This window comes from Massilia sp. LXY-6 (assembly GCF_051233485.1).
Classification (GTDB): Bacteria; Pseudomonadota; Gammaproteobacteria; order Burkholderiales; family Burkholderiaceae_D; genus Telluria.
The window spans coordinates 1-83,394 of the sequence record NZ_JBKFGF010000033.1 but is presented as its reverse complement, the minus strand read 5'-3'; the positions used below and the strand labels follow the sequence as shown (position 1 = coordinate 83,394).

The window sequence follows — 83,394 nt, the reverse complement described above, 5'->3', positions numbered from 1 at the left end:
CATTGGCTGCTGTGCTCCGGGCCGGGCAAGCTGTGCCAGGCGCTGGGAGTGACGCGGGCGCTGAACGGGCGCTCGCTGGCGCAGCCGCCATTCGAGCTGGCGGCCGCGCCGAAGGGCATCGAGGTGGTGGCCGGGCCGCGCATCGGCATCTCGAAGGCGGTCGACGTGCCGTGGCGCTTCGGCCTGGCGCACTCGCGCTACGTGAGCAAGCCCTTCCGCTAGGCGCGCCGGCGCGCCGGCGTGCGGTGTTCGAGCACCGGACGCGAACCGCGCAGCGGGCTGTCGGCCGCACGCCGCTCGACTTGCGCGAAGTCCGCGTCTTCCTGGTCGCCGGCCTCGGCGACCGGTTCGACGCCTTCGATCTTGAATACCGAGACTGCACGCGTCAGGTTGACGGTCTGGTCGTGCAGGCTGGCCGCCGCCGCCGCAGCTTGCTCGACCAGGGCCGCATTCTGCTGGGTCATGTCGTCCATCTGGCCGACGGCGCGGTTGACTTCGGCGATGCCTTCGGCCTGTTCGGTGCTGGCGTCACTGATGCGGCTGATGATGTCGTTCACCTGCTGCACCGAGGCGACCACGCTGCCCATGCTGGCGCCGGCCTCGTTGACCGAGGCGCTGCCGCTGTCGACGATCGCAACCGAGTCGGCGATCAGGGCCTTGATCTCCTTTGCCGCCGAGGCCGAACGCTGGGCCAGCGTGCGCACCTCGCTTGCCACCACGGCGAAGCCGCGCCCCTGTTCGCCGGCACGCGCCGCTTCCACCGCCGCGTTCAGCGCCAGGATATTGGTCTGAAAGGAAATGCCGTCGATGACGCCGATGATGTCGACGATCTTGCGCGAGCTGGCGCGGATCGATTCCATGGTGGTCACCGCGCGGTCGACCGACTGCCCGCCGCTGGTGGCCAGCCGGGTCGCCTCGGCCGCCAGTTCGGTGGCCAGGCGCGCATTGTTGGCGTTGTCCTTGACCGCCGTGGTCAGCGTTTCCATCGCGCTGGCGGTCTGCTGCAGCGAACCGGCCTGCAGCTCGGTGCGGGTCGACAGGTCGAGGTTGCCGGTGGCGATCTCCTTCGAGGCAGTGTCGATCGAACGCACCGAATTGAGCACGCTGCGCAGGGTCTGGTTGAGCGTGGCGATGGTGTGGTCGAGCGCACGGGAGACGCCGGCGATCTCGTCGCCGCCCTCGCTCTTCGCGCTGACCGACAGGCGACCCGCCGCCAGCTCGCCGACCACCGTTGAAATCGCGCCGATGTCGGCCAACATGGCGCGCCGCACGCGCATGGTTACCGCCAGCGACACGACGATCGACAACAGCACCAGGAAGGCCATGGTGCTGCCCAGGCTGTGGAATTCCTCGCGCGCGGCGGTGTAGGCCTGCTCGCTCAAGGTCTTTTCCAGGGCGGCCAGCTGGGCCAGCTGCTGGTTCAAGAGGCCGAAATCCTTTTCCGCCTTCTGCATCGAATTGGTGGCGATCGACTGGTCGACCTGCGCCATCTCGATGGTCTCCTGAACCGCCTTGGCATACGCGGCCAGCGCCGTCAAGGAAGCCTCGACCGGCTTGCGCTCGGCGGGGTTCGCCACTTTCGACAGCTCGCCCAGCTGGGTCTTGAGCGCGGCATGGCGGCGGCCGATGTCGGCGATCAGGGCATCGAGCCGGTTCTTCGCGAAGCTGCCGTTGATCCAGGCCAGCAGCTGGTAGGCGTTGGCGTGCACGTATTTTGCGTCGCCAGCGATGTCGGCGACGCTCTGCAGGCGTGCCGCCCGCACCTGCACCATGTTTTCCAGCGAGGCGTTCTGGCGCACCATCCCGTACCAGGCTGCGCCGGACAGCATCAGCAGTAATACCAGCACCAGTCCGGGCGCCAGCAGCAGCTTCGGACCGATCCGCAATTTTTTCAGCATGCTTTGCTCCTGCATGAACAACAACGGGGCGGCTTCCGCCGCCCATGATTCAGCGCCGGACCGCTACCGGCGCACCGTCATTTCTTGTACAGCCCGGCCTCCAGCACCACATCGTCGACCCGCAGGACGTAGGTCGTCTTCGGTTCGATCTTGCCCGACTTGGGATTCTTGTACTGGTAGTCGACCCAACCCTTGCCCTTGGCCGCAGCCGTCTCGATGATCTCGCGCCGGTACTTCTTGCCGTTGGCGTCCGGCACGTCGGTCAGGTCCTTGCCTACGATCGACGCGTTGTACGGGTGCGCCAGCATGATCCCGGTCTTGACGTCGCGCATGCCGACATACAGTTCACCCTGGCAGAAGTCCGGATCCTTGGCACTGATGCGTTTGATCATTTCAGCCTTACCCTTGTTCTTCATGAAGGCAGCGCCGCGTTCGACCATGGCGACGGCATCTTTTTCGGAGGGGTCGTTGGCCAGGGCGCTGGCACAGACCAGGCATAGGGCAGTAGCAGTGACGAGCAACTTCATGGCATGTCCTTTCGAAATGAGGCTTGGTCTAATGTTGCTTATTAGCATTGCGAACTCTACGCCGTGGGCTCTCCGGCCGAGTTGTTGTAACGCAAATTGGTGCGGATGTGTCCGCGCAGGGCACGACGCTGATCTTCCGCAGCGCATAAGCCTGTCCAGACAAGTAGCGCAGAAGGGATTGATTGGCGGCAACTCATGTTCCAGCACGCTGTCTACCATTAGTTCCTGCTAGAAATTAGTTCCGTACGTCAACCATTCTTCTTTGCGGAGAACCCCTGTGACCACTCCCGACGCCACCTTCCCGAAGTTCAAACCCTATACCCGACAGTCGATCGCCACTGCGCGCCAGTGGCAATGGATGCACCCCGACCTGCAGGAAGCGGTCCAGGTGATATCCCACGTGCTGCCGTTCCGTACTAACGAATATGTAATGGAGCAATTGATCGACTGGAGCAGGGTTCCCGACGATCCGATCTATCGGCTGACTTTCCCGCACCGCGACATGCTGCCGGCAAAAGAGTACGAACAGCTGCGCGAGCTGGTGCTGTTCAAAAAAGACGAGGCCGCGATTGCGAAGCTGGTGCACGCCATCCGCATGCGAATGAACCCGCACCCGGCCGGCCAGTTGACCCATAACGTCCCGCGCGTCAACGACGCTCCGCTCAAGGGGCTGCAGCACAAGTACAAGGAAACGGTGCTGTTCTTTCCGAGTTCGGGGCAGACCTGCCATGCCTACTGCACCTTCTGCTTCCGCTGGCCGCAGTTCGCCGGCATGGACGACATGAAGTTCGATGCCAAAGAAACCACCCAGCTGGTGTCCTACCTGGAAGCGCATCCGGACGTGACCGATGTCCTGTTCACCGGGGGCGACCCGATGATCATGAATACCCGTTCGCTGGCAGCTTTCATTGAACCGCTGCTGGAGCCGAAGCTGGCGCATATCCAGAACATCCGCATCGGCACCAAGTCGGTCGCCTACTGGCCGCAGCGTTTCGTGTCCGACCGTGACAGCGACGACCTGATGCGCCTGTTCGAGAAGGTGGTCGCGTCGGGCAAGAACCTCGCCATCATGGGCCACTACAACCACGCCGTCGAGCTGCGCAGTGCGGTGGCGCAGCAGGCGGTCAAGCGCATCGTCGGCACCGGCGCCACCCTGCGTATGCAAGGCCCGCTGATCCGCCATATTAACGAAGACCCGAAAAGCTGGGCCGAGCTGTGGACCACCGGGGTGCGCCTGGGCGCCATTCCCTACTACATGTTCGTCGAGCGCGACACCGGTCCGCGCGACTACTTCGCGCTGCCGCTGGTGAAGGCCCACGAAATCTTCCAGTCCGCCTATTCGATGGTGTCAGGCCTGTCGCGCACCGTGCGCGGACCGTCGATGAGTGCGTTCCCGGGCAAGGTCGTGATCGACGGCGTGGTCACCATCAACGGCGAAAAGCTGTTCGCGCTGCAGTTCCTCCAGGCCCGCAATCCCGAATGGGTCAGGAAGCCATTCTTCGCCAAGTACGACGCCGAGGCGACCTGGCTCGACGACCTGGTGCCGGCGTTCGGCCGCAAGAAGTTCTTCTTCGAGGGAGAGGGCGAGGCCGCTCTGCACGGACCGGCCGGGCGCGTGATCCCGATTGCGCAGGCAGGCCGCGACCGGCGCGCCAGCGACAACCAGCCCACCGCCGCATGACAAGCTGAAGAGCTCACATGGACTCTCCAGCCCAACCGCCGCGCCTGACACGCGCGGCGGTTTTTACATGCGTCTTCCTGCCGTTCGCGCTCGGGCATTTCCTCTCCTGCCTGATGCGCAACGTGAATGCCGTGCTGGCTCCCTACCTGGTCAGCTCGATGCACCTGACGCCGGCGCAGCTCGGCCTGCTCACCAGCGCGCTGTTCTTTTCGTTTGCGCTGGTGCAGCTGCCGGTCGGGATCGCGCTCGACCGTTGGGGCCCGCGCACGGTGCAGCTGGTGCTGATGCTGTGCGCCGCCCTTGGCACGCTCATGTTCGCGTTCGGCCAGAGTTTCGGCGAATTGATACTGGCGCGCTTCGTGATCGGCCTGGGGCTGGGCGGCTGCTTCATGTCGGCGATGAAGGCGGTCGCGACCTGGGTCTCGGCCGACAAGCTGCCCTCGATGAACGGTTATCTGATGGCGGCCGGCGGCCTGGGATCGGCCACCGGCACCACGCCCGTGCGGCTGGCCCTGCAGTTCACCGATTGGCGCCATCTGTTCATCGTGCTGGCCGGCTCCATCGCGTGCACCGGGTTGCTGATCGCGCTGGTCTACCCGCAGACCGCCAGGCCGTCCAGCGCCAGGCCGCCCGACCTGCGCTCGGTGCTCGCGGTCTACCGGCATCCGGCATTTCGCAAGGTCGCCTCGTTCGTGCTGCTGCCCCACATGGTGTTCTTCGGCGTGCAGGGCCTGTGGATCGGCCGCTGGCTGTCGGATACCGCCGGCTTTTCCGACGCCGCGGTGGCCTGGCTGCTGTACCTCAGCATGGCGGCCGTCATCTTCGGCGCGATCGGCACCGGCATGCTCACCGAATGGGCAGGCCGGCGCGGCATCGCACGGCTCGACGTGGCGGCGGCCGGGGTGGCGCTGTTCGTGCTGGTGCAGCTGGCGATCGCGCTGAATTGGCGTCCCAGCCTGCAACTGCTGTCGGTCCTGTTCACGCTGGTGGGCACCATCACTGGAATCGAGTTCGCGATCGTCACGCAGAGCATGCCCAAGGAGCTGACCGGGCGCGCCGCCACCTGCCTGAACCTCCTGATTTTCGTCGGTGCATTCCTGGTGCAGGCCGGCTTCGGCCAACTGGTCGGGCTGTGGACGCCCGACGCGGGCAACCATTATCCGGCGACCGCTTACCGGGTCGCGTTCGGGGTCCTGGTGATGCTGCAGCTTCCCGGGCTGCTCAACTACTTCCTTCGGCGGCGTCCGGTACAATGCGAGATCGCTAAGATCACCCCGAAGGAAGACTATGAGATTGGTACGCTACGGTCGCCCCGGTAAGGAAAAGCCGGGACTGATCGACGAAGAAGGACGGCTGCGCGCGCTGTCAGGTGTCATTGACGACATCGACGCCGCCGTCCTCTCCGACCGCGCCCTGCGCAAGATCGCGAAGATCGACTACAAGACGCTGCCGCTGGTACGCGGGAACCCACGCTTCGGCGTGCCGGTCAAGGGTGTCGGCAAGTTCATCGGCATCGGCATGAACTACTCGGACCACGCGGCCGAAGTCGGCGCGCCGGTCCCGAAAGAGCCGATCATGTTCACGAAGGCGATCAGCTGCCTGTCCGGCCCGGACGACCCGATCCAGCTGCCCAAGGGGTCGAAGAAGACCGACTGGGAAGTGGAGCTGGGCGTCGTGATCGGCACCCGCGCGCAATACGTCAGCGAAGAGGACGCGCTCGATTACGTGGCCGGTTACTGCGTCGTCAACGACGTCTCGGAACGCGCCTACCAGTTCGAGCTGGGTTCGCAGTGGGACAAGGGCAAGGGCTGCGACAGCTTTGGCCCGGTCGGCCCGTGGCTGGTCACGCGCGACGAGGTGCTCGACGTGCAGGACCTGAACCTGTACCTGGAGGTGAACGGCAAGCGCATGCAGACCGGGAACACCGCGAACATGATCTTCTCGGTAGCGCAGATCGTCAGCTACCTGTCGCGCTTCATGACCCTCGAGCCGGGCGACATCATCTGCACCGGCACCCCGCCGGGCGTCGGCATGGGCCGCGCGCCGCAGCGCTTCCTCAAGAAGGGCGACCAGGTACGCCTGGGGATCGAAGGCCTGGGCGAACAGCAGCAGGATGTGCTGGCCTATCCCAAGGCGTAAATGGTGGACTGGCGCGGCATTGCGCCGCGCCTGCGTCGCAAGCACCCGGGTCAGCTTAGCCAGTAGCGCGTCAGGTGACGCACCGGGTCCTTGTATTCACTGCGGGCATGCATCAGCCGCTGGTTATCCCAGATCAGCAGACTGCCTTCCGGGATCAGCACCGGAATCACGTGTCGATAAAAGAAGCGTTCGGCCAGCTTCGCGATATTCCCCGGTGGCGTGCCCGCGTATTGCGCGAACGAGGAGGATGTCATGTCGCTTTCCGAAGGATTGACATCGCCGTAGTGGAACTGGTTATAGCTGAAGCGGAACACCCTGGCGCCATCCTTCTCTTCCAGCAGCCTGGCGCGATGCAAGAGCTGCTCGCTGACCCCCGGCACGGCGCTGGATGAAAATTCGACCTCGTTCTGCTCCATCCACTGCTGCAGGTCCGGACTGAGCGATTGGTGGAACGCGAAGCCGTCGGCCAGCAGGGTCTGTCCGCCGCCGCACTGTGCCTGCCGGTGGCAGTGCAGCGCCAGGTATTTGGGCGGCGGGTCGTACACGGGCGCTTCGGTATGGGGGCCGATTTCATTCTTGCTTTGCGAGTACGGCAGCTTGTCGAAGCCGGGCTTGAGCGTGACTTCGTAGGTTTCCTCTCCATTCAATTGCGGAATGATGCGTCCGAAATGCGCCAGGGCGGCGCGGGGGCCGTCGCGCAACAAGTCCGGCGCCAGAATCGTCCAGCCGCGCTCGAGCAATTCGGCCTTGCACATGTCGATACTGGCCGTGACTTTTTCAATGACGTTCGACTCACTCATTTTGCTGGTTCCTCGTTAAAAGGTTTGCCAAGTACTGCCGTTTGTCTCAGGACTGCAGCGCCGCATCCACGGCCTCCGTCAGCCGTGCCACGATTTCCCCCAGCTCCGACGCGCTCACGATGAACGGCGGCGCCAGCAGCACATGGTCGCCATGCTGCCCGTCGATGGTGCCTCCCATCGGGAACACCATCAGTCCGCGCTTCATCGCCTGCGCCTTGACCGCCGCATGCAGCTTGCGCTCGGGCGCGAACGGCGCCTTGGTCGCGCGGTCCTGCACCAGCTCCAGTCCCATGAACAGGCCGCGTCCGCGGATGTCGCCCACGTGTGGATGATTGGCGAACGCGCTGCCCAGCATGCGCCTGAGCGTCGCACCGCGCTCCTGGACCTGTGCCAGCAGCTTGTCGCGCTCGATCACCTTCTGCACCGCCAGTGCCGCCGCCGCCGCCACTGGATGCCCGATATAGGTATGGCCATGCATGAACGCGCCGCTGCCCTTGCGCAGCCGTTCCACGATGGCGCCATTTGCCAGCACCGCGCCGATCGGCTGGTAGCCGGCGCCCAGGCCCTTGGCAATCGCGATAATGTCCGGCGCCACGCCTTCCTGCTCGATCGCGTACATGGTGCCGGTGCGGCCCATGCCGCACGCGATCTCGTCCGCGATGAACAGCACGCCGTGGCGGTCGCAGATCTTGCGCACGCCCTTGAAGTAGCCGGGGGTCGGCGGGATCGCGCCGGCGGAGGCGCCGATCACCGGCTCGGCCACGAAGCCGATCACGTTCTGCGGCCCGGCCTTGATGATCGCGGTCTCGAGTTCGTCCAGCAGCGCGGCGGTGTATTCGTCGACGCTCTGGTGGGCGCCGCGTCCCCGGTATTCGTAGGGGGCCGACACGCGCGGCGCATCCATCAGGAGCGGCGCGAACGGTTTGCTGCGCCATTCGCTGCCGCTGATGGCCAGCGCGCCCAAGGTATTGCCGTGGTAGCTGGGGCGGCGCGCGATAAACATCGAGCGCTGCGGCTCGCCGCCCTCGTAGAAATATTGGCGCGCCAGCTTGAGCGCGGTTTCCATCGCCTCCGACCCGCCCGAGAGGAAATACACCGCATCGATGCCGTCGGGCGCCGCCGCCACCAGCCGGTCGGCCAGCTCCTCGGCCACTCCGGTAGTGAAGAAGCCGGTGTGCGCGTAGGCGCAGTGGTCGATCTGGCGGTGCATCGCCTCGATCACGTCAGGGTGGCCGTGGCCGAGCGAGGACACGGCAGCCCCGCCACATGCATCGATATAGGAGTTGCCCTGGCTGTCGCGTATCAGGATGCCTTGGGCCGACACGGCGACCGGCGGGGTCTGGCGCAGGCTGCGGTGGATGATATGGCTCATTGCTGCTCCCTTCTCCAAAAAATTGAAGGTTGACAATAAGCCCGGCCACGTCGGTTTCTTTTGATTTTTGCGGGAAGCTGTGCGAATATTTTTCCACCAAGACACTTTCGCCAGGAGCGCTCCACCATGACCGACCGCCTCGGCCCGATTCCGCCGGAAGAGATGAATCCCGCCCAGCGCAGCGCCGCGCAGGCGATCATCGAAGGCCCGCGCGGCGCCCTGTATGGCCCGTTCGTGCCGCTGCTGCGCAGCCCCGAACTGATGGAACATGCCCAGCGCATGGGCGAATACCTGCGCTATCGCAGCGCGGTCGGCACCCGCCTGTCGGAACTGGCGATCCTGGTCACCGCGCGCGAATGGAACCAGCAGGTGGAGTGGGCGATCCATGAGCCGATCGCCCGCCAGGTCGGCATCACCGGCGACGTGGTCAGTGCCATCGCGCGCCGCGAGCGCCCGAAGGCGATGCTGGTCGACGAGGAGGTGGTCTATGACTTCTGCCTGGAACTGCAGCGCGACAAGCGCGTGTCCGATCGCGTCTACAAGGATGCGGTGGCGCTGTTCGGCGAGCAGGGCGTGGTCGACCTGATGGGCCTGAACGGCTACTACACCTTGCTGGCAATGGTGATGAACGCGGCGCAGACCGGGGCCCCGTCATCGAGCGCCGAGCCGCTGCCGGAATGAGCGGCAGCGCTGGACTGGTTCGTCGGCGCGCCGGGGATGGGATCTTGTGGGGCACCAGCGCGGACACGGCGGCTGGCTGCCGGTCAGCCAGCGTTTCCAGCACCTGTTCCGGGGAATGTGAAGAGCGCCTACCAAAACCCATGGCGGCGCTGGAGCTTTGTTAGGCGCTCTTTATCAGGCCAGCGCTTCCTTGGCCGCCTGTTCCGGCGTCAGCTCGTCGTAGAACATGTCGGTGAACCACTCGACGTTCTCTTCGATGTGTTCCTGCGCCTGCGCCTGGGTGGCGCCGCCGGCGACCAGATGTTTTTCGACTTCGATGCACCAGTTAATCAGTGCCATCGTCTCTTCGTCGAGTTCTTCTTTCTTTGCCATCGCTTACCCCAAAACCTTTTTGAAGAAGGCCGACATGGCCTGGACCTCTTCCAGGCACACCGAGTGCTGCATGGCGTACTCGTGCCACTCGATCTGGTAGCCCAGCGAGACCAGCAGGTCGCGCGACATCTCGGCGCGGTTGATGGGTACCACGTTGTCGTGGCGGCCGTGGGCCATGAAGATCGGCGTGGCCAGGCTTTCCTGGGTGCGCTCCACCGCCAGCTTGCTTGAGAGCGGCACGTAGCCGGACAGGCAGATCATGCCGGCCAGCGCTTCCGGGTGGCGCAGGCCGGCCTGGATCGTCATCGCGCAGCCTTGCGAGAAGCCGGCCAGGACGATGCGCGAGGCCGGGATGCCGCGCGCCTTTTCGCGCGCGATGAAGGCTTCGACTTCCTGTTGCGAGGCGCGCAGGCCGTTCTCGTCCTCGCGCCGCGTCAGTTCGGCGCCGGTGATGTCGTACCAGGCGCGCATCACGTAGCCGCCGTTGACGGTGACCGGCATGGTGCGCGCGTGCGGGAAGATGAAGCGGATGCCCGGCAGGCCCGCCAGGTCGAGTTCGCGCACGATGGGCACGAAGTCGTTGCCGTCCGCGCCCAGGCCGTGCAGCCAGATGACGGAGACTTCCGGGTTGTCGCTGGTGTCGACGGTGACGTGTTCGAGCAGCTCGCTCATGGGCTTTCCTCTGGGGCTTATTTTTTCTTGGGACGCCAGGCGGTGCAGACGTCCGGGTTGGTATCGATGAAGGGGCCGCCGATCAGGTCGATGCAATAGGGGACCGCGGCGAAGATGCCGTTGACGACCGTCTTGCCCTCGCCATCCTTCAGGCCTTCGAGGGTTTCCTTGATCGATTTCGGCTGGCCCGGCAGGTTCAGGACCAGGGCAGCATGATCAGAAGCGGGGTTTGGCGTCTCGCGGATCACCGCCACCTGGCGCGACAGGATCGCGGTCGGCACGAAGTGCAGGCTGACCTGGCGCATCTGCTCGCCGAAGCCGGGCATTTCCTTGGTGCCGATGGCGAGGGTCGCCTCCGGGGTGACGTCGCGCCGTGCCGGGCCGGTGCCGCCGGTGGTCAGCACCAGGTGGCAGCGCGCCTCGTCGACGAGTTCGACGAGGGTGCGCTCGATATCGTCGCGGTTGTCGGGGATCAGGCGGGTCTCGACGCGGAACGGGGTGGTCAGCGCCTTCTGCAGCCATTCCTGTAGGGCCGGGATGCCCTTGTCCTCGTAGACGCCGCCGCTGGCGCGGTCCGAGACCGAGACCAGGCCGACGACCAGCTCCTTGTCCACCTGAGCCTTATTCTCCAGACTCATCGTCACCGTCCTCGCCTTCGCCTTCTTCCGGAGCCGCCGCTTTGGCCGGCTTGGCCAGGTCCTTCAGGATCTGGAAGATCTCGCGGTAGGCCTTCGGCGGCTTGTTCTCGGCCTGCTCCTTGCGGGCATTGCGGATCAGGGTGCGCAGGTGCTGCACGTCCAGCTGCGGATGCTCTTCCAGCAGCTGGGTCAGGGCCTTGTCGTCGGCCAGCAGCTTCTCGCGGCGGCGCTCCAGTGCGTGCAGGGCGGCGGCTTCGGCCTTCGACGTGCCTTTCCAGCTCTCGATGGTGCGCTGGATGACGGCGACTTCCTCCTCGTCGAGGCTGCGCATCATCTTGCCCACGTACTGCAGCTGGCGGCGCCGGCCTTCGTGGTTGGTGATGGTCTGGCACATGAGGATGGCGTCGCGCACTTCGTCCGGCATCGGGACGCGCTTCACGCGGTCGCGCGGCGCTTCGATGAGCTGTTCGCCGAGCTTTTGTAACTCGTTACTCTGCCGCTTCAGTTCGGACTTGGAAGGGCGGTCGTATTCCGGTTCGAACTCGTCGGAGCGGAAGCCGACAGCGCCGCGGTTTGCATTTGGCATGATGATCTAGATTCGCCAAGCGCACGGCTTGACGGTAAAAACAGTAAACGGCTGCTATGATAACTGTTTTAGGGCTCGCTACGAAAAACGCACATGAACGACTCCGTCTTTACCCATACCCAGGATCAGCTCAAGCAGCTCGCACAGGACGTGCTGGCAATTGCCAAGGAAACCGGCGCCAGCGATGCATCGGTCGAGATCAGCGAGGGTAGCGGGCTGGCGGTGACGGTGCGCAAGGGCCAGGTCGAGACCATCGAGCAGAACAAGGACAAGGGCATCGGCGTAACCGTCTACTGCGGCCAGCGCCGCGGTCATGCCAACACCTCCGATTTTTCCAGCGCCTCGCTGCGCGCCACGGTGGAGGCGGCCTACAACATCGCCCGCTTCACCGCCGAAGACCCGGCCGCCGGCCTGCCGGACGCGGAGCTGCTGGAAATGAACCCGCGCGACCTGCGCCTGTGCTACCCCTGGGATATCGACGCCGAGGAAGCCGTGCGCATCGCCCAGCGCTGCGAAGCGGCCGCCTTCGGCGTCGACAAGCGCATCACCAACAGCGAAGGCGCCAGCGTCTACGTCCAGCAGTCGCACTTCGTGGCCGCCAACAGCCTCGGTTTCTGCGCCGGCTACCCGTTCTCGCGCCACACCCTGTCGGTCGCGCCGATCGCCGGCAAGGGCGCCCACATGCAGCGCGACGACTGGTACAGCTCGGCGCGCGACCCGAACAAGCTGGCCGACGCCGAAAAGGTCGGCCGCTACGCCGCCGAGCGCGCGCTGGCACGCCTGCACGCGCGCAAGCTCGACACCCGCACCTGTCCGGTGCTGTTCGAAGCCCCGCTGGCCGCTGGCCTGGTCGGTGCGTTTGTCCAGGCAACGTCGGGCGGCGCCCTGTACCGCAAGTCGAGCTTCCTGCTCGATACGCTGGGCCAGCAGATCTTCCCCTCGCACATCCAGATCGTCGAAGACCCGCACATCGTCGGCGCGGTCGGCTCCTCGCCCTTCGACGAGGAAGGCGTGCGCACCCAGACCCGCAAGGTCGTCAGTGACGGCGTGCTGCAGGGCTATTTCTTGTCCTCGTATTCGGCGCGCAAGCTGGGCATGCAAACCACCGGCAACGCCGGCGGCTCGCACAACCTGGAAATGCTGTCGAAGGAAACCAAAATCGCCGACGACTTCGAAGGCATGCTGCGCAAGATGGGCACCGGCCTGCTGGTTACCGAACTGATGGGGCAGGGCACCAACTATGTTACCGGCGACTATTCGCGCGGCGCGTCCGGCTACTGGGTCGAGAACGGCGTGATCCAGTACCCGGTCGAGGAAATCACCATCGCCGGCAACATGAAGGACATGTTCCAGTCCATCGTCGGCATCGGCAATGACGTGCTGACGCGCGGTAACAAGTCGACTGGCTCGATCCTGATCGAGAAGATGGTGATTGCCGGCAGCTGAGGCCGGCGCCTGCCGATTTCACAAAGTCAAAAGCGGTGCTGGATGCCGACCGACAGGTTGCGCATGTCGCTGCCGAAGCCGGCCTCGTCCCGGGACAGGCTGACGAGCTGGTCGTGCTTGGCCTTGGCATAGGCCGCGACCGTGTACAGATCGGTGCGCTTGGACAGTGCATAGCGGGCACGGACGACGACCATGATGGGATCCGCGTCGGTGTTCGCCGGCACCTTGCGCACGTCCTGGTAGTACACCGCGCCGGTCAGCGTGAGCCTCGGGGCGATCAGATAATTGAGGCCCAGCCAGTACAGGCGGGCACGCACGTCCGGTGTCAGCACTTTGGCGGACTCGAGCCGGTAGTCGCGCGCACCGGCCTGCAGTTTCAGTGCGCCGCTGTTGACCATCGCACCCAGGTGCCAGGCAGTCGTCTCGTCGCGATTCCCCGTCGCGGCCACCTTGTTCCCGTTGATCCGTTCATAGGTCGCCACGACCGAATACGGCCCGCTTGCATAGTTCAGCGCCACGGCGCCCTTGGCGCTGTCGCCTATCGTTGACGACTGTTCCCCGGCGCCGTAATTCAGGCCAATCGAGAAATTGCCGAACTTGCCGGTGTACTTGACCATGTTGTCGAAGCCGGTGGTCATGCCGTATTTGCTGGCGCCGCTTGCATTGCCGGTCGGAACCCACGAATAAAACGGCGCATATCCCAGCGGATCGTACGCGAGCACGAAGTCATACACCGAGGTAAAGGAGCGTCCGAGTACCAGGCGCCCGTAACGCCCTTCGAGGCCGACATTGGCTTGGCGCTTGAACAGCGGGTTGTCGGCGGTGCCCGTATCCGGCGCGATGCCCATCTCGAGCTGATAGACCGCTTTCAGGCCGTCGCCGAGATCCTCGCTGCCGCGAAAGCCGAGGCGCGAGGTGTTCATGCCGCTCGCGCTGACGCGCCAGGTAGTGCCTTTATCCTTGGTGATGTTGGTCGTCGGGCCAAACAGCACGTCGAGGAGGCCATAGACCTCGGTATTCGACTGTGCAAGCGCGCTGCTCGAAGCCAGCGCGCCGACGATCAAGGTGCTGTTCAACGCCCATTTTTTGCACCCAATCAGTTTTATCATCCCATCCTCTGCAAATAGATATCGATAGAAGTGGCCAAGAAGCATCTTCATCAATATCAGTTTTTGCGCTTAGGAAATTTGCGCTGCCGCATTGTTGAGATGAGCTGTGGAAATATGCCCACGCCCAAAACCGGAAGAGGTCGGCTTGCACGCGATGTTTGGCTTCCTGTAATAATGTGCTGTTATGCATCGCACATGAAAGGAAGCACATGAACATTCTCGCCGCCGCCACCAAGCGCCACACCGCCAAGGCCTACGACCCGACCCGCCGCGTCCCCGACGAGCTGATGCAGCAGATCTACGGCCTGCTGCGCAATAGCCCGTCCTCGGTCAACTCCCAGCCCTGGCACTTCATCGTCGCCAGCACGCCGGAAGCGAAGGCCCGCATGGCCAAGGGCGCCCAGGGCGGCTTCTCGTACAACGAAGCGAAGATCGTCAACGCCTCGCACGTGATCCTGTTCTGCGTGCGCGCCGATGCCGACCAGCAGCACCTGGACCAGGTCCTGGAGCAGGAACAGCGCGATGGCCGCTTCCGCGACGAGGCCGCGAAAGCCGGCCAGGCCAAGGGCCGCCTGGGCTATGTGAACCTGCACCGCTACACCCAGAAAGACTTGCCGCAATGGCTGGAAAAGCAGGTCTACATCGCCCTCGGCAGCGCGATGCTGGGCGCGGCCAACCTGGGCATCGACACCACGCCGATGGAAGGCATCGACGTCGCCACGCTGGACGCGGAGTTCGGCCTGCACGAGCGCGGCCTGACCAGCCTGGTGATGCTGAGCTTCGGCTACCACGCCGAGACCGACTTCAACGCCGGCCTGCCGAAGTCGCGCCTGGCCGAACAACAGGTATTCACTTTCCTGTAATGCTCAGTTGACTATCCCGAAGGGGCGGAGCATGGGAAACCATGCCTGCTCCAGGAGCTTCATGAATCCCTCGCGGGTCGGGTAGCCCTCGTTTTCCCAATCCTGGGTGTAGTGTTTCGGATCGGCCGCCAGGATGCCGCGGCTGTCGACGTGGAGCACGCGTTCCAGGGGCGAGTGGAATTCCGCCAGCACCTCGTCGTTGACGGCGTCGATCATCAATCGCATGACTTCGGTGCGGAAGGCGAGGTCGGGATCGACGTTGGCGTCGTCCATGACCGTCGTGATCCAGCCGCCATGGCTGTCGACGAAGCCGCGGCCGTCGGGCACCGGATAGTCGTAGCCGTTCAGGAAGATCGGTTGCTGCCACGGCGTCCTGCGGTAGGCCCAGCGGATCGCGCGGATGATGCCGTTCAGGCCTTCGCTGATGTGGTACAGCAGCAGGTCGAGGCGCGCCGCCGAAAAGCAGGCGGACGGCGCGGACGCGGCGGAGCAGTCGTCGCGCAGCGCCAGCCGGTGCTCGAGCGCGTCGTTGGCGAAGCCGCCGAGATAGAACTCGCTGAAGTGGAACTCCGGCGACAGGTGCGTGCGGATCACGCTCGCGTACGCGCCGTCGCCGATGTATTCGTTGAGCCGGGCGCCGTTGAAGCCGAGCAGGCGCACCGCGGCATGCTCGGGCACGACTTGCGGATGCTCGACCAGCGCCTGCAGCAGCGTCTGTTCGGCATGCCAGAACCAGGCGTCGCCCAGCGCCAGCCCGGCGGGAGGCGGCGCCCCCGGTTCCGGACTTTCACCTGGCCGATACACGCTCCCCCCGACATTACGCATCCTGTTCTCCGCTCCTGGCCGCCACTCATGCTTTTGACAGGAGGCGGCGCGGACCGGTTCCCAAACGGGCCGGGAGGACCGTGCGGGCTTACTTGATCGCGCGGACCGCCTGCAGCACCGGCTGCAGCACGGCGGCGCCGAGGCGGGCACTGCGCGCGCCGTCCCAGCCGACCAGCGGATCGGGGTCGTTGGCGTTGTCCTTGAACGGCAGTTCGAGGGTCAGCGACAGGCAGCCGAAGGCGTGCGTGATGTGCGGCGAGCCCATGGTCAGGGTCTCTGCGCTGTACGGGGTTTCGCCATAGCCATGCACGTCCTGGAAGTCCGGGCTGGCAACCATGAAGGCATCCGAGAAGGCTTTCTGCGCGGCGGCCTGTTCGGCGGTAAAGTTCGGCAGGGATTCGCTGCCGGCGATGAACACGTAGGGCAGGCCTTCGTCGCCATGCACGTCGAGGCACATGTCGACCCCGGTCTCGTGCATCTTCTTCAGCACCAGGAACACTTCCGGGCTGCGTTCCATGGTCGGGTTCATCCACTCGCGGTTCAGGTTGGCGCCGGCGGCGTTGGTGCGCAGGTTGCCGCGCACCGAACCGTCCGGGTTCATGTTCGGCACCACGTAGAACACGGTCTCTTTCAGCAGCTGGCGTCCGAACGGATGGGCCGGATCGAGCAGGGCGTCCAGCATGCCTTCGACGAACCACTCGGCCATCGTCTCGCCCGGGTGCTGGCGTGCGATCACCCACACCTTCTTCTTGCCTTCCGCCGGTTCGCCGATGACGAGCAGGTTCAGGTCGCGGCCGTCGACGGTCGAGCCGAGGTCGAGCATGCGCACGTGTTCGGACAGCTGGGCGCGGTCCAGCAGCTCCAGGTGGCGCTCCCACGAATACGGCTCGAAGTAGGCGTAGTACACGCTGTCCATGGCCGGGGTGTGCTCGATGCTCAGCACCTGGCCGTCGAAGCTGGTCGGCACGCGGAACCAGTTGATGCGGTCGTAGCTCGCCATCGCGTTGTAGTCTTCCCAGCCCTTCGGATAGGCCGACTGGCCGGCGTTGAGCAGGCGGATCGTGCAGGGTTGCGCCTGCGCGCCCTGCAGGCGGAAGTAGAACCACTGGGTGATGTCGGCGTGCGAATCCTTGCGGATGTTCAGGTCGATGGCGTTCGCGCTCGTGGCGTTCACGACTTCGATGGCGCCGGCGTCGAACTGGCTGCTGATCTTGATAGACATGGTATGTCCTGTCGTTGGTAAGCCATCATCATACCCATACCTCGTTTCGGCGCGCAAATCGGCTCGTCTGCTGCCGCTCAAATGCACGCCTTCCGGCTTTTGCTACCGTTGCCGTTTCGGAGGAAAACAATGAAGAATGAAATCCGCGTGGCACGTGCAGAAATCACCAGCATCGACAGCCAGGGCTTCTGGCTGCGCTGCCATCGGGAAGAGCTGTATCTGCCATTCGCCATGTTCCCCTGGTTCGAGCACGCCACGGTGGCGCAGCTGTGCCGGGTCGAGTGCTTTGGCGATACCTGCCTGTACTGGCCGGGCCTCGACCTGGAGCTGAGCGTCGAGAGCATCCGCCTGTCGATGGCCGCGCCTCAGCGCAATCCGCCGAACCTGTCGTAAAACCCGGCGTCGGCGTCCGGCGCGTCCGCGTCTTCCTTGCGCAGCACGTCCATCAGGTAGGCCTCGGCGCGCTGCCAGGCCAGCCGGTAGATCGCCTGCGCCAGAGCATAGGCTTCCGATCCCGGCCAGGGCTCGGGCAGGAGCTCCAGCGGCAGCATCGGGTCGTGCAGCTGGACCCGGCGGTAGGCGTGGATCAGCAGGCTGCGCACCACGAACGCGGCCTCGGGCGCCAGCTCCGGCTCCTCGCGCAGCACCGCCAGCAGCGGCGTGAACTCGTCGACGAAGCGGCGGTAGTCGGCCACCACGCCGGACAGGTCCCAGCCTTCGCGCACCAGTTCGCCCAGCGGGCGCGAGCCGGCATCCGGCAGTTCGGCGGCGCTGCAGACGAACACCTTGCCGCTGCCCTTGATGCGATCGAGGATCTCGGCCAGCGGCGCCGGGTCGGCCGCCGGATGCGCCAGCAAGCCTGGCGCCAGCATCGCGTAGCCTTCCCACGCGAGCTCCTTGCGCACGGCCGCGCGCAGGCCCGCATCGATGCTGCCGTTGGGCGCCATCACGATGGTCCAGCGGCCGTCCCAGTTCAGGCCGGGCGGCGCGTAGATGCGGCGGTTCGCGCGTTCGAAGCGCGGGCGCGCCTCGGGCAGCAGGGCATAGCTGCTGCGCCGTCCCTCGCGGTTGGCGACCAGCCAGCCTTCCTGCACCAGGCGGAACACGCTGGTGCGCACCAGGCGGTCGGTGACGCCCATCGGCGCAACCAGTTCGATCAGGCTGCCCAGCCACAGGCGGGCGCCGTGCGGGGCGATCGCGTCGCCGAAGATCGTCATGACCAGCGACTTCGAGCGCGGCGGATCGGTGGTGAGGAAGCGGGCTATCCACTCCGTGCTGGTGAGCATTTTCATGTAGTTACTTTACCGTAATCACAAAGTTTTCTGCGGATTGTTGCGTCTCGATATGATTCAAAATTTTTGTGTACATCGCGTTTTTTGTATCGTATTATGGATTCAGACAGAACACAAACGGAGACAGCCATGTATGCCCAAATGGTAGAAACCGGCCTCAAGAAAGTGCAGACGCGCGATGACATGAGCGCCGAAGAACAGGCTTTCCAGGCCCGCATCGACGCCGGTGTCAAGATCGAGCCGAAGGACTGGATGCCCGAGGCTTACCGCAAGACCCTGGTGCGCCAGATTTCCCAGCACGCCCACTCCGAGATCGTCGGCCAGCTCCCCGAAGGGAACTGGGTCACGCGTGCCCCCACGCTGAAGCGAAAGTCGATCCTGCTGGCCAAGATCCAGGACGAGGCCGGCCACGGCCTGTATCTGTACAGCGCCGCCGAAACCCTCGGCGTGTCGCGCGACGAGCTGCTGGACGCCCTCCATGCGGGCAAGGCCAAGTACTCAAGCATCTTCAATTACCCGACCCTGAGCTGGGCCGACATCGGCGCGATCGGCTGGCTGGTCGACGGCTCGGCCATCATCAACCAGATCCCGCTGTGCCGCTGCTCGTACGGTCCATATGCGCGCGCCATGATCCGCGTGTGCAAGGAAGAGTCCTTCCACGCGCGCCAGGGCTACGACATCATGATGAAGCTGGCCCAGGGCTCGCCCGAACAGAAGGCGATGGCGCAGGATGCCCTGAACCGCTGGTGGTGGCCCTCGCTGATGATGTTCGGCCCGTCGGATGCCGAGTCGGTCAACAGCGCGCAGTCGACCCAGTGGCGGATCAAGCTGTTTTCGAATGACGAGCTGCGCCAGCGCATGGTCGACCAGACCGTGCCGCAAGCCGAATTCCTGGGACTCACCGTCCCCGATCCGGACTTGAAGTGGAACGAAGAAAGCGGCCACTACGATTTCGGCGAGATCGACTGGGACGAATTCCATAACGTCCTGAAGGGCAACGGCCCCTGCAACAAGGACCGCCTGCGTACCCGCGTCAATGCATGGGAAGAGGGAGAGTGGTTCCGCGATGCGCTGGTGGCGTATGCGGACAAGCAGGCGGCGAAGAAGGCCGCTTAACACCACGTCGTCCCCGCGACGGCGGGGACCCAGGTTTGTTCGCAGGCTACTCGTGCAACTTGGCCCCCCGCCTTCGCGGGGGCGACGGATCTAACGGAGACACAAAATGAGCAAAGAATGGCCGCTGTGGGAAGTCTTCATCCGCAGCCAGCACGGACTCGCCCACAAGCACGTCGGCAGCCTGCACGCACCGGACGCCGAGATGGCGATCAACAATGCGCGCGACGTCTACACGCGCCGTAACGAAGGCGTTTCGATCTGGGTCGTGAAGGCGGCCGACATCGTCGCCTCCAGCCCGAGCGACAAGGACGCGCTGTTCGAACCGTCCAACAGCAAGGTCTATCGTCACCCGACCTTCTTCCCGATGCCGGAAGAAGTCAAGAACCTGTGAGGCGCGCAGTGGCTACCAGCATGGACAAGGCACAATCCGCGAAATTCGACTACCTGCTGCGACAGGGGGACAATGCCCTGATCCTGTCCCAGCAGCTGTCCCAGCTGTGCGGCAAGGGGCCGGCGCTCGAAGAAGACATGGCGCTCACCAACGTCGCCCTCGACCTGCTCGGCCAGACCCGCATGTGGCTGAGCTATGCCGGCGAGCTCGAAGGCCACGGCCGCGACGAGGACCGCCTCGCCTACCTGCGCGACAGCCGCGAGTTCCGCAATGTCCTGCTGGTCGAGCAGCCGAACGGCGACTACGCCCAGACCATGGTGCGCCAGTTCTTCTTCGACACCTGGCACTACTTCCTGATGCGCGGGCTGCTGGCCTCGACGGATAAACGCATCGCCGAGATCGCGGAAAAGTCGCTCAAGGAAGTGACCTACCACCTGCGCCGCAGCGGCGACCTGGTGGTGCGCCTGGGCGACGGCACCCCGGTCAGCCATGGCAAGATGCAGGCCGCCGTCGACGAGCTGTGGACCTATGCCGGCGAAGTCTTCCTCTACGACGAGATCGACCACGCCATGGTGGAGCAGGGCGTCGCACCCGCCGCGGAGACCGTGCGTGAAGCCTTCCTGCAGCACGTGTCGGAAGTCTTCAACGAAGCCACGCTGACCATGCCGTCAACAGACGCCTACATGCAGCGCGGCGGCAAGCAGGGCAGGCACACCGAGCGCCTCGGCTACGTCCTGGCCGAGATGCAGTTCCTGCAGCGCGCCTATCCGGGCGTCGAGTGGTAACACACATGGAGGCGGCAATGCTTGTCGATACCGCACAGGTCTGGGCCTGGCTGGGCGAGGTACCCGACCCGGAGATCCCGGTGATCTCGGTGGTCGACCTCGGCATCGTGCGCGAGGTCGCCTTCGAGGGCGCCGCCGGCGAGGAATGCGTGGTCACGATCACCCCGACCTATTCCGGCTGCCCGGCGATGCAGGTAATCGCCGAGGACGTCGAACACGCCCTGCGCGCACGCGGACTCCAGCGCGTGCGCATCGCCACCCGCCTGTCGCCGGCCTGGACCACCGACTGGATGAGCGACGCCGGCAAGGCCGCGCTGAAGGGCTACGGCATCGCGCCCCCGGTGCAGCAGGTGATCGACATCAGTGGCCTGAAACACGGCCGGGTCGCGTCCTTCTCACGCCATGCGATCCAGGAACCGGAGGTCGCCTGCCCACACTGCGGCTCGCACCATACCCGCCTCACCAGCCAGTTCGGCTCGACGCCATGCAAGGCGCTGTACCAGTGCCTCGACTGCCGCGAGCCTTTCGACTACTTCAAGTGTCATTAAGACGATGAGCAAATTCCATCCACTGACTGTCGCCAAGGTGAAGCACGAAACGCGCGACGCTATCGCCGTCACCTTCGACGTGCCGCCGAACCTGCGGGACGCATTCAAGTACCAGCAGGGCCAGCACCTGACGCTGCGCGCCATGATCGACGGCGAGGACGTGCGCCGCTCCTATTCGATCTGCTCCGCCGTGCAGGACGACTGCCTGCGGATCGCCATCAAGCGCGTGAACGGCGGTGTGTTCTCGACCTGGGCCAACGAATGCATCCGCCCCGGCGTGACGATCGACGTGATGCCGCCCGAGGGCCGCTTCAACCTGCCGCTCGACCCGGAAAGCAGCCGTCACTACCTGGCCTTCGCGGCCGGCAGCGGCATCACGCCGATCCTGTCGATCCTCAAGACCACCTTGCTGGCCGAGCCGGACAGCCGCTTCACCCTGCTGTACGGGAACCGCGCATCCTCGTCCGTGATCTTCCGCGACGAGCTGACCGACCTGAAGGACCAGTACATGGAGCGCCTGAACCTGGTCTACATCATGAGCCGCGAGCAGCAGGACATCGAGCTGTTCAACGGCCGCATCACCGAGGCCAAGTGCCGCCAGCTGTTCCAGCACTGGTTGCGCGTGGAAAACGTCGACTACGCCTTCATCTGCGGCCCCGAGGACATGATGCACGGTGTCTCCGCCGCGCTGCAGGAAGCGGGCATGCCGAAGGAACGCATCCGCATCGAGCTGTTCGCGGCCGGTGCGGCGAAGCTGGATCGCAAGCCGCGCCCCGTGTCGGCGGAAGCGCGCCACCAGACCGAAGTCACCGTGATCATGGACGGCAACCACGCCAGTTTCACGATGGACAAGGACAAGGAATCGCTGCTCGACGCCGGCCTGCGCGCAGGCATCGACATGCGCTACTCGTGCAAGGGCGGGGTATGCTCGACCTGCCGCTGCAAGGTGCTGGAAGGGCAGGTCGACATGGACGTCAACTACGCGCTCGAAGATTACGAAGTGGCGCGTGGCTTCGTGCTGAGCTGCCAGAGTTTTCCGGTGACGGACAAGATCGTCGTCGATTTCGACGTGCACGAATAAGTACCGCTAGCCTTCGCACGTCATCCCCGCGCAGGCGGGGATCCAAGTTCGCCGCATTCGAAAACCTCGATTCCCGCCTGCGCGGGAATGACGAAGCAAAAGATAACAATGGAGGAGACACCATGACCTACGAATCCATCAAGTTCACCATCGACAACGGCATCGCCGTCCTCACCCTCAATCGCCCGGATCGCCTGAACAGCTTCACCCAGGCCATGCACGGCGAAGTGCGCCACGCCCTGGACGCCCTGCAGGCCGACAAAACCGTGCGCGTGCTGGTGCTGACCGGCGCCGGGCGCGGATTCTGCGCCGGCCAGGACCTGAACGACCGCGCCGTCGGACCGGGCGCCGCAGCGGCGGACCGGCCGCGCGTGGACCTCGGCGAATCCGTCGAAAAATACTATGCGCCGCTGGTCACCACCCTGCGGACGCTCCCCATGCCCGTGATCTGCGCGGTGAACGGCGTGGCCGCCGGCGCCGGCGCCAACCTGGCGCTGGCCTGCGACATCGTGCTGGCCGCGAAATCCGCCAGCTTCATCGAAGCCTTCTGCAAGCTGGGATTGATTCCCGACACCGGCGGCACCTGGGTGCTGCCGCGCCTGATCGGCCCGGCGCGCGCGATGGGCCTGGCCCTGCTGGGCGACAAGCTGCCGGCCGAGAAGGCCGAACAATGGGGACTGATCTGGCGCTGCGTGCCGGACGAGGCCCTGATGATTGAAGCGATGGCGATGGCCGAGCATTTCGCGGCCGCGCCGACCAAGGGCCTGGCGTTCACGAAAAAGGCCATGCTGGCCAGCTGGACCAACACGCTGGAGCAGCAATTGCAGATGGAAGCCGGCATGATGCGCGAGCTGGGCTACAGCCACGACTACCGCGAGGGTGTGGCCGCCTTCATCGACAAGCGCCAGCCCCGGTTCAAGGGAGAGTAATCATGGCACAGGCACTCGAAAAGGGCAGCGTGGTCGCCGTGGTCGGCAGCGGCGCCATGGGTTCCGGCATTGCCCAGGTGGCCGCCGCCGCCGGGCACCTGGTGCGCCTTTACGATACCCGCGGCGAAGCGGTGGCCAAGGCGATCGCCGGCATCGGCAAGGCGTACGACAAGCTGGTCGAGAAGGGCCGCATGGGCGCCGTCGAGGCCAGCCTGGCGCGCGAGCGCCTGCGGCCGGCCGCATCGACGGCGGAGCTGAAGGATGCGGCGCTGGTCGTCGAAGCCATCGTCGAAGACCTGGACGTCAAGCGCGCCCTGTTCGCCGAGCTGGAAAACCTCGTCGGCCCGGACTGCATCCTGGCCACCAACACCTCGTCGATCTCGGTGACGGCGATCGCAGCGGGGCTGAAGCGCCCGGAACGCCTGGTCGGCATGCACTTCTTTAACCCGGTGCCGCTGATGGCGCTGGTCGAAGTCATCAGTGGCATCGCCACCGATCGAAGCGTGGCGGATACCGTCCACGCCACCGCCGCGGCCTGGGGCAAGGACCCGGTGCACGCGAAGTCGACGCCGGGTTTCATCGTCAACCGCGTGGCGCGTCCCTACTATGCCGAGGCCCTGCGCCTGCTGCAGGAACAGGCGGCCGATGCGGCCACGCTGGACGCGGTGATGCGCGACTGCGGCGGCTTCCGCATGGGACCCTTCGAACTGATGGACCTGATCGGCCATGACGTCAACTTCTCGGTCACGCAGTCGGTGTTCAGGGCCTATTTCAACGACCCGCGCTTCACGCCCTCGGTCCTGCAGCAGGAGCTGGTGAACGCCGGCTTCCTCGGCCGCAAATCGGGGCGCGGCTTCTACCGCTACGGCGACGGCGTGACCGTGCCGGCAGCCCAGGCCGAGCCGGCAGTGGAGCGTCCGCATACCGTGCGTATCACCCGCAAGCGCGATCTGTCCGACCCGGTTTTCGATGCGCTGCAGGCCATCGTCACCGAGCGCCTGGCGGCAGCCGGCATCGTGCCGAGCCACCCATCCATGTTCGATGGCAGCGACACCCGCGAAGAGCCGGCCTTCCACGTCAACGGCGCGGCCGTCTACCTGACCGACGGCCGCAGCGCCACCCAGCGCGCGGCGGACGACGGCCATGCGGACACGGTGCTGTTCGACCTGATGCTCGATCCGGCCAGGGCCACCCGCATCGCGCTGGCGAAAGCCGACCAGTGCAGCGAGGAAGCCTGGCATGGCGCGGTCGGCATGTTCCAGGCCGCCGGTTTTACGGTGACGCGCCTCGAGGACGTGCCCGGCATGGCCGTGATGCGCAGCGTCGCCATGCTGGCCAACGAGGCGGCCGACGCCGTCAATCACGGCGTGTGCAGCGCACGCGCCGTCGACATCGCGATGCAGAAGGGCGTTAACTACCCGCGCGGGCCGCTGGCCTGGGCGGATGCCGTCGGCCTGCGCCACGTGGTGACCGTGCTGGCCAGCCTGGCCGGCACCTATGGCGAAGACCGCTACCGCGTCTCGCCGCTGTTGCGCCGCAAGCTCGCGGCAAATCCTGAAGGAGCACGATTCCATGCAGTTTGATGCACAAGCGCTGGCCGAGCTGGCCGGCAGGACCATGTACGAACGCGATCCGGCCAGCCAACGGCTGGGCATGACGCTCGACGAGATCCGTCCCGGCTACGCGCGCATGAGCATGCGCGTGCGCGACGACATGCTGAACGGCCACGGCACCTGCCACGGCGGCTACATCTTCATGCTGGCCGACAGCGCCTTCGCCTTCGCCTGCAACTCGCACAATGTCAACACGGTCGGCGCCGGCTGCAGCATCGATTACCTGTCTCCGGGACGCGAAGGCGACCTGTTGACGGCCGAGGCGCAGGAGCAGGCGCTGTCCGGCAAGACCGGTGTCTACGACATCGTGGTCAGCAACCAGGATGGGCGCAAGGTGGCGCTGTTCCGCGGCAAGTCCCACCGCGTGAACGGCATGGTGGCGGAAGTTTAAAGGAGAACACGATGGTGCAGCGCATTCCCCAACCCGGCGACCTCGAACCGATCGAGCGCGCCAGCCGCGACGAGCTGCAGGCCCTGCAGCTCGAGCGCCTGAAGCAGACGCTGAGGCACGCCTACGAGAACGTGGCGCACTACCGCCGCGCCTTCGACGAGCAGGGCGTGCACCCGGACGACCTGACATGCTTGGCCGACCTGGCGAAATTCCCCTTCACCGAAAAGAAGACCCTGCGCGACAACTACCCGTTCGGCCTGTTCGCCGTGCCGCGCGAACAGGTGGTGCGCGTGCACGCGTCGTCCGGTACCACCGGCAAGCCGACCGTGGTCGGCTACACGCAGCGCGACATCGATACCTGGGCCGGCCTGGTGGCGCGTTCGATCCGCGCGGCCGGCGGCCGCCCCGGCGACATGGTCCATATCGCCTATGGCTATGGCCTGTTCACGGGCGGCCTGGGTGCCCACTACGGCGCCGAGCGCCTGGGCTGCACCGTGGTGCCGATGTCGGGCGGGCAGACCGAGAAGCAGGTCCAGCTGATCCAGGACTTCAAGCCCTCGATCATCATGGTCACGCCCTCGTACATGCTGAACATCGTCGAGGAATTCAAGCGCCAGGGAATCGACCCGGCCACTTCCTCCCTCCAGGTCGGCATCTTCGGCGCCGAGCCCTGGACCGATGCGATGCGCCGCGAGATCGAAGAGGGCGCCGGCATCGACGCGGTCGACATCTACGGCCTGTCCGAAGTGATGGGGCCGGGCGTGGCCAGCGAGTGCATCGAGAGCAAGGACGGCCCGGTGATCTGGGAAGACCATTTCTATCCCGAGATCATCGACCCGGATACCGGCGAAGTGCTGCCGGACGGCGCCGAGGGTGAGCTGGTGTTCACCTCGCTGTCCAAGGAAGCCCTCCCCATCGTCCGCTACCGCACCCGCGACCTGACGCGCCTGTTGCCACCGACCTCGCGTTCGATGCGCCGCATGGGCCGCATCACGGGCCGGTCCGACGACATGCTGATCATCCGCGGCGTGAACGTCTTCCCCAGCCAGATCGAGGAACAGGTGCTGCAGATGCCGGCGCTGGCCCCGCACTACCAGCTGGTGGTCAGCAAGGACGGCCACCTCGACAAGCTGGAAGTGCGCTGCGAGCTGAGGGAAGGGGATTGTCCGCCCGACCGCGTGCAGGCCCTGGCCCAGGAACTGAAACATCGGATCAAGACCTATATCGGGGTGACGACCAGCGTGAACCTGCTGCCCGTACAAGGCATCGAGCGTTCGCTGACGGGCAAGGCCCGGCGCGTGGTCGACCAGCGCAACAAACAACACTGAGGAGATTCATCCATGACTGACGCATTCATTGTCGACGCCATCCGCACCCCCTTCGGCCGCTTCGGCGGCGCGCTGGCCAACGTGCGCGCCGACGACCTGGCCGCGTTGCCGATCGCGGCGCTGATCGACCGCAACCCGGGTGTGGACTGGTCGAAGGTCGACGACGTCTACTACGGCTGCGCCAACCAGGCCGGCGAGGACAACCGCAACGTGGCGCGCATGGCGGCCCTGCTGGCGGGCCTGCCGCCGAGCGTCCCGGGCAGCACCATCAACCGCCTGTGCGGCTCCAGCCTGGACGCGGTCGGCCTGGCCGCGCGTGCGATCCGCACCGGCGAAGCGCATCTGATCGTTGCCGGCGGCGTCGAGAGCATGACCCGTGCCCCCTTCGTGATGGGCAAGGCCGACAGCGCGTTCTCGCGCACGGCGAAAATCGAGGACACCACCATCGGCTGGCGCTTCGTGAACCCGAAGATGAAGGCGCAGTACGGCATCGACTCGATGCCGGAGACTGCCGAGAACGTGGCGCGCGAATTTGGCGTGTCGCGCGCCGACCAGGACGCGTTCGCGCTGCGCAGCCAGCAGCGCTGGGCCGCCGCCAATGCTGCCGGTATCTTCAAAGACGAGATCGTGCCGGTCACCCTGCATACGAAGAAAGGCGAATCGCGCGTATTCGACACCGACGAGCATCCGCGTCCCGACGTGAGCCTGGAAGCGCTGGCCAAGCTGAAGGGCGTGGTGACGCCGGACGGCTCGGTCACCGCCGGCAATGCGTCGGGCGTGAACGACGGCGCCTGCGCGCTGCTGCTGGCATCGCGCACTGCCATCGACCAGTACGGCCTGACCCCGCGCGCGCGCGTGGTCGGCATGACGGCAGTCGGCCTGGAACCGCGCATCATGGGCTTCGGCCCGGCGCCGGCCACCAAAAAGCTGCTGCAGATGACGGGGCTCAGCATCGACCAGATGGACGTGATCGAGCTGAATGAAGCTTTTGCATCGCAGGGCCTGGCGGTGCTGCGTGACCTCGGCCTGGCGGACGATGACGCCCGCGTGAACCCGAACGGCGGTGCGATCGCGCTCGGCCACCCGCTCGGCGCATCCGGCGCGCGCCTGGTGACGGCGGCCGTGAACCAGCTGCACCGCAGCGGTGGCCGCTATGCGCTGTGCACGATGTGCATCGGCGTGGGCCAGGGCATCGCCCTGATCGTCGAGCGGGTGTGAACATGCCCGTGTATGAAATCGACGGCATCCGCCCGGTGGTGCACCCGACCGCCTACGTGCACCCGACCGCGGTGCTGATCGGCGACGTGATCGTCGGCCCGCGCTGCTATGTCGGTCCGCTGGCCTCGCTGCGCGGCGACTTCGGCCGCCTGATCCTGGAAGAGGGCGCGAACGTGCAGGATACCTGCGTGATGCACGGCTTCCCGGAAGACGACACGGTGGTCGGGGTGGACGGCCACATCGGCCACGGCGCGGTGCTGCACGGCTGCCGGGTCGGACCCAATGCGATGATCGGCATGAATGCGGTGGTGATGGACAAGGCCGTGGTCGGAGCGGAATCGATCGTCGGCGCAGCAAGCTTCGTCAAGGCCGGCATGCTGATCCCGCCGCGCAGCCTGGTGCTGGGCGCGCCGGCCAAGGTGGTGCGCGCGGTGAGCGACGACGAGATCGCGTGGAAGAGTTATGGGACGCGGCAGTACCACGACCTGGCGGTGCGCTCGATGAACTCGCTGCGCGAGGTGGAGGCGTTCACCGAGATGGAGCCTGGACGGCCGAAGCTTGTTTTCGATGAGCCGCACAAGCCGAAAAAGTAGCCGTCATCGGAGCACGCTCCAGAATTCGAAACGCAAGCAATATGAGAAAACCTGATCGGAGACCATCATGCACACCCCGTCGACCCTGCAAAGCTACATCGCCGGCCGCTGGCACGGCGAATCGGCCCACCAGCCGCTGCACAGCGCGCTGGACAACCAGCTGATCTACCACACCCACGCCGAGAAAATCGATTTCGACGAAGCCCTGACCTATGCCCGCAAGACCGGCGTGCCGGAGCTGATGCGACTCGACTTCCAGAAGCGCGCCCAGCGCCTGAAGGCCCTGGCCCTGTACCTCATGGAGCGCAAGGAAGAGCTGTACGAGGTGTCGCACCTGACCGGCGCCACCCGGCCGGACAGCTGGGTCGACGTCGAAGGCGGCATCGGCACCCTGTTCGCCTACGCCAGCATGGGTTCGCGCGAGCTGCCGTCGTCGAACGTGCTGCACGAGGGACCGGCCATGGCGCTGGGCAAGCGCGGCGGCTTCGCCGGCACCCACATCCTGGTGCCGCGCGGCGGCGTGGCCGTGCACATCAACGCCTTTAACTTCCCGATCTGGGGCCTGCTCGAGAAATTCGCGCCCAGCTTCCTGGCCGCCATGCCCTGCATCGCCAAGCCGGCCACCGCCACCAGCTACCTGACCCATGCCGTCGTCAAGATGATGATGGAGTCGGGCCTGGTGCCGGAGGGCAGCCTGCAGCTGGTGATCGGCAGCACCGGCGACTTGCTGGACCGCCTGATCGGCTTCGACGCCGTCACCTTCACCGGCTCGGCCGACACCGCCGCCAAGCTGCGCGCCAACGCCAACCTGATCCGCGAGGCGGTGCCGTTCACGGCCGAAGCCGACTCGCTCAACTGCGCGATCCTGGCGCCGGACGTGAGCCCGGACGACGAGGAATTCGACCTGTTCGTCAAGGAAGTCGCGCGCGAGATGACCGGCAAGGCCGGCCAGAAGTGCACGGCGATCCGCCGCGTCATCGTGCCCGAGCAGCATGTCGACGCGGTCGGCGAGCGCCTGCGCGCGCGCCTGGCCAAGATCGTGGTCGGCAACCCGAAGGTCGAGGGCGTGCGCATGGGCGCACTGGCCTCGATGGACCAGCACCGCGACGTGTCGGAGCGGGTCGAGATGCTCGCGCGCGGCAACGAGGTGCTGTGGAGTGCCCGCGACGGCTTCAAGCCGGTGGGTGACAATTGCGCGAATGGCGCCTTCTTCTCGCCGACCCTGATCCTGTGCCGCAACGGCATGAACAACGACGCCGTGCACGACGTCGAAGCCTTCGGCCCGGTCAGCACCATGATGACTTACCGCGACATCGACGAAGCTCTGGTTCTCGCGGCACGCGGCAAGGGCAGCCTGGTGACGACGCTGGTGACGAAGGACCCGGCAATCGCCGCGCATGCGGTGCCGGTGGCGGCCGCCTCGCACGGCCGCGTGCACATCCTCGACCGTGTCTCGGCAGTCGATTCGACCGGTCACGGTTCGCCGTTGCCGCAGCTGAAGCACGGCGGTCCGGGCCGCGCCGGCGGCGGCGAGGAGCTGGGCGGCATCCGCGCGGTAAAACACTTCCTGCAGCGCGCCGCGGTGCAGGGTTCGCCGACCATGCTGACGGCGGTGACCGGCGAATACGTGCGCGGCGCCGAGGTCAAGGAAACGGAAGTCCACCCGTTCCGCCGCTGGTTCGACGACCTGGAAATCGGCCACTCGCTGCTGACCCACCGTCGTACCGTGAGCGAGGCCGACATCGTCAACTTCGGCGGCGTCTCCGGCGACTATTTCTACATGCACTTCGACGAGATCGCGGCCAAGGACACCCAGTTCGGCAAGCGCATCGCCCACGGCTACTTCGTGCTGTCGGCGGCGGCCGGCCTGTTCGTATCGCCGGCGCCGGGCCCGGTGCTGGCCAACTACGGCCTGGACAACCTGCGCTTTGTGGCGCCGGTGGCGATCGGCGACACCATCCGCGCCCGCCTCACCTGCAAGCGCAAGGTCGACCGCAACCGCAGCGACGAACAGGGACGTGGACAGGGCGTGGTGGCATGGGACGTGCAGGTCACCAACCAGCATGACGAGCTGGTGGCCAGCTACGACATTTTGACCCTGGTGCAGAAGCGGGGGGAAGTGCAGTAACAGGAACCCGCAGCTTGTAAACGTCGTCCCCGCGCAGGCGGGGACCCAAGTACTGCGTACGCTAACGATAAGCACGCAAGCTTGGCGGGATAGCGCCAGTGGCGCTATCCCGCCTGCGCGGGAACGACGTGTTAACTGTTCAGGTAAGCCAGCCGCTGCTGCGCCGACTCCTCATCCGGCTCGAACAGCAGCAGCTCCTTCATCACCCGCGTCAGCCCGACGTACAGGTGCCGCACCTCGTTGGTCGCATCCCTGGTGCGCACGAACTCGTCCTGCGCCAGGAAGGGCATCAGCACGTACGGCCACTCGCGTCCCTTGGCGGCCTGGATGGTCGTTACCCGCACCAGGCTGCGGCGAGTGCCGATGCTGTTGGCATTCTTCGAGCGGCGCACCAGGGCGACGTCGTTCTCCATTTGCGTCAGCGTGGCCAGGAATTCCGCGGCTGCTACCCGTCCGTGGGTCGATGCGAAGCGCAGGAAGGCGTCGATCGAGCGGCGCGCCGAGGCGACCCGGTCGCGGCTGACGAAGGCGCGGCTGGTGGCGTCGTGCAGGTCGACCTCATTGCGCAGCATGGCCAGCAGTTCATAGGCGGTCGCGGAGCTGCCCAGGGAGGCCATCCGCGCAATCACGGGGCGGATCAGGTTCTTCGACTGGCGCGCCTGCGGACTGTCGAATTCGGTCTCGCGCAGCAGGGCGCCGTCGAAGAAGCTCTTCAGCACTTCCGGGGTGCGCTTCACCTCGTCCTGCGCATAGCCCAGCACCGACCTGCGCTCGGCCCATTCCAGCTTCCAGTGCTTCGGATCGCGCGTCAGGTAGAAGTAGCGCGACAGCGCCAGCACCATCTGCACGCAGGTCTCGGCATGGCCGCGCAGGGCTGAGTAATCGTTGCTGACGTAGTGCAGGATCCCGCGCAGCAGCAGGATCTCCGGCAGCAGCAGGAAAGTCTCGAAGCCGTCGCATTTGTACGGGATCTTCGCTTCCATCAGCGCGGTCTCGATCTCGATGCTCTGGTCGACGTCGCGCAGCACGACGGCAAAATCGCGATTCGTCGGCTTGGGGCGGCCTTTCTGCAGGGCTTCGCGGATGGCGTCGGCCACCAGCTGCGCGCAGGCACCCGGCTGCGACGGGTCGTACTGCACGCGCCGCACGACGGTGTCGCGGTCGGGGCGGCCTTCGCAGCCGTTGTGGGTCAGCTTGTGGGCGATGGCGGCGGGCGCCCGGCCGAAGCGGTAGGACATCCCCAGCGGGAAGCGCCTGCCGTCCGCGCGATATTCGTCCGTGAAGCGCTGGCCGGAGTAGACCGGATCGGCGCCGCGGTCGCGGTTGATGGTCTGGTCCTTGTCGCCCGCCACCACCAGGCGCGCGCCGCGCCGCAGCCGCGCCAGCAGTTCGAATTCGGCCGCGTTCACGTCATGCCATTCGTCGACCAGGTACAGCGACCAGCGGCGCAGCTCCTGGGCCAGCGTCGGCTGGCGCTGCAGCAGGTAGACCAGGTCGGCGACCGCGTCGTTCGGACCCTGCCAGCGGAATTCCTCGGGGTAGGGATGGCGCTGCGCCTCGTACTCGCGGATGATGTCGGCGACCGGATCCGGCTGGCCGGCCAGCTCGCCGTCGCCGCTTTCGTCGTAGTCGGCGTCGTCGTCGTTACCGTCGTCGTCGTGCGACTCGGTGTCCTTCGGCGCGAACTCGCGCGTGGCCAGCGCGGCCTTCAGCTGGGCCAGGCGGCGCGCGATGTCGTCCAGGTGCTGGTTGTTCTCGTCGAGGCCGAAATTGAAGTCGCTGCGGATGCCCTGTTCCTGGTAGCGTTGCCAGACGCGGCCGGCGGCAGCGACCAGTTCGCCGCGGATGCCTTCGACGTCCTGGTGGACGACGGGCCGGGTGATGCGGCCGCGTTCGGCCAGGTCGTCGATCAGCTGGCGCGCGAAGTCCTCCACCGTCATCACATGGATGCCGCTGTGCTCCGACACTTCTTCCTTCAGCTTTTCATGGAAGCGCAGGCGCGCGCCGCGCGAGAAGCACAGGGCCAGGACGGCCCGTTCGGACAGCCCGTCGGCGCAGGCCTGGCGCGCCTCCATCGCCAGCGTGGTGGTCTTGCCGGCGCCGGCCACGGCGTCGATCAGCTTGACCTTGTTCGGGGATTGCAGGATGGCGGTTTGCTGGCTGTTCGGTTGCGTGGACATGCGTGTTGGTTCTGGCTTTTTGGCTACTATACACTGTCACTTGTCCAAACCTTCAACAAGGAGCGCCCATGAGGCTTGACCTGAGCAGTATCCCGGTACTGAGTGGCACCGGTTATCCCGAACCCTTCGCCGAAGCCGTCAACGGGCGCAGCAGGCAGGCGCTGGGCGATGCCGGCGGCATCACCCAGTTCGGCGTCAACCTGGTGGAACTCCAGCCGGGCGCCGCCTCGTCGCAGCGCCACTGGCATTCGCACGAGGACGAATTCGTGATGGTCGTATCCGGCGAGGTGACGCTCATCACCGACGAGGGCGAGACCCTGATGCGGGCCGGCGACTGCGCCGCTTTCCCGGCCGGCCGGCCGAACGGCCACCACCTGGTCAACCGCGGCTGGGGCATTGCGCTGTTCCTGGCGGTCGGCTCGCGCTTCAAGGAGGACAAGGCCAGCTACCCCGACATCGACCTGCTGTACGACGGCAGCACCGACAGCTATACGAAGCGCGACGGCACCCCCTACCCGAAGCGGGCCGGGCAGGCGCAGTCGGGCGCGCATGGCGACGGCGCGGAGCCGGTGGCGCCGGTGCCGATCGAGGCCGAGACGCTGGAGCCGCGCGTCTACCGCGCCGACCACGGCGAACAGGCCGGCGTCCATCCCGACCGGATCAGTCCGGGCGAAGCTCGATAGCGAACAGCTCCTCCACCGTCACCCCCAGCACCTTCGCCAGCTTGAGCGCGAGGATGGTCGAGGGCACCATGTGTCCGGCCTCGATCGCGTTCACCGACTTGCGGGTGACACCGGCGCGCTCGGCCAGCCCGGCCTGGGTCAGGTCGAGCCGGGCACGCTGGATCCTCATCGTCGTGCTCAGGTGTTCGCTCATTGCTTCACCCATCAGCGGTCATACCAGAGCAGGCTGGCCAGGACGGTGGCGCTACCGATCGTGACGGCGCCGCCTGCCATCAGGGCGACGGCGTTGGCGGCTCCGCTCCAGCTCAAGGCCAGCGCCAGCGCCGGCTGCAGGCCCAGCATGGCAAAGAAACCGTTGCGCCAGGCGCGCTGCAGGCTGGCCTGGCGCAGCTCGTCCTTGCGCATGGCTTCCAGGGCGCGCGGGTCGACGCGCTTGACCATGCCGTACAGCGCCGCCGCGGTGATCGTGATAATCACCGGCAGTAGCGTCCACAGCGCGCCGCCCTGCAGGGCCGCCACGCCCATCAGCAGGACCAGCCCCAGCGCCGCCAGCAGGTGGCGGTGCGACATGCGCGCGGCAGCATCGATCGACGTCAGTTTCTCGGCCATCTTCCTGCTCTTTGATGAGTTATGGAAATGGCAGTGTAAGCTCAGCGACTCATAAAGTAACCTATCAGTTACATCAGGATGGCATGCCGCGATGCTTCACCCGCAGCATGCCGTCCGCTTCGACGATGGCGCGCAAGCGTTCATAATCGAGCACGGCGCTGACGTCGGTCTCCAGCGGATGCGAATGGGTGGTGGTCACGACGATGCTGGCCATGCCGGCAGCCGCCGCCGACTGCAGCCCGGCCAGCGTATCCTCGAATACCAGGCAATCGCCCGGCGCCACGCCCAGCTTGCGCGCGCCCAGCAGGAAGGGATCGGGCGCCGGCTTGCCGCGTTCGACATCTTCGGCGGCCACCAGCACGTCCGGGATCGGCAGGCCGGCGGCGGCGATGCGCGCCTCGGCCAGCTTGCGCGGCGCCGAGGTGACGATGGCCCAGCGCTCGCGCGGCAGGCCGGCCAGGAAGGCGGCGGATCCTTCGATGGCTTCGATCCCGGCCACGTCCTCGATCTCGGCACGCGTGATGAAGGCGGCTTCGCGCACCGGATCGACGCCCGGCAGCGCCAGCGCGCGGATGGTTTCCTCGGTGCGCTTGCCGTGGATGGTCGGCAGGAAGGCCTCGACGTCCAGGCCGTGGCCCTTGGCCCAGCGGCCCCAGACCCGCTCGGCGGCCTTGATCGAGGTGAGGATGGTGCCGTCCATGTCGAACAGGAAGGCGGAAAAAGGCCGGTCGGGCAGCTTGGTCTGGGAAATCTGGATCACTGATGGCTTTCTTGTCGATGGGGCAGGCTAGTAGAGCCGGCCGGAATTCACCTTGCGCTCGTAGCGGTCGTGCACGTGCTGGCTGATGAAGGCGGACAGGCCGCGCCCGGCCTTGGCCAGCTCTTGCATCTTGGCGACGTTGGCGGCGCCGGCGCTGTCCTCGGTGTAGAGGTAACGGTCGCCGTTCCTGAACTGGACGATGATCTGGCCGGCGTCGATGTCGTAGGCGACCACGCCCGACTCGCCGCCCAGGTTTTTATAGCGGTGCATCTTTCATCCCCCGCGAGAATGTCCCGCAGAGGATTCTACGTAGGGTGGGCACACCGTGCCCACGCGTTACGCTCAGTCAGCCAATTGCCCGCGCACGCGTTCGATGGCCTTGCGCACCTGGTTCGGCGCCGTCCCGCCGACGTGGTCGCGCGCCGCCACGGAACCTTCCAGCGTCAGCACGGCAAACACGTCCTGCTCGATCAGCGGCGAGAATTCCTTCAAGCGATCCAGCGGCATCTCGGACAGGTCGCAGCCGGCGTCGTCGCAGGCACGCACCGCATGCGCTACGGCCTCGTGGGCATCGCGGAAGGGCAGGCCCTTCTTGACCAGGTAGTCGGCCAGGTCGGTCGCGGTGGCATAGCCCTGCAGCGCGGCGGCGCGCATGTTCTCGGCCTTCACGGTGATGCCGGAAGCCATGTCGGTGAAGATGCGCAGGGTATCCAGTACCGTATCGACGGTGTCGAACAGCGGTTCCTTGTCTTCCTGGTTGTCCTTGTTGTAGGCCAGCGGCTGGCCCTTCATCAGGGTCAGCAGGCCCATCAAGTGGCCGTAGACGCGACCGGTCTTGCCGCGCGCCAGTTCCGGCACGTCCGGGTTCTTCTTCTGCGGCATGATCGACGAACCGGTGCAGAAGCGGTCGGCGATGTCGATGAAGCCGACACGCGGGCTCATCCACGTCACTAGCTCTTCCGACATGCGCGAGATGTGCATCATCAAGACCGATGCGGCGGCCGTGAACTCGATCGCGAAATCGCGATCAGACACAGCATCGAGCGAGTTGTGGCTGACGTCCTCGAAACCCAGGGTCCTGGCCACGCGCAGGCGGTCGATCGGGAAGGTGGTGCCCGCCAGGGCGGCGGCACCCAGCGGCAGGCGGTTCACGCGGCGGCGCGTGTCCTGCATGCGCTCGGCATCGCGGCCGAACATCTCGACATAGGCCAGCAGGTGGTGGCCGAAGGTCACCGGCTGCGCCACCTGCAGGTGGGTAAAGCCTGGCATGATGGTATCCGCGTGGCGTTCCGCCAGGTCGGTCAGGGCGCTGCGCAGACCCTTCAGCAGGACAAGGATGTCGTCGATGGCGGCGCGCATGTACAGGCGGATGTCGGTCGCCACCTGGTCGTTGCGCGAGCGTCCGGTATGCAGGCGTTTGCCGGCGTCGCCGACCAGTTCGGTCAGGCGCTTCTCGATGTTCAGGTGGACGTCCTCCAGGTCGAGCAGCCACTCGAACTGGCCGGCTTCGATCTCGCTCCGGATCTGGGCCATGCCGCGTTCGATGTCGGCGCGGTCCTGGGCGCTGATGATGTTCTGCGCCGCCAGCATCTCGGCGTGGGCCAGCGAGCCCTGGATGTCGAACAGGGCCAGGCGCTTGTCGAAGAACACGGAGGCGGTATAACGCTTGACGAGGTCGGAAACAGGTTCGGAGAAGCGGGCCGACCAGGCTTCCGCTTTTTTGGACAGTTGTGCGGTCATGATGGAGGAGGGTGTGGGGAGATCCTTGGATCCCTGATTATAAACTGTGCACCGCCTTGCTTTCCCAAAGATGACTTTAGGAAAAAAATGCGGGATCATGTGCCTGTTAGAAATCATAAGGAGACAGGCGTGAAGCGTTCGACATTGATGTTGGTGGCGATAGTGGTGGCCATCGGCGGTATCTACGGCGCCAAGGCGCAGACAGCGCCCAGCCCGGCGGTTCCTGCGGCTCCGGCAGCGGCTGCGGCACAGGCTGCACCGGCTGCACCGGCGGCTCCGGCGCCAGGTTCCCCCGGCTATCAGGCTCGCGCGGCCGACGTCGACAGCGTCGACGGCATTGTCGGCGCGCTGTACGACGTGATTTCCGGCGCGGCCGGCAAGCCGCGCGACTGGGACCGCATGCGTTCGCTGTTCGCGCCGGAAGGCCGCCTGATGGCGGTGGGTGCCCGTCCCGACGGCAGCTTCGTCCTGCGCGCCATGAGCGTCGAGGATTACATCGGGCGCAACAGCAAGGCCTTCGCCACCATGGGCTTTTTCGAGCGTGAAGCGGCGCGCACGAGCGAGACCTTCGGGCAGATCGTGCACGTGTTCAGCACTTACGAATCGCGCCACGCGCCCGGCGATGCCAAGCCTTTCCAGCGCGGCATCAACAGCATCCAGCTCTACCATGACGGCAAGCGCTGGTGGATCGTGAACGTGCTGTGGCGCGCCGAGGATGAGCGCTTGCCTCTGCCGGAGCGCTACCTGGGCAGCCACTGAAGCGGCAGGCAGCGCACGATTGGCGTAATCGACCCTGGCGCCGCGAACAGCGCTAGAATTGGTTTTTTTACCAGATTTGACGAGCTGCGCTGCCCATGACTCCGACCACCAACGATTCCAAGTTCCAGGTCAGCACCGATCGCACGCGCCTGGACATCCCGATGATTTATCGCTTCCTCAGCGAAAACTCGACCTGGGCCGTCGGCATCTCTCGCCCCGTGGTCGAGAGCGCCATCGAAAACTCGCTGTGCTTCGGCGGCTACCTGGATGGACGCCAGGTCGCGTTCGCGCGCGTGGTTACCGACTACGCCACGTTCGCCCACCTGTGCGACGTCTTCGTCCTTCCCGAATACCGCGGCCATGGCTATGCCAAGCAGTTGCTCCGCTTCGTCATGGAGCATCCGAGCCTGCAGGGGCTGCGCCGCTTTACCCTGAATACCACCGACTCGCACAGCCTCTACACCCGGTTCGGATTCACGGCGCCGCAACATCCCGGCACCGTCATGGAGCGTTTCTCTCCGAACATTTATCTGACCTGACTCGGCTCAACACGGCGCCAGCCCTCTACAATCAGGCTTACGATTGTTCCATCGGTCAAGATTGGGAGGGGAGTCCATGTTGCGGATTGCACTGCGCGTCGTCCTTGTCTTGCTGGCGCTTGCCAGTGCCCAGTTCGTCTCCGGTGCCGAAGCGACCGTCGCCAAGGGCGCGCCCAAGGGATCGCTGGTCATCATCGGCGGCAATCTGCGTCCCGCTAACGCTCCGGTCTGGGAACGGGTGTTGCAGCTGGCCGGCGGCAAGGATGCGCGCATCGCCGTGTTCGCGTCCGCATCCGGCTATCCTGAAAAATCCGGCAAGAGCCTGGTCGACCGCCTCAACAGCTATGGCGCGAAGGCCTTCTTCGTGCCGGTGGCCGTGAAACTGGCCGGCAGCGATTACCATACCGCCGCCGACGATCCCAAATTGGCCGAGCTGGTGCGGTCCGCCGGCGGCGCCTTCTTCGCCGGCGGCGACCAGAGCCGCATCACGAGCGCGCTGCGCCACGAGGACGGCAGCAACACCCGGGTGCTCGATGCCTTGTGGGACATGTACCGGCGCGGCGGCGTGATCGCCGGCACCAGCGCCGGCGCCGCCATCATGAGCAGCACCATGTTCGGCCGCCCGCGCACGGTGCTGGCCACGCTCAAGCTGGGCGTGGAGGACGGCAAGGAAATCACCGATGGCCTGGGTTTCATCGGTGACGACGTCTTCGTCGACCAGCACCTGCTGGTGCGCGGCCGCTTCGCGCGCATGCTGCCGGCCATGCTGGCCAAGGGCTACAAACTGGGCCTGGGCGTCGACGAGGACACCGCCATGGTGGTGCTGCCCAACCGCGACGTCGAGGTGCTCGGCTACAAGGGCGCGCTGGTGCTCGACCTGGCCAACGCCAGCGCGCGCGAGGGCGCCTTCAACGTCAGCAACGTGCGGGTCAGCTACCTCGACAACGGCGACCGCTTCAACATCGCGACCCACGAATTCACGCCGTCCGAGGAAAAGGCCGACGGCAAGCTCGACCCTTCGCGCCCGTATTACCGCGAACCCCTGTTCGCGGCCGACATCCTCGGCAACACCACGGTCGTCGACCTGATGAGCAAGCTGATCGACAGCGACCAGCCGGAAGCCATCGGCCTCACCCTCGGCAGTCCGAACGGCGTGCAGCCCGACCTCGGCTTCGAATTCCGCTTCACCCGCGCGACCGACAGCGTCGGCTACGAATCGGCCTCGACCGATTCCTATTCGATCTACAACCTGCGCCTCGACATCCGGCCGATCCTGATCCGGCGCCCGCTCTACCAGTACAAGCAGCCCTGAGCCGCTTCGGCGTGTTCCGTGGCAAATGGACAGGTTGTCAATGCGGCAGTGAGCAGTAGCGTCGACGGATTACAATACATGGCGTTAATTGCTTCATAAGAAACGACATGCTCCGATTCTCGTTCCGCCTGCTGGCCGCCGCGCTGGCGCTGGCTTCTGGTGCCGTCCAAGCCCAGGCGCCAGCCACCGTCCGTCTCGACTACACCCACAGCGGCAATGCGCTGTCCGAGCAATACGCCATCGAGCGCGTGCTGATCGAACCGCTGCCCTGGCCGGGCGACCTGTCCCAGCCTTTCGACAATACGAATCGCGGCAATAATCGCTTGGAAGTGGCGGATGCGAAGACCGGCGACCTGCTGTACTCGCGCGATTTTTCGACCGTGTTCGGCGAGTGGAAGACGACCGAGGAGGCCAATAAGCTCAGCCGCGGATTCCACGAGTCGGTGCGCTTTCCGAAGCCGGACCGTCCAGTGCGCGTGCGCATCCTGAAGCGCGACGAGCGCAACGAGTTTTCGGTGGCCTGGAGCGTCGAGGTCGACACGAACGGCCAGGACGTCGTGCGCACCCAGCCGCCAGCGCCCGCCAGGCCGATCCCGATCAGGGTCAGCGGACCTTCGCCGCAGAAGGTCGACCTGTTGATCCTCGGCGATGGCTATACGCAGAAGGACATGCAGAAGTTCGAAGAGGATGCACTGCGCCTGAGCAAGCACCTGTTCGAGGTCTCGCCGTTCAAGGAGCGGGCCAAGGATTTCAATGTCTGGGCGATGGCGGTGCCGACCCAGGAATCGGGCATCACCCGGCCCTCGACCGGCGTGCACCACGCCTCGGCATTGGGAACGCGCTACGACATCTTCGGCAGCGAGCGCTACGTGCTGACCCTGGACAACCGTGCGCTGCGCGACATCGCCCAGTACGCGCCCTATGAGTTCATCGAAATCCTGGTCAACAACGACACCTATGGCGGCGGTGGAATCTTCGGCCAGTTCAGCACGGCGGCGGCCAGCAACGACTGGGCCAATTACCTGTTCGTGCACGAGTTCGGCCACCATTTCGGCGGCCTTGCCGACGAGTACTACACCTCGCCGGTTGCTTACCAGTCGAGCGGCGCGCGCATGGAGCCGTGGGAGCCGAACGTGACCGCGCTGCGCGACCCGGGCAAGCTGAAATGGAAGCGGCACGTGCAGGCGGGCACGCCACTGCCGACGCCGTGGCCGAAGGCGGAGTACGAGGAATACTCGCGCGCCTACCAGAAGCGGCGCGCGGCGCTGCGGGCGGCGAACCGTCCGGAGTCGGAGATGAGCGCGCTGTTCAGGGAAGACCTGGCGCATACCAACGCGCTGTTTTCGACGGCGCGCTACCGCAGCGCGATCGGCGCCTTCGAGGGCGCCAATTACGAGGCCAGCGGCTATTACCGCCCGGCCATGCAGTGCATCATGTTCGACCGCAGCGAACAGTTCTGTCCTGTGTGCCAGGACGGCATCAGCGAGATCATCGACCTGTACGCGCGCCCGGCGAAATAAGTGTTTGGACGGCAAGGCACCGAAGGGTGCGCTGCCGAACAGATGAAGGGAGCGTCCCGCTCCTATTCTCGACGCATACCTAAAGCAACGGGAATCATCATGAACAAACTCCTCACCATCCTCATCGGCGGCCTGCTGGCCGCTTCCGCCCAGGCCCAGACCCAGACGCAATCCCAGGCCAAACCCCAGCCGCGCGAACAGGCCGGCAGCAGTGCCAACACGGCCCCGATCGGGCAGGCGGTGTCGGGCCATAACTCGACCGCCGCCGGCGTCTCGGGCACCGGCCTGCATACCGACGGCAGCGCCACCACCGGCAGCGCGCATGGCGTCACCGGCGAGCAGGCGGCCGGCGTGAACAGTGCCGGCCAGGTCACCAGCAGGAGCACGGCCGTGGTCGGCGTCGCGCCGCAGAAGGCGGACAGCGTGAATGCGCAGGCCACTAACACGACGCCTCCGAACAGCACCGCAGCCGATGCGAAGGCGACCGGCGGACGCGGCAAGGCCGGTACCAAGGCCGAGCGGGAAATCCGCAAGGCGAACACGCGCAAAGTGAAGGAGCCGGTCGGAGCGCGCCTGAAGACCGAGCATTCGGCCAGGGAAGGCCTCGAAAAGCGCGCCGAGGTCAAGGAGAAGTCCGATCGCAAGGCGGCCAATCGCGCGGCCGGCGGCGATACCGAGAACCGCTGAAAAATTCTGTCACAACTTTAACAATGCTTCCTTTTGCTGTGTGCGTTTGCGAACAGAGTCAATACATCCGGGGAGCATATTCTGTGGGCTCGAATTAATAAAAAGTCATGGCGTCCCTGCGGCGCCACCCACCATAGACGGAATAGGAGAATTACCATGAATAAACTGCTCGCTACCTTGATCGCTGGCCTGTTCGCCACCTCGGTGTATGCCCAGACCCAAGCCCAGAGCACCAGCTCGACCGGCGCCCCGGTATCGGCCGCCACCAGCCAGACCCCGGCCACCACCGCCAACGGCATGACCCGGGCTCCCGGCACCACCGTCGTCGGCACCGCCACCCCGTCCAGCGGCACCTCGGGCATGACCGGCACCACCAGCGCCTCGACCGGCAACGCCGATGCCGACAAGGACATCGCCAAGGCCAACGAGAAGGAAGCCAAGGAAGTCGCCAAGCAGGACGAGAAAATCTCGAAGGCCACCGGCAAGGCCAACGAGAAAAAGGCCAAGGCCCAGCACAAGGCCGACAAGAAGATCGCTGACGCCAACGAAAAAGTGACGAAGGCCGATCCAGAAGACAAGGGCAAGGCATCGGCCAAGGCCGAGAAGAAAATCGCCGACGCCCAATACGACGCCAACAAGACCATGATCAAGGCCGACGAAAAGGCCCAGAAGAAGGTCGTGGACGCCAACGCCGAGAAGGCCAAGGCGCATGCCAAGGCCAACGAGAAGAAGGCCGAAGCGATGGCCGACGCGCACAAGGACGCTGCGAAGTAATCTCCCCGGCTGTTGCACCCGTCCGGACCTGGTCCGGGCGGCGTGACCTCGACGCCGGCGCATCCGCGCCGGCGCTCTTCTGTTCGCCCCCCAATTTCACAATTGTCTGTATGCCAGTCTGATCGACTTTCGCTCACGCGGATGGCGAAAGGCGGTTTCATTGATATATGGCATTGATTTAAATAGGATTTTCTTTGAATGTTGTTTTTTATAACATTACAAAACCGTAATGTTGCACATATTGCGAGCTCATCAGTTGTCTCGTAGACTGGATTTTTAACATTTCAGTCGCCGGTCCAACAGGAGGAGTCGTATCGTGTTGCGTTCCTCAGCTCGGCCTTACCGCATTTCCCTTCCGCTTTCCCGTTCGCGAGCGCACGTTCCGCTGCCGCCGCGCTAGTTCCTCCGTAATACACCGATTCGCGTCCGCCTGAAACCACGCAGGCGGATTTGCAAGGCATTCGAGCGCCAGGCCGGCGCACGCCTGTATGTCGGCCTGTCGTTTGGATACACCGTCGCGGCCAGGGCCAACAGCCCTGGCTGGAGGGTTGGAGACCGTCCCAACAGGGGCGACATTATTTCAATAAGACCGAAACGGAGAAAAAATGCATTTCAGCCGCAAACTCAGCCTGCTCGCGGCAGGCCTGGCATGTGCTTTCGCTGCGCACGCACAAACCATCAAGGAAACGCCGAATTCCCAGTTCAAGCCTACCGGCAAGGGCTGGGGCGAGCTGGACAACGTCGCCATGCGAAACTCGGGCGGCCAGGCCGGCGGTGCCACGCGCAGCGCCAGCACGTCCAACCTGACCTTCCACGGCGGTCCCGTGATGGTGGCGCCGACCAATATGTACTATATCTGGTACGGCTCGCAGTGGGATGCCGCATCGCAGAACGTGCTGACCAACCTGGGCCAGCACATCGGCGGCTCGCCTTACTTCAACATCAACACGACCTACTACAACGGCTCGAACGTGCACGTGCAGAACAGCGTGACCCTGGCCGGCACCACGACCAATACCGGCACCTACGGCACCCAGCTGACCGATGCGAACATCGCCTCGATCGTGTCGGATGCGATTACCTCGGGCAAGCTGCCGTCCGATCCGAACGGCGTCTACGTCGTGCTGACCGACCACTCGACCACCGCGACCTCGGGCTTCTGCACCCAGTACTGCGGCTGGCATGACCACACCGCGGTGGGCGGCACGGACATCAAGTACGCCTTCGTCGGCAATGCCGAAACCCAGTGCGCCTCGGCCTGCGGCGCGACCAGCCCGAGCCCGAACAACACCCCGGGTGCGGACGGTGCCGCCAGCGTGCTGGCCCACGAGCTGGAAGAAGCCGTCACCGATCCGAACCTGAACGCCTGGTACTCGAGTTTCGACGGCAAGGAAAACGCCGACAAGTGCGCATGGAACTTCGGCAGCACGTCGCTGGCATCGAACGGCGCCAAGTACAACCAGACCTTCGGCACCATGAAGTACCTGATCCAGCAGAACTGGCTCATCGCCAGCACCCAGAAGTGCGTGCAGCACTATCCGTAAGCAGGCCTGCGTCGGACCTGGTCTGACGCTATCCTGAGCATGTGGCGCCCGCCGTGGCACTGGCGGGTGCCATCTTTTTCATTTCCCTGTCGAGGCATATGAAACGATTCCTGATTCTCCTGGGCCTGCTGGCCACCTTCGGCGGCGCGCTCGCGGCCGGCCAGGTCGCGCCGAACGGGCGCGGCGGCGCGGTGACGCCGACCCGCAACGTCCTCACCTTCACCAAGCTCGAAAACGCCTGGCTCGAGGCAGTGCAGCGGCGCGACGCCGAGGCCCTGGGCCGCCTGCTGGCGGACGACTTCGAGATCCGCACCGCCGCGGCGCCGGGCGTGCCGACCGCGCGCGCCGAAGCCTTGCGCGAATCGCTGCGCGCGCCCGTGTCGAGGTCGACGATCGACCAGATGGCGGTGCACGAGTATGGCGACCTGATGCTGGTCAGCTTCCTGTGGACGCTCGCGGACGGCGCCGCGCCGCAGTCTTTCTTCGTGGTCGATACCTGGAAGCGCAGCGGCGACACGTGGAAGGCGGCGGTGCGCTACGCCGCGCCGGTTGGCGACGGCGCCGCGATGGTGCCGGGAGCGATCGCGCCCAGCGCCCAGTCGCTGCGCAAGAAGATGTGACGCCATGGCCTCCCTGCTGGACAGAAAACTCGGATTCGCCATGGTCTGCGCGGGCGGCGTGGCTGTCGGGGTGACGGCGGCGCTGTGGCTGCAAGGCAGCGGCGCGCCTGCCGCCAGGCCGGTGCCCGCCGCGGCCTCCGCCTGGGATGGCGCGATCGGCCCCGGCAGCCTGGCCGCGCCGGCACCCGGCAGCGGTGGCGCCCCCGGCATGGCAGCCTTGAGCGAACCGACACTGACGGATGCCGGCGGCCGCCTCGTCATCGGCTTGCCGCTGCGCCAGCTGATCGATTCCTACGTCCTGAAGGCCGGCGCCGGGCGCCAGGCGCGCGCTGCCGAACTGCGCGCTTACCTGCGCCGGCGACTCGCGCAGCCGGCGCTGGCCCAGGCGGAGGGATTGGTCGGCGACTACCTGCGCTACCTGGATGCCGAGCAGGCGCTGCGCGCGCAGCTGCGCATTGCGCCGCTTGGCGAGAGCGGCCTGGACATTGCCCAGGTCGGGAAGCTGCAGGACTGGCAGCGGCAGCGCGCGCAACTGCGCGAACGGATGTTGGGCACGGTCGCGGCGCAGGCGTGGTTCGCGGCCGAGGATGCCGGTTGCAGCACCGCCCTGGCGGACTGGCGCACGATGCGCGCGCCGGTCGGGTCGGCGGAAGTGGATTCGAACGAACTGCAGGCGCGGCGCCTGCACGGCGCCATGCTGGAACAGCGCCGCGAGGAGGACGCCCGGACCTGCGCCGGACAGCTCATCGACGGCCTGGCCGCCGGCGCCGGAACATGATGGGATCGATGGAATGGAAACGATGATAAAGATGATAAAGATGAAAGCGGTGGCGGCGATGGCGGCGATGGCAATCAGCGCGGCAGTCAGCGCGGCAGCCGGCGCGGCAACCCAGCCGCATGCCGAAACGCCGGACGAGGCGCGCGTCCACAAGCTGGTGGAGCCGCGCATGGGCAATAACGTGAAGGTGGATGCGGTGGAGAAGACACCGTATGGCGGCCTGTACGAGATCCGTACCGGCGGCGACATCTTCTACACCGATGCGGGAGCGCGCTACATGTTCGTCGGAAAGGTGGTCGACCTGGGGACGCTGCAGGATCTCACGCGCGCGCGCACCGACGAGCTGGCGGCGATCCGGTTTGCCGACCTGCCGCTGGAGATGGCGATCAAGACCGTGAAGGGAAATGGCGAGCGGGTGATGGCGGTGTTCGAGGACCCGAACTGTCCGTACTGCCGCAAGCTGCACGAGACCCTGCGCGGCATCGATAACGTGACCGTCTACACCTTCCTGTTGAATATCCTGTCGGAAGATTCGGCGGCCAAGTCGAAGAATATCTGGTGCGCCGCCGACCGCACGCAGGCCTGGCAGCAGTGGATGCTGGAAACCAAGGCGCCGCCGGCCGCGCCGGCCGGCTGCATCGCACCCGGCAAGCAGGTGCTGGCGCTGGGCCGGAAGCTGCACGTGCAGGGCACGCCGACGATCTATTTTGCCGATGGATCGCGCAGCGGCAGCGGCTTCGACGCGGCGACCCTGGAAGCGCGGCTGCGCAAGCTTACTAAACCGTAATAGTGTGCTTATTGCGACCCCGGTGCTTGTCTCGTAGACTGGTTTGCAACTTGATTCATCCGGTCAAGCACGATCCGTAAGCAGGATGCGCCCGACGGCAGTCGGACGTCATCCTGTTCAAGTGGCACCCGCCAGGGCACTGGCGGGGGCCACCTTTTTATTGGCCCTCGCCGGTCGTGCGCATCGCCAGGTCTTTCGCCTTCAGCTTCGCCGACAGCGGCTTGCCCTTGCGCGCCCGCTTGCCGAAGTGCGGCTCCAGGCCGACGCCGAACAGTTCCACGGTACGCGGCTTGTCGCCGGCCCAGGTGCCGCTGACATTCACGCCTTTCGGGCTGATCGGCTGGGCCGCCAGCAGCTTTTCCTTCGGCTCCAGCTCCATCAGCGTCACGCCGCGGCCGCCGTTGGTCAGCACCTTCATCTCGTCGATACCGAACACCAGCACGCGGCCCTTTTCGGACAGGCAGGCCACCGCACCGGCATTGTCCGCCACCACGCGCGGCGGCAGCGGGACGGCGCCGTCGTCCAGGGTGATGAAGGACTTGCCGCCCTTCAGACGGGTCGCCATGTCGCCGGCCTTGGCGATGAAGCCGAAGCCGGAAGACGTCGACAGCAGCAGGCGCGTCTCGGCATTGCCCGCGAAGTAGTACAGAATGCGTCCGCCGCCCGACAGGTCGACCAGGGTCGTGATCGGCACGCCGTCGCCGCGCGACCCCGGCAGGGCGGCCACCGGCACGGAGTATGCCTTGCCGTTGTCGCCGATGCACAGCAGCGTATCCACGGTGCGGCATTCGAAGACATAGCCAAGGGAGTCGCCGGCCTTGAAGGTGAACTGGGCCGGATCGTGGCCGATGCCGGTGCGTGCGCGCACCCAGCCCTTCTCGGAAACGATCACCGTCACCGGCTCGTCGACGATCTTCTGCTCGGCCACGGCCTTCTGCGCTTCTTCGATCAGGGTGCGGCGGTCGTCGCCGAACTGCTTCGAGTCCGCTTCGATCTCGCGGATGATCAGGCGCTTCATGGAAGACGGATTGTTCAGGATGTCTTCGAGCTTTTCCTTCTCCCCGCGCAGCTCGGCCAGCTCCTGCTGGATCTTGATCGCTTCCAGGCGCGCCAGCTGGCGCAGGCGGATCTCGAGGATGTCCTCGGCCTGGCGCTCGGACAGGCGGAAGCGCTCGATCAGCGCGGCCTTCGGCTCGTCCGAATTACGGATGATGGCGATGACCTCGTCGATGTTCAGCAGGACGATCTCGCGGCCTTCCAGGATATGGATGCGGTCGTTGACCTTGCCGAGCTTGAACTCGGTACGGCGGCGCACCGTCACGAAGCGGTAGTCGATCCACTCCTGCAGGATCTCGGTCAGGCCCTTCTGGCGCGGACGGCCGTCGCCGCCGATCATCACCAGGTTGATCGGGGCCGAGGTCTCCAGCGAGGTATGCGCCAGCAGCATCAGCATGAACTCGGCCTGGTCCTGGTTCTTCGACTTCGGCTCGAACACCAGGCGCACCGGGGCCTCGCGGCCGGATTCGTCGCGCACGGCATCCAGCGCGCCGAGGATGGTCTGCTTCAGCGCCAGCTGGTCGGGCAGCAGGGTCTTCTTGCCGACCTTGATCTTCGGGTTGGTCAGTTCCTCGATCTCTTCCAGCACGCGCTGCGAGGACACGCCCGGCGGCAGTTCGGTGACGACCGCCTGCCACTGGCCGCGCGCCAGTTCCTCGATCTTCCAGCGTGCGCGCACCTTCATCGAGCCGCGCCCGGTGGCGTACATGTCGGCGATGTTCGAGGCCGGCGTGATGATCTGGCCGCCGCCCGGGTAGTCCGGCCCGGGCATCAGCGTCATCAGCTCGGCGTGGGTGATCTTCGGATTGCGGATCATCGCCACCGCCGCCGCCGCCACTTCGCGCAGGTTGTGCGAAGGGATCTCGGTGGCCATGCCCACCGCGATGCCGGAGGCACCGTTCAGCAGCAGCATCGGCAGGCGGGCAGGCAGGGTGCGCGGCTCTTCGCTGGAGCCGTCGTAGTTCGGCTGGAAGTCGACCGTGCCCATGTCGATCTCGTCGAGCAGCAGGCGCGATACCGGCGTCAGGCGCGCTTCGGTGTAGCGCATCGCCGCCGCGCCATCGCCGTCGCGCGAGCCGAAGTTGCCCTGGCCGTCGATCAGCGGGTAGCGCAGCGAGAAGTCCTGGGCCATGCGCACCAGCGCGTCATACACGGACTGGTCGCCGTGCGGGTGCAGCTTGCCGAGCACGTCGCCGACCACGGTCGCCGATTTGCGCGGCTTGGCGGTCGGGCCCAGGCCCAGCTCGTTCATCGAATACAGGATGCGGCGCTGGACCGGCTTCTGGCCGTCGGACACGTCCGGCAGCGCGCGGCCTTTCACGACGGAAACCGCGTAGTCCAGGTAGGCGCGTTCGGCGAAGGTGGAGAGGGTGAGCGTCTCGGCGTCAATGCCGGCCGGCTCGTGTTGTTGTTCGAAGAGGCTTGCTTGGCTCATATTGTTTATTCGTTCCTGTGGCGCGGAAGGCTGCTCAGGCAAACTTGGGTTCCCGCCTTCGCGGGAACGACGCTACGGTGTCACGTCATTCCCGCGCAGGCGGGAATCCAAGCTCGTCGAGTCGTCGCGCTGTGTCCTTGATCAGATATCTGCTTCCGTCTCGTTGCCGTGCTCTTCCAGCCATGCACGGCGGGCGGCGGCTTCGCCTTTACCCATCAGCATGTTGAAGCGTGCCGACGATTCGGCCAGGTTGTAGTCGCCAAAGGCCACTGGCAGCAGGCGCCGGGTATCCGGGTTCATCGTGGTTTCCCACAGCTGTTCGGCGTTCATCTCGCCCAGGCCCTTGAAGCGGGAGATGCTCCACACGCCTTCCTTTAGGCCTTCCTTCTTGAGCTTGTCCTCGATCGCCAGCAGCTCGCCGTCGTCCAGCGCGTACAGCTTCTGGATCGGCTTCTTGCCGCGCGCCGGCACGTCGACGCGGTACAGCGGCGGGCGCGCGACGCACACGTGGCCATCCTTGAACAGGGCCGGGAAATGCTTGAAGAACAAGGTGAGCAGCAGCACCTGGATGTGCGAGCCGTCGACGTCCGCGTCCGACAGGATGCAGATCTTCCCGTAGCGCAGGCCGGACAGGTCCGGCGTGTCGCTTGAACTGTGCGGGTCGACGCCGATCGCCACCGCGATGTCGTGGATCTCGTTGTTGGCGAACAGGCGGTCGCGGTCGGTTTCCCAGGTGTTCAGCACCTTGCCGCGCAGCGGCAGGATGGCCTGGAATTCCTTGTCGCGGCCCATCTTGGCCGAGCCGCCCGCCGAGTCGCCCTCGACCAGGAACAGTTCGTTGCGGGTGATGTCGGTCGATTCGCAATCGGTCAGCTTGCCCGGCAACACGGCCACGCCCGAGGACTTCTTCTTCTCGACCTTCTGCAGCGAACGCAGGCGGGATTGCGCCTGCTTGATGACGAGTTCGGCCAGCTTCTTGCCGTAGTCGACGTGCTGGTTCAGCCACAATTCGAGCGGCGGACGGGTGAAGGTCGACACCAGCTTCACGGCGTCGCGCGAATTCAGGCGCTCCTTGGTCTGGCCCTGGAACTGCGGGTCCAGCACCTTCGCCGACAGCACGAACGAGACCCGTGCGAACACGTCTTCCGGCAGCAGCTTGACGCCTTTCGGCAGCAGCGAGTGCATCTCGACGAAGCTCTTCACGGCGCCGAACAGGCCATCGCGCAGGCCGGATTCGTGGGTGCCGCCGCTGACCGTCGGGATCAGGTTGACATAGGATTCACGCACCACGGCGCCTTCCTCGGTCCAGGCCACGACCCAGGCCGCGCCTTCGCCTTCCGCGAAGCCCTCGTCGCCCGCGGCGGCGTACTGCGCGCCTTCGAACAGCGGGATCACGGTCTGGCCGTTGTTCGCGGTCTGCGCCAGCGCTTCGGTCAGGTAGCCGCGCAGGCCTTCGTCGTAGCGCCAGGTCTGGGTATCGCCGGTCTTGCCGTTGGTGAGCGTGACGGTCACGCCCGGCAGCAGCACGGCCTTCGAGCGCAGCAGGCGCTGCAGCTCGGCCATCGGGATGTTCGGCGAATCGAAGTATTGCCCGTCCGGCCAGGCGGTGACGCGGGTGCCGTTCTTCTTGCCGCCGCGTTCGGGCGGGGCGGAGCTCAGGGGCTCGACCACGTCGCCGGCTTCGAAGGCCAGGTGGTGTACGCCGTTGCCCTGGTCGTCCTTGCGCCAGACGGTGATCTCGAGGCGCTTCGACAGCGCATTCGTGACCGACACGCCGACGCCGTGCAGGCCGCCTGAGAACGCGTAGGCGCCGCCCGAACCCTTGTCGAACTTGCCGCCCGCGTGCAGGCGCGTGAACACGATCTCGACGGTCGAGACGCCTTCCTCGGGGTGGATGCCGACCGGGATGCCGCGGCCGTCGTCCTCGACCGTGATCGAGCCGTCCACGTTCATCGTGACGGCGATGTTCTTGCAGTGCCCACCCAGCGCCTCGTCCGAGGCGTTGTCGATCACTTCCTGGATGATGTGCAGCGGGTTTTCGGTGCGCGTGTACATGCCCGGACGCTGCTTGACGGGCTCCAGTCCCTTCAGGACCCGGATGGATGATTCGCTGTAGTCGGTTGCAGTTTTCTTGGTGGCCATGCTGGATATTGTGTAATTCGAATGCCTGCGCATTCTATCTTGTCGCGCGGCAATAAGAACGCCAAACGACTTGGCAAAAGGCGCCAGTGTCGGTGCTTATGCGCGTTTTGGGAAGAGGTACCGAAAAGACACTGTATGGAAATACAGTATTCTTGCCTGTTGAGCGCAAGTTTGCAAGCCCTCCTGCATGGATTCTGCAAATGCAATCGTGCGCGCCCTACGGCAGGGCTATATTTACCTGCATGGTAGAGGACAATGATAAGCGCGAAACTGCCGGCCTGCCGCCGGACGGTTCATCGGGATCGCCGCGCGTTCCGGACCGGCGCGCCACCGGAGGATCGTCGCGCTACCTCCGGCACGGCGATACGCCGCTGGCGCTGGCCACCCGCGTGCTGCGCTCGCGCTGGCGCGCCATCAGCGACCGCCTGGGCCGCGACTTCATGCGGCGCACGCTGCGGATTGGCGTGTCCGCCCGCATCTTTCATCCGGAGCCGGGCTCCGTCGGGCTGCGCAGCAAGAACCTGCAATACCTCGAAGAGTCGATCGCGCAATGGGTCATGTCGCGCGACGTGCTGGTGTTCATGGTGCCGACCGTGAACACGAATGGGTTGCTGCATCCCAGCAACATCACGATGCGTCATTACGCGCGCCATCTCGACGGATTGGTGCTGCAGGGCGGGGCGGACGTCTCGCCGATGACGTATTCGGACTCGCCGACCCGGCCCGAATGGAGCGGCGACCGCGCCCGCGACGTCTACGAACTCGAGCTGCTGCACGAATTCGTCGACGCCGGCAAGCCGGTACTCGGCATCTGCCGCGGTTGCCAGCTGATCAACGTGGCCTTCGGCGGGACGCTCTACCAGGACGTGGCGACCAATGTGCCCGAGGCTCTGTCCCATGTGCACGAAGACTACGACGCCCACCGCCACGCGATCGTGTTTCCGCAAGGCTCGTCGCTGGGCAAGATGTTCCCCGACCAGAAGCGGCCGATCGTCAACTCGATCCATCACCAGGCCGTGAAGGACCTGGGGCGCGACATCCACGTCGAGGCCGTGTCGGACCCGGACGGCATCGTCGAGGCGATCCGCTACCAGCGCGCGCCCTTCGTGATGGGACTGCAGTGGCATCCGGAGTTCCACCGGGCCAAGGGAACGGAACTGCTCGACTGCACGCCGGTGCTGGATGAGTTCCTGCGGGCGGCGAGGGAGACGCGGCTCTAAGAATCCGTTTGCACGGGCATCGAACTGCGTCGCCGGCGCGGTCCGCTTACCTGGGACGATAGATGGCGCAGAGCTTGTGGCCATCGGGATCGCGGACATAAGCGAGGACCATCTTCCCGAGACTGCCTTCGCGCGGACCCGGCGGGTCTTCGATCGAGGTACCGCCATGCGCGACCGCCGTGTCATGGAACTTCTGCACCTGTTCCGCAGAATCGCATTTGAAGCCGATGGTTCCCCCGTTCGCACAAGTAGCATCTTCTCCGTTGATCGGCTCGGTAATGGCAAAGCTGCTGCCGTTGTGGCTGTAGAACAGCCGCGTGCGGCCGCCCTGGGTGGTATCGCGGAACGGTTCGCCCGCACCCAGCGTTCCGAGCACCGCATCGTAAAAGCGTTTGGCGCGTTCCAGGTCGTTCGTACCGACCATCACATGATTCAGCATGCATGTCTCCTTTGATGAGGGAAGGGCTACATCATAGCGCTAACCGGCTCGGTTCCCGCTCAGTTCCTGATCTCGACCTCGACCAGCCTGGCCAGCAGTTCCAGCGATTCCTGCCAGCCGAGATAGCAGGCCTCGAGCGGAATCATGGACGGGATGCCTTCCTGGGTGATTCTCACCTCGACGCCGCAGAACACCTCGCGCAGCAGCACCGTGGTCTGCATCCGGCCGGGCAGGTTCGGATCGTCGAATTCGGCCGTGTAGCGCAGGCGCTGGCCCGGTTCCAGTTCCAGGTATTCGCCGCCGAAAGTATGGCTGTGGCCGGTCGTGAAATTCGTGAACGACATCCGGTAGCGGCCACCGACCCGGCTGTCCATCTCGTGCACGGTGCCGATGAAGCCATGCGGCGGCAGCCATTTGGCGAAGGCGCCCGCCGTGGTGAAGGCGCGGTACACGCGGTCGGCGCTGGATTTCAGGACACGGTGCAGCTCGACGGTATTCGTGGACATGATCTCTTCCTTATCGTGAGAAGCAGCGGCGCTGCCGATTCGACATGCTACAGTAAGCCATGCCCGCCCCCCGACATTATCCGGTGACGCCCGATGGACGCTACTTCGTCGTCAGGGGCCGCTTATGGCGCACGAGTAATCCCGCGCTCGCACCGGCGCTGCGCCAGGAACTGGTCGATAAATTGATGGCGGCGCGCCGGCAGGTCGGCATCGCCAGAAAGGCCGGCGACCTCGACGCCGAGCGCAGCGCCCGCGCGGCCGTCGACGAAGCCAAGCGCGCGCTTGGGGAGCGCGGTCCGGTATGGTGGCTGGACGGAGCACCGGACTTCAACTGCCGCATGGTGGCGAATACGCCGTATGCCGACTGGTACGCGGCGCTGTGAGTCCATCCGGAGCGCTCGGCATACCAGGAAGAACGGAAAGGCAGCCGATGCACGCTGGGATAGAATGGCGGGATGAACGAATCGCAACAGACCCGACCATCGGAAACGGACACGCCGCAGGGCACGACCCGCCCCACGATCCGCCTCGGCGCCCAGGTGCTGACCTGCCTGGTCTTCTGCCTGATCGCCGCGCCCATCATCTGGTTCAGCCGGCCCGAGCCGCAGACGCTCTTCAGCCGTCCGGCCGGGCCGCTGACCCAGCTGCTGGTGGGCCAGGTGCTGGCGCTGATCGCTGCGCTGGTGTCGTGGCTGCTGTTCCGCGTCACGGCCAGTTTGGCGTCCAGCGCCAGGACCATCGAAAGCTATGCGCGGCTCGACCTGCGCGGCCTGAATCCGCTGTGGATCAGCATCGCCGCCGCCATCGGCGAAGAGATGCTGTTCCGCGCGGCCCTGCAGCCGCTGCTGGGCGTGTGGATCGTGTCGCTGCTCTTCCTGCTCACCCACGTGCCGGTGTACCGTTTCCGCAAGCTGGACGGGGCCACGCTGGCGCAGGCGGCGGCCGTGTTCGGCGGCAGCGTGGTGCTGGGCTTCGTGTTCGACTACGTCGGCCTGCTGGCGGCCATGCTGGTGCATATGTGGATCGATATCGTGGGGCTGCTGATCGTGCGCCACGCGCTCCAGGCGCGCGAATGATTACTTGCTCAGCAGCCGCATTGCCCGTTCCAGCCCATCGATGGTGATCGGGAACATCCGGTGATTCATGATCTGCCGGATGATCGAAATCGATTGCCGGTACTGCCACAGGTTTTCCGGCTCCGGATTCAGCCAGGCGAATTTCGGGAAGGCGTTGCAGAAGCGCGCCAGCCATTCGGCGCCCGCTTCCTCGTTGTTGTACTCGACCGAACCGCCCGGGGCCAGCACCTCGTAGGGGCTCATGGTCGCGTCGCCCACGAAGATCACGCGGGTGTCGGGCGGGTACTTGCGCAGCACGTCCCAGGTCGGGAAGCGTTCCGTGCTGCGGCGCCGGTTGTTCTTCCACAGGTAGTCGTAGACGCAGTTGTGGAAATAGAAGAACTCCATGTTCTTGAACTCGGTCTTTGCCGCCGAGAACAGTTCCTCGGTGCGCTCGATGTGGTCGTCCATGGTGCCGCCCACGTCCAGCAGCATCAGCACCTTGATGCGGTTCCGGCGCTCGGGCTGCATCTTGATGTCCAGCCAGCCGGCGTTGTTGGCGGTCGAGCGGATCGTGTCGTCCAGCGCCAGTTCTTCCGCCGCGCCGGTGCGCGCGAAACGCCGCAAGCGGCGCAGCGCCACCTTGATGTTGCGGACGCCCAGTTCGCGCTCGCTGTCGTAGTCCTTGTAGGTGCGCTGCTCCCACACTTTTACGGCGGTCCGGTTGCCGCCCTTGCCGCCGATGCGGATCCCTTCCGGATTCGTGCCGCCATTGCCGAACGGGGAGGTGCCGCCGGTGCCGATCCACTTGCTGCCGCCTTCGTGACGCTCCTTCTGCTCGTCCAGCAGTTGCTGCAATCTCGCCATCAGCTTGTCGTAGCCGAGCTTTTGCAGCTCGGCCTTCTGCTCGGGCGTGAGTTCGCGTTCGAGGCGCTTGATCAGCCAGTCGAGCGGAATCTTGGCCTTGGCGTCGAACACCGCCTCGATGCCCTTGAAGTAGAGTCCGAAAGCCTTGTCGAACTTGTCGAAGTGGGCTTCGTCCTTCACCAGCGTCAGGCGGGACAGGTAGTAGAACGCGTCGAGCGAAGGCGCGATCACGTCCTTCTGCAGCGCTTCCAGCAGCGTCAGGAATTCCTTGATCGTGACCGGCACCTTGGCGTCACGCAGGGCGAAGAAGAATCCGATCAGCATTCGGGCCCTCAGCTTTCCGCGTGACGGCTCAAGCGGTAGTGCAGCTGCGACTTGATCTCGGGCCACTCGCCGCGCAGGATGCTATACATGACGGTATCGCGCACGGTCCCGTCGCGGCGCGGCGCGTGGTGGCGGATCGTGCCGTCCTTCTTCGCGCCGAGACGTTCGATTGCGGCCTGCGAGGCGTAATTGAAGTTGTCGGTGCGCAGGCCGACGACCAGGCAGCCCAGGGTGTCGAAGGCGTGCGAGAGCAGCAGCAGCTTGCAGCTGGTGTTGACGTGGCTGCGCTGGCGGCTTTTCGCATACCAGGTGTAGCCGATCTCGACGCGGTCGACGGCGGGCACGATGTCGTGGTAGCTGGTCGAACCGACGACCGTGCCGCTGGCGGCGTCGATCACCGCGAAGGCAAGGCGATTGTCCATCTCGAGCGCGGCGCGGATGTACTGCTCCGTCTCGTGCGGCGCCGGTACCGAGGTGATGCGCAGGTTCCACAGCTCGCCGTCCGCGGCCGCGGCGCGCAGGCCGTCCAGGTGGTGCAGGGCCAGCGGCTCCAGGCGCACGCCGTTGAACTCCAGCGTGACGGGATCGACGCGGATCATCGGTTGTGCCTCGCCATCGCCACCAGGCGCTCGAACAGGTGCACGTCCTGCTCGTTCTTGAGGAGCGCCCCGTGCAGCGGCGGCACGACGGTTTTCGCATCCTTGCTGCGCAGCGCCTCGACCGGGATGTCCTCGGCCAGCAGGAGCTTGAGCCAATCCAGGAATTCCGAGGTCGACGGCTTCTTCTTCAGGCCCGGCACGTCGCGCAGCTGGTAGAAGTTTTCCAGCGCGGCAGCCAGCAGTTCCTGCTTCAGGTGCGGGTAGTGGACCTGCACGATCTCGGCCATCGTCTCGCGGTCCGGGAATTTGATGTAGTGGAAGAAGCAGCGGCGCAGGAAAGCGTCCGGCAGTTCCTTCTCGTTGTTCGAGGTGATGATGACCAGCGGGCGGTGCTTCGCCACCACCATCTCGCGCGTCTCGTAGACGTAGAACTCCATGCGGTCCAGTTCGCGCAGCAGGTCGTTCGGGAATTCGATGTCGGCCTTGTCGATCTCGTCGATCAGCAGTACCACCGGCTCGGGCGCGGTGAAGGCCTGCCACAGCACGCCCTTGACGATGTAGTTGTGGATGTCGCGCACGCGCTCGTCGCCCAGCTGCGAATCGCGCAGGCGCGAGACGGCGTCGTACTCGTACAGGCCCTGTTGCGCCTTGGTGGTCGACTTGATATGCCATTGCAGCAGCGGCATGTCGAGCGCCGCCGCCACTTCTTCGGCAAGCATGGTCTTGCCGGTGCCGGGCTCGCCCTTGATCAGCAGCGGGCGGGCCAGGGTGAGGGCGGCGTTCACGGCCAGTTTCAGGTCATCGGTGGCGACGTAGTTGTCGCTGCCTTCGAAGCGTTGGGATGCGTGCATGGGAGTTTGCTTGCCGAGACGATATGTAAACGCTATCGAGTATATGACAGAAGCATCGCCAACGCGTAAGTGTTGCTTTGTAGACTGACGCATGTTCTTCATATAGAATCGGCTCTTCGTAGTACAAATGCTAAGTTTTTGTGCAGTTGCGGTATTCGATTCAACCTTACGATTCCCAATCATGAAAAAACCGTTAGCAGTACTGATGTTTGCCGCCACTGCCGGCGCGGTTGGCGCCGCTGGCGCTGCCGACATCGTCGCCAACCCGAAGGCGGCCCCGAACAAGATCGAACAATGTATCGGCTGCCATGGCATTCCCGGCTACAAGACCACCTTCCCCGAGGTCTACCAGGTGCCGATGATCGGCGGCCAATCGGCCAAGTACATCGAAGCCGCCCTGCAGGCGTACAAGAAGGGTGACCGCAAGCACCCGTCCATGCGCGGCATCGCCGCCAGCCTGTCCGACCAGGACATCGCCGACATCGCCGCCTACTACGCGCAGCAGTCGGCCGCCACGCCCAACAAATGAGCCGGGGGACGCCATGAATAAACTGATCCTTGCCCTGACCTGCGCCGCTGCCCTGTCGGCATCGAGCTCCGCCTTCGCCGGCGGCGACAGCGCGCGCGGCGCCGAGCTGACCAAGAAATACAACTGCGCTTCCTGCCACGGCGCCGACTACAAGTCCCCGATCGACCCGAGCTACCCGAAGCTGGCCGGCCAGCACGCCGACTACCTGGCGCACGCGCTCACCGCCTACCAGCGCGGCGACAAGATCATGAACGGCCGTAACAACGCGATCATGGCCGGCATGGCCCAGCCGCTGTCGGACCGCGACAAGGCCGACATCGCCGCCTACCTGCAAAGCCTGCCCGGACCGCTGGTGGTCAAGAAGTAAGCCGGCAAGTCATTTACAATAGCGGCCCCTCTGGTCCGCCGGCCTGTGCCGGCGGACCTTGTTTTTTGGAGCGTCCGCCTTGCCCACTGTTTCGCCTTCCCACATCAAGACCAACCTGCTGAGCGGCCTGACGGTCGCGCTGGCCCTGGTCCCGGAAGCCATCGCCTTCGCGCTGGTGGCCCACGTGTCGCCGCTGACCGGCCTGTATGCCGCCGTGCTGGTGTCTTTCATTACTTCGGCTTTCGGCGGGCGGCCGGGCATGATTTCCGGCGCCGCCGGCGCGCTGGCGGTGGTCATGGTCGCGCTGGTCGTCCAGCACGGCGTGCAATACCTGTTCGCCGCCATCGTCCTGATGGGCGTGCTGCAGATCCTGTTCGCGCTGGCCCGGCTCGGCAAATTCATCCGCATGGTGCCGCATCCGGTCATGCTGGGCTTCGTGAACGGCCTGGCGATCGTGATCTTCGTGGCCCAGTTCGAGCACTTTAAACTCAGCGCGGCCGATGGCGGCGGCTGGATGAGCGGTCCGCAGCTGTGGACCATGCTCGGCCTGGTGGCATTGACGATGGCGATCATCTACCTCACGCCGAAGATTACCAGGGCGGTGCCGGCCACGCTGGTCGGCATCCTGGCGGTGGCGCTGCTGGCGCACTTCCTGCACATCGAGACGAAAACCGTCGGCGAACTCGGTTCGATCGCCGGCGGCCTGCCGGGCTTCCACATTCCCGATGTGCCGTTCGACCTGGAGACGCTGCGCATCGTGTTCCCGTACTCGCTGGTGCTGGCCGGCGTCGGCCTGATCGAGACCCTGCTGACGCTGACCCTGATCGACGAGATCACGGACACGCGCGGCCAGCCGAACCGCGAAAGCCTGGCCCAGGGCGCGGCCAACATCGTCACCGCGCTGTTCGGCGGCATGGGCGGCTGCGCGATGATCGGGCAGAGCATGATCAACATCGGCAACGGCGCCCGCAGCCGCCTGTCGGGCATCGCCGCCTCGCTGTTCCTGCTGTCCTTCATCCTGTTCGGATCCAGCATCATCGAGCAGATTCCGCTGGCGGCGCTGATCGGGGTGATGTTCGTGGTCTGCGAGAAGACCTTCGAGTGGGGCACTTTCCGCCTGTTCGGGAAGGTGCCGCGCGCCGATGCGCTGGTGATCGTGCTGGTGGCCGGCGTGACGCTGGCCTTCAACCTGGCGACGGCGGTGGTGGCCGGCGTGATCGTGTCGGCGCTGGTGTTCGCCTGGCAGCACGCCAGGCAGATCCGGGTGTCGACCGGCGTGGACGCGCAAGGATGGAAGGTTTACGAACTGGAAGGCACGCTGTTCTTCGCATCGAGCGCGGGCTTCCAGGCACTGTTCGCGCCCAAGGATGACCCGCAGGACGTGGTGGTCGAGTTCCGCCGCGCGCGGGTAGCCGACCATTCGGCGATCCAGGCAATCGACACGCTGGCCGAACGTTACCGGAATGCCGGCAAGCGCCTGCACCTGCGTCACCTGAGTCCCGATTGCCGCTCGCTGCTGGAGCGGGCCAGGGACATGATCGAAGTGAGCCTGCCGGAAGATCCGCGTTATCGCGTCGCCGACGACAAGCTCGATTGAGGTTTCAGTCCCCGCTGACCTCACAAGCGTAGCGAGCGGCGGCAGTGCTGTTCGAGAAGCGCAGCTGTACGTGAGTACAGGGAGCATCGCAGAACGGCAATGCAACGCGCAGTAGCTTGTGGGTCAGCGGACCCGCTTGCGGACGCACTCGATATAGGCCTCCGCATCCGGCGGCAGGCCGCTGCGCTGCGAGGTCCACATCATCTCGCCCAGGCATTCCATGATCTCGTGATGGGCGTCGTGCTCGCCGATGCGGGCAGCCAGCGCGTCGTGCGCGGCCTTGATGCCGCGCGGCTGGTCGACCGAGACCTGTTCGGCGATCGACAGGTGCATCGACAGGTGCAGGAAGGGATTCGGCTGGCCGCCTTCGACCGAATAGTCGCGCGCCACGGCCTCGTCGGCATCGAGCAGCGCATCGTGGTATTCGGGGTGCTGGTCGATCCAGTCGGCCGCAATCGCATCCATCGGGGTCAGGATTTCGCCGGCGCGGCGCTTGCGCCAGGCTTCGCAGAAGAAGCGGCGCACGTCGTTGGAGGAGGGGGTGAACATGGTGGGCAGTGGCGCTGAAAAGTATCAGGCGCCATTGTAGCGCGCCGGCGTTTTCGGCGCCGGCCCGCGGATCCTTACTCTTCCAACATCTCCAGCGCCAGCGCCCCATGGAAAGGCAGCTGCTGCCAGCGCGCTTCGCAGGTGCTGCGCAGGAAGCCATGGCGCCCGGCGACCAGCTTCATGGCGCGGCGGCCGGGGTGGCGGCAGCGGGAGCAGGAGCAGCGGCAGGAGCGGCCGCCGGCTGCGCCGGGCCGCAATGCGCGCGCACGGTCGCCATCAGCGATGCCGCGCGCTCCTTGTCGCCCTGCGCTTCGTGCCAGCGGGCCATGTAGGCGTTGGCGTCGCAGCTGCGTCCGCGCGCGAACTTCGGCTCCTTGCCGGCGCGCTCGAGCAGGCCGGCGGCGTCCAGCTTGCCAAGATAGAACTGGGCGATCGGCTCGGGCCACTCGTCGTTGTCCTGCTTTTTCAGGACCGCCTGCAGTTCGGTTTTCGCCAGATCGGTTTCGCCGTTGCGGACGCGGGCGAGGTAGAGCCACATCGGGCCGAAGCGTTCGGCAGGCAGCCGGTCGAGCGCGGCGCGCAGCTTCGGGATTGCCTCGGCGGGTTTGCCGGCTTCCACCAGCTGGCGGCCCTGGGCCAGGTTCGCGTGCGGCTCGCCGCCGGCCGCGGCCTTGTCCAGCCACGATCTGGCCAGTGCCGGGTCGCGCGCTACGCCGCGGCCGTTGCGGTACGCCGTGGCCAGCGCATACTGCGCGTCCGGATTGCCGTCGTCGGCCTCGGCGCGCACCCATTCGGGCACGCCTTCGCTGCGCGAGAACGGTTGGCCGCCGAGATAGGCGAAGTACATCTTCTTCTGGCTCATCGCGAACAATACGCGGTGGGTGCGCAGGAAGTCCTGGCCCAGCAGCAGGTCGGCCGGGGCGGCGCCCTGCGAATCGATGATGCCGATTTCGGCGTTGTTGATGGTCTCGCCGCCGAGCTGCACGGTCTTGAAGGTCGCGGTCCAGTGCGGCGCCCGCGCCGAGCCGACGCCGACCACGTCGCCGCTGCGTTTGACCTCGGCGCTCTTGATGTCGATCCCCAGCCGTTCGGCCGCATCCAGCATCATGATAGTATGGTGGGCGCCGGTGTCGATCATGGCGTCCAGCTCCTTGCCGTTGACGACGACCTTGAAGTGCGGATTCGGGCTGCGGTCCAGGCTGCGTGCGAACGGCAGCACCACCGTCTCTTCCTTCCAGTAGTTGAGCTCGGAGTCGTCGTTGCAGTCGCGTGGACGGAACATCTTGACCAGCTTGTTGCGCAGGTCGACTTCGAGGTCCATCTGCAGCAGGAAGGGCGAGCCGGCGATGCCGTCGAAGGCCGGCGTGAGGTTGGCCTGGCCGATCACCAGCAGCTCGGTCCTCCTGGCGCTGCGCGCCGGGCCGATCGAGAAATCCTTCAGCCGCGTCGAATAGACGCGCGAATGGCCGCCGACGCCCTCCACGTAGCGCCCGGTCATGCGCAGGTTCAGGTCGCGCCGGTTGGCGCCGTTCATGGTCAGTTGGGTGTCGAAGGCGCCGGTATCGACCAGCAGGGTGGCGGGCGTGCCGTCGATCGTGCCGTCGACCGCCGGCTGCATGCCTTCGCCGACATAGCGCACGGGCAGGGTGGCGACCTCGATGTACATGCACTTCGTTGCCGGCGCATCGGCGGCGTGCGCGGGCGGGAGCGGCGCGCAAACGAGGGCAGAGGCCAGGGCAAGCAGTCGCGGTGTCTTCATTTGTGGTCCAGTCCAGTCCAGTTCAGTTGAGTTCAGGAGTTTTCGGCGTCGCAGGCTACCGGCGCGGCGCCCGCTGCCGCGGCGCCGATGCGCTGCGCCGCGCGCGAGTCGATCGCGAACTCGCCCACGTCGTTCCGCTCGAACGGGATCACGACCGCGTCGCGGTCCCAGTAGGCCAGCCAGGCCTTGTCGCAGTCGACCGGCTCGTAGAAGCGCATCTCCTTCTCCGGCACCGACAGCCCGGTGTAATGCAGCGGGACCTTGGCCAGCTGTACGTATTGGCAGGCGGATTTTTCTTCGGCAAGGGCCGGGCCGGCCACGAGGGCGGCGGCGAGCAGCGCGAGCGCATGGCGGAAGGGTGAGGTCCTCATACAGATGATTCTACAGCGCAAGCTTGTAAATATGGCAAGCAAAAAAACGCAAAAAGGCCGGCACACCGGTTTCCCGGCATGCCAGCCTTTCTGGTTGTTGCTTTTGCGCTACTCCTGCTTACTCTTTGTCGCGCGCCAGCACCAGTTTGGAACTTCCCGCCGCGTCGGCGATCGCCTTGGTGGCCGCTACCACTGCCTTGCTGCTGGCGTTGACGGCCTGCTTGTTGCCCGCCTGCCCACTGCCGCTGTTCCCGCGGTCCTGGCCGCGCCGCTCGTGCGGCTGGCGCAGGTAGCGCGAGGTATGACGGCGCTCGCCCTGGCCGTTGGCGGGCCAGGTGAGGAAGCGCGACAGTTCCTGCAGCGCGCGCTGGTAGACATCACGCTTGAACTCGATGACCACGTCCAGCGGCACCCAGTAGTCGTGCCAGCGCCAGGCGTCGAACTCGGGATGGTCGGTCAGGCGCAGGTTGACGTCGTTGTCGCGCGCGACCATGCGCAACAGGAACCAGATCTGCTTCTGGCCGCGATAGTGACCGCGCACTTCGCGCTTGATGAAGTGATCCGGCACTTCGTAGCGCAGCCAGTCGCGGGTGCGACCCACGATCTTGACGTGCTCCTGGCGCAGGCCGATCTCTTCCTCGAGCTCGCGGTACATCGCCTGTTCGGGCGTCTCGCCGTACTTGATACCCCCTTGCGGAAATTGCCACGAGTGCTCGCGCACACGCTTGCCCCACCACACCTCGTTGTTGGCGTTCAGCAGGATGATGCCGACGTTGGGACGGAACCCTTCACGATCGAGCATAATTCACCTCGAAACTTTCTGCCGGCCTTTGCGCTCTCTCTCTCTTATATTTTTACTTACAGATCCGAAGAACCTCAGGTGCCTCTACCGTTAACTCGCGTCGGAACAACGGCATGCATCACTTCTTTCGGAGCCATTTGTATAAAGATTGGATGCATCGGCCAGCTAATCCTTTAAAATTAGGTTGATTATAACCCTCTCTTTTTAAAAAGAATTCACCGATATGCGCGCCTCACGATTTTTTATTTCAACGCTCAAAGAAGCGCCTTCCGACGCCGAGATCGTCAGCCACAAGCTGATGATGCGGGCCGGGATGATCAAGCGCATCGGCTCCGGCATCTATACCTACATGCCGCTGGGCCTGCGCGTGATCCGCAAGGTCGAGTCCATCATTCGTGACGAAATGAACAAGGCAGGCGCGATCGAACTACTGATGCCGCTGGTGCAGCCGGCCGAACTGTGGCAAGAAACTGGCCGCTGGGACAAGATGGGACCGGAACTGCTGCGCCTCAAGGACCGCCATGGCCGCGACTTCGCACTGCAGCCGACCTCGGAAGAAGTCGTGACCGACGTCGTGCGCACCGAGGTCAAGAGCTATCGCCAGCTGCCCCTGAACTTCTATCACATCCAGACCAAGTTCCGCGACGAGCGCCGTCCGCGCTTCGGCCTGATGCGCGGCCGCGAGTTCACGATGAAGGATGCGTATTCCTTCGACCGCGACGTCGAGGGCATGCAGGCTTCGTACCAGACCATGTTCGACGCCTACGTGAAGATCTTCAACCGCTTCGGCCTGAAGTTCCGCGCGGTCGCGGCCGACAACGGCGCGATCGGCGGCAGCGGCTCGCATGAGTTCCACGTGATCGCCAGCACCGGCGAGGACGCACTGGTCTACTGCCCGAGCTCCGACTACGCCGCCAACATGGAAGCGGCCGAAGCGCTGCCGCTGACCCAGGCGCGCGGCGCCGCCACGCAAACGCTGACCAAGACCTCGACCCCGAACACCACCAAGTGCGAGCAAGTGGCCAAGCTGCTGGGCCTGGAGCTGTCGCAGACCGTGAAGTCGATCGCGCTGACGGTCGAAAAGGAAAACGACGGCAAGGTCACCAAAGAGAACTGGCTGCTGCTGCTGCGCGGCGACCACGAGCTGAACGAAGTAAAGGTCTCGAAGGTCCCGGGCCTGAAGGACTTCCGCTTCGCCACCGAAGCCGAGATCCTCGACGCCTACGGCAGCGTGCCGGGCTACCTCGGTCCGATCGATACGAAGCAGCCGGTGACGGTCGTGGCCGACCGCACGGTCGCCAACATGGCCGATTTCGTATGCGGCGCCAACGAAGCCGAATACCACTTCACCGGCGCCAACTGGGGCCGCGACCTGCCGGAACCGCTCGTCGCCGACCTGCGCAACGTGGTCGAGGGCGACGCTTCGCCGGACGGCAAGGGCGTGCTGGCGATCGAGCGCGGCATCGAGGTGGGCCACGTGTTCCAGCTCGGCACCGCATACTCCGCCGCGATGAACTGCGTCTACCTGGACGAGAAGGGCCAGCCGGCGCCGATGCAGATGGGCTGCTACGGCATCGGCGTGACCCGCATCCTGGGTGCGGCGATCGAGCAGAACTTCGACGACAAGGGCATCGTCTGGCCGGATTCGATCGCACCGTTCGAACTGGTGCTGTGCCCGATGGGTTACGACCGCAGCGAACCGGTGAAGGCGGAGACCGACCGCCTGTACGCCGAGCTGCAATCCGCCGGCATCGACGTCATCGTCGACGACCGCGGCCTGCGTCCGGGCGCCATGTTCGCCGACTGGGAACTGGTCGGCGTGCCGCACCGCGTGGTGATCGGCGAGCGCGGCCTCAAGGAAGGCAAGCTGGAATACCAGGGCCGCCGCGATGCCGAAGCGACCGCCGTTCCCGCCGCCGACATGCTTGCCTTCATCAAAGGCAAACTGGCCAAGTGATGCTTGGCCGCTTCGCAAGCCGGGCTGCGGCCTGGCTCGGTTCCGCGTGTGCTGGTGCCGCCCTGGCTGCCGGCCTGATGGTCGCCAGCCCGGCTGCGCACGCCGGCAACCAGAAGGAAGAAGCGCTGGCCGATTCGGTCCGGCTGGCGCTCGAACGGGCGATCCGCGACGGACGCCCGCCCAAGCCGGTGTTCCGCGACGGCACCGCGGAGGCGCGCTACCGGCAGTGGTTCGATGCGATGTCGGCGCGCCTGAAGCGCCGCCTGCCGGACGACCAGGTGCGCACCGAGTTCCTCGAGTCGGCCTGGTACGAAGCGACCCGCGCCGGCCTCGATCCCGGACTGGTGCTGGGCCTGATTCAAGTCGAATCGGCCTACCGCAAGTACGCGGTGTCGATCGTCGGCGCACGCGGCTACATGCAGGTGATGCCCTTCTGGACCAAGGTGATCGGCGACTCGAACCGCCGCGCGCTGTTCGACATGCAGACCAACCTGCGCTACGGCTGCTCGATCCTGCGCATGTATATCGACATGGAAGGCGGCAACCTGTACCTGGCGCTGGGCCGCTACAACGGCAGCCGCGGGCGGCCGGAGTATCCGAATGCGGTGCTGGCGGCGTGGAAGAATTGGGAGTTCAAGTCGGCGGCGACGGCCATCGCGTTGAATTGATGCAGATGCCAACGTAACGCAGCCGTCACGCCGCGCAGATCCCGTAGGGTGGGCACCCCATGCCCACCATTACGCCCGAAGTGCATCCACCAATTGCTGCGCATGGCGCGGCAGCGCATCGAAGCTGCGCACGCAAACCGCCAGCTGGCGCAGCGCCCACGCATCCAGCAGCTCGATCACCGCGATGTCCATCGTCTGCGCATGGCGCCGTGCCGCCGGCTCGGGCACGATGCCGATCCCGACGCCGGCTTCCACCATCCTGCAGATCGCCGCGAAGTCGCGCAGGCGCACGCGCGCGTGCAGCGTGCGCCCGAGGCGCCGGGCCTGCAGCTCCAGGTAGTTGAACAGGGCGCTGTCGCCGGCCAGGCTCACATGGTCGAAGTCGGCCAGGCGCACGAAAGGCACCGGGTGGCCGTCGGGCGCCAGCTGCTGCGCCAGCTCGGGCGTGGCCACCGCCACCAGGCGGTCGGTGCGGAACGGGAAGCTCTCCAGCTGCGACAGGTCGACCGCGTCCGACAGGATGCCGAGGTCGGCGACGCCATCGCGCACCGCCTTCGCCACCTCGTGGCTGGGGTGCTCGTCCAGCGCGACGTCGACGTGCGGGTGGCGCGCCAGGAAGCCGGCCAGCGCGTCCGGCAAGTATTCGCTCAGCGCCGCCGTATTGCACTGCAGCCGCACCGTACCCTTCAAGCCCTGCGCATGGTCGCCGAGTTCCGCGCGCATGCGCTGCAGCTGCTGGAACACCAGGCGCGCATGCCGCACCAGCGCGTCGCCGGCCGGGGTCGGCGTCACGCCGCGCCGTCCGCGCAGCAGCAACGGCACGCCCAGCGTCTCTTCCATGCCCTGAATGCGTTCGCTGCAGGACGCCAGTGACAGGTGGGCGCGCGCGGCGCCGCCGGTAATGCTGCCGGCTTCCACCACGTGCAGGAAGAGCTGCAGGTCGACCAGGTCGAATCTCATATCGTCTTTCGATCAGGGCAAACAGCCTTCGGTAGATCCGAAGGCTGTTTGCGGCAATCCCTCATTCTGCCAGCGCCCGGGATGCGGCAGAATCGCGGGCATGGACGTTCTGCTTTCTATCTTACACGCACATGGATCGGCCGAATTGGCCCTGATCTCCCTCGTGTTCTTGCTTGCCGGCCTGGTCAGGGGCGTGGTCGGGCCGGGCTTGCCGACGGTCGCGGTCGGCCTGCTGGGATTGATGATGGCGCCGCGCGATGCCGCCGCCTTGCTGGTCGTGCCTTCGTTGGTGACGAATGTTTGGCAACTCGCCGCCGGTCCCGCCGCCGGCCGCCTGGCGCGGCGCCTGTGGCCGATGCTGGCCGGGATCGCCGCCGGTACCCTCGTCGGCGGCATGCTGCTGCCGGCCAGCGCATCCGCCGATGCGGTCGCGGCGCTGGGCGGCGTATTGATGATGTATGCGGCGGCCGGCCTGGCTTCCTTCACGCTGCACGTGCCGCCCAGCGGCGAGCGCGCCGCCTCGCCCGTGGTGGGCCTCGTCACCGGCGCGGTCACGGCCGCCACCGGCGTGTTCGTGATCCCGGTAGTGCCCTACCTGCAGGGCCTGAACCTCGACCGCCAGATGGGACGGGATGCGCTGGTGCAGGCGCTTGCCCTGGCCTTCACCACCTCGACCGTCGCGCTGGCCGCTTCGCTGCTGCTGGCCGGGCAGTTCGCGGCCGATGCCGCCGCACTGTCGCTGTATGCGCTGATCCCGGCGCTGGCCGGCATGCTGCTGGGGCAGTCGATCCGCGGCCGCATCCGGCCCGAGGTGTTCCGGCGCTGCTTCTTCATCGGCCTGCTTGGGCTGGGCCTGTATTTGATGCTGCGCCCGTTCATCGGATAGACTTCTTGCTTTCCTTATCAGGGAGCAGCCATGCGTTTGACCACCTTCGCCGCCGGCGTATTGATGGCCTGCGGCGCCGCCGCGCTGACGGGCTGCGCCAGCGCGCCGCCCACCAGCGCCGCCGCCGTGCCGGCCCGCAGCATCGGCGACGTGAACGATCACCCCCGCAACGTCATCTTCTTCCTCGGCGACGGCATGGGCATCAATACACTGACCGCGGCGCGCATCTACGCGGTCGGCGAAGCTGGCGAGCTGACCATCGACACGCTGCCCGAATCGGCTTTCGTGAAGACGTATTCGAACGACGCCCAGGTGACCGACAGCGCGGCCTCGATGTCGGCCTACATGACCGGGGTGAAGCAGAACAACGGCGTGATCTCGATGTCGTCCGACACCCGCGCGCTGGCGCCGGCGGCGGACGGCAGCAGCCGCTGCACGAATGGCCAGGCGATGCCGACCCTGCTGGAACTGGCCAAGGCGCGCGGCCTGGCAACCGGCGTCGTCACCACCACCAGCGTCACCGACGCCACTCCGGCCGCGACCTATGCCCACGCCTGCCACCGCAAGCTGCAGAACCAGATCGCGGCGATGATGGTGCCGGGCGGCGCCGGCTATAACCCCGCGCTGGGTGGTGGACTTGACCTGGTGTTCGGCGGCGGTGCCGAATATTTCAAGCCGGTGGCAAATGGCGGCAAGCGCACGGACGGCCGCGACCTGCTGGCCGAGCTGCAGGGCCGCGGCTACCGCGTGGCGCACGACGCCGCCGGCCTCGAGGCGCTTGCGCCGTCCAGCCAGCCGGCCATCGCCCTGTTCGCGCAGGACGACCTTGCCTACGACGCCGAACGCGATCCGGCGCGCCAGCCGAGCCTGGCCGAGATGACGCGCAAGGCGGTGTCGCTGCTGGGCCAGCGGGGAGACAATGGCTTCTTCCTGATGGTGGAGGGCGGGCTGATCGACCACGCCCTGCACGCGACCCGCGCCAAGCGCGCGCTGCAGGAAACCGTGGCCTTCGACGCCGCGCTGAAAGCCGCCATCATTGAAATGCAAAAGCTCGATCCGGGCCTGAAGCACACGCTGATCGTCGCCACCGCCGACCATGATCACACCCTGCTGATCAACGGCTATTCGCCGCGCAGCGGCAAGAGCACGCCGGACAATCCCGGCGTGCTGGGCCTGGTGCGCAGCATCCCGGACGGCAAGCTCAAGCTCGACAAGGATGGCGCGCCATATACCATCCTCGGCTTCGGCACCGGCGAACACCGGGTGCAGGGCAGTCGCGCGGGCCAGGCCGGCCTGACGGACGCCATCGTCAGCGCCGACGACTACCACCAGGAGGCGGCGGTGCGCATGAAGTCCGAGACCCACGGCGGCGCCGACGTCTACCTGGGTGCGACCGGTCTCGGCGCCGAGGTGTTCCGCGGCACCATCGACAACACCCGCGTGTTCACGCTGATCAAAGAGGCGGCCGGCTGGTAAGGCGCGCAAGGAAACCACGATGAAGACAATCCGCACCTGCGCGCTGCTGCTGGCAGCCGCATTCCAGTCCCATGCCTTCGCTCAGTCAGCCACTGCGGCGCAAGCCAAGAACATCATTTTCTTCCTCGGCGACGGCATGGGCCCGACCACGATCACGGCCGCGCGCATCTACAAGGTCAAGGAAGAGGGCCTGCTGAACTTCGAGCGGCTCGACCGCACCGCGCGCATCAAGACCTATTCGGCCAACGCGATGGTCACCGACAGCGCGCCGTCGATGGGCGCCTACATGACCGGCGTGAAGATCAACAACGACGTGATCTCGCTGAAGGACGCGAACCCGCTTGCGCCGGCCAAGGACGCGAACGGCAACCCGACCGTGGACCGCTGCGGCGCCAACAATGGCACGGCGCCGATGACCATGATGGAACTGGCCAAGGCCCGTGGCAAGTCGGTCGGCGCGATCACGACCACCGAGCTGACCCACGCGACCCCGGCCTCGACCTTCGCTCACGTCTGCAACCGCAACACGGTGTACACGATCGCGCAGCAGATCGTGCCGGGCGGCGCCGGCTACAACGAACGCCTGAAGGATGGCGTCGACGTGCTGATGGGGGGAGGCCGTCCGCACTTCACGCCCTTCGACGCGAGGACCAATCCGAAGGGCCGCGCGGACGGACGCAACCTGCTGGCCGAGCTGGCGTCGCGCGGCTACTTCGTGGCCGCAACCCGCGCCGACATGATGTCGGCCCTGCCGAACCGGAAGTTCGTGGGCGTCTATGCCGACAGCCACCTCGACTACGCGAGCGTGCGCAAGCCCACCCAGCCGACCCTGGCCGAGATGACCGGCAAGTCGATCGAGCTGCTGTCGAAGAACCCGAACGGGTTTTTCCTGATGGTCGAAGGCGGCAAGATCGACCACGCGCTGCACGATTCGAACGCGAAGAACGCGCTGGAAGAGGTGGTCGATTTCGATAACGCGATCCAGGCCGCGCTGGACCGCATGCGCCAGCTCGATCCGGGCCTGGAGCACACGCTGATCGTGGTGACGGCCGACCATGACCACACGATGGTGATGAACGGCTATCCGAAGCGCGGCAACCCGATCCTCGGCATCGTGCGCGACTACGCGACCGGCGAGCCGGCGCGCGATGCGGACGGCAAGACCTACACGACCCTGGTGTACGGCGGCGGCCCGAACCGCCCGGACACCCGCCTTGATGTCGACGACGCGCGCGCACAGGCGCTGGACTACCGGCAGGAGGCGGCCGTGCGCCTGTCCGGCGAAGGCCATGGCGGCGGCGACGTCAAGCTGTATGCGGCAGGCGCCGGCTCGGCGCCGTTCAAGGGAACGATCGAGAATACCAGGGTGTTCGAGTTGATGAAGGCGGCCAGCGGCTTGTGATCCGTCGTCCCCGCGCAGGCGGGGACCCAAGTCCGTGGCTACTCGCCAAACCTGGATTCCCGCCTGCGCGGGAATGACGTGTTAGCGCTGGCCATAAACAAAAAGCCCCGGCAAGACCGGGGCTTTTCATTTGGACTGGTATGGGGCCAGTGGGGCGACCTGTCGTCGTTATTATTTGAGGTGATCCGAGATCAGCTTGGTCATCTCGAACATCGATACCTGGGCCTTGCCACCGAAGACGGCTTTCAGCTTGTCGTCGGCGTTGATCATGCGGCGGTTTTGGGCGTCCTGCAGGTCCTGCTTCTTGATGTAGTCCCAAACTTTCTTGGTGACTTCGGTACGCGGCAGCGGCTTGTCGCCCACCACTGCGGCCAGCGTCGCCGACGGGGTCATCTCTTTCATGAAAGCGGCGTTGGGCTTACGGGCTGCGGCCGGCTTCTTTGCTGCTGCTGCTTTCGGTGCTGCTGCTTTGGCAGGAGCTGCCTTTTTTGCTGCAGGCTTCGCCGCTGCAGCCGGTTTTGCAGCGGCCTTTGCCGGCGCTGCGGTGGATTTTTTGGCTGTTGCCATCTTCGAGCCTCCTAAACGGAACACGTGGAAAATTGCGCAATGATTCGCACCGGCTTATATTGGTAGGGTTTTAGTGTTCGTGCAAGTCTTTTTCGAAATTTTTTCACTCTAACAAGCATCAAAATGGCAGATCGTGCCGGCGCCATCGCGCCAGAGTGAAAAAACCGGTCGAAAGGACGTAAAAAAGCCGTGCGAAGCAGCTGCCACGCACGGCTTTCCGGGACCGTCCAAACGATCAGCGCATGCCGGGCATCATGCCCTTCATCCCGCGCATCATCTTCATCAGGCCGCCGCCTTTGAGCTTCTTCATCATCGTGTTCATCTGGTCGTACTGAGTCAGCATGCGATTCACTTCCTGCACCTGCACGCCGGCACCGGCGGCGATGCGGCGCTTGCGGTTAGCCTTGATCAGTTCCGGCTTGGCGCGTTCCTGCGGCGTCATCGAGTCGATGATGCCGCACATGCGGCGCACCTGCTTCTCGGCCTGGTCCATGTTGGCGCCGGCTGCCGCCTGCTGGAACTGGGCCGGAAGCTTGTCCAGCAGTCCCGACATGCCGCCCATCTTCTTCATCTGGGTCAGCTGGGCCTTGAAGTCGTTCATGTCGAACTTGCCGCCGGACTTGATCTTGTTGGCCATGTCGGTCGCGGCCTGCATGTCCACGCCCTTGCGCGCTTCTTCGACCAGGGCCAGGATGTCGCCCATGCCCAGCACGCGGTTGGCCATGCGCGCCGGGTCGAAGGCTTCCAGGCCGTCCAGCTTTTCGGACACGCCGGCGAACTTGATCGGCTTGCCGGTCACGTGGCGCACCGACAGCGCCGCACCGCCGCGCGAGTCACCATCGAGCTTGGTCAGGATCACGCCGGTCAGCGGCAGCGCCTCGTTGAAGGCCTTGGCGGTATTGATCGCATCCTGGCCGACCATGGCGTCGACCACGAACAGGGTCTCGACCGGGTTCACGGCGGCGTGCACCGCGGCGATCTCCTGCATCATCGCCTCGTCGATCGCCAGGCGGCCGGCGGTGTCGATGATCAGGACGTCGTGGTAGTGCTTCCTGGCCCAGTCCAGCGCGTTGCGGGCGATGTCGACCGGCTTGTCGGTCGCACTCGAGGGAAAGAAGTCGGCGCCGACCTGCTTGGTGACGGACTCTAGCTGCGCGATCGCGGCCGGGCGGTAGACGTCGGCGGAGACGGTCAGGACCTTTTTCTTCTTCTGTTCCTTGAGGTACTTGGCCAGCTTGCCGGTGGTGGTGGTCTTGCCGACACCCTGCAGGCCCGCCATCAGGATGATCGCCGGCGGCTGCTGCGCGAAGGACAGCTGGCTTGCTTCGGGGCCGAGGTCGGCACCCATCAGGGCCGCCAGCTCCTTCTGCACCACGCCAACCAGGGCCTGGCCGGGGGAGAGCGAGCCGATGACTTCTTCGCCCAGCGCTTTTTCCTTCACGTTGGCGATGAATTCGCGGACTGCCGGCAGCGCCACGTCCGCCTCGAGCAGGGCCAGGCGCACTTCGCGCAACATCTCGGCGGTGTTCGATTCGGTCAGACGTGCCTCGCCGCGCATCGTCTTGACGACTTTGGCAAGGCGTTGGGTCAGGTTATCCAGCATGGTTGTGTTCTACCTAGATTGTGTGTGGGCGCAAACCGCCATTTTACCCCATGTCGGGACGGGTTTTCGCCGGACAAGACCCTCATCCGCCGTCTGCAAGGAGAAAAGTCAAGCGAACGGTTTGAGGCCTTGCAAATCGATACTTGTACTGTTTGACAATGTATTGCCGAACGTTATAGCCTCAAAGAAATGTCAGGTTTGCATTACCGCAGCAGCTCATTGAACCAGAACAAAACGGAGAGACAGCAATGACAGCAAAAGCGTTTGGCAAAACCTTCATCATCGCGGCCCTGCTGGCCGCAGGCAGCGCCCAGGCCCAGGAAGTCGTCCGCCTCGGCAACCTCAAGTTCGCGCATTACGGCGCGGTGTCGTACATCAAGGAGATCGCGCCCAAGTGCGGCATCAAGGTCGAGGAGCGGTCTTCGCCAAGGGCCTGGACGTGATGCAGGCCATCATCGCCGGCGAGATCGACGTCGGCACGACGGCGTCGGAAGCGGCGATCTCGGGCCGTGCCGGCAACGCCCCGATCTACGTGGTGGCCGGTTTCGCCAAGGGTGGCGTGCGCCTGGTGGCGGGGCAGGGCAGCAATATCAAGAGCGTCAAGGACCTGAAGGGCAAGAAGGTCGGCGTGACCCGCGGCGGCATCCAGGAAGTGCTGCTGATGGCCGAGCTGCAGAAGGTGGGCTTGAGCGCCGACGCCGCGCCGGGCAAGGACGTGCAGCTGGTGTTCCTGGCCTACGCCGACCTGAACCAGGCGCTGCTGGGTAAGAACATCGACGCCATGATGCAGTCCGAACCTCAGTCCTCGCAGGCGATCAACAAGGGCTTCGGCGTGGAAATTCTCAAGCCTTACGACACCCCGATCGGCTCGCCGGTGCGGACCATGGTGATGACCGAGAAGTTCTATACGACCAAGCGCCCGCTGGCCGGGAAGTTCATGCGCTGCTTCGTGCAGGCCACCAGCACCTTCATCAAGGATCCGGCGCTGGCCGAGAAATACGTGCGCGACGTCGTGTTCAAGGGCCAGATCACCAGCGACGACTTCCGCGACGCGATGGGCAATGCCGAGTACACCTACGACATCACCCCGGAGCACATCCAGACCACCACCGACATCATGTACAAGACCGGCGTCGGCCGCATGGCCAAACCGCCGGCAGCGAAGGAGTGGGTCAAGACCGACCTGCTGGAAGAAGCCAAGAAGAGCCTGAACGTCAAATAATCGCAATGCGAACGTCACGCGTGGGCACGGGGTGCCCACGTGGAAGCCGTGGAGGACTGGGGATGGCGCAAAGAAGATGGCCAGACATCGCGGTCGCGCTGAACAACGGCCTCGGCTTCCGCATCCTCGAGGCGCGCGAATACTTCTGGTCCGAAGATCATCGCCGGCATGATCACCATCGGCCTGCTTGGCCTGGCGATCGATACGGGCATGAACAAGCTGAACAACCACCTGCTGCGCTGGCACCGCGGCCTGGAGCATTGACATGAGCGCACCTGACGCAAAAGCCCATATTGTCATCGACAATGTCAGCAAGGTATTCGAGACCGACGGACGCAGCATGGCCGCGCTCGATAGCATCGGCCTCGAGATCCCGCGCGGCCAGTTCGTCTGCCTGCTCGGCCCTTCCGGCTGCGGCAAGTCGACCCTGCTGAACGCCATTGCCGGCTTCGCGCCGCCGACCCGGGGCAGCATCACGGCCGACGGCGCGGCGGTGACCGGGCCGGGGCCGGAGCGCGGCATGGTGTTCCAGGAATACGCGTTGTTCCCGTGGATGACGGTCGAGCAGAACGTCGGCTTCGGCCTCGAGATCAAGGGCATGGGCAAGGTGCAGGTCGCCGCGCGCGTGGCCGAGCTTTTGCGGCTGCTGTCGCTGGAGGATTTCGGCAAGCGCTATCCGAAAGACCTGTCCGGCGGCATGCGCCAGCGGGTCGCGATCGCGCGCGTGCTGGCGCTGGACTCGCCGATCCTGCTGATGGACGAGCCCTTCGGCGCACTCGATGCGCTGACCCGCCGCAACCTGCAGGACGAGCTGCTGCGCATCTGGGCCGAGCTGAAGAAGACCGTGATCTTCGTCACCCACAGCATCGAGGAAGCGATCTACCTGGCCGACCGCATCGTCGTGATGACCTACCGGCCGGGCACGGTCAAGCGCGACATCGTGGTCGACCTGCCGCGCATGCGCGACCCCAGCGCGCCCGAGTTCAACGCGCTCAAGCGCGAGCTGGGGCAGCTGGTAATGGAAGAGCAGCTGCGGCATCATGAGGCGGAGATCAAGTCCGCGGCTGTCGACTAGCCGTCGTCCCGCGACAACGACGTAGTAATCAGGCAAGCTGTCCTCCCTCCATCCGGATAGTGTAGACTCGCGCGTATGCAAACCACCTTTTTCATCGCCGCGGCCATCCTGTACGCGGTGTGTGCCCTGCTGCCGGCGCGGCGGGGCAGCGTCGTGTCCGGAGTGACCACCGCGGCGTGGATCCTGCATGGCGCGGCGCTGTGGCCGGACGTGCTGTCCAACGGCGAACTGCGGGTCGGCTTCGCCTTCATGCTGTCGGCCGCGCTGTGGATCTCGGTGGCGGCCTGGTGGCTCGAAAACCGCAACTTCGCGCTCGACGGCATGCGTCGCATGATCATGCCGTGCGCGGCGGTGTCGGCGCTGCTGCCGTCGCTGTTCCCGGGCAGCCTGATCCCATTCAGCGAGCAGGCCCAGTCGCCGGCCTTCGGCTGGCACGTCGCCATCGCCGTCATGGCCTACAGCACGCTGACCATCGCCGCCTTCCACGCGGTGCTGATGGCGCTGCAGGAGACCCGCCTGCACACGCGCAGTGCGAAAAAGGGCTGGCTGGGCGCGGCGATCGACCAGTTGCCGGCCCTGCTGACCATGGAAAAGCTGCTGTTCCGGATGATCGGCATCGGCTTCGTGCTGCTCAGCCTGACGGTCCTGTCGGGGATCGTGTTCTCGGAACAGCTGTTCGGGCGCGCGCTGCGCTGGGACCACAAGAATATATTCGCGCTGCTGTCGTGGCTGTTGTTCGCCGCGCTGCTGGCCGGACGCCGCTGGCGCGGCTGGCGCGGCAAGACCGCGCTGCGCTTCACGCTGGCGGGTTTCGCTACCTTGGCGCTGGCGTATGTCGGCAGCCGTTTTGTCTTCGAAGTCGTTCTGCACCGGGGGTTCACATGACGCGACTGCTCTTCTGGATTGCGCTCATCATCCTGGTGGTGATGGCGGTACGCAGCAAACTGCGGGCGGCAGGGGCCGCGCGCGGCTATCACCCGCAAGGCGGGGAGGGAGCGCCGGCCGCCGGCCCGGCCCGTGCCCCGGCCCGCGTCGAGGAATCCGAACGCATGACCAGCTGCGCCCACTGCGGCATCTATTTCCCGGCCTCGGAAGCGGTGCACGCGGATGGGCGCGACTTCTGCAGCCAGGCGCACGCGCGCCAGACGGCTGCTTCCCGGCCAGATTGAGAACCTATGCCAGCAGCGACTCAATCCTGCCGGGATAGGTTCTAAGCCGATGTCGCCGTTGCGGGCCCTGTCCGCCGCGTCGCGGGAGACCTTCTGGCGCTCGCTGCAGACGCTCAACGTGACGCGCATCGTGATCGCGCTGGTGCTGCTGGTCTACCTCACGGTCGACGCGCGCCGCGGCCACACCGTCAATCTCCTGAGCGGCACGGCCTATGCCGAGACCTGCATCGCCTACGTGCTGGCCGCCCTGGTGTTCGCCGCCGTTACCCAGCGCTGGCGGCGCCGCTTCCTGTGGCAGCTGTCGTGCCAGATCCTGGTCGACATCGCCGCCATCTCGTTGCTCTACCTGGCCGCCGGTGGCGCGCGCAGCGGCCTCGGGCTGCTCTACCTGTTCCCGCTGGCCGGCGCGGCGATTCTGGCGCCGCTGCTGCTGGCGCTGTTCTCGGCCTCGCTCGCGACCCTGTTCCTGCTGGCCGAGAGCATCTACCAGATCTTCATCAGCGACCAGGAGCCGCCGCTGTTCCAGGCCGGGATAATGGGCGCCGCCTTCTTCGCCGTGGTGCTGCTGGTGAGCCGGCTGGCGGCGCGGCTGATCGGACAGGAGGAGCTGGCCGCGAAGCGCGGCGCCGACCTCGAGATCCAGCAGGCGGTCTACCGGATCGTGGTCGACGACGTCGGCGACGGCATCCTGGTGGCGGGGCACGACGGCTTCGTCTTCGCCGGCAATCCGGCGGCGCGCCGCATGCTGGGGCTGGAAACCGACAGCGAATTCCGTCTGGCCGACATCCCCGCCCTCGAGCCGGTGGCGCAAAGCTTCGCTGCCTGGCTGGCGGGCGGCGCCCAGGCTGAGGCTTACGTCACCGTCAAGCGCTGGCAGGGCCAGAAGGGCCCGGTGCGCGGCCGCCTCGACCAGCCGGTGCACCTGAAGCTGCGTTTCGCGCGGGTCGACACGCCGGACGGCGCGGCCGAGCGCAGCCTGGTCTTCATGCAGGACGTGAGCGCCATCGAGAACCAGGCGCAGCAACTGAAGCTGGCCTCGATGGGCCGGCTGACCGCCAGCATCGCGCACGAGGTGAGGAATCCGCTGTCGGCGATCGGCCACGCGACCTCGCTGCTGGCCGAAGACCTGACCGGCCCGGCCGAGACCCGCCTGTTGCGCATCGTCGGCGACAACGTGGCGCGCGTGAACCGCATGGTCGAGGACATCCTGAAACTGTCGCGCAAGGTGCAGCCGGGCGGCGAGCCGGTGTGCCTGAGCGTTTTCCTGGCCGAGCTGCAGGCCGAGTTCACGGAAACCCATGGCGTGCCCGATAATATGGTGTGGATCGGCGACGCCGGCCTTCGCACGGTGCGCTTCGACGGCCTGCACCTGCGCGAAGTACTGGTCAACCTGCTCGGCAATGCCGTGCGCTATGCGAGCGGCAAGCCGGCCAGCATCCGGGTATTCCCGGTGCTCGACGCCACCGGCCGCGTCGAACTGCACGTGCAGGACGACGGTCCCGGCATCACGCCCGAGGTACGGGCCCACCTGTTCGAGCCCTTCTATACCACCTCGAGCAAGGGCACCGGCCTGGGGCTGTACCTGGCACGCGAGCTTTGCCTGAACAATGGCGCCATGCTCGACTACGAATACCGGGTCGATCGTCCCGGCGTCGAAGCGACGGGCCGGTTCGTGATCACCTTCTATATATAGTGAGTATGAGTTCTCCCCGCATCCTTGTAGTCGACGACGAAGCCGACCTGCGCGAGCTGCTCGAGATCACCCTGGTCAGAATGGGCCTGGACGTCGACAGCGCCTCCACCGTGCGCGAAGCGCGTTCGCTGCTCGGACAGCATGGCTATGCGCTGGTGCTGACCGACATGCGCCTGCCCGACGGCACCGGCCTGGAGCTGGTGCGCGAGGTCGCCGGCCTGGGGCGCGCCACGCCGATCGCCGTGATCACCGCCTACGGCAGCGCCGAGAACGCGGTGGTCGCGCTGAAGGCCGGCGCTTTCGACTACGTCTCCAAGCCGGTGGTGCTGGAGGACCTGCGCACGATGGTGCGCTCGGCGCTGCGCCTGTCCGAGTCCCCGGCGGCGCCGGCGGCCGAAGATGCGGGCGAAGGGGAGGCCGGCGACGGCGGCAATTCGCGCCTGCTCGGCCGCTCGCAGGCGATGCAGGCGCTGCGCGCCCAGATCGGGCGGCTGGCGCGCTCGCAGGCGCCGATCGCCATCAACGGCGAATCCGGCAGCGGCAAGGAGCTGGCGGCGCGCGAGATTCACGCCCGGAGCGCGCGCGCCGGCAAGCCTTTCGTGGCCGTCAACTGCGGCGCGATCCCGGAAGCGTTGATGGAGGCCGAGTTCTTCGGTTATCGGAAAGGCGCGTTTACCGGCGCCACCGACGAGCGCGACGGCTTCTTCCAGGCGGCCAACGGCGGCACCCTGATGCTGGACGAGGTGGCCGACCTGCCGCTGGCGATGCAGGTGAAACTGCTGCGCGCGATCCAGGAGCGGCGCGTGCGCAAGATCGGCGCCACCGCCGAGGAAGCGGTGGACGTGCGCATCATCAGCGCCACTCACAAGGACCTGGGAAAACTGGTCGAGGGCGGCCAGTTCCGCCAGGACCTGTTCTACCGCCTGAACGTGATCGAGCTGACCCTGCCGCCGCTGCGCGGGCGCCTCGACGACCTGCCGCTGCTGACCGAGGCCATCCTCGCGCGCCTGGCGGGACCGGGCAATGCGCGGCTCGGCGCCGGGGTGCTGGACGCGCTGCGCGGCTACGCCTTTCCCGGCAACGTGCGCGAACTGGAAAATATCCTGGAACGCGCGCTGGCCTTTGCCAACGATGGCGTGATCGAGGTCTGCGACCTGCTGCTGAAGGGTGCGCGCCTGGCCGATTCCGCCGCCGGCAGCGCCGCCGCGGCCGCCGAGACGGCGCCGGCCGAGGTGCAGGCGCCCGTGCCCGTCGCGCCGCCGGCCGCCGCCGTGATTGCTGCGGCCGCCGAGCCGGGGCCGGGCCTGCCCGCCCTGGGCGCCGGCGAGCTGCCCAGCAACCTGCCGGACTACCTGAACCAGGTCGAGCGCGACATCATCCAGCGTGCCCTGCAGCAGACCCAGTTCAACCGCACCCAGGCCGCGAACCTGCTCGGCATCAGCCTGCGCCAGTTGCGCTACCAGATGCAGAAGCTGGACATCCATGCACCTGAACCTTGATTCCGCTCATAGGCTGTTGTCTTTTCGCCATTGCAGCATGCCCTGAACGTGAACATCGTGGGCACTTGGCCCCACCACGCTGGTGCCCACGAAACCTTATGTTAGTGCTTACTTTCATTCTGAGGCCCGGAATGATTCGGCTTGGAAAATGTCAAGCTCGACGGCAGAAAAAAATCCGCTCAGCAGTCGCTTTGATCTTGCCGAATATCGACTACAATTAGGTCCATAAGGCTGTTCGACACTAGATGTAGTGGTCAGCCTCGACAAACAGAACAACAGGGGCAGGGGCGCATCCAGCGTTTTCCGATTGTGCGTCCCCGTTCATCATTCTCAAAAAGTTATTAGGTTGCCAACTTTGATATGTTGGCATTGGGAGCCTTAATGCAAACATCATCGGACATTTCCATCAATCCGCAAGCCGCGTCGACCGGCGCGAGCGCCGCTGAACTGGTCGCCAATAACGACTACCGCATCATCCGCCGCAACGGCGCCGTGGTGCCGTTCGCTCCGACCAAGGTCGCGGTCGCGATGACCAAGGCTTTCCTTGCCGTGAACGGCGAGCAGGGCCGTGAGTCGGCGCGCATCCGCGAGCTGGTCGAGCAGCTGACGAACAATGTGGTCGCGGCCCTGGTGCGCCGCCAGCCGAACGGCGGTACCTTCCACATCGAGGATGTGCAGGACCAGGTGGAGTTGTCCCTGATGCGCTCGGGCGAGCATGACGTCGCGCGCGAATACGTGCTGTACCGCGCCAAGCGCATGGAAGAGCGCCGCGCCGCCAAGGAAGCTTCCGGCAGCGCCCAGATCGACGCGCCGCAGTTCAGCGTGGTCGACGGCGGCGTGCGCCGTCCGCTGGACATGAACGAAGTCTCGGCCCTGATCGGCGCCGCCTGCGTCGGCCTGGAAAAGCACGTCGACGCCGACGCCATCCTGGCCGAAACCGTCAAGAACCTGTACGACGGCGTGCCGGTCGAGGAACTGCACAAGTCGGCCATCCTGGCTGCCCGCGCGCTGATGGAAAAGGACCCGGCCTACAGCCAGGTCACCGCGCGCATCCTGCTGCACACCATCCGCAAGGAAGTCTTCGGCAAGGAAGTCCCGCAAGCCGGCGCCGCCGCCGAGTACGTGACTTACTTCCCGCAATATATCGCCAAGGGCATCGACGCCGAGCTGCTGGACGAAGAGCTGGGCAAGTTCGACCTGCAGAAGCTGGCCCGCGCCATCGTCGCCGACCGCGACCTGCAGTTCGGCTACATCGGCCTGCAGACCCTGTACGACCGCTACTTCCTGCACATCCGCGAAACCCGCATCGAGATGCCGCAGGCCTTCTATATGCGCGTCGCGATGGGCCTGGCGCTGCGCGAAGAGAACCGCGAAGCGCGCGCGATCGAGTTCTACAACCTGCTGTCGAGCTTCGACTTTATGAGCTCGACCCCGACCCTGTTCAATTCGGGCACCCGCCGCTCGCAGCTGTCGTCGTGCTACCTGACCACCGTCGGCGACGACCTGGAAGCCATCTACGACGCGATCAAGGAAAACGCGCTGCTGTCGAAATTCGCCGGCGGCCTGGGCAACGACTGGACCCCGGTGCGTGCGATGGGCTCGCGCATCAAGGGCACCAACGGCAAATCGCAGGGCGTGGTGCCGTTCCTGAAGGTGGCGAACGACACCGCCGTGGCAGTGAACCAGGGCGGCAAGCGCAAGGGCGCGGTTTGCGGCTACCTGGAAACCTGGCACCTGGACATCGAGGAATTCCTCGACCTGCGCAAGAACACCGGCGACGACCGCCGCCGCACCCACGACATGAACACCGCGAACTGGATTCCGGACCTGTTCATGAAGCGCGTGATGGAAAAGGGTTCGTGGAGCCTGTTCTCGCCGTCCGAAGTGCCGGACCTGCACGACAAGGTCGGCAAGGCCTTCGAGGAAGCCTACCTGGGCTATGAAGCCAAGGCGGCACGCGGCGACATGTCCGTGTACAAGAAAATCGAAGCGCTCGACCTGTGGCGCAAGATGCTGTCGATGCTGTTCGAGACCGGCCACCCGTGGATCACCTTCAAGGATCCGTGCAACATCCGCTCGCCGCAGCAGCACGTGGGCGTGGTGCACTCGTCGAACCTGTGCACCGAGATCACGCTGAACACCAATGCCGACGAGATCGCCGTCTGCAACCTGGGTTCGGTCAACATGCCGGCCCACATGAAGGGCGACGGCCTGGACGTGGTCAAGCTGCAGAAGACCATCCGCACCGCGATGCGCATGCTCGACAACGTCATCGACATCAACTACTACGCCGTCGACAAGGCGAAGAACTCGAACCTGCGCCACCGTCCGGTCGGCCTGGGCATCATGGGTTTCCAGGACTGCCTGCACATGATGCGCGTGCCGTTCGCTTCGGAAAAGGCCGTGGAGTTCGCCGACCGTTCGATGGAAGCCGTCTGCTACTACGCCTACCTGGCCTCGACCGAGCTGGCCGAAGAGCGCGGCCGCTACCAGTCCTACGAAGGTTCGCTGTGGGACCGCGGGATCCTGCCGCAGGACTCGATCAAGCTGCTGGCGGAAGAGCGCGGCGGAGAATACCTGCAGCAGGACACGTCCGAGACCATGGACTGGACCGTAATCCGCAGCCGCATCAAGCAGTTCGGCATGCGTAACTCGAACTGCGTGGCGATCGCCCCGACCGCGACCATCTCGAACATCATTGGCGTGTCGGCCTGCATCGAGCCGACCTTCCAGAACCTGTACGTGAAGTCGAACCTGTCGGGCGAATTTACCGAGATCAACGGCTACCTGGTGCGCGACCTGAAGGCGCGCGGCCTGTGGGACGAGGTCATGATCAACGACCTGAAATACTTCGACGGCTCGCTGTCGCGCATCGACCGTGCACCGCAAGACCTGCGCGAGATCTACGCGACGGCCTTCGAAGTCGAGCCGAAGTGGCTGGTCGAAGCGGCCTCCCGCCGCCAGAAGTGGATCGACCAGGCCCAGTCGCTGAACATCTACATGGCCGGCGCCTCGGGCAAGAAGCTGGACGAGACCTACAAACTGGCCTGGCTGCGCGGCCTGAAGACGACTTATTACCTGCGCACCGTGGCGGCGACCCACATGGAGAAGTCGACCACCCGCACCGGCGCCCTGAACGCCGTGGCGGTCGACGGCGGGCTGTCCGCAGCCCCGGCGGCAGCGCCGGCTCCGGTAGCTGCTCCGGCAGCAAGCGCCGATGTGGTGGAAGGCGCGGCCTGCTACCTGCGTCCGGGCGACGCCGGTTTCGACGAGTGCGAAGCCTGCCAGTAACTTTTAATAGATAAGAAGGAAACCATCATGGCACTGTCATGGGACGATGAACCAATCTCCAGCGCTCCGGCTGCCGGCGCTGCCGCGCCGGAAGGCGTGGACGCCGCCCTGGTCGCCAAGCGCGTGAACGCCGACGACAAGCGCATCATCAACGGCCAGACCGACGTCAACCAGCTGGTGCCGTTCAAGTACAAGTGGGCCTGGGACAAGTACCTGGCCGGCTGCGCCAACCACTGGATGCCGCAGGAAGTGAACATGCAGCGCGACATCGAGCTGTGGAAGAACCCGAACGGCCTGACCGAGGACGAGCGCCGCATCGTCAAGCGCAACCTGGGCTTCTTCGTGACCGCCGACTCGCTGGCCGCCAACAACATCGTGCTGGGCACCTACCGCCACATCACGGCGCCGGAATGCCGCCAGTACCTGCTGCGCCAGGCCTTCGAAGAGGCGATCCACACCCACGCCTACCAGTACATCGTCGAGTCGCTGGGCCTGGACGAGAAGGAAATCTTCAACGCCTACAACGAGATCCCGTCGATCCGCGACAAGGACCAGTTCCTGATCCCGTTCATCGAGGTCATCAACGATCCGGAGTTCAAGACCGGCACCCTGGAAAACGACCAGAAGCTGCTGAAGTCCATCATCGTGTTCGCCTGCCTGATGGAAGGCCTGTTCTTCTACGTCGGCTTCACCCAGATCCTGGCGCTGGGCCGCCAGAACAAGATGACCGGCGCGGCCGAGCAGTATCAGTACATCCTGCGCGATGAGTCGATGCACTGCAACTTCGGCATCGACCTGATCAACACGATCAAGATGGAAAACCCGCAGCTGTGGACCTTTGAATTCAAGGAAGAGATCAAGCAGCTGTTCCTGAAGGCCGTCGAACTCGAGTACCGCTACGCCGAAGACACCATGCCGCGCGGCGTGCTGGGCCTGAACGCGCCGATGTTCAAGGGCTACCTGCGCTTCATCGCGAACCGCCGCGCCGTCCAGATCGGCCTGGATGCGCTGTTCCCGAACGAGGAAAACCCGTTCCCGTGGATGAGCGAGATGATCGACCTGAAGAAGGAGCGCAACTTCTTCGAGACCCGCGTGACCGAGTACCAGACCGGTGGCGCGCTGAGCTGGGACTGATCCCGGAACAGGCTCCGTGAAGCCCGCCGCCCGGCGGGCTTTTTATTTGCTGCGCTGGAAACCGGCAGTCCTCCTGCCGCCGAAATGCTATGCTGCCGGCACCCTTGCAGGCCGCCTCCAGATGCTTACCAGTCCGCTACTCGACCATCCCGCCATCGTCCACGGTTTCGGCACCCGCCACGACGGCATGGCCGCGCTCCTGCCCGATTACTGGGCCAGGCGCGCGATCCAGCATGAACGCCACGGCACCCGCATCGCCATCGTGACCGGACCGAACCAGGACTGCGGCGAAGCCGACGGCATGCTGACCGCCAGTGCCGGCCTGCTGCTGGCGATCGCCACCGCCGACTGCGTCCCCGTCCTGCTGGCGCGCCATGATGGGCGCGAAGTCGCGGCCCTGCACGTCGGCTGGCGCGGCGCCCATGCCGGCATCGTCGACCGTTTCGCCGCCCTGGTGCGCGAGCGCGGCGGCGATCCGGCCGACTGGATCGCAGCGATCGGACCGGCGGCCCACGCCTGCTGTTATGAAGTGTCGCCGGAGCTGATCGAGGACTTCCGCGCGCGGACCGCGCTGCCGCTGGCGGCCATCGCACCGCGGCCGCGCCGGCTCGACCTGCCGGCGATCGTGCGCTGGCAACTCGGCCAGGCCGGCATTAAGCGCGTCTCGATGCAGGCGGAGTGCACCATGTGCATGCGCGGCGACGGCGGCCGCTTCGTCTATCACAGCTACCGCCGCGACCGCGAGACGCGCACGCCGATGGTCGATGTGCAGTGGTCGGCGATCGCGA

The 83,394-nt window shown here is 65.6% G+C and carries 82 protein-coding genes and 2 pseudogenes; 52 read left to right on the top strand and 32 right to left on the bottom strand.

Translation table 11 applies throughout. From position 1 onward, the window contains the following. The coding region (locus ACI48D_RS15930; protein WP_435572214.1) for a DNA-3-methyladenine glycosylase at window positions 1-222 on the top strand (222 nt) is incomplete at its 5' end. On the opposite strand, the gene ACI48D_RS15925 is transcribed toward ACI48D_RS15930, so the two are convergent. Beyond that, window positions 219-1,898, bottom strand: coding sequence for a methyl-accepting chemotaxis protein (locus ACI48D_RS15925; RefSeq protein WP_435572213.1), 1,680 nt, complete (start codon window positions 1,896-1,898; stop codon window positions 219-221). The genes ACI48D_RS15930 and ACI48D_RS15925 overlap by 4 nt on opposite strands. Window positions 1,899-1,975: 77 nt before the next feature. Then, the gene (locus ACI48D_RS15920) at window positions 1,976-2,425 is read right to left on the bottom strand and encodes a cache domain-containing protein (RefSeq protein WP_435572212.1); all 450 of its coding nucleotides are present in this window, start codon (window positions 2,423-2,425) and stop codon (window positions 1,976-1,978) included. Between the two features lie 277 nt (window positions 2,426-2,702). On the opposite strand from ACI48D_RS15920, the gene ACI48D_RS15915 reads away from it, so the two are divergent. Genes ACI48D_RS15915 through ACI48D_RS15905 form a run of 3 tightly spaced genes read left to right on the top strand, consistent with a single transcriptional unit; the run spans window position 2,703 to window position 6,245 of the window. Next, the gene (locus ACI48D_RS15915; RefSeq protein ID WP_435572211.1) at window positions 2,703-4,106 is read left to right on the top strand and encodes a KamA family radical SAM protein; all 1,404 of its coding nucleotides are present in this window, start codon (window positions 2,703-2,705) and stop codon (window positions 4,104-4,106) included. Between the two features lie 17 nt (window positions 4,107-4,123). Next, complete coding sequence (locus tag ACI48D_RS15910) at window positions 4,124-5,425, top strand: MFS transporter (protein WP_435572210.1); 1,302 nt, start codon at window positions 4,124-4,126, stop codon at window positions 5,423-5,425. Then, window positions 5,394-6,245, top strand: a complete 852-nt coding sequence (locus ACI48D_RS15905) for a fumarylacetoacetate hydrolase family protein (RefSeq protein ID WP_435572209.1) — start codon at window positions 5,394-5,396, stop codon at window positions 6,243-6,245. The genes ACI48D_RS15910 and ACI48D_RS15905 overlap by 32 nt, the downstream gene beginning before the upstream one ends. Before the next feature lie 50 nt (window positions 6,246-6,295). Here the strand turns inward: ACI48D_RS15905 and ACI48D_RS15900 are convergent, their stop codons facing one another. Together ACI48D_RS15900 and ACI48D_RS15895 are read right to left on the bottom strand one after the other, a co-directional pair. After that, window positions 6,296-7,045 carry a TauD/TfdA family dioxygenase gene (locus ACI48D_RS15900; RefSeq protein WP_435572208.1) on the bottom strand — a complete coding sequence of 250 codons (750 nt, stop codon included), beginning with the start codon at window positions 7,043-7,045 and terminating at the stop codon, window positions 6,296-6,298. Window positions 7,046-7,091: 46 nt separating this feature from the next. Continuing rightward, window positions 7,092-8,417 (bottom strand): aspartate aminotransferase family protein, encoded by a 1,326-nt coding sequence (locus ACI48D_RS15895; RefSeq protein ID WP_435572207.1) that lies wholly within the window; start codon window positions 8,415-8,417, stop codon window positions 7,092-7,094. A gap of 126 nt (window positions 8,418-8,543) precedes the next feature. Here ACI48D_RS15895 and ACI48D_RS15890 point away from each other — a divergent pair, with 126 nt between their 5' ends. Then, window positions 8,544-9,098 carry a carboxymuconolactone decarboxylase family protein gene (locus ACI48D_RS15890; protein WP_435572206.1) on the top strand — a complete coding sequence of 185 codons (555 nt, stop codon included), beginning with the start codon at window positions 8,544-8,546 and terminating at the stop codon, window positions 9,096-9,098. A gap of 174 nt (window positions 9,099-9,272) precedes the next feature. Here ACI48D_RS15890 and ACI48D_RS15885 read toward each other — a convergent pair whose 3' ends face one another. Genes ACI48D_RS15885 through yjgA form a run of 4 tightly spaced genes read right to left on the bottom strand, consistent with a single transcriptional unit; the run spans window position 9,273 to window position 11,366 of the window. Next, entirely contained in the window at window positions 9,273-9,470 is a 198-nt protein-coding gene (locus tag ACI48D_RS15885) for a hypothetical protein (RefSeq protein WP_435572205.1), read from the bottom strand. Window positions 9,471-9,473: 3 nt separating this feature from the next. Then, complete coding sequence (locus ACI48D_RS15880; RefSeq protein ID WP_435572204.1) at window positions 9,474-10,142, bottom strand: alpha/beta hydrolase; 669 nt, start codon at window positions 10,140-10,142, stop codon at window positions 9,474-9,476. A gap of 17 nt (window positions 10,143-10,159) precedes the next feature. Beyond that, a complete protein-coding gene (gene mog, locus ACI48D_RS15875; RefSeq protein ID WP_435572203.1) occupies window positions 10,160-10,780 on the bottom strand; it encodes a molybdopterin adenylyltransferase in 621 nt (206 codons plus the stop codon). Continuing rightward, window positions 10,764-11,366: a ribosome biogenesis factor YjgA gene (yjgA, locus tag ACI48D_RS15870; RefSeq protein ID WP_435572202.1), complete on the bottom strand. Its 603-nt coding sequence runs from the start codon at window positions 11,364-11,366 to the stop codon at window positions 10,764-10,766. The genes mog and yjgA overlap by 17 nt, the downstream gene beginning before the upstream one ends. Window positions 11,367-11,459: 93 nt before the next feature. On the opposite strand from yjgA, the gene pmbA reads away from it, so the two are divergent. Further along, on the top strand, window positions 11,460-12,812 hold the full coding sequence (pmbA, locus tag ACI48D_RS15865; protein WP_435572201.1) for a metalloprotease PmbA: 1,353 nt from the start codon (window positions 11,460-11,462) through the stop codon (window positions 12,810-12,812). Window positions 12,813-12,838: 26 nt separating this feature from the next. Here the strand turns inward: pmbA and ACI48D_RS15860 are convergent, their stop codons facing one another. Then, window positions 12,839-13,888 (bottom strand): porin, encoded by a 1,050-nt coding sequence (locus ACI48D_RS15860; protein ID WP_435572200.1) that lies wholly within the window; start codon window positions 13,886-13,888, stop codon window positions 12,839-12,841. 242 nt (window positions 13,889-14,130) lie between these two features. On the opposite strand from ACI48D_RS15860, the gene nfsB reads away from it, so the two are divergent. Beyond that, window positions 14,131-14,784 (top strand): oxygen-insensitive NAD(P)H nitroreductase, encoded by a 654-nt coding sequence (nfsB, locus tag ACI48D_RS15855; RefSeq protein WP_435572199.1) that lies wholly within the window; start codon window positions 14,131-14,133, stop codon window positions 14,782-14,784. A gap of 3 nt (window positions 14,785-14,787) precedes the next feature. On the opposite strand, the gene ACI48D_RS15850 is transcribed toward nfsB, so the two are convergent. Together ACI48D_RS15850 and ACI48D_RS15845 are read right to left on the bottom strand one after the other, a co-directional pair. Further along, entirely contained in the window at window positions 14,788-15,609 is an 822-nt protein-coding gene (locus ACI48D_RS15850) for a hypothetical protein (protein ID WP_435572198.1), read from the bottom strand. A gap of 88 nt (window positions 15,610-15,697) precedes the next feature. Further along, on the bottom strand, window positions 15,698-16,831 hold the full coding sequence (locus ACI48D_RS15845; RefSeq protein WP_435572197.1) for a M14 family metallopeptidase: 1,134 nt from the start codon (window positions 16,829-16,831) through the stop codon (window positions 15,698-15,700). A gap of 129 nt (window positions 16,832-16,960) precedes the next feature. On the opposite strand from ACI48D_RS15845, the gene ACI48D_RS15840 reads away from it, so the two are divergent. After that, window positions 16,961-17,224, top strand: coding sequence for a DUF2442 domain-containing protein (locus ACI48D_RS15840; protein ID WP_435572196.1), 264 nt, complete (start codon window positions 16,961-16,963; stop codon window positions 17,222-17,224). Here ACI48D_RS15840 and paaX read toward each other — a convergent pair. Beyond that, a complete protein-coding gene (gene paaX / locus ACI48D_RS15835) occupies window positions 17,197-18,123 on the bottom strand; it encodes a phenylacetic acid degradation operon negative regulatory protein PaaX (RefSeq protein WP_435572195.1) in 927 nt (308 codons plus the stop codon). The two genes, ACI48D_RS15840 and paaX, sit on opposite strands and share 28 nt — an antisense overlap. A gap of 129 nt (window positions 18,124-18,252) precedes the next feature. Between paaX and paaA the strand changes: the two genes are divergently transcribed. The 12 genes from paaA to paaZ all read left to right on the top strand — a co-directional run bounded on the left by paaA (window position 18,253) and on the right by paaZ (window position 30,244). Next, a complete protein-coding gene (gene paaA / locus ACI48D_RS15830) occupies window positions 18,253-19,239 on the top strand; it encodes a 1,2-phenylacetyl-CoA epoxidase subunit PaaA (RefSeq protein WP_435572194.1) in 987 nt (328 codons plus the stop codon). A gap of 106 nt (window positions 19,240-19,345) precedes the next feature. Next, window positions 19,346-19,630, top strand: a complete 285-nt coding sequence (paaB, locus tag ACI48D_RS15825; RefSeq protein WP_047821541.1) for a 1,2-phenylacetyl-CoA epoxidase subunit PaaB — start codon at window positions 19,346-19,348, stop codon at window positions 19,628-19,630. 20 nt (window positions 19,631-19,650) lie between these two features. Beyond that, on the top strand, window positions 19,651-20,415 hold the full coding sequence (paaC, locus tag ACI48D_RS15820; protein WP_435572193.1) for a 1,2-phenylacetyl-CoA epoxidase subunit PaaC: 765 nt from the start codon (window positions 19,651-19,653) through the stop codon (window positions 20,413-20,415). Window positions 20,416-20,432: 17 nt separating this feature from the next. Further along, window positions 20,433-20,963, top strand: a complete 531-nt coding sequence (gene paaD, locus ACI48D_RS15815) for a 1,2-phenylacetyl-CoA epoxidase subunit PaaD (RefSeq protein WP_435572192.1) — start codon at window positions 20,433-20,435, stop codon at window positions 20,961-20,963. 4 nt (window positions 20,964-20,967) lie between these two features. Beyond that, on the top strand, window positions 20,968-22,044 hold the full coding sequence (gene paaE, locus ACI48D_RS15810) for a 1,2-phenylacetyl-CoA epoxidase subunit PaaE (RefSeq protein WP_435572191.1): 1,077 nt from the start codon (window positions 20,968-20,970) through the stop codon (window positions 22,042-22,044). 122 nt (window positions 22,045-22,166) lie between these two features. Continuing rightward, the gene (gene paaG, locus ACI48D_RS15805; protein ID WP_435572190.1) at window positions 22,167-22,973 is read left to right on the top strand and encodes a 2-(1,2-epoxy-1,2-dihydrophenyl)acetyl-CoA isomerase PaaG; all 807 of its coding nucleotides are present in this window, start codon (window positions 22,167-22,169) and stop codon (window positions 22,971-22,973) included. Between the two features lie 2 nt (window positions 22,974-22,975). Beyond that, complete coding sequence (gene paaH / locus ACI48D_RS15800) at window positions 22,976-24,556, top strand: 3-hydroxyacyl-CoA dehydrogenase PaaH (protein WP_435572189.1); 1,581 nt, start codon at window positions 22,976-22,978, stop codon at window positions 24,554-24,556. Further along, the gene (paaI, locus tag ACI48D_RS15795; RefSeq protein ID WP_435572188.1) at window positions 24,546-24,977 is read left to right on the top strand and encodes a hydroxyphenylacetyl-CoA thioesterase PaaI; all 432 of its coding nucleotides are present in this window, start codon (window positions 24,546-24,548) and stop codon (window positions 24,975-24,977) included. The genes paaH and paaI overlap by 11 nt, the downstream gene beginning before the upstream one ends. Before the next feature lie 11 nt (window positions 24,978-24,988). Further along, window positions 24,989-26,305 carry a phenylacetate--CoA ligase PaaK gene (gene paaK, locus ACI48D_RS15790; RefSeq protein WP_435572187.1) on the top strand — a complete coding sequence of 439 codons (1,317 nt, stop codon included), beginning with the start codon at window positions 24,989-24,991 and terminating at the stop codon, window positions 26,303-26,305. Between the two features lie 12 nt (window positions 26,306-26,317). Further along, window positions 26,318-27,523 (top strand): 3-oxoadipyl-CoA thiolase, encoded by a 1,206-nt coding sequence (gene pcaF, locus ACI48D_RS15785; RefSeq protein ID WP_435572186.1) that lies wholly within the window; start codon window positions 26,318-26,320, stop codon window positions 27,521-27,523. Window positions 27,524-27,525: 2 nt separating this feature from the next. Next, the gene (paaY, locus tag ACI48D_RS15780; protein ID WP_435572185.1) at window positions 27,526-28,116 is read left to right on the top strand and encodes a phenylacetic acid degradation protein PaaY; all 591 of its coding nucleotides are present in this window, start codon (window positions 27,526-27,528) and stop codon (window positions 28,114-28,116) included. Window positions 28,117-28,183: 67 nt separating this feature from the next. After that, window positions 28,184-30,244, top strand: a complete 2,061-nt coding sequence (gene paaZ / locus ACI48D_RS15775; RefSeq protein WP_435572184.1) for a phenylacetic acid degradation bifunctional protein PaaZ — start codon at window positions 28,184-28,186, stop codon at window positions 30,242-30,244. 131 nt (window positions 30,245-30,375) lie between these two features. On the opposite strand, the gene ACI48D_RS15770 is transcribed toward paaZ, so the two are convergent. Then, entirely contained in the window at window positions 30,376-32,424 is a 2,049-nt protein-coding gene (locus ACI48D_RS15770) for a UvrD-helicase domain-containing protein (RefSeq protein ID WP_435572183.1), read from the bottom strand. Window positions 32,425-32,492: 68 nt separating this feature from the next. On the opposite strand from ACI48D_RS15770, the gene ACI48D_RS15765 reads away from it, so the two are divergent. After that, on the top strand, window positions 32,493-33,107 hold the full coding sequence (locus tag ACI48D_RS15765) for a cupin domain-containing protein (protein ID WP_435572182.1): 615 nt from the start codon (window positions 32,493-32,495) through the stop codon (window positions 33,105-33,107). Here the strand turns inward: ACI48D_RS15765 and ACI48D_RS15760 are convergent. The 5 genes from ACI48D_RS15760 to argH form a co-directional block, all read right to left on the bottom strand. Then, window positions 33,085-33,312, bottom strand: coding sequence for a helix-turn-helix transcriptional regulator (locus tag ACI48D_RS15760; protein WP_435572181.1), 228 nt, complete (start codon window positions 33,310-33,312; stop codon window positions 33,085-33,087). The genes ACI48D_RS15765 and ACI48D_RS15760 overlap by 23 nt on opposite strands. Continuing rightward, window positions 33,312-33,716, bottom strand: a complete 405-nt coding sequence (locus ACI48D_RS15755) for a hypothetical protein (protein ID WP_435572180.1) — start codon at window positions 33,714-33,716, stop codon at window positions 33,312-33,314. The genes ACI48D_RS15760 and ACI48D_RS15755 overlap by 1 nt, the downstream gene beginning before the upstream one ends. A 73-nt stretch (window positions 33,717-33,789) precedes the next feature. After that, window positions 33,790-34,476 carry an HAD-IA family hydrolase gene (locus tag ACI48D_RS15750; RefSeq protein WP_435572179.1) on the bottom strand — a complete coding sequence of 229 codons (687 nt, stop codon included), beginning with the start codon at window positions 34,474-34,476 and terminating at the stop codon, window positions 33,790-33,792. A 27-nt stretch (window positions 34,477-34,503) separates the two neighbouring features. Next, the gene (locus ACI48D_RS15745; protein WP_435572178.1) at window positions 34,504-34,746 is read right to left on the bottom strand and encodes a hypothetical protein; all 243 of its coding nucleotides are present in this window, start codon (window positions 34,744-34,746) and stop codon (window positions 34,504-34,506) included. 72 nt (window positions 34,747-34,818) lie between these two features. Continuing rightward, a complete protein-coding gene (gene argH, locus ACI48D_RS15740) occupies window positions 34,819-36,216 on the bottom strand; it encodes an argininosuccinate lyase (RefSeq protein WP_435572177.1) in 1,398 nt (465 codons plus the stop codon). A 129-nt stretch (window positions 36,217-36,345) separates the two neighbouring features. Here argH and ACI48D_RS15735 point away from each other — a divergent pair, with 129 nt between their 5' ends. The 10 genes from ACI48D_RS15735 (at window position 36,346) to ACI48D_RS15690 (ending at window position 45,536) form a co-directional block, all read left to right on the top strand. Beyond that, window positions 36,346-36,975 carry a hypothetical protein gene (locus ACI48D_RS15735; protein WP_435572176.1) on the top strand — a complete coding sequence of 210 codons (630 nt, stop codon included), beginning with the start codon at window positions 36,346-36,348 and terminating at the stop codon, window positions 36,973-36,975. A 95-nt stretch (window positions 36,976-37,070) separates the two neighbouring features. Then, a complete protein-coding gene (locus ACI48D_RS15730) occupies window positions 37,071-37,514 on the top strand; it encodes a GNAT family N-acetyltransferase (RefSeq protein ID WP_435572175.1) in 444 nt (147 codons plus the stop codon). A gap of 76 nt (window positions 37,515-37,590) precedes the next feature. Further along, the gene (locus ACI48D_RS15725; RefSeq protein WP_435572174.1) at window positions 37,591-38,826 is read left to right on the top strand and encodes a cyanophycinase; all 1,236 of its coding nucleotides are present in this window, start codon (window positions 37,591-37,593) and stop codon (window positions 38,824-38,826) included. Window positions 38,827-38,933: 107 nt separating this feature from the next. Then, window positions 38,934-40,346: a M64 family metallopeptidase gene (locus ACI48D_RS15720; RefSeq protein WP_435572173.1), complete on the top strand. Its 1,413-nt coding sequence runs from the start codon at window positions 38,934-38,936 to the stop codon at window positions 40,344-40,346. A gap of 99 nt (window positions 40,347-40,445) precedes the next feature. After that, window positions 40,446-41,033 carry a hypothetical protein gene (locus ACI48D_RS15715; protein ID WP_435572172.1) on the top strand — a complete coding sequence of 196 codons (588 nt, stop codon included), beginning with the start codon at window positions 40,446-40,448 and terminating at the stop codon, window positions 41,031-41,033. 156 nt (window positions 41,034-41,189) lie between these two features. Beyond that, window positions 41,190-41,807, top strand: a complete 618-nt coding sequence (locus ACI48D_RS15710) for a hypothetical protein (RefSeq protein WP_435572171.1) — start codon at window positions 41,190-41,192, stop codon at window positions 41,805-41,807. A gap of 605 nt (window positions 41,808-42,412) precedes the next feature. Further along, window positions 42,413-43,351 carry a hypothetical protein gene (locus ACI48D_RS15705; protein WP_435572170.1) on the top strand — a complete coding sequence of 313 codons (939 nt, stop codon included), beginning with the start codon at window positions 42,413-42,415 and terminating at the stop codon, window positions 43,349-43,351. Between the two features lie 98 nt (window positions 43,352-43,449). Next, complete coding sequence (locus ACI48D_RS15700) at window positions 43,450-43,971, top strand: nuclear transport factor 2 family protein (protein WP_435572169.1); 522 nt, start codon at window positions 43,450-43,452, stop codon at window positions 43,969-43,971. 4 nt (window positions 43,972-43,975) lie between these two features. Next, entirely contained in the window at window positions 43,976-44,749 is a 774-nt protein-coding gene (locus tag ACI48D_RS15695; protein ID WP_435572168.1) for a hypothetical protein, read from the top strand. Window positions 44,750-44,780: 31 nt separating this feature from the next. After that, window positions 44,781-45,536, top strand: coding sequence for a DsbC family protein (locus tag ACI48D_RS15690; protein WP_435572167.1), 756 nt, complete (start codon window positions 44,781-44,783; stop codon window positions 45,534-45,536). A gap of 157 nt (window positions 45,537-45,693) precedes the next feature. On the opposite strand, the gene parC is transcribed toward ACI48D_RS15690, so the two are convergent. Then, the gene (gene parC, locus ACI48D_RS15685; RefSeq protein WP_435572166.1) at window positions 45,694-48,027 is read right to left on the bottom strand and encodes a DNA topoisomerase IV subunit A; all 2,334 of its coding nucleotides are present in this window, start codon (window positions 48,025-48,027) and stop codon (window positions 45,694-45,696) included. A gap of 141 nt (window positions 48,028-48,168) precedes the next feature. Beyond that, a complete protein-coding gene (locus ACI48D_RS15680) occupies window positions 48,169-50,169 on the bottom strand; it encodes a DNA topoisomerase IV subunit B (RefSeq protein ID WP_435572165.1) in 2,001 nt (666 codons plus the stop codon). Between the two features lie 242 nt (window positions 50,170-50,411). Here ACI48D_RS15680 and ACI48D_RS15675 point away from each other — a divergent pair, with 242 nt between their 5' ends. Then, window positions 50,412-51,389, top strand: a complete 978-nt coding sequence (locus ACI48D_RS15675; protein WP_435572164.1) for a gamma-glutamyl-gamma-aminobutyrate hydrolase family protein — start codon at window positions 50,412-50,414, stop codon at window positions 51,387-51,389. A 46-nt stretch (window positions 51,390-51,435) separates the two neighbouring features. Here the strand turns inward: ACI48D_RS15675 and ACI48D_RS15670 are convergent, their stop codons facing one another. Beyond that, window positions 51,436-51,828 carry a VOC family protein gene (locus ACI48D_RS15670; RefSeq protein WP_435572163.1) on the bottom strand — a complete coding sequence of 131 codons (393 nt, stop codon included), beginning with the start codon at window positions 51,826-51,828 and terminating at the stop codon, window positions 51,436-51,438. 59 nt (window positions 51,829-51,887) lie between these two features. Next, entirely contained in the window at window positions 51,888-52,334 is a 447-nt protein-coding gene (locus tag ACI48D_RS15665) for an SRPBCC family protein (protein WP_435572162.1), read from the bottom strand. Window positions 52,335-52,393: 59 nt separating this feature from the next. Here ACI48D_RS15665 and ACI48D_RS15660 point away from each other — a divergent pair, with 59 nt between their 5' ends. Continuing rightward, on the top strand, window positions 52,394-52,717 hold the full coding sequence (locus tag ACI48D_RS15660) for a hypothetical protein (protein ID WP_435572161.1): 324 nt from the start codon (window positions 52,394-52,396) through the stop codon (window positions 52,715-52,717). Window positions 52,718-52,789: 72 nt separating this feature from the next. Beyond that, window positions 52,790-53,410, top strand: a complete 621-nt coding sequence (locus tag ACI48D_RS15655) for a lysostaphin resistance A-like protein (RefSeq protein ID WP_435572160.1) — start codon at window positions 52,790-52,792, stop codon at window positions 53,408-53,410. On the opposite strand, the gene ACI48D_RS15650 is transcribed toward ACI48D_RS15655, so the two are convergent. From ACI48D_RS15650 to ACI48D_RS15640, 3 genes are read right to left on the bottom strand one after another with little or no spacing between them, the layout of a single operon-like run. Further along, window positions 53,411-54,580 carry a vWA domain-containing protein gene (locus tag ACI48D_RS15650; protein WP_435572159.1) on the bottom strand — a complete coding sequence of 390 codons (1,170 nt, stop codon included), beginning with the start codon at window positions 54,578-54,580 and terminating at the stop codon, window positions 53,411-53,413. An 8-nt stretch (window positions 54,581-54,588) separates the two neighbouring features. Beyond that, window positions 54,589-55,179: a GNAT family N-acetyltransferase gene (locus ACI48D_RS15645; protein WP_435572158.1), complete on the bottom strand. Its 591-nt coding sequence runs from the start codon at window positions 55,177-55,179 to the stop codon at window positions 54,589-54,591. Then, complete coding sequence (locus tag ACI48D_RS15640; protein ID WP_435572157.1) at window positions 55,176-56,030, bottom strand: AAA family ATPase; 855 nt, start codon at window positions 56,028-56,030, stop codon at window positions 55,176-55,178. Before ACI48D_RS15640 ends, ACI48D_RS15645 begins: the two co-directional genes overlap by 4 nt. A 181-nt stretch (window positions 56,031-56,211) precedes the next feature. On the opposite strand from ACI48D_RS15640, the gene ACI48D_RS15635 reads away from it, so the two are divergent. The 3 genes from ACI48D_RS15635 to ACI48D_RS15625 all read left to right on the top strand — a co-directional run bounded on the left by ACI48D_RS15635 (window position 56,212) and on the right by ACI48D_RS15625 (window position 58,523). Then, window positions 56,212-56,559: a c-type cytochrome gene (locus tag ACI48D_RS15635; protein ID WP_435572156.1), complete on the top strand. Its 348-nt coding sequence runs from the start codon at window positions 56,212-56,214 to the stop codon at window positions 56,557-56,559. 13 nt (window positions 56,560-56,572) lie between these two features. Continuing rightward, the gene (locus ACI48D_RS15630; protein WP_435572155.1) at window positions 56,573-56,926 is read left to right on the top strand and encodes a c-type cytochrome; all 354 of its coding nucleotides are present in this window, start codon (window positions 56,573-56,575) and stop codon (window positions 56,924-56,926) included. 79 nt (window positions 56,927-57,005) lie between these two features. Then, on the top strand, window positions 57,006-58,523 hold the full coding sequence (locus tag ACI48D_RS15625; protein WP_435572154.1) for a SulP family inorganic anion transporter: 1,518 nt from the start codon (window positions 57,006-57,008) through the stop codon (window positions 58,521-58,523). Between the two features lie 123 nt (window positions 58,524-58,646). On the opposite strand, the gene ACI48D_RS15620 is transcribed toward ACI48D_RS15625, so the two are convergent. The 4 genes from ACI48D_RS15620 to ACI48D_RS15605 all read right to left on the bottom strand — a co-directional run bounded on the left by ACI48D_RS15620 (window position 58,647) and on the right by ACI48D_RS15605 (window position 62,004). Beyond that, the gene (locus ACI48D_RS15620) at window positions 58,647-59,072 is read right to left on the bottom strand and encodes a DUF1841 family protein (protein ID WP_435572153.1); all 426 of its coding nucleotides are present in this window, start codon (window positions 59,070-59,072) and stop codon (window positions 58,647-58,649) included. 178 nt (window positions 59,073-59,250) lie between these two features. Beyond that, window positions 59,251-60,831, bottom strand: a complete 1,581-nt coding sequence (locus ACI48D_RS15615) for a retroviral-like aspartic protease family protein (protein WP_435572152.1) — start codon at window positions 60,829-60,831, stop codon at window positions 59,251-59,253. 32 nt (window positions 60,832-60,863) lie between these two features. After that, window positions 60,864-61,202: a hypothetical protein gene (locus ACI48D_RS15610; RefSeq protein WP_435572151.1), complete on the bottom strand. Its 339-nt coding sequence runs from the start codon at window positions 61,200-61,202 to the stop codon at window positions 60,864-60,866. Window positions 61,203-61,320: 118 nt separating this feature from the next. Further along, window positions 61,321-62,004 (bottom strand): RNA pyrophosphohydrolase, encoded by a 684-nt coding sequence (locus tag ACI48D_RS15605; RefSeq protein WP_435572150.1) that lies wholly within the window; start codon window positions 62,002-62,004, stop codon window positions 61,321-61,323. Window positions 62,005-62,227: 223 nt separating this feature from the next. Between ACI48D_RS15605 and ACI48D_RS15600 the strand changes: the two genes are divergently transcribed. Together ACI48D_RS15600 and ACI48D_RS15595 are read left to right on the top strand one after the other, a co-directional pair. Further along, window positions 62,228-63,961, top strand: coding sequence for a proline--tRNA ligase (locus ACI48D_RS15600; RefSeq protein ID WP_435572149.1), 1,734 nt, complete (start codon window positions 62,228-62,230; stop codon window positions 63,959-63,961). After that, a complete protein-coding gene (locus ACI48D_RS15595) occupies window positions 63,961-64,629 on the top strand; it encodes a lytic transglycosylase domain-containing protein (RefSeq protein ID WP_435572148.1) in 669 nt (222 codons plus the stop codon). Before ACI48D_RS15600 ends, ACI48D_RS15595 begins: the two co-directional genes overlap by 1 nt. Window positions 64,630-64,698: 69 nt before the next feature. On the opposite strand, the gene ACI48D_RS15590 is transcribed toward ACI48D_RS15595, so the two are convergent. Beyond that, entirely contained in the window at window positions 64,699-65,589 is an 891-nt protein-coding gene (locus tag ACI48D_RS15590; protein WP_435572147.1) for a LysR family transcriptional regulator, read from the bottom strand. A gap of 100 nt (window positions 65,590-65,689) precedes the next feature. Here ACI48D_RS15590 and ACI48D_RS15585 point away from each other — a divergent pair, with 100 nt between their 5' ends. From ACI48D_RS15585 to ACI48D_RS15575, 3 genes are read left to right on the top strand one after another with little or no spacing between them, the layout of a single operon-like run. Next, a complete protein-coding gene (locus ACI48D_RS15585) occupies window positions 65,690-66,475 on the top strand; it encodes a sulfite exporter TauE/SafE family protein (protein WP_435572146.1) in 786 nt (261 codons plus the stop codon). 30 nt (window positions 66,476-66,505) lie between these two features. Then, entirely contained in the window at window positions 66,506-67,951 is a 1,446-nt protein-coding gene (locus ACI48D_RS15580; RefSeq protein ID WP_435572145.1) for an alkaline phosphatase, read from the top strand. A gap of 19 nt (window positions 67,952-67,970) precedes the next feature. Further along, window positions 67,971-69,353, top strand: a complete 1,383-nt coding sequence (locus tag ACI48D_RS15575) for an alkaline phosphatase (protein ID WP_435572144.1) — start codon at window positions 67,971-67,973, stop codon at window positions 69,351-69,353. A 171-nt stretch (window positions 69,354-69,524) separates the two neighbouring features. Here ACI48D_RS15575 and ACI48D_RS15570 read toward each other — a convergent pair whose 3' ends face one another. Continuing rightward, on the bottom strand, window positions 69,525-69,920 hold the full coding sequence (locus tag ACI48D_RS15570; protein ID WP_435572143.1) for an SWIB/MDM2 domain-containing protein: 396 nt from the start codon (window positions 69,918-69,920) through the stop codon (window positions 69,525-69,527). Window positions 69,921-70,155: 235 nt separating this feature from the next. Further along, the gene (gene ffh / locus ACI48D_RS15565) at window positions 70,156-71,523 is read right to left on the bottom strand and encodes a signal recognition particle protein (protein ID WP_435572142.1); all 1,368 of its coding nucleotides are present in this window, start codon (window positions 71,521-71,523) and stop codon (window positions 70,156-70,158) included. 248 nt (window positions 71,524-71,771) lie between these two features. Here ffh and ACI48D_RS15560 point away from each other — a divergent pair. The 10 genes and pseudogenes from ACI48D_RS15560 to ACI48D_RS15515 form a co-directional block, all read left to right on the top strand. Further along, window positions 71,772-72,745: pseudogene (locus ACI48D_RS15560) on the top strand (ABC transporter substrate-binding protein). A 92-nt stretch (window positions 72,746-72,837) separates the two neighbouring features. Beyond that, window positions 72,838-73,009: pseudogene (locus tag ACI48D_RS15555) on the top strand (ABC transporter permease); the annotation flags it as partial. Window position 73,010: 1 nt separating this feature from the next. After that, window positions 73,011-73,820, top strand: a complete 810-nt coding sequence (locus ACI48D_RS15550; protein WP_435572141.1) for an ABC transporter ATP-binding protein — start codon at window positions 73,011-73,013, stop codon at window positions 73,818-73,820. A 75-nt stretch (window positions 73,821-73,895) separates the two neighbouring features. Continuing rightward, window positions 73,896-74,705: a cytochrome C assembly family protein gene (locus ACI48D_RS15545; protein WP_435572140.1), complete on the top strand. Its 810-nt coding sequence runs from the start codon at window positions 73,896-73,898 to the stop codon at window positions 74,703-74,705. Then, entirely contained in the window at window positions 74,702-74,989 is a 288-nt protein-coding gene (locus tag ACI48D_RS15540; protein ID WP_435572139.1) for a PP0621 family protein, read from the top strand. Before ACI48D_RS15545 ends, ACI48D_RS15540 begins: the two co-directional genes overlap by 4 nt. 49 nt (window positions 74,990-75,038) lie before the next feature. Then, window positions 75,039-76,682, top strand: coding sequence for a sensor histidine kinase (locus ACI48D_RS15535; protein ID WP_435572138.1), 1,644 nt, complete (start codon window positions 75,039-75,041; stop codon window positions 76,680-76,682). A gap of 5 nt (window positions 76,683-76,687) precedes the next feature. Next, a complete protein-coding gene (locus tag ACI48D_RS15530; protein WP_435572137.1) occupies window positions 76,688-78,181 on the top strand; it encodes a sigma-54-dependent transcriptional regulator in 1,494 nt (497 codons plus the stop codon). A gap of 381 nt (window positions 78,182-78,562) precedes the next feature. Continuing rightward, window positions 78,563-81,472, top strand: a complete 2,910-nt coding sequence (locus tag ACI48D_RS15525; RefSeq protein WP_435572136.1) for a ribonucleoside-diphosphate reductase subunit alpha — start codon at window positions 78,563-78,565, stop codon at window positions 81,470-81,472. Between the two features lie 27 nt (window positions 81,473-81,499). Beyond that, window positions 81,500-82,606: a ribonucleotide-diphosphate reductase subunit beta gene (locus ACI48D_RS15520; protein ID WP_435572135.1), complete on the top strand. Its 1,107-nt coding sequence runs from the start codon at window positions 81,500-81,502 to the stop codon at window positions 82,604-82,606. Window positions 82,607-82,727: 121 nt separating this feature from the next. Next, a partial coding sequence (locus tag ACI48D_RS15515; RefSeq protein WP_435572134.1) for a polyphenol oxidase family protein occupies window positions 82,728-83,394 on the top strand: 667 nt, incomplete at its 3' end.

Excerpts from the sequence above, each read along its gene's own strand:
- ACI48D_RS15845 (WP_435572197.1), bottom strand. The coding sequence starts at position 16,831 with ATGTCTATCAAGATCAGCAGCCAGTTCGACGCCGGCGCCATCGAAGTC.
- paaE (WP_435572191.1), top strand. The coding sequence starts at position 20,968 with ATGAGCAAATTCCATCCACTGACTGTCGCCAAGGTGAAGCACGAAACG.
- ACI48D_RS15615 (WP_435572152.1), bottom strand. The coding sequence starts at position 60,831 with ATGAAGACACCGCGACTGCTTGCCCTGGCCTCTGCCCTCGTTTGCGCG.
- paaC (WP_435572193.1), top strand. The coding sequence starts at position 19,651 with ATGGACAAGGCACAATCCGCGAAATTCGACTACCTGCTGCGACAGGGG.
- ACI48D_RS15885 (WP_435572205.1), bottom strand. The coding sequence starts at position 9,470 with ATGGCAAAGAAAGAAGAACTCGACGAAGAGACGATGGCACTGATTAAC.
- pcaF (WP_435572186.1), top strand. The coding sequence starts at position 26,318 with ATGACTGACGCATTCATTGTCGACGCCATCCGCACCCCCTTCGGCCGC.
- yjgA (WP_435572202.1), bottom strand. The coding sequence starts at position 11,366 with ATGCCAAATGCAAACCGCGGCGCTGTCGGCTTCCGCTCCGACGAGTTC.
- ACI48D_RS15580 (WP_435572145.1), top strand. The coding sequence starts at position 66,506 with ATGCGTTTGACCACCTTCGCCGCCGGCGTATTGATGGCCTGCGGCGCC.
- ACI48D_RS15665 (WP_435572162.1), bottom strand. The coding sequence starts at position 52,334 with ATGTCCACGAATACCGTCGAGCTGCACCGTGTCCTGAAATCCAGCGCC.
- ACI48D_RS15630 (WP_435572155.1), top strand. The coding sequence starts at position 56,573 with ATGAATAAACTGATCCTTGCCCTGACCTGCGCCGCTGCCCTGTCGGCA.
- ACI48D_RS15620 (WP_435572153.1), bottom strand. The coding sequence starts at position 59,072 with ATGTTCACCCCCTCCTCCAACGACGTGCGCCGCTTCTTCTGCGAAGCC.
- ACI48D_RS15730 (WP_435572175.1), top strand. The coding sequence starts at position 37,071 with ATGACTCCGACCACCAACGATTCCAAGTTCCAGGTCAGCACCGATCGC.
- ACI48D_RS15650 (WP_435572159.1), bottom strand. The coding sequence starts at position 54,580 with ATGCTGATCGGATTCTTCTTCGCCCTGCGTGACGCCAAGGTGCCGGTC.
- ACI48D_RS15660 (WP_435572161.1), top strand. The coding sequence starts at position 52,394 with ATGCCCGCCCCCCGACATTATCCGGTGACGCCCGATGGACGCTACTTC.
- ACI48D_RS15890 (WP_435572206.1), top strand. The coding sequence starts at position 8,544 with ATGACCGACCGCCTCGGCCCGATTCCGCCGGAAGAGATGAATCCCGCC.
- ACI48D_RS15880 (WP_435572204.1), bottom strand. The coding sequence starts at position 10,142 with ATGAGCGAGCTGCTCGAACACGTCACCGTCGACACCAGCGACAACCCG.
- ACI48D_RS15760 (WP_435572181.1), bottom strand. The coding sequence starts at position 33,312 with ATGGGTGAAGCAATGAGCGAACACCTGAGCACGACGATGAGGATCCAG.
- ACI48D_RS15680 (WP_435572165.1), bottom strand. The coding sequence starts at position 50,169 with ATGGCCACCAAGAAAACTGCAACCGACTACAGCGAATCATCCATCCGG.
- parC (WP_435572166.1), bottom strand. The coding sequence starts at position 48,027 with ATGAGCCAAGCAAGCCTCTTCGAACAACAACACGAGCCGGCCGGCATT.
- ACI48D_RS15645 (WP_435572158.1), bottom strand. The coding sequence starts at position 55,179 with ATGATCCGCGTCGATCCCGTCACGCTGGAGTTCAACGGCGTGCGCCTG.
- ACI48D_RS15635 (WP_435572156.1), top strand. The coding sequence starts at position 56,212 with ATGAAAAAACCGTTAGCAGTACTGATGTTTGCCGCCACTGCCGGCGCG.
- ACI48D_RS15585 (WP_435572146.1), top strand. The coding sequence starts at position 65,690 with ATGGACGTTCTGCTTTCTATCTTACACGCACATGGATCGGCCGAATTG.
- ACI48D_RS15545 (WP_435572140.1), top strand. The coding sequence starts at position 73,896 with ATGCAAACCACCTTTTTCATCGCCGCGGCCATCCTGTACGCGGTGTGT.
- paaK (WP_435572187.1), top strand. The coding sequence starts at position 24,989 with ATGGTGCAGCGCATTCCCCAACCCGGCGACCTCGAACCGATCGAGCGC.
- ACI48D_RS15530 (WP_435572137.1), top strand. The coding sequence starts at position 76,688 with ATGAGTTCTCCCCGCATCCTTGTAGTCGACGACGAAGCCGACCTGCGC.
- ACI48D_RS15765 (WP_435572182.1), top strand. The coding sequence starts at position 32,493 with ATGAGGCTTGACCTGAGCAGTATCCCGGTACTGAGTGGCACCGGTTAT.
- ACI48D_RS15770 (WP_435572183.1), bottom strand. The coding sequence starts at position 32,424 with ATGTCCACGCAACCGAACAGCCAGCAAACCGCCATCCTGCAATCCCCG.
- pmbA (WP_435572201.1), top strand. The coding sequence starts at position 11,460 with ATGAACGACTCCGTCTTTACCCATACCCAGGATCAGCTCAAGCAGCTC.
- ACI48D_RS15540 (WP_435572139.1), top strand. The coding sequence starts at position 74,702 with ATGACGCGACTGCTCTTCTGGATTGCGCTCATCATCCTGGTGGTGATG.
- ACI48D_RS15675 (WP_435572164.1), top strand. The coding sequence starts at position 50,412 with ATGGTAGAGGACAATGATAAGCGCGAAACTGCCGGCCTGCCGCCGGAC.
- ACI48D_RS15610 (WP_435572151.1), bottom strand. The coding sequence starts at position 61,202 with ATGAGGACCTCACCCTTCCGCCATGCGCTCGCGCTGCTCGCCGCCGCC.
- ACI48D_RS15755 (WP_435572180.1), bottom strand. The coding sequence starts at position 33,716 with ATGGCCGAGAAACTGACGTCGATCGATGCTGCCGCGCGCATGTCGCAC.
- ACI48D_RS15600 (WP_435572149.1), top strand. The coding sequence starts at position 62,228 with ATGCGCGCCTCACGATTTTTTATTTCAACGCTCAAAGAAGCGCCTTCC.
- ACI48D_RS15535 (WP_435572138.1), top strand. The coding sequence starts at position 75,039 with ATGTCGCCGTTGCGGGCCCTGTCCGCCGCGTCGCGGGAGACCTTCTGG.
- ACI48D_RS15590 (WP_435572147.1), bottom strand. The coding sequence starts at position 65,589 with ATGAGATTCGACCTGGTCGACCTGCAGCTCTTCCTGCACGTGGTGGAA.
- ACI48D_RS15925 (WP_435572213.1), bottom strand. The coding sequence starts at position 1,898 with ATGCTGAAAAAATTGCGGATCGGTCCGAAGCTGCTGCTGGCGCCCGGA.
- paaD (WP_435572192.1), top strand. The coding sequence starts at position 20,433 with ATGCTTGTCGATACCGCACAGGTCTGGGCCTGGCTGGGCGAGGTACCC.
- ACI48D_RS15905 (WP_435572209.1), top strand. The coding sequence starts at position 5,394 with ATGAGATTGGTACGCTACGGTCGCCCCGGTAAGGAAAAGCCGGGACTG.
- ACI48D_RS15595 (WP_435572148.1), top strand. The coding sequence starts at position 63,961 with ATGCTTGGCCGCTTCGCAAGCCGGGCTGCGGCCTGGCTCGGTTCCGCG.
- argH (WP_435572177.1), bottom strand. The coding sequence starts at position 36,216 with ATGACCGCACAACTGTCCAAAAAAGCGGAAGCCTGGTCGGCCCGCTTC.
- paaI (WP_435572188.1), top strand. The coding sequence starts at position 24,546 with ATGCAGTTTGATGCACAAGCGCTGGCCGAGCTGGCCGGCAGGACCATG.
- ACI48D_RS15840 (WP_435572196.1), top strand. The coding sequence starts at position 16,961 with ATGAAGAATGAAATCCGCGTGGCACGTGCAGAAATCACCAGCATCGAC.
- ACI48D_RS15900 (WP_435572208.1), bottom strand. The coding sequence starts at position 7,045 with ATGAGTGAGTCGAACGTCATTGAAAAAGTCACGGCCAGTATCGACATG.
- ACI48D_RS15520 (WP_435572135.1), top strand. The coding sequence starts at position 81,500 with ATGGCACTGTCATGGGACGATGAACCAATCTCCAGCGCTCCGGCTGCC.
- ACI48D_RS15690 (WP_435572167.1), top strand. The coding sequence starts at position 44,781 with ATGATAAAGATGAAAGCGGTGGCGGCGATGGCGGCGATGGCAATCAGC.
- paaH (WP_435572189.1), top strand. The coding sequence starts at position 22,976 with ATGGCACAGGCACTCGAAAAGGGCAGCGTGGTCGCCGTGGTCGGCAGC.
- ACI48D_RS15850 (WP_435572198.1), bottom strand. The coding sequence starts at position 15,609 with ATGCGTAATGTCGGGGGGAGCGTGTATCGGCCAGGTGAAAGTCCGGAA.
- ACI48D_RS15895 (WP_435572207.1), bottom strand. The coding sequence starts at position 8,417 with ATGAGCCATATCATCCACCGCAGCCTGCGCCAGACCCCGCCGGTCGCC.
- ACI48D_RS15640 (WP_435572157.1), bottom strand. The coding sequence starts at position 56,030 with ATGCACGCATCCCAACGCTTCGAAGGCAGCGACAACTACGTCGCCACC.
- ACI48D_RS15725 (WP_435572174.1), top strand. The coding sequence starts at position 37,591 with ATGTTGCGGATTGCACTGCGCGTCGTCCTTGTCTTGCTGGCGCTTGCC.
- ACI48D_RS15575 (WP_435572144.1), top strand. The coding sequence starts at position 67,971 with ATGAAGACAATCCGCACCTGCGCGCTGCTGCTGGCAGCCGCATTCCAG.
- paaY (WP_435572185.1), top strand. The coding sequence starts at position 27,526 with ATGCCCGTGTATGAAATCGACGGCATCCGCCCGGTGGTGCACCCGACC.
- ACI48D_RS15550 (WP_435572141.1), top strand. The coding sequence starts at position 73,011 with ATGAGCGCACCTGACGCAAAAGCCCATATTGTCATCGACAATGTCAGC.
- paaA (WP_435572194.1), top strand. The coding sequence starts at position 18,253 with ATGTATGCCCAAATGGTAGAAACCGGCCTCAAGAAAGTGCAGACGCGC.
- paaZ (WP_435572184.1), top strand. The coding sequence starts at position 28,184 with ATGCACACCCCGTCGACCCTGCAAAGCTACATCGCCGGCCGCTGGCAC.
- paaX (WP_435572195.1), bottom strand. The coding sequence starts at position 18,123 with ATGAAAATGCTCACCAGCACGGAGTGGATAGCCCGCTTCCTCACCACC.
- paaG (WP_435572190.1), top strand. The coding sequence starts at position 22,167 with ATGACCTACGAATCCATCAAGTTCACCATCGACAACGGCATCGCCGTC.
- ACI48D_RS15570 (WP_435572143.1), bottom strand. The coding sequence starts at position 69,920 with ATGGCAACAGCCAAAAAATCCACCGCAGCGCCGGCAAAGGCCGCTGCA.
- ffh (WP_435572142.1), bottom strand. The coding sequence starts at position 71,523 with ATGCTGGATAACCTGACCCAACGCCTTGCCAAAGTCGTCAAGACGATG.
- ACI48D_RS15745 (WP_435572178.1), bottom strand. The coding sequence starts at position 34,746 with ATGCACCGCTATAAAAACCTGGGCGGCGAGTCGGGCGTGGTCGCCTAC.
- ACI48D_RS15525 (WP_435572136.1), top strand. The coding sequence starts at position 78,563 with ATGCAAACATCATCGGACATTTCCATCAATCCGCAAGCCGCGTCGACC.
- ACI48D_RS15710 (WP_435572171.1), top strand. The coding sequence starts at position 41,190 with ATGAATAAACTGCTCGCTACCTTGATCGCTGGCCTGTTCGCCACCTCG.
- ACI48D_RS15655 (WP_435572160.1), top strand. The coding sequence starts at position 52,790 with ATGAACGAATCGCAACAGACCCGACCATCGGAAACGGACACGCCGCAG.
- ACI48D_RS15605 (WP_435572150.1), bottom strand. The coding sequence starts at position 62,004 with ATGCTCGATCGTGAAGGGTTCCGTCCCAACGTCGGCATCATCCTGCTG.
- paaB (WP_047821541.1), top strand. The coding sequence starts at position 19,346 with ATGAGCAAAGAATGGCCGCTGTGGGAAGTCTTCATCCGCAGCCAGCAC.
- mog (WP_435572203.1), bottom strand. The coding sequence starts at position 10,780 with ATGAGTCTGGAGAATAAGGCTCAGGTGGACAAGGAGCTGGTCGTCGGC.
- ACI48D_RS15910 (WP_435572210.1), top strand. The coding sequence starts at position 4,124 with ATGGACTCTCCAGCCCAACCGCCGCGCCTGACACGCGCGGCGGTTTTT.
- ACI48D_RS15920 (WP_435572212.1), bottom strand. The coding sequence starts at position 2,425 with ATGAAGTTGCTCGTCACTGCTACTGCCCTATGCCTGGTCTGTGCCAGC.
- ACI48D_RS15705 (WP_435572170.1), top strand. The coding sequence starts at position 42,413 with ATGCATTTCAGCCGCAAACTCAGCCTGCTCGCGGCAGGCCTGGCATGT.
- ACI48D_RS15670 (WP_435572163.1), bottom strand. The coding sequence starts at position 51,828 with ATGCTGAATCATGTGATGGTCGGTACGAACGACCTGGAACGCGCCAAA.
- ACI48D_RS15720 (WP_435572173.1), top strand. The coding sequence starts at position 38,934 with ATGCTCCGATTCTCGTTCCGCCTGCTGGCCGCCGCGCTGGCGCTGGCT.
- ACI48D_RS15715 (WP_435572172.1), top strand. The coding sequence starts at position 40,446 with ATGAACAAACTCCTCACCATCCTCATCGGCGGCCTGCTGGCCGCTTCC.
- ACI48D_RS15700 (WP_435572169.1), top strand. The coding sequence starts at position 43,450 with ATGAAACGATTCCTGATTCTCCTGGGCCTGCTGGCCACCTTCGGCGGC.
- nfsB (WP_435572199.1), top strand. The coding sequence starts at position 14,131 with ATGAACATTCTCGCCGCCGCCACCAAGCGCCACACCGCCAAGGCCTAC.
- ACI48D_RS15695 (WP_435572168.1), top strand. The coding sequence starts at position 43,976 with ATGGCCTCCCTGCTGGACAGAAAACTCGGATTCGCCATGGTCTGCGCG.